Source organism: Micrococcus sp. Mcc28, assembly GCF_024519775.1.
Taxonomy (GTDB): Bacteria; Actinomycetota; Actinomycetes; order Actinomycetales; family Micrococcaceae; genus Micrococcus; species Micrococcus luteus.
In genome coordinates, this window is sequence record NZ_JALJRH010000012.1 from 1 (window position 1) to 93,864 (window position 93,864).

95 protein-coding genes and 1 pseudogene are annotated in these 93,864 nt (G+C 74.2%); 57 read left to right on the forward strand and 39 right to left on the reverse strand.

The features are described from left to right. Nucleotides 1-59 precede the first annotated feature (59 nt). On the forward strand, nucleotides 60-389 hold the full coding sequence (locus tag NR073_RS07620) for a hypothetical protein (protein WP_230956183.1): 330 nt from the start codon (nucleotides 60-62) through the stop codon (nucleotides 387-389). A gap of 199 nt (nucleotides 390-588) precedes the next feature. Here NR073_RS07620 and glpK read toward each other — a convergent pair whose 3' ends face one another. The 3 genes from glpK to NR073_RS07635 form a co-directional block, all read right to left on the reverse strand. After that, nucleotides 589-2,121, reverse strand: a complete 1,533-nt coding sequence (gene glpK, locus NR073_RS07625; protein WP_049145088.1) for a glycerol kinase GlpK — start codon at nucleotides 2,119-2,121, stop codon at nucleotides 589-591. Nucleotides 2,122-2,215: 94 nt separating this feature from the next. After that, on the reverse strand, nucleotides 2,216-2,938 hold the full coding sequence (locus NR073_RS07630) for an MIP/aquaporin family protein (RefSeq protein WP_144825635.1): 723 nt from the start codon (nucleotides 2,936-2,938) through the stop codon (nucleotides 2,216-2,218). Next, the gene (locus NR073_RS07635) at nucleotides 2,916-4,691 is read right to left on the reverse strand and encodes a glycerol-3-phosphate dehydrogenase/oxidase (protein WP_044659370.1); all 1,776 of its coding nucleotides are present in this window, start codon (nucleotides 4,689-4,691) and stop codon (nucleotides 2,916-2,918) included. Before NR073_RS07635 ends, NR073_RS07630 begins: the two co-directional genes overlap by 23 nt. 292 nt (nucleotides 4,692-4,983) lie before the next feature. On the opposite strand from NR073_RS07635, the gene NR073_RS07640 reads away from it, so the two are divergent. After that, nucleotides 4,984-5,433, forward strand: coding sequence for a hypothetical protein (locus NR073_RS07640; RefSeq protein WP_044659369.1), 450 nt, complete (start codon nucleotides 4,984-4,986; stop codon nucleotides 5,431-5,433). Between the two features lie 65 nt (nucleotides 5,434-5,498). Here NR073_RS07640 and NR073_RS11190 read toward each other — a convergent pair whose 3' ends face one another. Further along, entirely contained in the window at nucleotides 5,499-6,641 is a 1,143-nt protein-coding gene (locus NR073_RS11190; RefSeq protein ID WP_044659368.1) for a GNAT family N-acetyltransferase, read from the reverse strand. Between the two features lie 110 nt (nucleotides 6,642-6,751). Here NR073_RS11190 and NR073_RS07655 point away from each other — a divergent pair. The 11 genes and pseudogenes from NR073_RS07655 to NR073_RS07705 all read left to right on the forward strand — a co-directional run. Then, nucleotides 6,752-7,099, forward strand: a pseudogene (locus NR073_RS07655) (GNAT family N-acetyltransferase); the annotation flags it as partial. Further along, on the forward strand, nucleotides 7,096-8,316 hold the full coding sequence (locus tag NR073_RS07660) for a Fic family protein (RefSeq protein WP_060973983.1): 1,221 nt from the start codon (nucleotides 7,096-7,098) through the stop codon (nucleotides 8,314-8,316). The pseudogene NR073_RS07655 and the gene NR073_RS07660, both read left to right, overlap by 4 nt. A 220-nt stretch (nucleotides 8,317-8,536) precedes the next feature. Further along, nucleotides 8,537-8,878 carry an alpha/beta fold hydrolase gene (locus NR073_RS07665; protein WP_049147456.1) on the forward strand — a complete coding sequence of 114 codons (342 nt, stop codon included), beginning with the start codon at nucleotides 8,537-8,539 and terminating at the stop codon, nucleotides 8,876-8,878. Nucleotides 8,879-8,901: 23 nt separating this feature from the next. Then, nucleotides 8,902-9,498 carry a DinB family protein gene (locus tag NR073_RS07670; RefSeq protein ID WP_044659366.1) on the forward strand — a complete coding sequence of 199 codons (597 nt, stop codon included), beginning with the start codon at nucleotides 8,902-8,904 and terminating at the stop codon, nucleotides 9,496-9,498. Between the two features lie 43 nt (nucleotides 9,499-9,541). Continuing rightward, nucleotides 9,542-10,408, forward strand: a complete 867-nt coding sequence (locus NR073_RS07675) for a hypothetical protein (protein ID WP_131661463.1) — start codon at nucleotides 9,542-9,544, stop codon at nucleotides 10,406-10,408. Between the two features lie 33 nt (nucleotides 10,409-10,441). Continuing rightward, entirely contained in the window at nucleotides 10,442-10,597 is a 156-nt protein-coding gene (locus NR073_RS07680) for a hypothetical protein (RefSeq protein ID WP_155643142.1), read from the forward strand. A gap of 102 nt (nucleotides 10,598-10,699) precedes the next feature. Then, nucleotides 10,700-11,710, forward strand: coding sequence for a GIY-YIG nuclease family protein (locus tag NR073_RS07685; RefSeq protein WP_052833440.1), 1,011 nt, complete (start codon nucleotides 10,700-10,702; stop codon nucleotides 11,708-11,710). A gap of 268 nt (nucleotides 11,711-11,978) precedes the next feature. Further along, nucleotides 11,979-12,686, forward strand: coding sequence for a GntR family transcriptional regulator (locus tag NR073_RS07690; protein ID WP_041104849.1), 708 nt, complete (start codon nucleotides 11,979-11,981; stop codon nucleotides 12,684-12,686). Then, complete coding sequence (locus NR073_RS07695; RefSeq protein ID WP_036315546.1) at nucleotides 12,683-13,045, forward strand: CidA/LrgA family protein; 363 nt, start codon at nucleotides 12,683-12,685, stop codon at nucleotides 13,043-13,045. Before NR073_RS07690 ends, NR073_RS07695 begins: the two co-directional genes overlap by 4 nt. Continuing rightward, complete coding sequence (locus tag NR073_RS07700) at nucleotides 13,042-13,776, forward strand: LrgB family protein (protein ID WP_044659364.1); 735 nt, start codon at nucleotides 13,042-13,044, stop codon at nucleotides 13,774-13,776. Before NR073_RS07695 ends, NR073_RS07700 begins: the two co-directional genes overlap by 4 nt. 177 nt (nucleotides 13,777-13,953) lie before the next feature. Continuing rightward, on the forward strand, nucleotides 13,954-14,706 hold the full coding sequence (locus NR073_RS07705; protein WP_044659363.1) for a metal-dependent hydrolase: 753 nt from the start codon (nucleotides 13,954-13,956) through the stop codon (nucleotides 14,704-14,706). Between the two features lie 28 nt (nucleotides 14,707-14,734). Here NR073_RS07705 and NR073_RS07710 read toward each other — a convergent pair whose 3' ends face one another. Both NR073_RS07710 and NR073_RS07715 read right to left on the reverse strand, forming a co-directional pair. Further along, the gene (locus tag NR073_RS07710; RefSeq protein ID WP_044659362.1) at nucleotides 14,735-15,457 is read right to left on the reverse strand and encodes a DUF6226 family protein; all 723 of its coding nucleotides are present in this window, start codon (nucleotides 15,455-15,457) and stop codon (nucleotides 14,735-14,737) included. Between the two features lie 41 nt (nucleotides 15,458-15,498). Next, nucleotides 15,499-17,001 (reverse strand): long-chain fatty acid--CoA ligase, encoded by a 1,503-nt coding sequence (locus NR073_RS07715; RefSeq protein WP_044659361.1) that lies wholly within the window; start codon nucleotides 16,999-17,001, stop codon nucleotides 15,499-15,501. A gap of 265 nt (nucleotides 17,002-17,266) precedes the next feature. On the opposite strand from NR073_RS07715, the gene NR073_RS07720 reads away from it, so the two are divergent. Further along, a complete protein-coding gene (locus tag NR073_RS07720; protein ID WP_044659360.1) occupies nucleotides 17,267-18,328 on the forward strand; it encodes a zinc-binding dehydrogenase in 1,062 nt (353 codons plus the stop codon). 43 nt (nucleotides 18,329-18,371) lie between these two features. On the opposite strand, the gene NR073_RS07725 is transcribed toward NR073_RS07720, so the two are convergent. Both NR073_RS07725 and NR073_RS07730 read right to left on the reverse strand, forming a co-directional pair. After that, complete coding sequence (locus NR073_RS07725) at nucleotides 18,372-18,599, reverse strand: sulfurtransferase TusA family protein (protein WP_002855519.1); 228 nt, start codon at nucleotides 18,597-18,599, stop codon at nucleotides 18,372-18,374. Between the two features lie 52 nt (nucleotides 18,600-18,651). Next, the gene (locus NR073_RS07730; protein WP_044659359.1) at nucleotides 18,652-19,779 is read right to left on the reverse strand and encodes a YeeE/YedE family protein; all 1,128 of its coding nucleotides are present in this window, start codon (nucleotides 19,777-19,779) and stop codon (nucleotides 18,652-18,654) included. A 167-nt stretch (nucleotides 19,780-19,946) separates the two neighbouring features. Between NR073_RS07730 and NR073_RS07735 the strand changes: the two genes are divergently transcribed. The 5 genes from NR073_RS07735 (at nucleotide 19,947) to NR073_RS07755 (ending at nucleotide 24,581) form a co-directional block, all read left to right on the forward strand. Then, complete coding sequence (locus tag NR073_RS07735; RefSeq protein WP_044659358.1) at nucleotides 19,947-20,651, forward strand: hypothetical protein; 705 nt, start codon at nucleotides 19,947-19,949, stop codon at nucleotides 20,649-20,651. 138 nt (nucleotides 20,652-20,789) lie between these two features. After that, nucleotides 20,790-22,334 carry a sodium:alanine symporter family protein gene (locus NR073_RS07740; RefSeq protein WP_044659357.1) on the forward strand — a complete coding sequence of 515 codons (1,545 nt, stop codon included), beginning with the start codon at nucleotides 20,790-20,792 and terminating at the stop codon, nucleotides 22,332-22,334. A gap of 98 nt (nucleotides 22,335-22,432) precedes the next feature. Next, nucleotides 22,433-23,023: a DinB family protein gene (locus NR073_RS07745; RefSeq protein ID WP_044659356.1), complete on the forward strand. Its 591-nt coding sequence runs from the start codon at nucleotides 22,433-22,435 to the stop codon at nucleotides 23,021-23,023. Between the two features lie 11 nt (nucleotides 23,024-23,034). Then, nucleotides 23,035-23,562 (forward strand): hypothetical protein, encoded by a 528-nt coding sequence (locus tag NR073_RS07750; RefSeq protein WP_256748715.1) that lies wholly within the window; start codon nucleotides 23,035-23,037, stop codon nucleotides 23,560-23,562. Between the two features lie 188 nt (nucleotides 23,563-23,750). After that, entirely contained in the window at nucleotides 23,751-24,581 is an 831-nt protein-coding gene (locus NR073_RS07755) for an alpha/beta fold hydrolase (protein WP_020627045.1), read from the forward strand. Between the two features lie 7 nt (nucleotides 24,582-24,588). Here NR073_RS07755 and NR073_RS07760 read toward each other — a convergent pair whose 3' ends face one another. After that, a complete protein-coding gene (locus NR073_RS07760) occupies nucleotides 24,589-25,326 on the reverse strand; it encodes a Pr6Pr family membrane protein (protein ID WP_020627044.1) in 738 nt (245 codons plus the stop codon). 104 nt (nucleotides 25,327-25,430) lie between these two features. Here NR073_RS07760 and NR073_RS07765 point away from each other — a divergent pair, with 104 nt between their 5' ends. After that, nucleotides 25,431-25,880, forward strand: coding sequence for an SRPBCC family protein (locus tag NR073_RS07765; RefSeq protein ID WP_020627043.1), 450 nt, complete (start codon nucleotides 25,431-25,433; stop codon nucleotides 25,878-25,880). 45 nt (nucleotides 25,881-25,925) lie between these two features. On the opposite strand, the gene NR073_RS07770 is transcribed toward NR073_RS07765, so the two are convergent. Continuing rightward, on the reverse strand, nucleotides 25,926-27,674 hold the full coding sequence (locus tag NR073_RS07770) for an ABC-F family ATP-binding cassette domain-containing protein (RefSeq protein WP_036315586.1): 1,749 nt from the start codon (nucleotides 27,672-27,674) through the stop codon (nucleotides 25,926-25,928). A gap of 61 nt (nucleotides 27,675-27,735) precedes the next feature. Between NR073_RS07770 and NR073_RS07775 the strand changes: the two genes are divergently transcribed. From NR073_RS07775 to NR073_RS07785, 3 genes are all read left to right on the forward strand, one after another. Beyond that, nucleotides 27,736-28,914 carry a cystathionine gamma-lyase gene (locus NR073_RS07775; RefSeq protein ID WP_095353522.1) on the forward strand — a complete coding sequence of 393 codons (1,179 nt, stop codon included), beginning with the start codon at nucleotides 27,736-27,738 and terminating at the stop codon, nucleotides 28,912-28,914. Between the two features lie 188 nt (nucleotides 28,915-29,102). Next, nucleotides 29,103-30,734: an amidohydrolase gene (locus tag NR073_RS07780; protein WP_101967770.1), complete on the forward strand. Its 1,632-nt coding sequence runs from the start codon at nucleotides 29,103-29,105 to the stop codon at nucleotides 30,732-30,734. A 223-nt stretch (nucleotides 30,735-30,957) separates the two neighbouring features. Further along, nucleotides 30,958-31,878, forward strand: coding sequence for an SDR family oxidoreductase (locus NR073_RS07785; RefSeq protein ID WP_060973477.1), 921 nt, complete (start codon nucleotides 30,958-30,960; stop codon nucleotides 31,876-31,878). Between the two features lie 30 nt (nucleotides 31,879-31,908). On the opposite strand, the gene NR073_RS07790 is transcribed toward NR073_RS07785, so the two are convergent. Both NR073_RS07790 and trpB read right to left on the reverse strand, forming a co-directional pair. Then, entirely contained in the window at nucleotides 31,909-32,610 is a 702-nt protein-coding gene (locus NR073_RS07790; RefSeq protein WP_044659347.1) for a ZIP family metal transporter, read from the reverse strand. A gap of 54 nt (nucleotides 32,611-32,664) precedes the next feature. Continuing rightward, nucleotides 32,665-33,966 carry a tryptophan synthase subunit beta gene (gene trpB / locus NR073_RS07795; protein ID WP_196489411.1) on the reverse strand — a complete coding sequence of 434 codons (1,302 nt, stop codon included), beginning with the start codon at nucleotides 33,964-33,966 and terminating at the stop codon, nucleotides 32,665-32,667. Between the two features lie 246 nt (nucleotides 33,967-34,212). Between trpB and NR073_RS07800 the strand changes: the two genes are divergently transcribed. From NR073_RS07800 to NR073_RS07810, 3 genes are all read left to right on the forward strand, one after another. Then, complete coding sequence (locus tag NR073_RS07800; protein WP_044659346.1) at nucleotides 34,213-34,788, forward strand: hypothetical protein; 576 nt, start codon at nucleotides 34,213-34,215, stop codon at nucleotides 34,786-34,788. 92 nt (nucleotides 34,789-34,880) lie between these two features. Beyond that, nucleotides 34,881-35,444 (forward strand): GNAT family N-acetyltransferase, encoded by a 564-nt coding sequence (locus tag NR073_RS07805; RefSeq protein ID WP_044659345.1) that lies wholly within the window; start codon nucleotides 34,881-34,883, stop codon nucleotides 35,442-35,444. Between the two features lie 17 nt (nucleotides 35,445-35,461). Further along, complete coding sequence (locus tag NR073_RS07810) at nucleotides 35,462-36,493, forward strand: DMT family transporter (RefSeq protein WP_082067598.1); 1,032 nt, start codon at nucleotides 35,462-35,464, stop codon at nucleotides 36,491-36,493. 39 nt (nucleotides 36,494-36,532) lie between these two features. Here the strand turns inward: NR073_RS07810 and NR073_RS07815 are convergent, their stop codons facing one another. Next, nucleotides 36,533-37,768, reverse strand: a complete 1,236-nt coding sequence (locus NR073_RS07815) for an MFS transporter (RefSeq protein WP_044659344.1) — start codon at nucleotides 37,766-37,768, stop codon at nucleotides 36,533-36,535. A 24-nt stretch (nucleotides 37,769-37,792) separates the two neighbouring features. Between NR073_RS07815 and NR073_RS07820 the strand changes: the two genes are divergently transcribed. Next, nucleotides 37,793-38,302, forward strand: a complete 510-nt coding sequence (locus tag NR073_RS07820) for a MarR family winged helix-turn-helix transcriptional regulator (RefSeq protein WP_082067597.1) — start codon at nucleotides 37,793-37,795, stop codon at nucleotides 38,300-38,302. A 15-nt stretch (nucleotides 38,303-38,317) separates the two neighbouring features. On the opposite strand, the gene NR073_RS07825 is transcribed toward NR073_RS07820, so the two are convergent. Then, nucleotides 38,318-39,136: a spermidine synthase gene (locus tag NR073_RS07825; protein WP_044659349.1), complete on the reverse strand. Its 819-nt coding sequence runs from the start codon at nucleotides 39,134-39,136 to the stop codon at nucleotides 38,318-38,320. Between the two features lie 36 nt (nucleotides 39,137-39,172). On the opposite strand from NR073_RS07825, the gene NR073_RS07830 reads away from it, so the two are divergent. Continuing rightward, the gene (locus NR073_RS07830; protein ID WP_160311879.1) at nucleotides 39,173-39,340 is read left to right on the forward strand and encodes a hypothetical protein; all 168 of its coding nucleotides are present in this window, start codon (nucleotides 39,173-39,175) and stop codon (nucleotides 39,338-39,340) included. Nucleotides 39,341-39,413: 73 nt separating this feature from the next. Continuing rightward, entirely contained in the window at nucleotides 39,414-39,893 is a 480-nt protein-coding gene (locus NR073_RS07835) for an SRPBCC family protein (RefSeq protein ID WP_044659343.1), read from the forward strand. Nucleotides 39,894-39,936: 43 nt separating this feature from the next. On the opposite strand, the gene NR073_RS07840 is transcribed toward NR073_RS07835, so the two are convergent. Beyond that, complete coding sequence (locus tag NR073_RS07840; protein WP_041104133.1) at nucleotides 39,937-41,016, reverse strand: ABC transporter ATP-binding protein; 1,080 nt, start codon at nucleotides 41,014-41,016, stop codon at nucleotides 39,937-39,939. Between the two features lie 82 nt (nucleotides 41,017-41,098). Continuing rightward, nucleotides 41,099-42,118, reverse strand: a complete 1,020-nt coding sequence (locus tag NR073_RS07845) for a LacI family DNA-binding transcriptional regulator (RefSeq protein WP_044659342.1) — start codon at nucleotides 42,116-42,118, stop codon at nucleotides 41,099-41,101. 340 nt (nucleotides 42,119-42,458) lie between these two features. Between NR073_RS07845 and NR073_RS07850 the strand changes: the two genes are divergently transcribed. The 3 genes from NR073_RS07850 to NR073_RS07860 all read left to right on the forward strand — a co-directional run bounded on the left by NR073_RS07850 (nucleotide 42,459) and on the right by NR073_RS07860 (nucleotide 46,520). After that, the gene (locus NR073_RS07850) at nucleotides 42,459-43,781 is read left to right on the forward strand and encodes a maltose ABC transporter substrate-binding protein (protein ID WP_044659341.1); all 1,323 of its coding nucleotides are present in this window, start codon (nucleotides 42,459-42,461) and stop codon (nucleotides 43,779-43,781) included. A gap of 118 nt (nucleotides 43,782-43,899) precedes the next feature. Beyond that, nucleotides 43,900-45,537, forward strand: coding sequence for an ABC transporter permease subunit (locus tag NR073_RS07855; protein WP_020624872.1), 1,638 nt, complete (start codon nucleotides 43,900-43,902; stop codon nucleotides 45,535-45,537). Nucleotides 45,538-45,599: 62 nt separating this feature from the next. Further along, nucleotides 45,600-46,520: a sugar ABC transporter permease gene (locus tag NR073_RS07860; protein ID WP_041104154.1), complete on the forward strand. Its 921-nt coding sequence runs from the start codon at nucleotides 45,600-45,602 to the stop codon at nucleotides 46,518-46,520. Nucleotides 46,521-46,560: 40 nt separating this feature from the next. On the opposite strand, the gene NR073_RS07865 is transcribed toward NR073_RS07860, so the two are convergent. Then, nucleotides 46,561-47,859: an acyl-CoA desaturase gene (locus tag NR073_RS07865; protein ID WP_061873189.1), complete on the reverse strand. Its 1,299-nt coding sequence runs from the start codon at nucleotides 47,857-47,859 to the stop codon at nucleotides 46,561-46,563. 67 nt (nucleotides 47,860-47,926) lie between these two features. Beyond that, the gene (locus NR073_RS07870; protein ID WP_036314533.1) at nucleotides 47,927-48,979 is read right to left on the reverse strand and encodes a ferredoxin reductase; all 1,053 of its coding nucleotides are present in this window, start codon (nucleotides 48,977-48,979) and stop codon (nucleotides 47,927-47,929) included. Between the two features lie 86 nt (nucleotides 48,980-49,065). Here NR073_RS07870 and NR073_RS07875 point away from each other — a divergent pair, with 86 nt between their 5' ends. From NR073_RS07875 to NR073_RS07890, 4 genes are all read left to right on the forward strand, one after another. Then, nucleotides 49,066-50,304, forward strand: coding sequence for a CdaR family transcriptional regulator (locus tag NR073_RS07875; protein WP_036314531.1), 1,239 nt, complete (start codon nucleotides 49,066-49,068; stop codon nucleotides 50,302-50,304). A gap of 99 nt (nucleotides 50,305-50,403) precedes the next feature. Further along, complete coding sequence (locus tag NR073_RS07880; protein ID WP_010079880.1) at nucleotides 50,404-50,748, forward strand: hypothetical protein; 345 nt, start codon at nucleotides 50,404-50,406, stop codon at nucleotides 50,746-50,748. Between the two features lie 267 nt (nucleotides 50,749-51,015). Further along, the gene (locus NR073_RS07885) at nucleotides 51,016-52,131 is read left to right on the forward strand and encodes a type I restriction endonuclease (RefSeq protein ID WP_036314529.1); all 1,116 of its coding nucleotides are present in this window, start codon (nucleotides 51,016-51,018) and stop codon (nucleotides 52,129-52,131) included. Nucleotides 52,132-52,266: 135 nt separating this feature from the next. After that, on the forward strand, nucleotides 52,267-52,479 hold the full coding sequence (locus NR073_RS07890) for a hypothetical protein (protein ID WP_010079881.1): 213 nt from the start codon (nucleotides 52,267-52,269) through the stop codon (nucleotides 52,477-52,479). Nucleotides 52,480-52,514: 35 nt separating this feature from the next. Here NR073_RS07890 and NR073_RS07895 read toward each other — a convergent pair whose 3' ends face one another. Continuing rightward, complete coding sequence (locus NR073_RS07895) at nucleotides 52,515-53,060, reverse strand: GNAT family N-acetyltransferase (protein ID WP_020624710.1); 546 nt, start codon at nucleotides 53,058-53,060, stop codon at nucleotides 52,515-52,517. 72 nt (nucleotides 53,061-53,132) lie between these two features. Between NR073_RS07895 and NR073_RS07900 the strand changes: the two genes are divergently transcribed. Continuing rightward, nucleotides 53,133-53,642, forward strand: a complete 510-nt coding sequence (locus tag NR073_RS07900) for a GNAT family N-acetyltransferase (RefSeq protein ID WP_044659331.1) — start codon at nucleotides 53,133-53,135, stop codon at nucleotides 53,640-53,642. On the opposite strand, the gene NR073_RS07905 is transcribed toward NR073_RS07900, so the two are convergent. Together NR073_RS07905 and NR073_RS07910 are read right to left on the reverse strand one after the other, a co-directional pair. Continuing rightward, nucleotides 53,632-54,321, reverse strand: coding sequence for a M23 family metallopeptidase (locus tag NR073_RS07905; protein WP_020624712.1), 690 nt, complete (start codon nucleotides 54,319-54,321; stop codon nucleotides 53,632-53,634). The genes NR073_RS07900 and NR073_RS07905 overlap by 11 nt on opposite strands. Nucleotides 54,322-54,333: 12 nt before the next feature. Continuing rightward, a complete protein-coding gene (locus NR073_RS07910) occupies nucleotides 54,334-55,596 on the reverse strand; it encodes an NAD(P)/FAD-dependent oxidoreductase (protein ID WP_036337139.1) in 1,263 nt (420 codons plus the stop codon). 74 nt (nucleotides 55,597-55,670) lie between these two features. On the opposite strand from NR073_RS07910, the gene NR073_RS07915 reads away from it, so the two are divergent. After that, complete coding sequence (locus tag NR073_RS07915) at nucleotides 55,671-56,438, forward strand: sulfite exporter TauE/SafE family protein (RefSeq protein WP_036337137.1); 768 nt, start codon at nucleotides 55,671-55,673, stop codon at nucleotides 56,436-56,438. A gap of 21 nt (nucleotides 56,439-56,459) precedes the next feature. On the opposite strand, the gene NR073_RS07920 is transcribed toward NR073_RS07915, so the two are convergent. Continuing rightward, nucleotides 56,460-57,068: a TetR/AcrR family transcriptional regulator gene (locus NR073_RS07920; protein ID WP_020624715.1), complete on the reverse strand. Its 609-nt coding sequence runs from the start codon at nucleotides 57,066-57,068 to the stop codon at nucleotides 56,460-56,462. Between the two features lie 72 nt (nucleotides 57,069-57,140). Between NR073_RS07920 and NR073_RS07925 the strand changes: the two genes are divergently transcribed. The 3 genes from NR073_RS07925 to NR073_RS07935 are packed head-to-tail and all read left to right on the forward strand — an operon-like array spanning nucleotide 57,141 to nucleotide 60,952. Beyond that, entirely contained in the window at nucleotides 57,141-57,926 is a 786-nt protein-coding gene (locus tag NR073_RS07925; RefSeq protein ID WP_256748716.1) for an ATP-binding cassette domain-containing protein, read from the forward strand. After that, on the forward strand, nucleotides 57,926-60,385 hold the full coding sequence (locus tag NR073_RS07930; RefSeq protein WP_256748717.1) for a YhgE/Pip family protein: 2,460 nt from the start codon (nucleotides 57,926-57,928) through the stop codon (nucleotides 60,383-60,385). The genes NR073_RS07925 and NR073_RS07930 overlap by 1 nt, the downstream gene beginning before the upstream one ends. Nucleotides 60,386-60,391: 6 nt before the next feature. Further along, entirely contained in the window at nucleotides 60,392-60,952 is a 561-nt protein-coding gene (locus NR073_RS07935; RefSeq protein ID WP_020624718.1) for a GNAT family N-acetyltransferase, read from the forward strand. Between the two features lie 12 nt (nucleotides 60,953-60,964). On the opposite strand, the gene NR073_RS07940 is transcribed toward NR073_RS07935, so the two are convergent. Next, complete coding sequence (locus NR073_RS07940) at nucleotides 60,965-61,495, reverse strand: SgcJ/EcaC family oxidoreductase (protein ID WP_256748718.1); 531 nt, start codon at nucleotides 61,493-61,495, stop codon at nucleotides 60,965-60,967. 29 nt (nucleotides 61,496-61,524) lie between these two features. Beyond that, nucleotides 61,525-61,665, reverse strand: coding sequence for a hypothetical protein (locus tag NR073_RS07945; protein WP_002855432.1), 141 nt, complete (start codon nucleotides 61,663-61,665; stop codon nucleotides 61,525-61,527). A 307-nt stretch (nucleotides 61,666-61,972) separates the two neighbouring features. Here NR073_RS07945 and NR073_RS07950 point away from each other — a divergent pair, with 307 nt between their 5' ends. The 3 genes from NR073_RS07950 to NR073_RS07960 are packed head-to-tail and all read left to right on the forward strand — an operon-like array spanning nucleotide 61,973 to nucleotide 64,136. Next, nucleotides 61,973-63,223: a polysaccharide deacetylase family protein gene (locus NR073_RS07950; protein ID WP_170720977.1), complete on the forward strand. Its 1,251-nt coding sequence runs from the start codon at nucleotides 61,973-61,975 to the stop codon at nucleotides 63,221-63,223. 10 nt (nucleotides 63,224-63,233) lie between these two features. Next, nucleotides 63,234-63,788, forward strand: coding sequence for a TIGR03086 family metal-binding protein (locus NR073_RS07955; protein WP_256748719.1), 555 nt, complete (start codon nucleotides 63,234-63,236; stop codon nucleotides 63,786-63,788). A gap of 39 nt (nucleotides 63,789-63,827) precedes the next feature. Continuing rightward, a complete protein-coding gene (locus tag NR073_RS07960) occupies nucleotides 63,828-64,136 on the forward strand; it encodes a DUF1801 domain-containing protein (protein WP_256748720.1) in 309 nt (102 codons plus the stop codon). 17 nt (nucleotides 64,137-64,153) lie between these two features. On the opposite strand, the gene NR073_RS07965 is transcribed toward NR073_RS07960, so the two are convergent. The 4 genes from NR073_RS07965 to NR073_RS07980 form a co-directional block, all read right to left on the reverse strand. After that, nucleotides 64,154-64,951 carry a TVP38/TMEM64 family protein gene (locus NR073_RS07965; RefSeq protein ID WP_049146992.1) on the reverse strand — a complete coding sequence of 266 codons (798 nt, stop codon included), beginning with the start codon at nucleotides 64,949-64,951 and terminating at the stop codon, nucleotides 64,154-64,156. A gap of 162 nt (nucleotides 64,952-65,113) precedes the next feature. Beyond that, entirely contained in the window at nucleotides 65,114-65,971 is an 858-nt protein-coding gene (locus NR073_RS07970; protein ID WP_256748721.1) for a GTP pyrophosphokinase family protein, read from the reverse strand. Between the two features lie 65 nt (nucleotides 65,972-66,036). Beyond that, nucleotides 66,037-66,492 carry a thioesterase family protein gene (locus NR073_RS07975; RefSeq protein ID WP_036314509.1) on the reverse strand — a complete coding sequence of 152 codons (456 nt, stop codon included), beginning with the start codon at nucleotides 66,490-66,492 and terminating at the stop codon, nucleotides 66,037-66,039. Beyond that, nucleotides 66,489-67,952: an FAD-binding oxidoreductase gene (locus tag NR073_RS07980; protein ID WP_306274523.1), complete on the reverse strand. Its 1,464-nt coding sequence runs from the start codon at nucleotides 67,950-67,952 to the stop codon at nucleotides 66,489-66,491. The genes NR073_RS07975 and NR073_RS07980 overlap by 4 nt, the downstream gene beginning before the upstream one ends. A gap of 86 nt (nucleotides 67,953-68,038) precedes the next feature. Between NR073_RS07980 and NR073_RS07985 the strand changes: the two genes are divergently transcribed. From NR073_RS07985 to NR073_RS07995, 3 genes are all read left to right on the forward strand, one after another. Next, nucleotides 68,039-68,701, forward strand: a complete 663-nt coding sequence (locus tag NR073_RS07985) for a GNAT family N-acetyltransferase (RefSeq protein WP_256748723.1) — start codon at nucleotides 68,039-68,041, stop codon at nucleotides 68,699-68,701. A gap of 1 nt (nucleotide 68,702) precedes the next feature. Continuing rightward, the gene (glsA, locus tag NR073_RS07990; protein ID WP_256748724.1) at nucleotides 68,703-70,073 is read left to right on the forward strand and encodes a glutaminase A; all 1,371 of its coding nucleotides are present in this window, start codon (nucleotides 68,703-68,705) and stop codon (nucleotides 70,071-70,073) included. 126 nt (nucleotides 70,074-70,199) lie between these two features. Next, nucleotides 70,200-70,979 (forward strand): Pr6Pr family membrane protein, encoded by a 780-nt coding sequence (locus NR073_RS07995; protein WP_230278034.1) that lies wholly within the window; start codon nucleotides 70,200-70,202, stop codon nucleotides 70,977-70,979. A gap of 140 nt (nucleotides 70,980-71,119) precedes the next feature. Here the strand turns inward: NR073_RS07995 and NR073_RS08000 are convergent, their stop codons facing one another. The 6 genes from NR073_RS08000 to NR073_RS08025 all read right to left on the reverse strand — a co-directional run bounded on the left by NR073_RS08000 (nucleotide 71,120) and on the right by NR073_RS08025 (nucleotide 77,013). Further along, a complete protein-coding gene (locus NR073_RS08000) occupies nucleotides 71,120-71,785 on the reverse strand; it encodes an SDR family oxidoreductase (RefSeq protein WP_041104097.1) in 666 nt (221 codons plus the stop codon). Between the two features lie 98 nt (nucleotides 71,786-71,883). Further along, nucleotides 71,884-72,939 carry a siderophore-interacting protein gene (locus NR073_RS08005; RefSeq protein WP_041104096.1) on the reverse strand — a complete coding sequence of 352 codons (1,056 nt, stop codon included), beginning with the start codon at nucleotides 72,937-72,939 and terminating at the stop codon, nucleotides 71,884-71,886. Beyond that, nucleotides 72,936-73,805, reverse strand: a complete 870-nt coding sequence (locus tag NR073_RS08010) for an ABC transporter ATP-binding protein (protein WP_069941200.1) — start codon at nucleotides 73,803-73,805, stop codon at nucleotides 72,936-72,938. The genes NR073_RS08005 and NR073_RS08010 overlap by 4 nt, the downstream gene beginning before the upstream one ends. After that, complete coding sequence (locus tag NR073_RS08015; RefSeq protein ID WP_256748725.1) at nucleotides 73,802-74,872, reverse strand: iron chelate uptake ABC transporter family permease subunit; 1,071 nt, start codon at nucleotides 74,870-74,872, stop codon at nucleotides 73,802-73,804. Before NR073_RS08015 ends, NR073_RS08010 begins: the two co-directional genes overlap by 4 nt. Continuing rightward, the gene (locus NR073_RS08020; protein ID WP_036314493.1) at nucleotides 74,869-75,927 is read right to left on the reverse strand and encodes an iron ABC transporter permease; all 1,059 of its coding nucleotides are present in this window, start codon (nucleotides 75,925-75,927) and stop codon (nucleotides 74,869-74,871) included. Before NR073_RS08020 ends, NR073_RS08015 begins: the two co-directional genes overlap by 4 nt. Before the next feature lie 9 nt (nucleotides 75,928-75,936). Continuing rightward, nucleotides 75,937-77,013 carry an ABC transporter substrate-binding protein gene (locus tag NR073_RS08025; RefSeq protein WP_036314491.1) on the reverse strand — a complete coding sequence of 359 codons (1,077 nt, stop codon included), beginning with the start codon at nucleotides 77,011-77,013 and terminating at the stop codon, nucleotides 75,937-75,939. 202 nt (nucleotides 77,014-77,215) lie between these two features. Between NR073_RS08025 and NR073_RS08030 the strand changes: the two genes are divergently transcribed. From NR073_RS08030 to NR073_RS08045, 4 genes are all read left to right on the forward strand, one after another. Next, nucleotides 77,216-77,959, forward strand: a complete 744-nt coding sequence (locus NR073_RS08030) for a ubiquinone/menaquinone biosynthesis methyltransferase (protein WP_036314489.1) — start codon at nucleotides 77,216-77,218, stop codon at nucleotides 77,957-77,959. Nucleotides 77,960-78,293: 334 nt separating this feature from the next. Continuing rightward, nucleotides 78,294-79,022 (forward strand): response regulator transcription factor, encoded by a 729-nt coding sequence (locus NR073_RS08035; RefSeq protein ID WP_036314541.1) that lies wholly within the window; start codon nucleotides 78,294-78,296, stop codon nucleotides 79,020-79,022. Nucleotides 79,023-79,116: 94 nt separating this feature from the next. Beyond that, nucleotides 79,117-80,694 carry a cell wall metabolism sensor histidine kinase WalK gene (locus tag NR073_RS08040; RefSeq protein WP_235281271.1) on the forward strand — a complete coding sequence of 526 codons (1,578 nt, stop codon included), beginning with the start codon at nucleotides 79,117-79,119 and terminating at the stop codon, nucleotides 80,692-80,694. A 140-nt stretch (nucleotides 80,695-80,834) separates the two neighbouring features. Next, complete coding sequence (locus tag NR073_RS08045; protein ID WP_145951456.1) at nucleotides 80,835-81,221, forward strand: WGxxGxxG family protein; 387 nt, start codon at nucleotides 80,835-80,837, stop codon at nucleotides 81,219-81,221. 94 nt (nucleotides 81,222-81,315) lie between these two features. Here NR073_RS08045 and NR073_RS08050 read toward each other — a convergent pair whose 3' ends face one another. Then, nucleotides 81,316-82,239, reverse strand: coding sequence for an ArgP/LysG family DNA-binding transcriptional regulator (locus NR073_RS08050; protein ID WP_152743643.1), 924 nt, complete (start codon nucleotides 82,237-82,239; stop codon nucleotides 81,316-81,318). Between the two features lie 69 nt (nucleotides 82,240-82,308). On the opposite strand from NR073_RS08050, the gene NR073_RS08055 reads away from it, so the two are divergent. From NR073_RS08055 to NR073_RS08075, 5 genes are all read left to right on the forward strand, one after another. Continuing rightward, nucleotides 82,309-83,139, forward strand: coding sequence for a LysE/ArgO family amino acid transporter (locus NR073_RS08055; RefSeq protein WP_256748726.1), 831 nt, complete (start codon nucleotides 82,309-82,311; stop codon nucleotides 83,137-83,139). 25 nt (nucleotides 83,140-83,164) lie between these two features. Continuing rightward, complete coding sequence (locus tag NR073_RS08060) at nucleotides 83,165-83,635, forward strand: NUDIX domain-containing protein (RefSeq protein ID WP_002855389.1); 471 nt, start codon at nucleotides 83,165-83,167, stop codon at nucleotides 83,633-83,635. A gap of 58 nt (nucleotides 83,636-83,693) precedes the next feature. Next, nucleotides 83,694-85,577 (forward strand): ABC transporter ATP-binding protein, encoded by a 1,884-nt coding sequence (locus tag NR073_RS08065; RefSeq protein ID WP_148408436.1) that lies wholly within the window; start codon nucleotides 83,694-83,696, stop codon nucleotides 85,575-85,577. A 178-nt stretch (nucleotides 85,578-85,755) separates the two neighbouring features. Next, nucleotides 85,756-86,751 carry a hypothetical protein gene (locus tag NR073_RS08070; protein WP_256748727.1) on the forward strand — a complete coding sequence of 332 codons (996 nt, stop codon included), beginning with the start codon at nucleotides 85,756-85,758 and terminating at the stop codon, nucleotides 86,749-86,751. 118 nt (nucleotides 86,752-86,869) lie between these two features. Continuing rightward, nucleotides 86,870-87,880, forward strand: coding sequence for a bile acid:sodium symporter family protein (locus tag NR073_RS08075; RefSeq protein WP_230278032.1), 1,011 nt, complete (start codon nucleotides 86,870-86,872; stop codon nucleotides 87,878-87,880). A 90-nt stretch (nucleotides 87,881-87,970) separates the two neighbouring features. Here NR073_RS08075 and NR073_RS08080 read toward each other — a convergent pair whose 3' ends face one another. The 3 genes from NR073_RS08080 to NR073_RS08090 form a co-directional block, all read right to left on the reverse strand. Then, entirely contained in the window at nucleotides 87,971-88,831 is an 861-nt protein-coding gene (locus tag NR073_RS08080) for a VOC family protein (RefSeq protein ID WP_230278031.1), read from the reverse strand. A gap of 155 nt (nucleotides 88,832-88,986) precedes the next feature. After that, a complete protein-coding gene (locus tag NR073_RS08085; protein ID WP_230278030.1) occupies nucleotides 88,987-91,521 on the reverse strand; it encodes an FtsX-like permease family protein in 2,535 nt (844 codons plus the stop codon). A gap of 2 nt (nucleotides 91,522-91,523) precedes the next feature. Next, nucleotides 91,524-92,210, reverse strand: a complete 687-nt coding sequence (locus NR073_RS08090) for an ABC transporter ATP-binding protein (protein ID WP_372970637.1) — start codon at nucleotides 92,208-92,210, stop codon at nucleotides 91,524-91,526. Nucleotides 92,211-92,532: 322 nt separating this feature from the next. On the opposite strand from NR073_RS08090, the gene NR073_RS08095 reads away from it, so the two are divergent. Then, complete coding sequence (locus NR073_RS08095) at nucleotides 92,533-93,108, forward strand: TetR/AcrR family transcriptional regulator (protein ID WP_230278029.1); 576 nt, start codon at nucleotides 92,533-92,535, stop codon at nucleotides 93,106-93,108. Between the two features lie 13 nt (nucleotides 93,109-93,121). Here NR073_RS08095 and NR073_RS08100 read toward each other — a convergent pair whose 3' ends face one another. Then, complete coding sequence (locus NR073_RS08100) at nucleotides 93,122-93,388, reverse strand: hypothetical protein (protein ID WP_230278028.1); 267 nt, start codon at nucleotides 93,386-93,388, stop codon at nucleotides 93,122-93,124. Nucleotides 93,389-93,864 lie beyond the last annotated feature (476 nt).

A 93,864-nucleotide genomic window follows, 5' to 3' on the forward strand; every position in this document is an offset into this window, starting at 1 on the left:
CACCAGCGGGAAGAAACACTGGCCGCCTATGGGCAGAACTCAATGGCCCTTGACAGACGATGCTCAGGGACATCCTGGCGTCCAACGTCGTCGAACGAGCACGCCGATTGTCGGCGTGTGAGAACCCATTCGACGCCCTCACCGAACGCACCCATGAGTGGACCGGCCAGGGCAGGATGCGACGACGGGCGCGCGAACTCCGGCCCGAGGTGGCCGGCCTCGAAAAGGTGGTGGCTTCGGCAAACAACGCGGACGAGGAGAACCTCTCCGAGGAGATTCCACATCGGAGCGCCATCAAGGACAGCCGGAACGTGGATGCGGACTACTTCGCCTGCCTGTCCACCGCCGCCTTGGGCGGAAGCGGCGGGGGAAGAGGACGCCCTGGGTGAGGACAGCTTGACGTCGGAGCAGCCGGGCGCCTCGGGCCTGGCCACTGCGCCGATGGCAGCGGCACCGACTCCGCCCCGCTCCGCGCGCAGGCGGCCGACGAGGGGGTAGTGCTGCACGGGGTCCTTCCGGAGGGGCCGGACCGGCCCGGACCGGCCCGGGGCGCACGGAGCCGGCCGGACCGGCCTACGGACCGGACGGTCAGCCCTGGGCCGACTCGACGTCCTCGTCGACCCAGTCGCGGGAGCGTTCCACGGCCTTCTTCCACAGCCGCAGGGCGCGCTCAACCTCCTCCTCGTCCGTGGTGGGCTCCCAGCGCTTGTCCTCTTCCCAGTTGGCCACGAGCTCGTCCTGGGACGCCCAGAACCCCACCGCCAGGCCTGCGGCGTAGGCGGCGCCGAGAGCGGTGGTCTCGATGACCTTGGGGCGCACGACGGGCACGCGCAGCAGGTCCGCCTGGAACTGCATGAGCAGCTCGTTGGCGACCATGCCACCGTCGACCTTCAGTTCGGTCAGGTCCACGCCGGAGTCCGCGTTCATGGCGTCCAGGACCTCGCGGCTCTGGAAGGCGGTGGCCTCGAGCGCCGCGCGGGCGATGTGCCCCTTGTTGACGTAACGGGTCATGCCCACCATGACGCCGCGGGCCGCGGCGTCCCAGTGCGGGGCGAAGAGGCCGGAGAACGCGGGGACGAAGTACACGCCGCCGTTGTCCTCCACGCCGGCGGCCAGGGTCTCGACCTCCGGGGCGCTGCCGATCATCCCGAGGTTGTCCCGCAGCCACTGGATCAGCGAGCCGGTGACGGCGATCGAGCCCTCCAGCGCGTACACCGGCTTCTGGTCGCCAATGCGGTACGCCACCGTGGTGAGCAGGCCGTTGTCCGAGTGCACCGGCTCCTCGCCGGTGTTGATCAGCATGAAGTTGCCGGTGCCGTACGTGTTCTTGGCCTGGCCGACCTCGAAGCACGCCTGGCCGAAGGTCGCCGCGTGCTGGTCGCCCAGGATGCCGGTGATCGGCGTCTCGCGCAGCAGCTGCTGGCCGGATACGGTGCCCACCTCGGCGGAGGAGCTGACGATCTCCGGAAGCATGGACATCGGGATGCCCATGTCCGCGCAGATCTCCTCGTTCCAGTCGAGGGTGTCCAGGTTCATCAGCATGGTGCGGGAGGCGTTGGTGACGTCGGTGACGTGCCGGCCGCCCTCGCCGCCGCCGGTGAGATTCCACACGAGCCACGAGTCCGTGGTGCCGAAGATGAGGTCGCCGTTCTCGGCGGCCTCCCGGGCACCGTCCACGTTCTCCAGAATCCAGGCCACCTTGGGGCCGGAGAAGTACGTGGCCAGGGGCAGCCCGACGCGCTCCTTGTAGCGGTCCGCGCCGACGTCGCCGGCCAGGCGCTCGCAGAGGTGGTCGGTGCGGGTGTCCTGCCACACGATGGCGTTGTACACCGGCTTGCCGGTGTTGCGGTCCCACACCACGGTGGTCTCACGCTGGTTCGTGATGCCCACGGCGGCGACGTCGTGTCGGGTCACCTCGGCGCGGGCCAGGGCCTCGCCGATGACCTCGCGGGTGTTCGTCCAGATCTCCACCGGGTCGTGCTCCACCCAGCCGGCGCGCGGGAAGATCTGCTCGTGTTCGCGCTGACCAGTGGACACGATGGCCCCACTGTGGTCGAAGAGGATCGCGCGCGTGGACGTGGTGCCCTGGTCGATGGCCATCACGTAGCGGGGGGTGGTCATGTCCTACTCCTTCGGAGGTGGTCACGGGGGTGTGGGGGTGGCGGGCACGTTCCCGACGGGGAACGTGCCCGCCGGGGTTGGACGGGCAGACCGCTCAGACGAACAGAGGCGCGGCGAGGCCGGCCAGGACGGCGCCGACGAGCGGGCCGACGATCGGCACCCAGGCGTAACCCCAGTCCGAGCCGCCCTTGTGCCGGATCGGCGCGACAGCGTGGAACAGGCGGGGGCCCAGGTCGCGCGCCGGGTTGATGGCGTACCCCGTGGGGCCGCCCAGGCTCGCGCCGATCGCGACGACGAGCAGGGCCACCGCGAGCGGGCCGAGCCCGGAGGGGGTGGAGCCGAAGAGCAGGATCACGAACACCAGGACGAACGTGGCGATCACCTCGGTGACCATGTTCCACAGCGGGTTGCGGATCTCGGGACCTGTGGCGAACGTGCCCAGGATCGCGCCCTGGTCCGTCTCCGCCCGGTAGTGGTCGCGGTAGGCCAGCCAGGCCAGGGCCGCGCCGAGGAAGGCGCCGATCAGCTGCGCCGCGAAGTACGCGAGCGTGGTGCCGAGGGTCACGGCGATGCCGGGGGCGTACTCCTCGGCGCCGCTGACGAGCAGGCCGACGGTCACGGCGGGGTTCAGGTGCGCACCGGTCGCGGCAGCGACGTAGACGCCCGCGAAGACGCCCAGCCCCCAGCCGAAGCTGATGAGCAGCCAGCCTCCGCCGTTGCCCTTGGTCTTCGTCAGGACGACGTTGGCGACGACGCCGACGCCGAGCAGGAGGAGGATGGCCGTGCCGGCGATCTCATGCAGGAAGATCGTGCCCATGGACGGGCTCCTTTCCGTGGACGGGGGCGGCGTCGGCAGCTGCGAGCGCGGCGGCGGCGGTGACGTCGTCGTGGGCGGTCTCGCCGCGGAGGCGGGCGGCGACGAGGTCCTTGTACGCCCGGATCTCACCGGCGATGCGCTCTTCATCCCAGCCCAGCTCGGGGGCCACGAGGGACGCGATCTCCGCGGCCGCCGCGACGCCGCGGTCACGGACCTCGGTGGACAGGCGCGTGCGGCGCTCGATGACGTCGTCCAGGTGGACGACGCCCTCGGCCCGGGCGGCGTGGACGATCTCGGCGCGCAGGTAGCGCGGCGCCTCGGCGAGAGGGACGCTCAGGGACGGGTCGGCGTCGATCAGGTCGAGCACGTGGCGCAGCACGGTGCCGTAGCGGAACAGGAGCCGGTCCACGCGGGCCTCGTCCAGGCCGTAGTCGGCGGCGATGCGGTCCGCCTCCGCCTCGATCTCCGAGTAGCCGAGGCCGCCGAGCACGGGGATGTGCTCGGTGAGGCTGGGACGGGTCGGGTGGGTCTCGCGCACCACGAAGTCCACGACGTCCTCGGCCATGGCCCGGTACGTGGTCCACTTGCCGCCGGCCACGGCGGTGAGGCCGGGGGCCACCTCGGTGACGGTGTGCTCACGGGAGATCTTGGTGGAGCCGCCGTCGGATCCGGTGACCGGCTGCAGGAGCGGGCGCAGGCCGGCGTACGTGGCGATCACGTCGTCTCGCGTGAGGTCCTCCTTCAGCACCGCGTTGGCGTGCTCGAGGATGTAGTCGATGTCGTCCGCGGTGGTGGCCGGATGGGCCACGTCCTCCGCCCACGGGGTGTCCGTGGTGCCGATCACCCAGTACTCGTCCCACGGGATGAGGAACAGCACGGACTTCTCCGTCTTGGTGATCACGCCGGTGGCGGCGTCGGCGCGGATGCGGTCGCGCGGGACGGTGATGTGGGCGCCCTTGGAGGCGAGCACCTCGAGGCCGCCGTCGGCCCCGGCCAGCTCCTGCTGCTCCTGGGTCCACACGCCCCCGGCCAGGATGACGGCGCGCGCGTGCACGTCGAACTCCTCGCCGGAGGTCTCCTCGCGGACACGCACGCCCTGCACACGGCCGTCGTCGCCGCGCAGGTAGCCGGTGACGGCGGTGTAGTTGGCGGCCACGGCGCCGTGGTCCACGGCGGATCGCACGAGCATCATGGCCAGGCGGGCGTCGTCGAACTGGGCGTCGGCGTACTCCACCGCGCCGACGATCTTCTCGTCGTCGAGGGAGGGGAAGGTCGCGGCCATGGAGCGGCGGCTGAGATGGCGGTGCGCGCCCATCGCGCGGCGGCGGCCGAGCGACTGCATGGCGTCGTACATGGTGACGCCGGCGCCGATGAAGCCGCGGTCGATCACCTTGTGGAAGAACGGGAAGACGAAGCGCAGGGGACGCACCAGGTGGGGCGCGGTCTGGGTGAGCAGCAGGTCGCGCTCCCGCAGCGCCTCGTACACCAGCTTGACGTCCAGCATCTCGAGGTAGCGCAGGCCACCGTGCATGAGGCGGGAGGAGCGGGACGAGGTCCCGGAGGCCCAGTCGCGGGCCTCGACGATGCCCACGTCGAGGCCGCGGGTGGCCGCGTCGAACGCGGCGCCCACGCCGGTGGAGCCGCCGCCCACGACCAGGATGTCGAGGGGGGCCTCCGGGCTGGTGGCCCGGAGGCGGGCGAGGTGGTCCTCCCGCGTGGCGGCGGAGAGGGGGACGGTTCGCAGGGTCGGCATGGGGGGTTGCTCCTTTATCAGTGGAAGCACAGTGTAGTGGCGTGGCTCACGATACCCAGTATCAGCGCGAGCCGAGGTCCATGATGTCACTCCCGGGTCGCGGGTGCCCACGCGCCGGGTACGGTCTCGCGGAACCCGAGCCGCTCGCACAGGGCCACGTCGGTGCGCGTGGAGGTGGCCCGTCTCGCACGGTCCCCGGGCTGTGGCACCTCACCCTGTTCCGCTGGAACGAGGGCGGAGCGCCCCGGGTGACGCGCGCCCACGGGTGAGGCCTCGCCCCTACACTCCGACCATGGACATCACCGTCGGCGCCGTCGGCCGCGCCTCGCTCTCGGACTGGGAGCAGGAATGCTGCGGTGACCCGATCGCCGTGGGGGAAGTCCACGAGCTGATCCTGCTGCCCTCCCGGGGAGTGAGTCAGGCTGGGCCCCTGGCCTCTGCAGGCTGGGTCGTCACCCATCACGACGACGGCAGCCCCGCCGGGTCGATCCCGTTGCGTCGTGTGCGGGCCGTGGTGAGGGCGGCACACGAGGTGTGGCCCTCGGGGCGGCTCGCCGAGATCGACCGCGTCCCCGGCCACGCTGACCTGACGATCCTTGAGCCGGAGGAGGCCACCGGCCTCGGCTTGGGGGAGGTCGTCTACGTCGGCGCCTACGAGCCGGTGCTCCCCGAGACTCCCCGCCCTGACGAGTGGCCTCTCGACCTGGAGATCCTCGAGGACCTCGGTCCGCACACCTGGTGAGCCTCGCGAGTCCACCCCCTCACGGTCTCGAGCTGCATGGGGTGAGCGTAGAAGTCCGTTCGTCGTCATAGATGGCCCCTCACCCCCCGGTCGCTCGCGAGCATCGCGTAGACGAGGGTGTCCGTCCACTCGCCCTTGCTCCACAGGTCCTGCCGGTGGTGTGCCTCTCGACGCATCCCGAGCATCTCGGCCAGTCGGGCGGACGCCGTGTTGCGGGCATCCATCTGTGCCACTACCCGGTGCAGGCCAGACGTCTCGAACCCCAGGTCCAGCAGCGCAGCCGCGGCCTCCCGGGCGAAGCCTTGACCGGCATGTCGCGGATCCAGTGCCCAGCCGATCTCCGCGACACCGCGCTCGCGGTCCGTCAGCCACAGGATCACGTCACCCACGGGGACGCCCGCGTGCTCCACCACCAGGGACGCCGCCCCGGACGGGCCGCCGAGGTCGTCCCACGTGATCCGCTTGGCCAGCTTCGCCCGCGCGGTCGCCTCGTCCCAGGGCTCGTCCAGCAGGTGGCGCACCACCTCGGGCTGCGTGTACATCTCCTGCAGCCAGCCGAAGTCGTCCTCCCGGTGCGGCCGCAGCGTCAGCCGCGCGGTGGGCAACGGCCAGTCAGGGGCGCGGCCGCCCGCAGCCGCGCCCTCCTTGCGCCCCACCGGAGGCGGGGCGTCGACGTCGGCGGGGACCGGCGTCGTCGTGCCGGACGCCCAGTCCTGGCGCAACATTGCGTAGGCCACGGACGCGAGCGGCTCGCCGCCGTCCACGGGCCAGCCGCGCCGGTAGTGCGCCTCCTTGACCCAGCCGGCCCGGCGGAAGGTGCGCAGCATGGGGACGTTGTCCTCGCGGGTCTGGCCCTCGAAGCGGTCCACCGCGGGCATCGTCTCGAAGACGCGCCGGGTGAGCGCGGTGAGGATCTGCGCGCCGAGCCCGCGCCCGCGGAACCGCTCCGCCACGCGCAGGTCGAACAAGGGGGTGGGGTCCGTGAGGTCCTCCAGGCGCACCACGCCGACGCGGCCGTGCTCGGGATGCTCGATCCAGAAGGTGCGGTGGTCCTCATCCTCCCAGGCGCCGCCATCGACGGCCTTCTCCGCCTCCGGCCGGGTGACGCGCGGGCGCGTGTGGAACGGCCACGCGTTCTCGGTGAGCAGGGCGACGAGCGCGTCCCGGTCGGCGCCTGCCGGGTCGAGTGGAGTGAAGGTGACGTCCATGGGGCCGAGAGTAGGGGAGGGGACGTCACCGCCGCCCGTTGCCGTGACCCCATGGCCACGCCCCTCCTCGACCTCGCGGCGCACCGCGCGAGGAAGCCCGGGACGCGCAGGCCGAGATCGGCTGGACCATAGCCCAGGCCCACGCCGGCCGGGGCCGCGCCACCGAGCTGGCCTGTGCCCTGTTGGACCTCGCCTTCGCAGGCCTCGGCGTCCGACCCGTGGAGGCTCACGCCTTCGCGGACAACGCGCCCATCCTGCGCGTGATGGAGAAGGTCGGCCTGCGCCACGAGGGCACCTTCAAGGAGGAGTCACTGCACCGCACCCGCGGCTGGGTGGACGGCGTCACTTACGCGATGCTCGCCTCGGAGCATCGGGCCCGGGGCAGACGGCTTTCCACCTCACGACGCCCAGAAGTACGCAACTCTCTAGACATAACGTTGCGTAAGGTGGCGGCATGAGCAACGATCCGCGCCCGACCCCGTGGGCCGTCGGCTGGGAAGAGCGCCCCTGGGCCGCGGGCCCGGATGACGCCGGGCTGCGCTCCCGCAGCGCTCGCGTGCGCGCCTCGGGCCCGTATCGAGCCGCGCTCCCGGCCCGCATCGCCCGACTCGGGCTCGACCTGCCCTCTGATCTGGCGACCGAGGTCGAGGAGGCGACGGCCGCCGTCGTGCGCTTCGATGCTGAGATCAGCCACGCCCTCCCGGGGCTCACCGGCGAGATCGCCCCGATCGACGCGGTGCTCCTGCGCACTGAGTCCGCGTCCTCCTCGCAGATCGAGCACATCACCGCGGGCGCGCGAGCCCTCGCCCTGGCGACTCTCGGCGAACGCACCCGCCCGAACGCAACGCTCGTGGCGGCGAACGTGAGGGCCATGGGCGCTGCTTCCCGGCTGGCCGCCGACCTCGACGAGCCCGCCCTGCTGGCCGCCCATCGTGCCCTCATGGACGGTCAGGAGCATGCCCGGCCGGGCGCCTACCGCGATGCGCAGGGGTGGATCGGGGGCGGGGTGCCCACGCCGCACACGGCGCAGTTCGTCCCGCCCCACCCGGAGCGCCTGCGTGCCGGGATGGACGATCTCTTCGCCTACCTGCGCCGCACGGACGTGCCCGCCCTCGTGCAGGCCGCCATCGCGCACGCCCAGTTCGAGACCATCCACCCGTTCGCGGACGGCAACGGCCGCACCGGGCGCGTCCTCGTGCACGCCGTGTTGCATCGGGCCGGCGCGATCACCCGTATGGGGGTGCCCCTCTCCGCGGGACTCCTCACGGACACGGCCGGATACTTCGACGCCCTCACCGCCTACCGCGACGGCGACCCCGCGCCCATCGTGCGCCGCTTCGCGCAGGCCGCCCTGGCCGCCGTCGGCAACGGCCGAGAGCTCGTCGCGGACCTGGACGAGGCCCTGACCGGCTGGCGCGAGCGGCTCACCGCCCGGCGGGACGCGGCGGTCTGGCGGGCGCTCGCGGTGATCATCGCGCAACCCGCCGTGACCGTGGACCACCTGGCCCAGGTGCTGGGTGTCTCGCGCCCGGCCGCCCAGCGGGCCGTGGACCAGCTTGTCGAGGCCGGTGTGCTGCAGCCGGTCTCCAGCCAGCGTCGGAACCGGGTGTGGCTGGCCACCGAGGTGCTCGCCTGTCTGGACGAGTTCGCCGCGCGTGCGGGCCGGCGGGGTTGACCGGGTGTGGACTACCGGGCTGACCAGCCTCATGCCGCGTGTAGTGTCCCGGCCATGGTCAGGCGAACACACGAGGTGAGGCCCGCGGGATGACTCGCGGTCCGTCAGCCACAGGATCACGTCCCCACGGGCATGCCCACGTTCCCCACCACCAGAGACACCGATCCGGCAGGGCCAGCCGAGGTCGTCCTCCCGGGGTGGGCGCAGCGTCAGGCGCGCGGTGCGCAACGGCCAGTCAGGGGCGGGGCCGCCCGCAATCGCGCCCTCCCCGCGCTCCACCCGGGACGTCGACGCCGGCTGGGTGCCACGCTTCGACGTCGACGTGCTGGAGGCCGCCCTGCGGCCCGTCCACGAGCGGCCCCGGTGGGAGGAATGGGGGCAGATCGCCGCGCCAACCCTGCTGATCACCGGGGAGAACGGGTACGTGCCCGCCGGAGAGCTGGACGAGATGCGGCGTCGGCGCCCGGATGTGCGGCACGTGCAGGTGCCCGGCGCGGGGCACGACGTGCACCTGGACGCGCCGGAGCGGGTGGCTGAGCTCGTGCGGGGGTTCGCGGCCTGACTGATCTGGGGCAGGATCCCCCCATGGACCACAAGCAGATCCTCCACGACGGGCTGCGCCGCCAGCGTGCGGCCCTCCTCCAGAAGCTCGAGGGCCTCAGCGAGCGCGACGCCCGCCTGCCGCGCACTCCCACCGGCACCAACCTGCTGGGACTGGTCAAGCACGCCGCCGTCGTCGAGCTGGAGTACTTCGGCGAGACGTTCGGCCGCCCCGCCGAGGTGCAGCTGCCCTGGGCGGCGGCGGGGCAGCCGGAGGAGGACAACGTGGACATGTTCGCCGCCGAGGGTGAGTCCCTCGAGGACGTCCTCGAGTTCGCCCGCCGTTGCTTCGCCCACGCGGACGCGACCATCACGGCCCTCGGCGCCGACGCCCCCGGGCGGGTGGCGTGGTGGCCCGACGACAAGGCGGAGGTGACGCTCGCGCAGATCATTGCGCACGTCGCCCTGGACGAGGCCCGGCACGCCGGCCACGCGGACATCCTGCGGGAGCAGATCGACGGGCAGGCCGGCCTGCGCGCCCCGGGGAACAACCTGCCCCCGTGGGACGCCGACCGCTGGGCCGCCCACGTGGACCGTCTGACCGCCATCGCGGAGGGGAGTGGCGGGCCGGGCCGGAACTGAAGGCACATGCCTCCCGTGCCGGTCCTTGGCCTACGGTGTGGCCATGACGAGTACTCCCGCTGCCGCCGTACCCCCTGCCCTCCAGCGCTCATTCGATGCGTGGGCTGCCGCCGGCAGGCCCGCCGACGAGCCCACGCGCTGGTCCTTCGATCACTGGACGGCCCACGTGCCCGACCTGCCCGCCTGCCTCGAGTGTGAGCCGCTGACCCGCGCCGTCGTCACCGGCTACGCCGCGAAGGTGACCGCCGAGGACCGCGCCGTGCAGCGGGACGCCTTCATCGCCGCGATGGTGTGGGGATACGGACGGGTCGGCTACGGCCCCTCCCGGGTGGAGCGCATCATGGCGCAGCCCGGGTTTGAGGAGCAGCTCGCCGACGTCACCCGCATCACCCTCGAGCAGGGCGGGCCCGCGGCCTTCGAGCACATCCGGCAGCAGCGCAAGAGCGGGGTCGGCTGCCTCAAGCACCTCGGCGCGGCCTTCGGCACCAAGTACCTCTACTTCCTCACCAAGGCCCACCGGGAGTCCGACATCGCCCCCGTCCTCGACTCCGTGGTGCGCGCCTGGTTCGCCGAGCATGTGAAGGACGTCGACGTCCGGATCGGCGGCGGCTGGACCTACCCCGACAGGTACCGGACGTACGTCACGACCATGCAGGCGTGGGGTGAGGAACTCAAGATCCCGGCCGACGACGTCGAGCGGCTCATCTTCCTCCAGCAGCAGGACGCCACCCAGGAGCCCTGGCGGGCGAGCTGGAGTTCCGCCGCCGCGGACCCGGAGGCCGGCGAGCTGCTCGAGGCCCTCCGCCTCGCGCTGGCCGACCTGGGCGCCGGGGACGACGCCGAGCCCCACCTGCAGGCTCTGGAGGACGTCATCGCCGACGCGGAGGACCGGGCGCCCGACGAGGCGTGAAGCCCCGCCCGCCTGTGCGCGGTTGGCGTCGAGATGAACGTGTCCGCTGAGCAGCTGATCGGCGACGAGTCCGGCGTGCACCGCGGCCTGTACCGGCGCGTCGTGGACCACGTCCCGTGGCTACGCGGCTTCGTCTGCGACGACCTCCACAATTTCGGCCCAGAGGACCGGTGGATCTTGGCGCGGTGAGGGCTCAGCGATCCATCGCAAGGGCGCCTACCGTGTCCAGGGCCCTCCGTAGGCTCGAGGCGTAGCCGGGGTAGATGTCCCGGACGAAGAGAGGACATTGGCATGACCACCAAGGCGGGGCTCATCGTGGCCGCTTCCCATGCTCTGCAGAACAGTCCCCAGCTGTTCGCACGCGTCGAGGACGGCGGTGTGGTCATTGGTGGGCGTGGCGGCGAGGTCATGCCGGATTCGACCGGGCTGTACGCGGTTGTCGCGCAGGATCCTGACGCGGCGCGAGCCGAGCTGCGATTGGACACGTCTGTCAGTCGAAGCGATGTGCTTTACATCGGCAAGGCCGAGGGCAGCCTGCGGGCCCGCCTGGAACGCAAGCATTTCGCGGGCGGCGGCACCGCGCACTCCACTCTGCGCCGCACTCTGGCCGCACTCCTGGTGGATCGGCTGGACCTGGAGCCAGTCGCCGTCGCCTCCGCGGGTCGATTCTCCCTCACCCCGGAGAGCGGCGAGCAGCTGACCACCTGGATGCGCCGTCACCTCGCCGTCCGTGTGTGGCAGGCGCCCGCCGGGTTCGCGGAAGTGACACCGCTCGGGGGCATCGAGAAGCCTGTGATCGACACGCACACCCCGCCGTTGAACCTCATCTACGGCGGCACCAGCCCCGAAGCACAGCTGCTCCGCCAGCGCATCCGGAAAGCCCGCACGGCCATGGCGGAGCAGGCGAAGCGCGATGTGGACGTGGTGGAAGTCCATTCGTCGGCGCGCGCGACCGTCGGCGACTTGTTCCGCCGCCGCCGCCCCCGCCAGTACGGGCTGCGGGGAAGCATCGGTCTCTGGGAGGAGCTCGCTGAACGGCTCGACGACACCCCCATGCCCACCAGTGAGTATGAACTCGGCCGGCTCCTGCGCGATGCGCTCGATCGCTCCCTCGAGGGGGCCGAGCCTTACGACGAGGACAAGGTCAATGTGGAGCGGTTCAACCGCGGAGGCATGAGTCAGGGCCTCGTCCATCTGCCCTGGTGGGAGGACCAGGCCATCCCCCTCCTCCTCGACCGCTGGGGAGCCTGGGCGGACACCCGGGGTCTCCTCGGCCCGGAGGACTACATCGGGAGCTGGTGACCCGACAGTGTGTGGTGCCTGCCGCCGTCCTCGATGGCCTCCTTCGCCACCGGCCGGGTGACGTGGGGCGCACAGGGAAGGGCCACGTGTTGCCGGTGAGCAGCGCAATGAGCTCCGCGCGGTCCGCGCCGGCGGGGTCGAGACGGGTGATGGCGACGGTCATGGGGCGAGGGTGGGCGCCGGCATCATGGGCGCCTCCCCACCCGGACCCCTTCCGAGTCCGACACAATGCATACATCCATGCATGCATCCGATTACTCTGGCCCGCATGACTCCACTCTCCGACCCCTTATGGGGCAGTCGTGCCACGGCTGCCGGCCGCCTGGCCCACGACGTCGCCTGGCGCATCGTCCGCGGTGAGATCGCCGCGGGGGAGATGCTCACCGAGGTCCAGCTCTCCACGGAGGCCGGCATCTCCCGGACGCCGGCCCGGGAGGCCCTCCTCCAGCTCGAGCGCTGGGGCCTGGTGCGGCTCCTCCCCAAGAAGGGCGCGGCCGTGCAGGCCCTCACGCCGCAGAGCGTGGCCGACCTCACGGCCCTGCGCGGCCTCCTCGAGTCCACCGCCCTCGCCACGGTCGCCGCGCGGCCCGACGCCGTCGGGCCCCTCGTCGCCACGCTCACCGCCAACCTGGAGCAGCAGCGCGCCGCCCTGGACGCCGGCGACCTCGCTGCCTTCTCCGCGCTGGACGTGCGCTTCCACCGGGACGTGATCGCCACGTGCGGCAACGCCGCCTTCGACGAGGTCGTGCGCACCTTCGCCCCCCGCCTGGCACGCCTGATCCACGCCGCCACCGGCGGATCCGTCGACGCCGCCCGCCGCCTCCTCGATGGGCACGCCGAGATCTGCGCCCAGCTGGCCGCCGGGCGCGCCGCAGACGCCCAGCGCGCCCTGCAGGCGCACCTCGACGCCGCGGGGAGCGGCGTCGTCCCCGGCCTGCCGCCAGTGGGCCCGTCCGAGGCAGGTGAACCCCGATGATCGAGGGCCTGCTGATCCTGCTGCTCTGCCAGCTGGCGGGCACGCTCGTGGCCGACACGCTGCACCTGCCGATCCCCGGGGCCGTGCTGGGCATGCTCCTGCTGCTCGGCCTGCTCGCGTGGCGCCGGCCGGCCGAGGACGCGCCGGTGATGACGGCGAGCCATCACCTGCTCCAGCACCTGCCGCTGCTGTTCGTCCCGGCGGGCGTCGGCGTCGTCGCGGTGCTGGGCCTCATCGAGGAACACCGGGCGCTGATGCTGGTCGGCTTCGTGGTGCCCTGGCTGCTGGGGCTGGTGGTCACCGCCGGCGTCGCCGCCCCGCTCGCCCGCCGCCTCACGGACAAGGAGGACGCACAGTGAACGCCGCCGAACTCACCGACTCCCTCGCCGAGGCCTGGGACGCGCTCCTGCACACACCGCTGTTCGGCATCGCGCTGACCCTCGCCGTCGCCGTGCTCTCCCGCCGTCTGTGGCTCGCCGCCCGGCAGACCGCCCTGCTCACGCCCGTGCTCGTGACGATCGTGCTGGTGGCCGCGTTCCTGGCCCTGACCGGCATCGACTACGAGACCTACATGATCGGCGGCAGTTACCTCACCTTCCTGCTGGGCCCCGCCACCGTGGCCCTCGCCGTCCCCCTCTACCGGGCCGGCCCTGACATCCGGAAGCTGCTCCTGCCGGTCGCCGTCGGGGTCACCGTCGGCTCGCTGACCGCCATGGTGAGCGCCGTGCTGATCGTGCGGGCGATGGGCGGGGACGCCGCGCTGGCCGCCACGTTCGCCCCCAAGTCCGCGACGACGCCGATCGCCATGGCGGTGGCCGACGCCGGCGGCGGGATCGTCTCCCTCGCCGCCGTGCTCCCCGTGCTCACCGGCGTGCTCGGCGCCGTGTTCGCCCCCTGGGTGCTCGACCGGCTGCGCGTGCGCGACCCCCGCGTGCGCGGTCTGGCCATCGGCGTGAGCTCCCACGGCATCGGCACCGCCCGCGCCCTCGCTGAGGGGCCGAAGACCGGTGCGTTCTCCGCCCTCGCCATGGCCTGCTCCGGTGTGCTCACCGCCCTGCTGGCCCCGCTGGTGCTGGCGATGACGGGGTGAGGGGCCGGGCGGCCGCCCCCGGCCGGGCAGCCGCCTCGACCCGCTCCGGCCGCGGCGGCCGCCTTACCGTGTCCGCCCCGCCTGCCACCCTGGTCCTCTTCCTTCCCCGCGGGCCGCCCGCCGGCCCTCGCAGGCGCAGTGACGCGGCCCGGTCCTGCGAACGAGAGGACCCCACCCATGATGGGCCCGTCCCACGCGGCCACCGGCGCCGCGGCCTGGCTGGCGCTCACGCACTGGCAGTCGCCGATCGCCGTGCTGCACCTGCCCGCCGAGCTCCAGCTGCTCGGCGCCGTGACCACCGCCGGCGCGGCCATGATCAGCGACTGGGACCACCCCCGCGCCACCGTCGTCCACGCCCTGCCGCCCCTGACCGAGTGGCTGAGCCGCGGCATCCGCCACGTGGCCGGCGGGCATCGGCGCGGCACACACTCGCTGGTGGGGATCGCGGCGTTCACCGCCGTCGCGACGGCGGCCGCCTCCATCCAGGTGCCGATCGCGGGGCACGTCTACACACCGGGGCAGGGGGTCATCGCCGCGTTCCTGGCGGCCGTGGCCGCCAAGGCCCTCCGACTGCTCCCGAACCGGGGATGGAGGGCCGCGTGGGCACTCGGCATCCTGGTCGCGGTGTCGGCGACCGTCCTCAGCGACGGGCTGTGGTGGATCCCCGCCTCCGTGGCCGTCGGCGTGAGCGTGCACATCCTCGGCGACGCCCTCACCAACAACGGGGTGGCCCTGCTCTGGCCGCTCAGCCCGGAGCCTCCCGCGCGCCTGTGGTGGTGGCAGTCCTCCGGACGGTTCCGGCTTCCCCTGCTCGGCCGGACCGGGTCCTGGCGGGAGTGGGCGCTCGTCTCGGTGGTCACCGCGTTCACCGTGGTGCGGGCCGTGCGGCTCGTCCCGCTCGCCGCTCGGGGGGTGGCGGCACTGTTCTGAGCGGCGGCACCCGGCCACCGCCGCCCCCTCACGCCTCCGGGAGCCACCCCGCCCGCACGGTCGCCTCGGTCCCGCGGGGCAGCCTCGGGCGGCCGCCGGCGGCCAGGTCCCGGCAGGCGTCCGTGAGCGCCTCGAACGACCACCCCGGGACCCGGCCCAGCGCCTCGGCCGTGCCGTCCTCGCGCCAGTGCACGTGCCAGTCCCGGCGCCGCAGCCCATGACGGCCCCGCAGGCTCACCCCCGTCCCGACCGCGTGCACGACCGCCTGGTCCACGGCCTCGAGCAGCTCATCCGACCCGGGGTCGCAGGCGTCGCATCCGCAGTCCGGGAGCAGCGCGTGCACCTGCCCCGGGGCACCGACCGCCACCCGGAGCACCGGCAGGACGCCGCCGTCGTCGTCCTGGGGCACGTCCGTCTCCAGCAGCCACCAGGGGGAGGCGCCGTCGACGCAGGCCGGCGGCGCCACCCGCAGCGCCCGGTCCACGGGGGCCGCCAGGTCGGCGCGCCCGGCCTCGTCGAGCGGGATGCCACGCACCGGGTCCGGCACGACGACGGCGCCCGCCTCCGCGAGCACCTCGGCCCACACGCGGGCCCGGGCGCCCGCGATCCGATACCGCTGCGGGTCGGTCACCCGGGAGTACTCCTCCTCCCGAGGCGGGGCGCCGTCCGGGTGCGGGGCAGGCCAGGCGGGCAGGTCGAGGGCGGCGTACCGCCGGGCCACCTCCGCCCGCAGACGCGGCAGGGTCGTCATGGGAGGCTCACCCGTGTGTCCGGCCCGGGCGGTCACCCCGCTCACTCCGCCGGCGTCAGTTCCCGCTTGAGGATCTTGCCGGTGGCGGTCTTGGGCAGCCCGTCCCGCACGGTCACGGTGCGCGGGTACTTGTAGGGCGCCACCTGGGACTTCACGTGCTGGATCAGCTCCTCCTCCGTGGCGTGCGCACCGGGGGCGAGCACCACGTGCGCGGCGACCTCCTGGCCGAGCTCCGGGTGGGGCACCCCCACCACGGCGGCCTCCGCGACGGCCGGGTGCTCGTAGAGCACCTCCTCGATCTCGCGCGGGTACACGTTGAGCCCGCCGCGCAGGATCATGTCCTTCGTGCGGTCCACGATGTAGTAGTTGCCCGCGGCATCGCGCCGGGCGAGGTCGCCGGAGCGGAACCAGCCGTCCTCGGTGATGGCCTGGGCGGTGGCCTCCGGCTTGCCCCAGTAGCCCTTCATCACGTTCTCCCCGCGGATCCACACCTCGCCCAGGGTCTCCTCATCGCCCTCGGGCACCACGGCCCCGTCCGGCGTCACCAGCTGCAGTTCGCACCCGCGGACGGCGCGTCCGATCGAGCCCGGCTGATGCTCCTCACCCGGATGGTTGAAGCACGCCACCGGGGAGGTCTCGGACAGGCCGTAGCCCTCGAGGATCTCGCAGTCGAAGGTGGCCTCGAAGCGGCGCAGCAGCTCCACGGGCAGGGCCGATCCGCCGGAGACGCCCAGGCGCAGGCTGGCCAGGTCCTCCGGATGGTCCTTGGCCGCGGCCAGCACGGCCCCGTACATGGTGGGCACGCCGATGAACACGTCCACCGCGCACTCCCGGACGGTCTGCGCGGCCACGGCGGGATCGAAGCGGGGGATCAACGCCAGGCTGGCGCCCGTCGTCACGGGCGCCATGAGCGCGCACGTGAGGCCGAAGACGTGGAACAGCGGCAGGCAGCCGAGCACGGTCTCCCCGTGCTGGAGCTGGATCAGCGTCTCCGCCGCGGTGTCCGCGTTGGTGCCCATGTTCCGGTGGGTCAGCTGGGCGCCCTTGGGGCGGCCGGTGGTGCCGGAGGTGTAGAGGATGACGGCGTCGTCCTCGAGGTCCCGCTCGACGGTCTCGGTCACCGGGCCGGGGCTCGCCGCGAGGTGCGGGGCGAGGCCGTCCTCGCCGAGGGTGCGCAGCGGCACACCGCGCTCGCGGGCGCCCTCCACGGCTTCCTCGGACGGCACGGACCACAGCATCGACGCGCCCGAGTCCTCCAGGTAGTACTCGATCTCGCGGCGCTTGAACAGCGGGTTCATCGGGACGACGACGGCGCCCAGCTGCAGGGCCGCGAAGAACACCACCGGGAACGCCGGGATGTTCGGCACCATGAGCGCCACGCGGTCCCCGGGGCCGATGCCCTCCTGCCGCATGAGCCCGGCCAGACGCTGGGACTGGTCCTGCAGCTCGGCGTACGTCATGCGGTTCTCGCCGAGGATCAGGGCGGTGGAGTTCGGGTGCTCGGCGGCGGTGCGCTCGAGGCGGGCGGGCAGGGTGAGGGTCACGACGGGCCTCCGAGGGGAGTCGGATGTGATGGGAACCACAGCGTAACGCCCGGCGGTGCTCGTTCGCTGTGAGCCGAGCGGGGTGTGTCGGCGGACCTCACGCCAGCGACATCACCGCGGTTCTGCCCGGCGGTGATGTCGCTGGCGCGCGGTCATCCACCGGCCCCGCCTGCGACGTCGATGTGTCGTCTCCACGGCTCAGGGGCGCAAGACTGGTCCCCGCACACCGCCGCCCGGACCGCCGGGCCAGACCGGAGGACAGACCATGACCGCACAGACCCCCGCCACCCCTGCCATCCCCGAGACGATGAAGGCCGTCGTCATGCGCGCGCCGGGCGACGTCGTCGTGGAGGAGGTGGACACCCCGCGCGTCGCTCAGCCCACGGACGTCGTCCTGAAGCTGGCCGCCGCGTGCGTGTGCGGCTCGGACCTGTGGCCCTACCGCGGTCACAACGACGTCGACCACCGGCGCATGGGCCACGAGTACGTCGGCACGATCGTGGAGAAGGGCGAGGACGTCGCCACCCTCGAGGTCGGTGACTTCGTGATCGGCTCGTTCATGCTCTCGGACAACACGTGCGAGATCTGCCAGGCCGGCTACCAGTCCCGCTGCGTCAACGCCGGCGAGTACACGGGCAGCCAGGCGCAGTACATGCGTGTCGAGCTCGCGGACGGCTCCCTCGTGAAGGTGCCCGGGGGTGAGCCCTCGGACCCGGACCGCCTGGCCGACTACCTCGCCGCCTCGGATGTGCTCGGCACCGGCTGGTACGCCGCCGTCGCCGCGCAGGCCGGCCCCGGCAAGACCATCGCCGTGGTCGGCGACGGCGCCGTCGGCCTGTGCGCCGTCCTGGCCGCCAAGACCCTCGGCGCGGAGCAGGTCATCGTGTTCTCCCGCCATGAGGATCGGGCCGCGCTCGCCCGTGAGTTCGGCGCGGACGTCGTGATCGCCGAGCGCGGCGAGGAGGGCGCCGCCCAGGTGCGCGAGCTCACCGGCGGCTACGGCGCGCACGGGGTGTGCGAGGCCGTCGGCACGCAGGGCTCCATGGACCAGGCCCTGGCCTCGGTGCGCCCCGGCGGGTACGTCGGGTTCGTGGGCGTCTCCCACGACCAGACCCTCGACGGCTCCGACCTCTTCGCCCGGGAGATCCACCTCGAGGGCGGGCCCGCCCCCGTCCGCCGCTTCCTACCCGAGCTGATCGAGCGCATCCAGTCCGGCGAGATCCAGCCCGGCCGCGTGTTCACCGCGCGCATGCCGCTCGACGACGCCGCCGAGGCGTACCAGGCCATGGACGAGCGCCGCGAGATCAAGGTGCTGCTGGAGGTCTGAGCCCCCTGCGGAGTGCGGAGGTGCCGAGGGGCTCCTCCGCCCCTCAGCCCTTCTTCACGGTGATCGTCCACTCCGCGGCGCCGCGCTTCACGAAGTCGGTGACCTCGTGGCCGTTCTCCGCGGCCCAGCGGGGCAGGGAGTCGGTGGCCTGGGTGCAGTCGAAGTCGATCACGAGCTCGTCCCCGGAGGGGATCTGCTGCATCGCCTGGTTGGCCTCCACGAGCGGGAAGGGGCAGACCTGGCCGTCGGTCTCGAGCAGGTGCTTCGCCATGATGTTCTCTCCTTGGTGTCGGTGGTCAGAGGTCGTTCGTGGGCGGGTCGGCTCAGCCGATCGGCGTGAGCTTCACGGGGCGGGCCGCCCCGGCGTCCGCCGCCGCGCCCTCGGCCGAGGTGAGGCCAGAGCCGGAGGTGGGGGCCGGCGTCGTGCCCTTGCCGCGGTGGTTGAGGATGAAGAGCTTGGCCGCCAGGCCGGTGCCCAGCACCATGAACACGAGGGCGGTCCAGCCCTGGAAGCTGAAGGTCGCGGTGTTCACCATCGCGTTGCCGATGGTGCAGCCGCCGGCCCACGCCGCGCCCCAGCCCATGCCGAGGCCGCCGATGATCGAGCGGACGGTGGTCTGCGCGTCGGGAACGCGGACGCGGAACTCGCCGGAGGCCTTCGCGGCGATGAACGAGCCGATCAGCAGGCCCGTCACCATCAGCACGCCCCAGTCCACGAGCTCGAGTTCGCCCGTGCCGATGAACGCGCCGATGTTCGCGGACGGGCCGGTGATGCCCAGGCCGGACTCGCGGCCGGTCGCCCAGGAGAGCGGCCACGCGAGGATCGCCAGCACGCCGATGATCGCGGCGGTGACGAACGGGTGCCACGCCTTCTCGGTGAGCACGTGCGCGAGGCCGGTCTTGGCGGCGGGCAGGCGGAAGCGGGTCATGGCCGCCTCGCGGCGCAGGTGATGACGCACGGCCAGGCCGACGCCGGCCACGAGCAGCGCCACGAACACCCACGGGGACAGCCCCGTGAGCTGCTGGAACGAACCCGTCTGCGTCTCGACGGAGCGGACGGCCTCGGTGGTGCCGGCCAGCGGGCCCTTGCGGAACGCGGTGGCGCCCACGATGTAGAAGATCAGCGCGAACCACGAGCCCACGAGGCCCTCGCCCGCGCGGTAGTACGTGCCGGTGGCACAGCCGCCCGCGAGCACGATCGAGAAGCCGAAGATCAGGCCGCCGATGATCGTGCCGAGCCACGGGAACGTCTCCGCCTCCAGGGTGATCACGCCGAGCGCGTCGAGGGCGAACACGCCCACCGACTGGACGGCCACGATCACCATGAACGCGGTGAGCCAGCGGGTGGACCGGATGGTGAACAGGTCACGGAAGGCGCCCGTGACGCAGAAGCGTCCGCGCTGGAACACGAAGCCCAGGACGAGGCCGAGGAGGAGTCCGGTGATGATCATGCCTGCCATGAGACAGTGTGCGGCCGGGCCCGCGCGCCGCGCAGGACGCGCGGGGTAACAGTCGCAGAGCTGTGCCGGGGACGGCGCGCGGCGGCGCCGTGGGCGACGCTTGACCCTCCCCTTGGGGGAACGCCCACGCTGGGATCACCTGAGAGAGAGGTCGCCCCATGAGCCCCCTGATGACCGTCGGCGAGTTCGCCCTCGCCACCGGACTGAGCGCGAAGGCGCACGCGGCCGAGCTGCGACGCCGCCGCGACCTCGAGGACCGCGCGCTCGCGCTCGCGGTCGCCGGTGTCTACGCGGCCCCGGATCCCGACGACGACGGCGGCCCCGCCCGTCCCGGCCCCGTGGCGGAGCGCACGGTCGGGCCGACGCCGTGGGCCGGCGTCGTGCAGCGGGTGGCCCTGGACGAGGCCGGTGAGGAGTCGACCACCGAGCGCGCGAACGCCGCCTTCGCGACGCTGTTCCAGGCACTCGCGGAGGCGGGGTCGGCACCCGCCGGGCCGCTGTGGACGGCGCTGCGTCCGGTGCCGGGCGCCGCCGACGTCGTGGAGACCGTCCTGGCCGTCCCGCTGAGCGGCCCGGCTCCCGCGGGTCTCAGGGTCGACGGGCACGAGGTGGTGGCCGGGACGCTGCCGCGCCGCGTGGAGCGGTACGTGGACGTGCGGGCCGACACGGGCGAGGTCGACCTGCTCGACGACGCCCCCGGCGGCGCGCTGCCCCATCCGGATCTGCTGGGGCTCATGGACGCGTTCGACATGGAGGACGCCGGTGCCGCGCCGGAGATCCGCCAGATCCTCGCGGACCCGGAGGCCGGACACATCGAGCTGGCGGTGACAGTGCGGGAGGAGGCGGGAGCGGGGCAGGGGTGAGCCGGTGCGGGGGCGGCACGGCGTGTCTGGCCGGCCGACCCTGCCGGTCCCGCGCGGACCCCCGGGGGCTCAGGGGTGCCCGGGGTGGCCCGAATGTGATGGAGTGCACGGATCCTGTCCGCGACCTGGGAAGTGACCATGGAGCAGTTCGTCACCGCCGCCAACTCGATCATGTGGAGCCTGCCCATGGTCGTCGGGCTCCTCGCCCTGGGCCTGTACTTCACGATCCGCATGGCGGCTCCCCAGGTGCGGCTGCTCAAGGACATGGTGGGCCAGCTGGTCAGGGGAGGATCGTCGTCGGCGGGGATCAGCTCGTTCCAGTCGTTCGCCATGGCCCTGGGCGGGCGCATCGGGGTCGGCAACATCGCGGGCGTCGCGGCCGCGATCTACCTGGGCGGCCCGGGCGCGCTGTTCTGGATGTGGGTGACGGCGATCCTCGGCGCCCCCGTGGCGCTCGTGGAGAGCTCGCTGGCGCAGCTCTACAAGCACAAGGTCCGCGGCGAGTACCGCGGCGGGCCCGCGTACTACATCCTCGAGGGGCTCGGCCGGAACTGGCGGTGGCTGGCGGTCGCGTACGCCGCGGCCACCGTGTTCGCGACGGTCTTCACCGGCCCGCAGATCCAGGCCAACGCCGTCACCGCCGCCACGACCGAGGCATGGGGTTGGGATCCGCTGTGGGTGGGTCTCGGGATGGCCGTGCTGTTCTGCGTGATCGTGTTCGGCGGCATGCACCGCCTGGGCCGCACGGTGGGCCTCGTGGTCCCGTTCATGGCCGGCGCGTACATCCTGGTGGGGCTGCTCGTCGTCGGGCTCATGTGGCAGCAGGTCCCCGCGATGTTCGGGCTGATCTTCTCCAGCGCGCTGGGCCTGGACTCGGTCTACGGCGGCATCCTCGGTGCCGCCGTCGCGTGGGGCGTGCGCCGTGCCGTGTACTCCACCGAGATCGGCACCGGTTCGGGCGCCCAGGCCTCGGCGGCCGCCCACGTCTCCCACCCCGTGAAGCAGGGCCTGGCCCAGGCGTTCTCCGCCTACGTGGACACCCTGTTCGTCTGCACCATGACCGGCCTGATGATCCTCGCCACGAACAGCTTCAACGTGCTGGGCCCGGACGGGGAGAGTCTGCTCGCGGAGCACGTGCCCGGCGTCGAGGAGGGCCCGGCGTGGGTCCAGATCGCCATCGACGAGGCACTGCCCGCCTTCGGCCCGTCCTTCGTGGCGATTGCCGTCTTCCTCTTCTCCTTCACCACCCTGCTCTCCTTCGCGTTCTACGCGGAGACGAATGTCGCCTACCTCATCCCGAACAAGACGGCGCAGCGCGCGGTCATCGCGATCGCCCGGCTGATGCTGGCCGGCTCCATGGTGTTCGGGTCCGTGCAGAGCTCGGCCCTCGTGTGGGCGTTCGCCGACTTCGGCGTCGGCCTCTACACGTGGGTGAACATCGTGGCACTCATCCTGCTGAGCCCCGTGGCCATCCGGCTGTTCAAGGACTACGACCGCCAGCGCCGAGCGGGCCAGGACCCCGTGCTGGATCCGGCGGCGATCGGCGTCCGCAACGCCCGCCTGTGGGAGCAGATCCACGCGGCCTACGAGCGCACCGGGGACGTGGACGAGGCCATGGACCACGTCGCGGACACCGCCCCGGACACCCGGGCCATCACCGTGGTCCCGCGCCGGGAGGGCTGAGGACCGACGACGGCGGCCCGGGGCGCCGGACGTCCGCGACGACGTCGGGCCACGGGCCAGGGCCGTCCGCGCGGCCTGAATCCCGGCAGGCTCACCCCATGGACCACAAGGAGATCCTCCATCAGGGGCTGCGCCGGCAGCGCGACGCCCTCTTCGCGAAGCTGGACGGCCTGCCCGAGCGGGAGGTCCGCCTGCCCCGCACCCCCACCGGCACCAACCTGCTGGGCCTGCTCAAGCACGCGGCCACGTGCGAGCTCGAGTACTTCGGCGAGGTCTTCGGCCGCCCCGCCGGCATCCCCCTGCCCTGGGACGCGCCGGGGGTGGGCGAGGAGAACGGCGCGGACCTGTTCGCCGCCGAGGACGAGACCCTCGAGGACGTCCTCGACTACGCGCGGCGATGCTTCGCGCACGCGGACGCGACCATCGAGGCCCTCGTCCTCGACGCGCGGGGGCGGGTCCCCTGGTGGCCCGCGCACCTGGCCGAGGTGACTCTGGCGCAGATCCTCTCCCACGTGGCCCTCGACGCGGCCCGCCATGCCGGCCACGCCGACATCCTGCGCGAGGGGATCGACGGGCAGGCCGGCCTGCGCGGCCCCGGGGACAACCTGCCCGGCTGGGACGCCGAGCGGTGGGCCGCGCACGTGCGGCGGCTCGAGGGGATCGCCCGGGGTGCGGGCCCGGTGCGCTAGCGTCCGCGGTGATGACTCCCCGCTCGCTCGCCGGTCTGGCCCTCACCGTCGCCGCCCTGATGTCCGCCTTCGTGCTGATGGCGCCGACGGCGCCGGGGCTGTTCGTCGGCGTGCTCACGGTGGGGACCTTCGGGTTCGGCCCGTTCTACGGGGAGCCCTCGCGGCAGCTCGTGGACCGGCCGTGGAGGCGGGGCACGCGCTGGCGCGATCTCGCCCGCCGGGTCCGCACCGACTGGCTCTCCCGGCAGCTGGGCGCCGTCGGCTGGAACGCGGCCATCAGCCGCCGCATCACCGGCCGGGCCGACCTGCGGCGCATCCGCACCGCCGCCGTGGGCTCCCTCGTCAGCCACGCCGCCTCCGCGGGTCTGCACGCGGTGGCGGGCGTGGCGCTGGCGGCCGTCGGGCATCCGGTCTGGGGCGTGGTCGCGGTGGCCCTGGGGCTCGTGGTGCACGCCTGGCCAGCCCTGCTGCAGGTCTCCGTGCTCGGGCGCATCGACGGACTCCAGACGCAGATCCGCGGGGACCAGCTGCTCTGGTGACCGGCCGGCACCGGGCGGCCCGGCCGAGCACTTTGTGGGCCGAATCCGACGGATGAGCCCCTGAATCGGGCACGGGAGCGTCGCATTCGGCCCGCAAAGCGGTGGGGAGGGGGCAGCGGGGAGAGGGCGGCGAGGAGAGGGCGGCGGGGAGAGGGCGGCACCGCGCGCTCAGCCCTACGCTCGGACCCATGACCGAGCACACATCCGAGCACACCCCCGAGAACCCCCACGTCGTCCGCCGCGGCTCCGGCGTCCCGCTGATCGCGGTGCACGGCAACAGCGTGGACCACCGGCTGCTGCTGCCGCTCGACGACGCCCTCGCCGAGGCCGGGGAGGTCGAGCGGATCTACGTGGACCTGCCGGGCTTCGGCCGGACCTCGGCCCTCCAGGACGACGGCGGCCTCCCCGAGCTCGCCGCCTGGCTCGTGGACTGGATCCGCGCGGAGGTCGGCGAGCGGCCGTTCGCGGTGCTCGGCAACTCCCTCGGCGGCCTGCTCGCCCGGCACGTGGCGGCCGAGTTCGGCGCGCAGGTGTTGGGGCTGGGGCTGCTCGCGCCCGTCGTCGACCCGGACGAGGACCGGCGCACCCGCACCGACCTGGTGGTGCGCGAGCGCGACGACGCCTTCATGTCTACCCTCGACCCCGACGACGCCGCCCCGTTCCTCGAGATGTCCCCGCGGCTGACGCGGGACACGTGGGAGCGGTTCCGCGAGCACGCGCTGCCGGGCGTCCGCGCCGTGGACGAGGAGGCGCTGAAGCGCCTGTCCGCGCGCTACGTCCTGGACGCCGTGCCGGAGGAGGCCGCGCCGCCGTTCGAGGGGCCCGCCCTGATCCTCACCGGCCGGGAGGACCACCTCGTCGGCTACCGGGACCAGGCCGCGCTCCTGGAGCATTACCCGCGCGCCACCTACGCGGCGCTCGACGCCGCCGGCCACAACGTGCACCTGGACCAGCCGGAGGTCGCCGAGGCGCTCGTCCGCGCGTGGGCGGTGCAGGTGGGCCGCGCGGCGTCGGACTGAGGCGGGGTCAGGGGGAGGGACGGGCCTCCACCCGGGCCTCCGCCTCGGCGCCCGCCCCCACCCCGACGCCGGCCCGCGCCAGCAGGCCGTCGGCCACCCGCAGCAGGGCGGCGACCGCCACGAAGAACACGAGGATCGCCACCACGTAGACGGCGACGCCGTCGTAGCCCAGCCGCGGGACGTCCAGGATCGTGTACGGGTACCAGTCCAGCCACGGCCCGCGCAGCAGCGTGAACGCCAGCCAGGCGAGCGGGATGAGCGTGGACAACCACACCACCCGCCACGTGATCTGCCGCCGCGGCCCGAAGACCGCCCACAGCACCGGGGTGAGGATCGGCGTGACGATGTGCTGCAGGGTGTCGTTGAACCGCTCGACGGCGGTCATCGGGTCGGCGTCCCGCAGCAGCACGTTGAACACCACGCCCGTGATCACGATGCACACCACCCCCGTCACCCGCAGCACCCGGAACAGCGTGCCCGGCCGGTGCAGGCGCAGCGCCAGCAGCAGGGACGTCAGCCCCACCAGGAAGTTCGAGAGGAACGTGAAGTACGTGGGCTGGTTGAGCATGTGCTCCCAGCCGCCCTCGAGCACGCCCGCGTAGCCCGCGTCGGCCGGCAGGTCCGAGGACTTCCACGAGCCGATCCACAGTGAGAGCAGGTTGCCGCCCAGGGACAGGGCCGCGGCGACGGCGAAGGCAGGCCGCGCCGTCGTCGTCCAGCGGCCGGAGGGGGTGGGGAGGGTCATGCGCCCATCCTGCCGGAGCGCGACGCCGCCCCCGGTGCACTGGCCGAGCCGCTCGGGCCGGCGGGCGTGTCCCGGCCGGCGGTCCGGACCCTACGCTCGGCACCATGATCCGGACCCCCTGGACCCGCACCCCCGCCGGCGCGAGGCGCGCGCGCCGCCCCCGACAGTTCCGCCGCGTGACGACGACCGGGCCCGCCGCCGTGGACGTGGCCTGGGCCCGCTACGCCGACCTGCGCCTGTGGCCGCGGTGGGCTCCGCAGATCCGCGCCGTGGAGGCGCCACGGCGCCGGCTGCGGGCCGGGCTTCGCGGCGTGGTCCACGCGCCCCTGGGGCTGCGCGTCCCGTTCGTGGTCGAGGAGGTCGACGACGACGCCCGCACCTGGCGGTGGACGGTGCGGGTGGCCGGGACGGCGGTCTCCATGACGCACGACCTCACCGCCACCCCCCGCGGCACCCGGGCGGGGCTGACGGTCCACGGGCCCGCCGTCGTCGCCCTGGCCTACCGACTGCCGGCCCGCGTGGCGCTGCGGCGGCTGTGCCGGGCGCACCTCTGAGGGCGGACCGCCGGGCCGGGCCTGTGGCCAGGGGCCCCGCCCGCCTCACACCGCCGCGGCGTCGGTCCGCAGCTCGACGCGCGGCCAGTCGGCGAGGTCGGCGAGCATCTGCCGGTCGTGGGTCACCACGACGACGGCCTGCTCCGTGACCTGCAGGGCCTCGGTCATCTCGTCCACGAGCGCGGGGGAGAGGTGGTTCGTCGGCTCGTCCAGCAGCAGCACGTGGGGGCGCTCGATGAGCACCATCGCCAGGTGCAGACGGGCCTGCTGCCCCTGGGACAGGCGTCCGACCGGGGTGTCCGCGGCCTCGGCGGTGAGCAGCCCGAGCGAGGGCAGCGTGGGGGCCGGCAGGGGACGGCCCAGGTCGTCGACGCCGGCCTCGTCCGCGCCGACGCGGCGCACGTGCTCCTCGAACACGGCGGCGGCGGTGCGCTCCTCGTCCCACGCGGGGGTCTCCTGCGCCACGAGGCGCACGCGCACGTCGGCGCCCACGGTCACCAAGCCGCTCGTGGGCTCCAGGTCCCCGGCGAGCACGCGCAGCAGCGTGGACTTCCCGGCCCCGTTCGGGCCCGTCACCAGCACGCGGCCGCCCGGCACGAGGGCCGCGCCCATCGGCTGCTCGAGCCGCCCGGCCACGCGCACGGCGTCCGCGGTGAGCAGGACGTCGTCGCCCGCCGTGCCCGGCCCGCCCGCCGTGCCCGCCGCCGCGTCCGCGCCGTCCCGCGGGTCGCCGTCGGGCATGTCCGCGAACGGCCAGTCCAGGCGCAGGGGCGGCTCGGGCACGGTGATCCGGTGCGCCTCCAGCTCGTCGAAGCGCCGGTTGAACATCTGCACGATCCCCGCCGACCGGCTCGAGCGCTGGTGCTTGCCGGTGCCCTTCGGGGGCCGCCACGAGCCCTGCATCTGCTCCCGCGCGTCCTCCACGGCCAGCTCCAGCCGCTCGCGCTCGGCGTTCTGCTCGGCGTACTCCTGCTCCCAGGCGGCCCGGGCGCGGCGGCGCCCCTTCGCCCAGCCGGCGTACCCGCCGGAGTACCGCCGCGGCCGCCCGTCCTGGCTGGGATCCAGGTCCACGATGTCGGTGCACACGGCGCGCAGCAGGGCGCGGTCGTGGCTGACGACGGCGACCCCGCCCGGGTGCTCCACCAGCCGGCGGGTGAGGAAGTCCAGGGCGACGTCGTCCAGGTGGTTGGTCGGCTCGTCCAGCAGCAGCAGGTCCGGCCGGGAGCCGAGGGTGACGGCCAGGCGCACCCGGTGGCGCTGGCCGACCGAGAGCGATGTGAGGGGGCGCTCGCGGTCCGTGCACGCGTGCAGCCCCTCGAGGTCCATGTCCACGCGCCGGCCGGCGTCCCAGGCGTCGTAGAGGTGGGCCCGCTCCAGCGCGGTGGAGTACCGGTGTCCGGCGCCGGCGTCGTCGGGGGCCTCGGCCAGGGCGGCCGCGGCGGCGTCCAGGGCCTCGAGTGCGGCGTGCGGGCCCGTGAGGGCGTCGCGGACCAGGTCGCCCACCGTGCGGGAGCGCCCGTCGGCCCGCGCCCGCAGCGCCTGCGGGACGAACGCGAGCGTGCCCGCCCGCGTCACGCGGCCGACGTCGGGCGTGATCCGGCCCGTGAGCACGTGGAGCAGCGTGGTCTTGCCGCGCCCGTTCTCACCCACGATCCCGAGCCGCGAGCCGGCGTTGATCCGCACCGTGGCGTCCGTGAGCACGCGGTGCCCGCCGAGCGAGACGGTCAGGTGCTCGCCGCGCAGGTGGGCGGCGGGCCCGGCGGGCAGGGCGGGGGAGGGAGGGCCGGAGGTCATGTCCGCCAGTCTAGGGAGGGGGCGCGCTGCCGCGTCCGGGGTCGGGACTACGCTCGGGGCCATGTCCGCCGCCCCGCCGCCGCCCGCCTTCGGCACCGTCCTGCACCACCGCGCCCACGGGATGGCCCCGGGGGAGTCCATCTCCCCGCCGCTGGTCCACGCGAGCGCGTTCCACCTGCCCGGCGCGGACCCGGACGGCGCCCCCACCGCCCCCGGCGCGGACGTGCCTTTCCAGTACGCGCGCTGGGCCACGCCCACCTGGTCCGCGCTCGAGGCCGCCCTGGGCGCGCTGGAGGACGCCGACGTCGCCGTGGTCCCCTCCGGCATGGCCGCGATCGCCGCCGTCCTGCTGCCCCTGCTGCACCCGGGGGACCGCGCCCTCCTGCCCGCGGACGGCTACGGGCCCACCCGCGCCCTCGCCGCCGAGCACCTCACGCCCCGAGGCGTGCACGTGGACCTGGTCGCCACCCAGGGGCTCGCCCATGCGGACCTGAGCGGCTACGACCTGGTGCTCGTGGAGACCCCCTCCAACCCGGGGCTGCGCGTGGCGGACCTGGCGGACGTCGCCGCCCGCGCCCACGCGAACGGCCGCCGGGACGGCGCGGGGGCCCTCGTGGTGGTGGACAACACGCTGCTGACCCCCCTGGGGCAGCGCCCGCTGGAGCTGGGGGCGGACGTGGTCATGGCCTCGGACACGAAGGCCGTCAACGGGCACACGGACGCCCTCGGCGGGCACGTGGCCAGCCGGGACCCGCAGGTGATGGCGCGGGTGCGCGGCTGGCGGACCCTGGCCGGCGGGATCCTGGGCACCCACGAGGCCTGGCTCATCCACCGCGGTCTCGAGACCCTCGAGGTCCGCTTCGCCCGGATGTGCGCCTCGGCGCAGGCGGTCGCGGAGCTGGCCGCGGGCCACCCGGCGGTGCGCGCCGTGGTCTACCCGGGGCTGGCGGACCACCCGGACGCGGAGGTCGTGGCGCGTCAGATGACGGCGGCGGGCGGCCTCGTCGGGCTGCGGTTCGCGGACGCGGCGGCGGCCGAGCGGTTCATCGCCGCGGCGCAGTACGTGGTGCCGCAGACCAGCTTCGGCGGCACGCACACGGCGGCCGAGCGCCGCGCCCGCTGGGGCGACGACGTCCCGGACGGTTTCGTGCGTCTGTCCGTGGGCGTGGAGCCCACCGCCGAGCTGCTGGCCGACCTGGAACGCGCGATGACCGCCGCGGGCGGCGGGCCGACCGCCTGACCCGCGCCCTCCGCACTTTGTGGGCCGAATACGACTCTCCCGGGGGCTCTGGGGCCCGGGAGAGTCGTATTCGGCCCTGAAAGTGAGCGCCGCCGAGACCTCACCCTGACCCGCGTCCCGGCTACGCTCGCGGACGAGGCCGCCCACCCGCGCCTCGCCCGCCCGCCCCGCCCCAGGAGACCCGCCCCATGCAGCTCGACCTGATCGTGGAGAACGCCCGCCTCATCACCGGCGACCCCGCCCGCCCGTCGGCCTCGCGGCTGGGGGTGTGGCGGGGCGTCGTCGTCGGGGTGGACGAGGAGCTGGACGGCTTGACGGCGCGCGAACGCCTCGACGCGCGGGGGCGCACCGTCCTCGCCGGGTTCAACGACGCCCACGCGCACAGCGTCTGGTTCGGCCAGTCCCGGCTGGACGTGGACCTCGAGGGTGCGCGCACCGCGGAGGAGGTCCACCGCCGGGTCCGCGCCCGCGCCGCCGAGCTCGACCCCGGCGCCTGGGTGACGTGCACCGGCTTCGATCCCGGCCACCTCACCGGCCCCCAGCCGGACCGGGACAGCCTCGACGCCGCCGCCTCCGGGCGCCCCGTGCTCATCCGCCACAACACGGGCCACGCCGTCACGGTGTCCGGGGCGGTGCTGGTCCTGGCCGGCGTGGGGGAGCAGGTGCTGCAGCAGCCCGAGGGCGGGCGGATCCTCACGGACGCCGCCGGCCGGCCCACCGGTCTGTTGGAGGAGACCGCCATGAGCCTGGTGACCCGGCTGCTGCAGCCGGAGTCCCACGAGCACATCGGCGCGTGCCTGGCGCGGGCGTCGCAGGAGTACGCGGCCGAGGGCATCACCTCGGTGACCGATGCGGGGGTGGCCGGCGGGTGGATCGGGCACAGCCCGCTCGAGTTCGGCGCGTATCAGCGCGCCCGGGACGCGGGGCTGCTGCGCACCCGCTTCCAGACGATGGTCGCCCTGGATGCGCTGCGCCCGGTGGACGGCCACCCCGACGACGGCACGCACCTCACCCTCGACGCCGGCGTGCGCACGGGGGTGGGCGACGAGTGGCTGCAGATCGGGCCGGCGAAGGTGTTCACGGACGGGTCGATGCTCGGGCAGACCGCCGCGATGACCGAGGACTACTGCGGGCACGGCCACGGCCGCGGCTACCTGCAGCAGGACGCGGGGGAGATGCGCCGGGCGTGCCTCGGTGCGGCGGCCGCCGGCTGGGCCCTGGCCCTGCACGCGATCGGCGACGCCGCCCTCGACTTCGCCCTCGACGTGATCGCCGAGGCGCGGGGCCGGTTCGGGCGGCCCGTGATGCCGCACCGCGTGGAGCACGGCGGGGTGGTCCGCGACGACCAGGTGGCCCGCATGGCCGAGCTGGAGGTCGTGATGGCCACCCAGCCGAACTTCATCGGTGCGTTCGGCGGGTCGGTGCGGGAGCGGATCGGGCCGGAGCGGGCCGCGCTGTCGTACCCGGCCGGCCGGCTGCTGCGTGCGGGCCTGGTGCTGCCCGGCAGCTCGGACCGCCCCGTGGCCGGCGGCCGCCCGCTGGAGGTCATCCAGGACTTCGTGCTGCGCCGCACCGAGACCGGCGAGCAGTACGGCCCGGACGCGGAGCGGCTCACGGTGGCCGAAGCCCTGCACGCCTACACGGTCGGCTCCGCGGAGGCGACCGGCTGGGGCGGCCGCAAGGGACGGCTCGTCGCAGGCCAGCTCGCGGACTTCACGGTGCTCAGCGAGGACCCGCGCGCGGTGCCGAGCGACCAGATCGCGGCGATCGACGTCGTCGCCACCGCCGTGGGCGGGGAGTTCGTGCACGGCGGGCTGTGACGCCCGGCCCCGGCACCGGCCCCGACTCCTCGCGACGAGCCCTGCGATATGGCCCCTAAACGCGTGGTTTAGGGGCCATATCGCAGGGCTCGTCATCCAGGGGAGCGGGTGGGGCACGTCCGGTGACCCGGGGATCAGCCGTGGCGCCGCCGGGGGGCTGCTCCCTACGCTCGGAGGACGGCGCGCAGACCGCGCGTCGCCCCGAGACCGTGAGGAGCACCCCGTGGCGCACGACGACGCGAACACCACCACCACCGACCAGCTCACCCTGCAGGACCCCACGAAGCGCTACCCCGTGATCAGCCCGCCGGAGCAGTCGCTGCCGGGCACCGGCCTGGACGCGGAGATGACGCCGAAGGCCGACCTGGGTGAGAAGTCCTACCGCGGCACCGGCCGTCTCGAGGGCCGCAAGGCGCTCATCACCGGCGGTGACTCCGGCATCGGCGCGGCCACCGCGATCGCGTTCGCGCGCGAGGGCGCCGACGTCGTCATCAGCTACCTGCCCGAGGAGGAGAAGGACGCCCAGCACGTCCTCGAGGTCCTGCAGGCGGAGGGGCGCACCGCCGCTGGGATCCCCGGCGACCTGCGCGACAAGACGTTCTGCGCCGACCTCGTGGCCCAGGCGGTCGAGAAGCTCGGCGGGCTGGACGTGCTGGTGAACAACGGCGGCAAGCAGGTGGCGCAGGACTCGATCGAGGACATCGACGACGAGCAGCTCGAGGCCACCTTCGACATCAACATCCTGGCCCAGTTCCGCCTGGTCAAGGCCGCCCTGCCGCACCTGAAGCCGGGCTCCACGATCATCAACACCACCTCCGTGGTCGCCTACATGGCCCCGGAGCAGCTGGTGGACTACTCCGCCACGAAGGCCGCCATCAACACCTTCACGAAGGCCCTGGGCCAGCAGCTGGCCCCGAAGGGCATCCGCGTGAACGCCGTGGCGCCCGGTCCGATCTGGACCCCGCTGCAGCCCTCCGGCGGCCAGAAGTCGGAGGACCTGCCGGAGTTCGGCCAGTCCACCCCGCTGGGCCGCGCCGGGCAGCCCACCGAGCTGGCCCCGGCCTACGTGTTCCTGGCCTCGCCGGAGTCCTCCTATGTGGTGGGCGCGACCATCCCGGTGACCGGCGGCATGCCCACCCCGTGACCGGAGTCGGGCGTTCCTGTCCCTGGGCGGTCACACCACCAGGGACAGGAACGCGCCGAGCGCGAAGCCGACCACGGTGAGCAGCCCGGCCTTCTCCCCGCCCTTCTCTCGGGCCTCGGGGATCATCGTGTCGATCAGCATGACCAGCAGGGCGCCGGCCGCGAACCCCTGGATGCCGCCGGTCAGGGTGGGGGAGGCGACGTCGGCGATCAGCCCGCCGCCCCACGTCGCCAGAGCGCAGACCACCGCCACGAGCGACCACTGGACCAGCAGGTGGCGCCGCGTCTTGCCGCCGTCGAGGGAGTCGGCCGTGGCGGCGATGGACTCGGGCAGGTTGGACATGAAGATCGCCACGAGCAGCGCAAGGGAGACGCCCTCGCCCGCGGCCAGCCCGATGCCCAGCACGAGCTGCTCCGGGATGCCGTCCAGCAGCGCGCCCACGGTCAGCGCCGCGCCCGAGGACGAGCCGCCGGACCTCGCGGCGGAGCGCTCCACCGCACGGTCGCCGAGGAAGTAGGCGGCCGCGCCGAGCGTCAGCCCGATGCCGACGGCGGCAGGTCCGGCCGCCTGCACGCCCGCCTCCGCGAGCTCGAAGGACACGGACGCGATCAGGGCGCCGGCGCCGAAGGCGAGCACGAGTCCGATCGTGCCCATGTGCCAGCGGCGCAGGGTCGCCAGGACGGCGCCCACGAGCAGGGAGGACGCGGCGACCGCGCCCCACATCAGGGTCATCACGGCAGCCAGGCTACGCGCTGACCGGGGGCGACGCCGGGCCGCCGCCTCAGCTCACCGCACGACCTCGTCCGCCTCGCCCGTGAGCCCGAGCTTCTCGGCCACGTAGTCCACGTCCTTGTCTCCGCGGCCGGAGAGGTTGACCAGGATCCGCGCGTCCCGGCCCATCTGCGGGGCGAGGCGGATCGCGTGCGCCACGGCGTGCGCGGACTCGAGCGCGGGGATGACGCCCTCGAGCCGCGTGAGCCGCTGGAACGCGTCGAGCACGGCCGCGTCGTCCTCGGCCACGTACCGGACGCGGCCGACGCTCGCGAAGTGGGCGTGCTGTGGACCGACGCCCGGGTAGTCCAGGCCCGAGGCGATCGAGTGCACGGGATCCGGGGTGCCGTCGTCGTCGGCGAGGACGAGGGTGGCCATGCCGTGGAGGACGCCGTCGCGGCCCTGGGTCATGGTCATCGCGTGCTCGCCCTTGGTCGCGGAGCGGCCGCCGGGCTCGACGCCCACGAGCGCGACGTCGGCGTCGTCGAGGAACGCGGTGAACGCGCCCATCGCGTTGGAGCCGCCGCCCACCGCGGCGACGACGGCGCTGGGCAGCGCCCCGAACCGCTCCTGGAACTGGGCGCGGGCCTCGCGGCCGACCACGGACTGGAAGTCGCGGATCATCGTGGGGAACGGGTGCGGGCCCACCACGGAGCCGATCGCGAACAGGTACTTCTCCGGGTTCGCCGCGTACACCTCGAACGCCGAGTCCACGGCCTCCTTCAGGGAGCGGCCCTCGCGCTCCACCGAGACGACCTTCGTGCCGAGCAGGCGCATGCGCACCACGTTGGGGTGCTGCTTGGCCACGTCGATCGCGCCCATGTGGATCTCGCAGTCGAGGCCGACCATCGCGGCCGCCGTCGCCAGGGCCACGCCGTGCTGGCCGGCGCCGGTCTCCGCGATCAGGCTGCGCTTGCCCATGCGCTTGGCGAGCAGCGCCTCGCCGATCGTGTGGTTGATCTTGTGGGCGCCCGTGTGGTTCAGGTCCTCGCGCTTGAGCACGATCCGTGCGCCGCCGAGCTCGTCGGAGAGGCGGTCCAGCGGGGTCAGGGGGGAGGGGCGCCCGACGGCGTCGCGCAGCAGGCGTCGGTATTCGGCGTAGAACTCGGGGTCCTGGCGCGCCTCGGCGTACGCGCGGGCGACCTCGGCCATGGGGCCGGCCAGCTGCGGGGGCAGGTGGGCGCCGCCGTACTGGCCGAACATGCCGTCCGCGGAGACGTCCAGGTCCGGGGTGGTGACGAGGTCGCAGGCCTCGGCGAGGGTGCGGGGCTCGGGGGCGCCTCTCAGGGCGTTGTCCTCGGGGTTGCGGTGGGTCATCGGGGGTCCTCCTGGGATGGGGCCCGCCGGAGCCGCTCATGACCGAGCCGCCCGGCAGGCGAGCGGCTCGTCGTGTCAGATGCGCATGACCGGGGCCGCCCTCAGGCGGTCCACCACTGCTGCGCGCGCATCTGCATGGGGCCAGCGTACTGCACATCGGGCGGCGTGGGTCTCACCATGTGATTGCAAATCTCAGAATATGGACATCGCTCCCCGTCTCAGTGAATCGCGATTCACCCTGGATCCATGACCATCACCGCCGTCGACACCCCGTCCCCGACCGCCGAGGCCGCCGCTGTGCTCGCCGCCACTCCGGGCATGCGGTACGCCGAGTTCCTCACCGCCGCCCCCGCAGTGCCCGGCATCGTGGCCGTGGTGGCCGAGGAGTCAGCCCGTGCCGCCCTGGGCCTCACCCCCGCCGCCGGTGATGTCCTCGCCGTCGACGTGGCCGACGAGAGCCTGCAGCGCCGCGAGGTGCGCGCCGCCTTCCAGTCCGGTCGTACCGGCGTCTCACCGCTGCGCCAGGCGTTCGCCGCCCTGCTGGCGGGCGAGCTCGGCCTGGATGTGGAGCGCACCAGCCCGGGTGCGGCGGGGGTGGGCTTCGCCCTCACCCCGGAGTCCGAGGAGACGCTCACGGCGTGGATGCGGGAGCACCTGACGCTGCGCGCCTGGGTCGCCCAGGACGCCTCCGCCCTCGAGGGGGTCGCCCGAGAGGTGGCCGCCGATCTCGCCCCGGCCCTGCAGCCGGGCGCTCTGGAGGCCCCTGTGGCGCAGCGGGTCGCGGCCATGAGGGCCTCCGCCCGCCGTTCCGCCACGCTCTGAGCCGGCCGGGCGCCGGAGGCGACGCCCTCGTCCGTGGCGCTCGGTCTCGTCGTGCCGGGAGATCACCCCGAGTCCGCTGACAGGATGGGTGCATGAAGCACGAGATCGTCCTCACCCGCGGGGACCTCACCCTGCGCCCCCTCTCACCCACCGACGGCCCCGCCCTGCGCGAGCTCGTCGACGCGGTCATGTGGGCGGGGAACAGCGCGCCTCTGCCGGTGGACGGTGCGGCCATGTCCGCGCACCTCGCCGAGCTGATCGAGCGGGAGGGCACCTTCGCGTTCGCCGTCGAGCAGGGCGGGGAGCTGGTGGGGCGCACGAGCCTCTATGACCTGGTGCCGGGGCTGCGGGTGGAGGTGGGGCACACGGTCTACGCCCGTCGGGTGTGGGGCACCTCCGTGAACCCCGGCTGCAAGCTGCTGTTGTTCGGGCACGCGTTCGAGGAATGGACGCTGGAGCGGGTGGCCCTGCGCTGCGACCACCGCAACGCCCGTTCGCACGCCGCCATCGCCCGTCTGGGGGCGACGTTCGAGGGCACTCTGCGCCGCTTCCGTCCGGCGGCGGACGGCACGATCGCCGACGTCGACTACTTCAGCGTGGTGCGCGAGGAGTGGCCCGCGGTGCGCGCCGGGCTCGAGGCGCGCCTGGCCGCCTAGGGGTGTAGAACGGGGGGATGCCACCCGCATCCTCTGCCCCGTCCGCAGAGCGCGGACGCTCCCGCCCCCGCCCGGCCGACGTCGCCGCCCGCCCGGACGCCCCCTCCCCGCGGGCGACCGCCCTGCTGTTCGCTCTCGCGGTGGCCGCCGGCTCCGTGATGCCGCTGCAGGGCCGCATCAACTCCCGCCTCGCCCACCTGACGGGCGACCCCGTCCTCGCCGCGCTGTGCTCCTTCGCGGCGGGCCTGGTCGTCATGGTGCTCGTGAGCGTGCTGACGCCGCGGGGCCGCCGGGGCCTGGCCCGCATCCGCCCGGCCCTGGCCGCGGGGTCCGTGCGCCCGTGGTACGCGGTGGCGGGCGTGATCGGCGGGCTCCTGGTGCTCACCCAGTCCGCGACGATCGGCCCCCTCGGCGTGGCCGTGTTCACGGTCGCCGTGGTCACCGGGCAGGTGGTCGGCGGAATGGTCGTGGACCGGTTCGGGCTCAGCCCCGCCGGGGTGCAGCGCCTGACGCCGCGGCGCCTCACGGGGGCGGCGCTCGCCCTGGCCGCGGTCGCCCTCGTGGTGTGGCCCTCGCTCGGCGAGGCCGGCGGCGGGCCCGGCTGGGCGCTGCTGGCCCTGCTGCCCCTGCTGACCGGTCTGGCCACCGCCGGGCAGCAGGTGTTCAACGCCCGTCAGACCACGGCCTACGGCACCGCCATCCCGGCGACCCTGGTCAACTTCACTGCCGGCGTCCTCTTCCTCGGGGTCGTGTGGGGCGGGATCGCCCTGGCCTCCGGCCACGGCATGCCCGCGCTGCCGCACGACTGGCGGCTCTACCTCGGCGGCCCGCTGGGGTGCGTGTTCATCGGGGTGGGCGCCATGGTCGTCCCGCGCCTGGGCGTCTTCGCCGCCACCCTCGGCCTGGTCTCGGGCAACCTCCTGGGCTCCCTCGTGGTGGACCTGGTGGCCCCCACCGACGGATCCACGGTCACCACGACGACGGTGCTGGGCACCCTGGGCGCCCTCGCCGCCGTCATGCTCGCGTCCTGGCCGGCGCGGCGCCGGTAGCGTCGCCCGCGGCGGCAGGCCGCCGTCACCGCGCGGGACTCAGGCGCGGGCCACGGTCCCCCGCCGCCCGTGCCGGCGTCCGTGCATCACGAAGTAGTACCCGGCGGCGATCACCAGCACGCCCGCCAGGGCCGCGTACATGGCGCCGTAGCCGGCGGAGGCCACGAGCCCGCCGAGGAGCACGGGGCCCAGGCCCAGCCCCACGTCCGCGAAGAGCATGAGGGTGGAGATGCCGGCGCCGAGCTGGTGGGAGGGCACCGCGTTCACGGCGATCGCCTGGGCCGCGGGCATGAGCGTGCCGTAGCCGAGGCCGCTCAGCGCCCCGGCCAGCACCACCTGCCAGTCGCGCGTGGCGAAGGCCAGCACCAGGAGCGCGGCCGTGAAGCAGAGGAGCGCGGGGTAGACGACGGCGTCGTCCCCCCGGCGGTCCTGCAGGGTGCCCAGGGTGAGGCGCATGACGAGCATCGCCGCGGCGTAGGCCAGGAAGAAGAGGCCGGCGCCGGCCGTGAGCCCGCGCTCCACCGAGTAGGCGTTCAGGTAGGTGAGGATCCCGGCGTAGCTCAGGCCCACCAGCAGCATGAAGCCGCTGATCGGCAGCACCGCCGGGTGCAGCACGGAGCGCAGGCGGAAGCCCACCGCGGGGGCGGGGTGCTCCAGGGGGACCTCGCCGGCGGCGCGCTCGCCGTCGACGTCCGCCGCGGCGGGCGCCTCGCGCACCAGCAGGCCCAGCACGAGGCTGACCACCGTGATCCCCAGAGTCGCCCGGAACAGCCACGCGTAGCCGATGGAGCCGGCGAGGAAGAGTCCCAGGGCGGGGCCGATCGCGGTGGCCAGGGTGGTGCCCAGCGCGAGGTGGCCGGTGGCCTCCGCGCGTCGCCCGTCGGGGATGGCCGCCTGGGCCAGGGCCATGACGGCGGTGCTGGCGAAGGCGTAGCTGGCGCCGTGGAGCATGCGCACCGCCACCAGGGCCGGCAGCGAGGAGGCGACGAGGTAGAGCGTGCAGGACAGCGCGACGGCGACCAGGGCCACCACCAGGACGCGGCGCTTGCCGAAGCGGTCCACCACGTGGCCGGTGACCACGCGGCTGAGGGTGGCGCCGATGACGAAGGCGCTCGAGGCCAGCCCCGCCCCGGCGTCCGAGGCGGCGAACTGCCGGACCGCGTACACAGCCATGGTGGTGACGAGGGCGTAGAACGCGAGGAACTGGAGGAAGGAGACCACCCAGGCGAGGACGAAGGTGGGGGAGGCGATGCGTTCCTGCTCGGCGATTTGCATGATGCAAAAGGTAGCATCGTTTGCATGATGCAATCATCTGAGGGGGCGTGGCCCGACCCGGTCGAAGGGATCATGTACGAGCACATGCTCCTGCTGCGGGTGGCCACGCAGGGGGTGGCACCCTACGGCCGGTCGAGTGCGCTGGAGCGCAGCGCCACCGTGCTGCTCGCCCGCCTGGACGCAGGCGGGGCCATGAGCGTCGGCGAGCTGGCCGAGGCCTTCGACCTCGACGTCTCCACCGTCCACCGGCAGGTGGCCGCCGCCATGAAGGCCGGCCTCGTCGAGCGGGTGGCGGACCCCGACGGCGGCTCCGCCCGGCTGCACCGCCCCACGGAGGAGGGGCGCGCCCGCCTCGCCGCGGAGCTGAGCTCCCGCGCGGACAACGTGGCGCAGATCGTCGCCTCCTGGCCCGCCGAAGACGTCGTCGAGTTCAGCAGGCTCCTGCGGCGTTTCAACGAGGGGGCGGAGGAGCGCCGGGGCCACCCGTGGCCCCGGCCGCAGACGGGCCCCGGTGCGGAGGACCCCCGGCCCTGAGCGCCGCGCCCGCCCTCAGGCGCGACGGATGCGGGCGGCCAGCGCGGCCGATTCCGCCGGGTCCAGCACGGCCGCCGGATGCGGCCCCGCCGCGGCGAGGCGCTCCGTGCAGCCGGCCTCTCCCAGCGGCGCCCCCGCGGCCAGCACGACGTTGCCCCAGTCCAGGCGCTCCAGCATCCCCTGGTCCGCGAGCGTCCACGGGCCGGGCACCCCGGCCTCGGCGGCCGCCTCCTCGAGGGCGCCCAGCTCGGCGCCCAGGAAGTGCAGGCCGGCGTCGTCGCCGATGTTCACCAGCAGCACCCCACCCGCCGTCAGCAGCTCGAGCAGCTCCCCGTAGAACACGGCGCCGCGCAGGTGCTCGGCGCCCTCCTCGCCGGTGCCGATGTCCAGCACGACGGCGTCGAACCGCTCCCCGTCCAGCGCGAGGTCGACGGCGGCCAGGCGCGCGTCCGCGACCACGGAGACGAGGTCCGTGCCCGCCGGCAGGGGCAGCTCAGCGAGCACGAAGGACACGAGCTCCCGGTCCAGGTCGACCACCGTCTGCTCCGAGCCGGGTCGGGTCGCCTGGAGGTAGCGCGGCAGGGTCAGCGCGCCCGCGCCGAGGTGCAGGACCCGCACCGGCGCGCCCGTCGGGGAGGCTACGTCGAGCACGTGGGCCATGCGGCGCAGGTACTCGTAGCGGATGCGAGCGGGGTCGGCCAGGTCCACGTGGGACTGGACAGCCCCGCCGATCTCCAGGACGAACCCGCCGAACTCGTCGGGGGCGATGCGGGCGTCCACGCCCGACGTGGACAGGTGGACGGTGCGGCCGGAGGGGGAGGGCTGGGCGGGCATGCCCCCCAGCATCCCACCCCTCAGTACGCTGGACGGATGAGTCAGAACGTCCTCACCGTCGACGGCGCCGACTGGTGCCGCGACTGCCTGCGCACCCGGCGCCAGAAGGACATCCCCGTGGTCGTGTTCCCCGACGGCGACCACCAGGTGGAGCCGACCAACGAGGAGACCGCGGCCAAGCTCACCGCGCTGGGCCTGATCTGAGATCGGGGGCCGCTCCCCGAGCGAGCCCCGCCGACCCTCTCGGCGGGTGCGCATCGGGGTCTACGCTCTCCCCATGGAGCACATCGACGAGACCGCCCTGCCCGCCCCCGAGGACCGCGTCGTGTCCGCGACCCACCACGTCGACGCCCCGGCCGGCGTCGTCTTCGAGCTGATCGCGGACCCCTCCCGCCAGCCCGAGTGGGACGGCAACGACAACCTGGCCGAGGCCGCCCCCGGGCAGCGGGTGACCGCCGTCGGGGACGTGTTCGTGATGACCCTGCAGAAGGGCGTGGACCGCGCGAACCACGTGGTCGAGTTCGAGGAGGGCCGCCGCATCGCCTGGAAGCCCTCCGAGGTCGGCGGGGAGCCGTTCGGCCAGCTGTGGCGGTGGGAGGTCGAGGGCGACGACGAGGGCGGCTGCCGCGTCACCCACACCTACGACTGGACCGCCCTGACCGACCCGAAGCGCATCCAGAAGGCGCTGCGGACCGGAGAAGAGCAGCTCCGCGCGTCGATCGACCGGCTCGCGGACCTCGCCGAGCGTCAGGACTGAGGGCAGGCGACGCCCGCCGCCGTCACGCCGCCCCGCGCCGCCGTCAGCGGTTGAGTCGCTCGCCGGTGTCGGCGTGGAACAGGTGCACGCGCTCCGGGTCCGGGACCACGTGCACCACGGACCCCTTCTCCGGCGCCGTGTAGCCCACCGTCCGCAGGGTGATGAGCCGCTCCTCGCCGCCGATCGTCGCGTGACCGTACACGTACGCGTCCGCGCCGAGCTCCTCCACGGTGTCCACCTCCACGGGCAGGCCGGCGGCGTCGTCGCTGATCACCAGGTTCTCGGGGCGCACGCCGAGGTCCACCGTCGTGCCGGCGTCGGCCAGATCCTCCCGCGGCACGGGGATGACCGTCTCGCCCCAGTGCACGCCCTCGTGCGTGGCGGGCATGCGGAAGATGTTCATGGCGGGGGAGCCGATGAACCCGGCGACGAACACGTTCATCGGGCGCTCGTAGAGGTTGCGCGGCGTGTCCACCTGCTGGAGGCGGCCCTCCTTGAGGACCGCCACCCGGTCGCCCATGGTCATGGCCTCGGTCTGGTCATGGGTCACGTACACGGTGGTGGTGCCCAGGCGACGGGTCAGGTTGGCGATCTGGGCGCGGGTCTGCACGCGCAGCTTTGCGTCCAGGTTGGAGAGCGGCTCGTCCATGAGGAACACCTGCGGGTCGCGCACGATCGCCCGGCCCATGGCCACGCGCTGACGCTGGCCCCCGGAGAGGGCCTTCGGCTTGCGGTCCAGGTACTCGGTCAGGTCCAGCAGCTTTGCGGCGTCCTCGACGCGGCGGCGCCGCTCGTCCGCGGGGACGCCGGCGATCTTCAGGGCGAAGCCCATGTTGTCCGCCACGGTCATGTGCGGGTACAGGGCGTAGTTCTGGAACACCATCGCGATGTCCCGGTCCTTGGGGTCCACGTCGGTGACGTCCCGGTCGCCGATCAGGATGCTGCCGTGGGAGAGCTCCTCGAGGCCGGCGAGCATGCGCAGGGAGGTGGACTTGCCGCAGCCGGAGGGGCCCACGAGCACGAGGAACTCGCCGTCGGCGATCTCCAGGTCGAGGGAGTCGACGGCGGGGCGGGGGGAGCCGGGGTACTGGCGGCTGGCGGAGCGGAAGGTCACGGAGGCCATGGTGGGGTTCCTTTCACGGGCAGGTACGTGCCCGACGATCCAAGGTGAAGGAGAGGGGTGGGTGAGGGTCGGGGCTGACGGTCTACGGCGGCGCGGTGCTCGCTCTCGGCCGCAGGGCCAGGTGGTGCATGATCCGGTGGGGGTGGGCGGCGCCGTCGAGGGCGCCGAGCGCCAGGCGGACGGCGCGGCGGCCCTGCTCGAGCGGGTTCTGGTCCACGGTGCTGATGCCCAGGCGGGCGGCCTCGGGGTGGCCGTCCAGGCCCATCACGGACACGTCCTCGGGCACGCGCAGCCCCAGGGAGTGGGCTGCCATCCAGGTGCCCATGGCCATCTCGTCCGAGATGCACATGACCGCCGTCGGCCGGCGCCGCGGGTCGGCGAGAAGGGCGCGCGCCTGGTGGTAGGTGCCGCCGATGGTGAAGTCCGCGGGCACCATCCAGTCGGCCGGCGTGCGCACCCCGATGGCGGCGAGGGCGTGCAGGAACCCGCGGGTGCGCTCGGTGCTGACCTGGAACTCGATGTCCTCGTCCACGCGGCCCACGTAGGCGATGTCCCGGTGTCCGAGCTCCAGCAGGTGCTCGGTGGCCATCCGTGCGGCGCGGGCGTCGTCCACCTGGACGGCGGTGAACCAGTCCGGCAGGGTCTCACCCGCCGGCAGGCGGCCGCCGACGGCGATCACGGGCAGGCCGAGGCGTTCGAGTCCGGCGAACTCGAACACGCTCAGCCGGAACGAGAGGGTGATCAGGGCGTCCAGCCGCCGTCGGGGCAGCAGGTCGGAGATGACCGTGGATCGACGCTCCGGGTCCTGGCCGACGTCGTAGAGCGTCAGGTCGTACCCGTGCCGCACGAGCTCGTCCGCGGCGCCCTCGAGCACGGCGGCGAAGAACCACCGGTGGACGGAGGGGGTCACCAGCCCGATGTTGCGGGTGCGGCCCGAGGCGAGCGAAGAAGCGGCGGAGTCCGCCACGTAGCCGAGCGTGGCGACGGCCTCCTGGACTCGGGTGCGCGTGGCGGCCGCCACGGGGCCGGAGCCGGTGAGGGCGCGGGAGGCGGTGGCGGTGGAGACCCCGGCCATGCGGGCGACGTCCTTGATGCCGACCATCGGCGGTCCTCCTCCCGGTTCATGGGGTTCTGCGGCGGGGCGGGTGCACGACGGCGGCGGGCCGGGGGTCGATGCGTGGCACCAGAGTACGGCACGGCAGGCGCGGTGGTGGAAGCGCTTCCATTCCGGTTTCAGCCGGTCTTGACCTCCGCCCCCACTCCCGCATGCCCGTGTTCATGCGGGAGCGCACCTCTGTGTGGCATATCACAGTGGAAGCGTTTACACTCCTGGGGACTGACTCCTTCAGCCGCCGGGGGCAGGCGCCGTCTCACCGCGGGGCCCACGTCGGCGACGCAACGGCCGGCGCATGCCGCGGGCCACCCCTCGTGAAAGGCACATCATGCAGTCGACGACGACCGGCGGCCTCTTCCGCCGCCCGCTCAGCCTGACCCTCACCGCGGCGTTCTCCGCCCTCGCGCTCACCGCGTGCGGCGGCGGCTCCTCCGCCCCGGCGTCCTCCTCCCCGGCCGGCGCCACCGAGCAGGGCACGGCCACCGCGTCCCCGAGCCAGGACCTCTCCGAGGCCGGCGCCAGCACCATCACCATGTGGGTGGACCAGAACCGCCAGGAGCCGCTGCAGGCCGTGGCGGAGGACTTCAAGGAGGACACCGGGATCACGGTGGAGCTCGTGGTCAAGGACAACTCCACGATGAAGGACGACTTCATCACCCAGAACCCCACGGGCGAGGGCCCGGACGTGATCGTCGGCGCCCACGACTGGATCGGCTCGCTCGTGCAGAACGGCACCATCGAGCCCCTTGAGCTGGGCGAGAGAGCCGGCGACTTCGTGGAGTCCTCCGTGCAGGCCGTCACCTATGAGGGTCAGACCTGGGGCGTGCCGTACTCCGTGGAGAACATCGCCATCCTGCGCAACACCGAGCTGGCCGAGTCCACCCCGGCCTCCTTCGACGAGATGATCGCGGAGGGCCGGAAGGCCGTCGACGCCGGCGAGGCCGAGTACCCGTTCGTGGTGGGCCTGGACGCCGTCAACGGCGACCCGTACCACTTGTACCCGTTCCAGACCTCCATGGGCGCCCCCGTGTTCAAGCAGGCCGAGGACGGCTCGTACGACACCGGCTCGCTGGCCATGGGCGGGCCCGAGGGTGAGGCCTTCGCCGAGAAGCTGGCCGAGTACGGCGAGTCCGGGGTGCTGAACCCGAACATGACCGCGGACATCGCCAAGGAGCAGTTCAACTCCGGCAACGCGGCCTACTTCATCACCGGCCCGTGGAACATCGAGGAGGCCGAGGCGGCCGGCGTCGACTTCGAGGTCGAGGCCATCCCGTCCATGGGCGACCAGCCGGCGCAGCCGTTCGTGGGCGTCAACGCCTTCTTCGTCTCCTCAGAGTCCGAGAACCAGCTGGCCGCGAATGAGTTCGTGGTCAACTACCTCTCCACCGAGGCGGCCCAGGACGCGCTCTTCGCCGAGGGCAAGCGTCCCCCGGCGCTGACCGCCTCCTTCGACAAGGCGGCCTCGGACGAGACCGTGAAGGCGTTCGGCGAGATCGGCGAGAACGGCGTCCCCATGCCGGCGGCCCCCGAGATGGGCGCGGTGTTCGAGTTCTGGGGCGGCGCCGAGATGAGCATCATCAAGGGCGAGGGCGACCCGGTCCAGACCTGGCAGAAGATGATCTCCGACATCGAGGGCCGCATCGGCCAGTGATCCGGCGCGGTCCACCTCCGGCGTCCCCGCGGGGACGCCGGAGGCGGACCGTGGCCCTGCGCCCTCGGGGCGCGCATCCCCCCCTTCCACGGCAGGCCCTCGGGCCGGATGAGGAACCATGAGCCCGTCTTCCACCGCGTCGGACCGGTCCGACGCCGCCACCGCCGCCCTCGACGACGCCGCGCGCCGCACCGGCCCGGGCCGCCGTCGTCGTGCGGACGCCCGGGGTACCGAGGGCCTCGGCGGCACGCTGGCCAAGATCGTCCTGCTGGGCCTCGTGGACGCCTTCGCGGCGTTCCTGCTGTTCCAGCTCGCGGCCGCGGGGGACTGGGTGGTGTTCGCGCTGACCCTGGCGGTCACGATCGGCATCAACTGGATCTACCTGCGCCGCGGCGGCCTGCCGGCCAAGTACCTCGCCCCCGGCCTGTTCTTCCTGATGCTGTTCCAGGTGTTCGTGGTGGTCTACTCCTCCTACGTCGCCTTCACGAACTACGGCGCCGGGCACAACTCGGACAAGGCCGCGGCGATCGAGATCATCCAGCGCTCCTCCTCCATCCGCGTGCCGGACTCCCCGGTGTACGACATCACGGTGCTGGAGGAGGGCGGCGACCTCTACCTGCTGACCCTGCGGGACGGGGAGCCCGTCCTCGGCGGCGCGGACCAGGCGCTGGAGCCGGTCGAGGCCCAGATGCAGGACGGGGAGCCGGTGGGGGTGGAGGGGTACACCACCCTGCGGTTCGGCGACCTGCTGCAGCGTCAGGACCAGGTCGCCCGCCTGAAGGTCCCGCTGAGCGACGACGCCGCGGACGGCACCCTGGAGACGCGCGACGGCTCCCGCGGGTACGTGTACGCGCCGCGTCTGGAGTACGACGAGGCCCGGGACACCTTCACGGACCTCGAGAGCGGCGTGGAGTACCGGGACAACGGCGAGGGCCAGTTCCAGGCGGACGACGGCAGCACGCTGCAGACCGGCTGGCGGGTGTTCGTCGGCCTGGACAACTTCACGCGCGCGTTCACCGACCCCGAGCTGCGCGACCCGCTCCTGCGGGTCACCGTGTGGACCTTCGCCTTCGCGTTCCTGAGCGTGGCCACGACGTTCGCCGTCGGGCTGCTGCTGGCGATCGCCTTCAACCGTTCGGACATGCGCGGCAAGAAGGTCTACCGGGTGATGATGATCCTGCCGTACGCGTTCCCGGCGTTCCTGTCCGGCCTCGTGTGGGCCGGCCTGCTCAACCCGGAGTTCGGCTTCGTCAACACCGTGTTCTTCGGCGGCGCGGACATCCCGTGGCTCACCGACCCGTGGCTGGCCCGGCTGTCGGTGCTCGTGGTGAACCTGTGGCTGGGCTTCCCCTACATGTTCCTGGTGACCACGGGCGCCCTGCAGTCCCTGCCCGAGGACGTGGACGAGGCCGCCCGCATGGACGGCGCCGGCCCGTGGCGCATCTTCCGCTCCATCAAGCTGCCCCTGCTGCTGGTCTCGGTGGCGCCGCTGCTGATCTCCTCGTTCGCGTTCAACTTCAACAACTTCAACATCATCTACATGCTGACCGGCGGCGGACCGCGGTTCCCCGACGCGGGCTCGAACATCGGCGCCACAGACCTGCTGATCACGGTCGTCTACAAGACGGCGTTCAGCGGGGTGGGGCGCGACTACGGCCTGGCCTCCGCCCTGTCCATCGTGATCTTCCTGATCGTGGCGACCATCTCGGCGATCAGCTTCCGGCAGACCAAGGCGCTCGAGGAGATCGACAAGTGAGCATCCCCCAGGATTCCGGACGGCCCCGGCCGGACGCCCCGACCTCGCCCCTCGCCGCCGCCCTGGCGCAGCAGGAGACGGACCCGCTGCGCTGGGAGGAGGACCCGGCCCCGCCACGACGCCGCCGCTCGTTCGGCCGCTGGATGCGGGAGCTGGGCTGGCGTCACGCGGTGGGCGTGCTGGCCAGCGCGTTCGCACTGTTCCCGCTGCTGTACGTGCTGTCCGCGTCGCTCGACCCGACCGGCACGATGGCGAGCTCGAACCGGCTGTTCTCCTCGTTCAGCGGGCAGAACTACGTGGACCTGTTCAGCGACCCGAACCGGCCCTTCGGCCGCTGGTTCCTCAACACGATGGTGATCGGCGTCATCACGTCCGTGATGACGGTGTTCCTCGGCGCCCTGGCCGCCTACGCGTTCTCCCGGATGCGGTTCACGGGCCGCCGCGTGGGGCTGCTGACGCTGCTGCTGGTGCAGATGTTCCCGCAGCTGCTCGCGGTGGTGGCGATCTTCCTGCTGCTGACCTACATCGGCAACCTGGTGCCCGTCCTGGGCATCGGCTCGCAGCTCGGCCTCATCCTCGTGTACCTGGGCGGCGCGCTCGGGGTGAACACGTACCTGATGTACGGGTTCTTCAACACCATCCCGCCGTCGCTGGACGAGGCTGCCAAGCTCGACGGCGCCTCGCACGCGCGGATCTTCTTCTCGATCATCCTGCGCCTGGTGACCCCCATCCTCGCGGTGGTGGCCCTGCTGTCCTTCATCACCACGGTCTCGGAGTTCGTGATCGCCTCCGTGGTGCTCACGGACCCGTCCGCGCAGACGCTCGCGGTGGGCCTCTACGGCTACGTCTCGGAGACCCGCTCCGAGAACTGGGGTGTGTTCGCGGCCGGCGCCGTGCTGGCAGCCCTGCCCGTGATGGCGCTGTTCCTGTTCCTGCAGCGGTACATCGTCTCCGGCCTCACGGCCGGCGGCGTGAAGGGCTGAGCCGAGGGCGGCGGTGGGAGGGGCGCCCGCCCCTCCCGCCTCACGGCAGCGCCAGCCGGAACACCTTCTTCCACGCGGAGCCCACCTGCCGCAGCAGCGGGCCGGTCGTGTAGGGCAGGCCGTAGCGGGCGCAGATCTCCCGGACCCTGGGCGCCACCTCGGCGTACCGGCTGGACGGCAGGTCCGGGAACAGGTGGTGCTCCACCTGGTGGGAGAGGTTGCCGGTCATGAAGTGCATCAGCTTCGAACCGGAGATGTTCGCGGAGCCGATCATCTGCCGCACGTACCAGTCGCCGCGGGTCTCGCCGTCCACCATCTCCTCGGAGAACGTCTCCGCACCCTCCGGAAAGTGCCCGCAGAAGATGACCGCGTGCGCCCAGATGTTGCGCAGGCCGTTGGCCAGCAGCGTGCCCGCGAGCGTGGCCTTGCCCGAGCCCGTCAGCACCTCGGCGACGGCCGGCGTGGCCACGTAGTCCTTGGCGAACTGCCGGGCCGCCTTGACGCCCACGGAGCGCAGATCCGTCATCAGCTCCTCGCGGGACTTCTCGCCGCTCTGCACGCGGTCCAGCTCGAGGTCGTAGAGGGCGATGCCCCACTCGAAGATCGGCGCCAGCCCCGCATTGATCACGGGGTTGAGCAGGTGGCGGGGCCGCCACGGCTCGGACTCGTCCATGCGCAGGACGTTGTAGCCCACGTCGCGGTCCTTGCCCACCACGTTGGTCCAGCGGTGGTGCAGGTCGTTGTGGGTGTTCTGCCACGCCCGCGACGGCGTCACGAAGTCCCACTCCCACGTGGTGGAGTGGATGTCCGGGTCGCGCATCCAGTCCCACTGGCCGTGGAGCACGTTGTGCCCGATCTCCATGTTCTCCACGATCTTCGCGACCGTGAGCATGGCTGTGCCCGCCACGAACGCGGCGGGGTGGCGTGCGTTGAGCAGGAGGGCGCGGCCGCCGAGCTCGAGCCGGCGCTGCCAGCGGATGACGCGGCGGATGTAGGCCGCATCGGAGGCGCCGCGGCGGGCGAGCACGTCGTCGCGGATCGCGTCCAGCTCACGGCCCAGCTCGGCCACCTGCGCGTCCGTCAGGTGGGCGGCGCCGGGCGGGCGCACCGCCGGGCTCCCGACGACGCCCGGCAGCCCCGGCGTCGTGGCGGCGGCGGTGGAGCGGGACGTGGCGGCACGGGACTCGGCGGTGTGGGGAGCCCAGCTCGTGGTGTCGGGGCGGTCCTGCGGCAGGACCCGGGCGGCGCGGCCGCGCACGGTGGTGCCGGGGATGGCCAGGGCCAGATCGTCCGGGGCGGTGGCGCCGGTGCGGTCGGGGGCGGTGGGGGTCTGGGTCATGTGATGCTCCTGGGGGCGGGAGGCGGGGATGGTCAGGGAGGCCCGGGTCGCGGGCCGGGCGTCAGGTTCACAGGCCGAGGCTCAGCGGGCCGGCGGCGGCGCTCACGCAGGTCTGGATCAGTTCGCCGGGCTCGCCGTGCACCTGTCCGGTCCGCAGGTCCGTGACCTGGCCCGAGCGCAGCGGCGTGAGGCATGCGTGGCAGATGCCCATGCGGCAGCCGGCGGGCGCGGCGACGCCGGCGTCCTCGGCCACCACGAGCAGCGGCACGTCGCCGGGGGCGTCCACCTCGACGTCGGCGTGCTCGAACACCACGCGGCCGCCGGCCCCCGCCACGCCCGGGGCGAAGTCGGCCTGGAACCGCTCGATGGTGAGGTCCGCGGCCGCCTCGCGCCGCCACAGGGCCTCGGCGTCGTCGAGGAACCCGGCCGGCCCGCACGCGTAGGCGGCCCGCTCGCGCCAGTCGGGGCAGAGGCCCTCGAGCTGCGCGGGGGAGGAGAGGTCGAGGCGGCCCGCCTCCGCGGTGTGGTGGTGCACCACGCGCAGGCCCGGGAACTGGTCGGCCAGCTCGGCCAGCTCCTCGCGGAACAGGGCGTCCTCGGGGGTGCGGGAGGAGTGGATGAGCACCACGTCGGCATCCCGGCGCGTCGGCACGAGCGTGCGGATCATGGACATCACCGGGGTCAGGCCTGAGCCGGCGGTGAGCATGAGCAGCGGGCGCGGCTCGTCCGGCAGGGTGAAGTCGCCCTCGGGGATGTCGAGGAAGAGGACGTCGCCGGGCTTCGTGTGGCGCACGAGCGTGCCGGAGACGAGGCCGATGTCGGACACCGTGATCTCCGGGTCCGCGCCCGCGGGGGCGGAGAGCGAGTAGGAGCGCCACTGCCGCACCCCGTCCACGTCGACGCCGATGCGTGCCCACTGGCCGGCGTCGTGGGCCCGCCAACCCGGTCCGGGACGGAACGCGATGGTGACGGCGCCGGGCGTCGCGCGGGCGACGGAGGTGACCACCCCGCGCAGCTGGCGGGAGGAGTGCACGGGGTCGAACAGGCCGAGGACGTCCTGCGGTGTGAGCGGGTGCAGGAGCGTCGTGACCAGGCGGGTGAGCAGGAAGGGGCCGGGCATGCCCCCACGCTATGGCGCAGCGCGCCATGATTCTTCATGTCGGACGTACGATCGACCCGCAGGATTCATCGTGAGGAGACAAGATCATGGCCTCAACCCCCGCCCCGACGCGCGGCACCGACTGGCACCCGCCGTGGCTGTCCCTGCCTTCGGACCTCCCCGGCCGGCTGGCCCCCGCGATCCCGGCCATCATGCAGCGCATCATCGAGACGGTGCCGGAGCAGATCCCGGCGTACGTGAGCGCCCGGGACGGCCGCTACGGCGAGAACCTGACGCGCGGGGTGACCGCGGCGCTCGAGCAGCTGATGAGCCTGCCAGGCACCGCCCGTCCCGCGCTCAGCCCCGAGACGCGGGCGCTCATGGCCTACCTGGGCGCGGGGGAGTTCCGGGAGGGCCGCACGATGGACGCCCTGCTCGGCGCTTACCGGGCCTCCGCACGGATCGTGTTCCGGGACCTGTCCGCCGAATGCGCCCACCTCGGCATGGGCATGTCCGTGGTGATCGACCTCGGCGAGTCCATCTGGGCCTACATCGACGAGCTCTCCTCGGTCAGCGCCCAGGCGTACGCGGAGGCGCAGTCCGCCCAGGCGGGCGTGCTCGAGCTGCACCGCGCCGCCCTCGCCACCGCCCTGGTCCGGGGCGGGACCGAGGAGAAGGAGGTGCAACGGCTGGCCGCGCTCGCGGACTGGCGGCTGCCGCGCCGGCTGGCGGTGGTGGTGCTGCCCGCGGACGCCGGCGTCGCCGTCCGGGAGAGGCTGGGCCGGGCCGGGCTCGTGGTGGAGCGGGACTCGGAGGTGGTCGCCGTGATCGACGCGACGCCCTCCCAGGGCCGCCGCGAGCGCATGCTGCGCCTGCTGGCGGGGACGGCCGCCGTCGTCGGGCCGGCCGTGGACTGGCCGCTCGTGCCCCACTCCTACCGGGTGGCCCGCACGCTGGCCGTCCAGGAGGCGGCGGGCCGGACGGCGGAGCCCGCGCAGGGGGAGGACGACGACGGCGCCCCGTCCCCGATCCTCGCCGCGGACCACCTGGCGCGCGTGGTGCTGGGGGCCGAGCCGCGCGTCGTGACGCAGCTGGCCGAACGCGTGCTGGCGCCCCTGGACGAGGTGAGCGAGGCGAAGCGGGCGGTGCTGGAGGAGACCCTGCTCGCCTGGCTCACGCACTGGGGCCAGCGGGCGCCGATCGCCGCGGAGCTCGGCGTGCACCCCCAGACCGTGGGGTACCGGGTGGGCCGGCTGCGCGAGCTGTTCGGGGAGGCCCTCGAGGACCCCGACGCGCGGTTCGACCTGGAGATCGTGCTGCGGGCGCGGCGGGACGGGGTCGGGTGAGCGGGGCGGCAGGGGGTGCCGTCTGACGGGGGCCTTCACTAGCGTGGGTGGACCACGCATCCCGACGAGGGACCCCGACGAGAGAAGAGGGACAGTGCCATGACGAACGCCCCGAACCGCGACGAGCTCCCCCTGCCGGACTACGACCACATCCCCAACGGCACGCTGCCGACCCGGATCACCGGCCTCGACGAGTCGCAGGTGGAGCAGCTGCTCGCCTACGAGCGCGCCCACGGCGACCGCCTGCCCGTGGTGCAGGTCCTCGAGACGCGGCTCGAGGCGCTGCGCTCCGGCGCCCAGCCCTCCGGCGATCAGGTGCCGGACACCCCGGAGGTCGGCGGCTCCCGCACCGGCTCGCCCGTGACCCCGGAGACGAGCGGCCCGCCCGTGGAGCCCCTGAGCCGCGGCATCCCGGCCGACCCGCAGCACCCCGGCAACCGCTGAGCCGGCCGGGCGTCGCCTGACAGGGCGGCCCCCCGCGGAACGCGGCCACGACGCCCCGTCTCCTTCCTGTGAGAGGCGACGCGTCGTGGCCGCCTCGCGTTCCGGGCGATCCCGCGGTCCGGCCACGGAGCGCCTGCGAGGGTCCCCGTAGCGTGTTTGTGAGCTGGGTTATATTTCGACACAGCTGCGGCGGGCCTTCGGGCGCTGACGTGCGAGGCTGCCGGATTCCCGGCTGTCCGGCTCCTACTCACGGATGGGTGAAACGGCATGACTGAATTCGAGGACAAGCTTGCGCAAGTGGCTCGGCGAGCCCGCGACTACGCAAGCTCCCTGGACACGGAAGAGGCGACGAAGAACGCGCTCGTCATGCCATTCATCTCGCAGGTGTTGGGCTACGACGTGTTCGATCCCCAGGAGGTCGTCCCGGAGTTCGTCGCAGATCTGGGCCTGAAGAAGGGGGAGAAGATCGACTACGCCATCATGCGGGAGGGGAAGGTCAACATCCTCGTGGAGGCCAAGAAGGTCGGCTCGGAGCTGTCCCTGGCGCACGCGAGCCAGCTGGTGCGCTACTTCCACACCAGTGAAGCGCGGATCGGCGTGCTCACCAACGGGCGGGTGTGGAACTTCTACACGGACCTCGACAAGGCCAACATCCTCGACGAGCGTCCGTTCCTCGTCCTCGATCTTCTGGACATCGACCCGGTCACCGTGCCGAAGCTCGAGCAGCTGGCGAAGGGATCCTTCGATCTCGACTCGGTCATCGCCGCAGCCGAGGAGCTGAAGTACGTATCGGCCATCAAGCGCGAGATTTCTGCCGAGATGGCTGCGCCGAGCGATGAGTTGGTGAAGGTCCTCGCCAAGCGCGTGTACTCCGGGTACATGAACGCCAAGGCGGTGGAGACCTTCACCCGGCTCACCGAGGAGGCTGCGCGCCAGTACATCAACGATCGCGTCAACGCGCGGCTGAAGACTGCCCTGGGCGACCAGGTCGCTCCGGTACTGGCGGCTCCCGCTGAGCCCGTGGCCACCGGCGATCAGACGGTCCTGTCCGACGAGGAGAACGGTCAGGAGGGCCAGCTCAAGCCGGGCGTGGTGACGACCGAAGAGGAGATCGAGGGTTTCCGCATCATCAAGGCGATTCTCGCCGGAATCGTGCCGATGAACCGCGTCTACATGCGCGACGCAGCCTCGTACTGCAGCGTCATCCTGGACGACAACAATCGGAAGCCGATCGCGCGCCTTCACTTCGACGGGAAGGTGAAATATCTGGTGCTGTTCGATGCGGACAAGAACAGGACGCGGGCCGACCTCGAGAACTTGGAGGACATCTACGAATCCGCCGAGGCACTGCGGAGCGTCGTCAGCTCCTACGTCGGGGCCTGAGCGGACTCTGACCCGCCTACTGACCGGATCCGGCCCGCGGGCGGGCAGGACTGTGCCCCGCCGCCGTCGATGCGCCACCCTGGTGCGCACGCCCCGGTGGGACAGACCCGCCGGGCGCCGACCCGAGAGGACGTCATGACCCATCACGAGCGCGACGACCGCCAGGCCCTGGCCGCCGGTGAGACCTACCTGATCCACGTGCTGGAGACCTCCGATCCGCCCGGCAACCCGGACCACTACCGGATCACGGACGCGGTCGAGGCCCACCACGCGTCCACCGGCTCCTACGACGTCGAGGCCGGCGGCCTGGACGCCGCCCGCGAGCTGCTCGCCCGCCACGCCAAGTGAGCGACCGGGGCTGAGACGTCCGGCCGGGCCGCGCCTCACGCGCCCGGCCGGAGCCTCATCCCCAGCACGGTGCGCGCCTCGAGCCCCAGAGCCGCGCGGGCCTCGGGCGCGCCGGTGCGGTCCTCGCCCACCACGGTCATCCCGATCCGCTCGGCCACCCGGCGCGAGGCCGTGTTCTCCGGGTGGATGATCGCCACGAGCTCGTGGTGCCCCAGCACGTCCCGGGCGTGGTCCCGGCAGGCGGCGGCCGCTTCGGTGGCGTAGCCGCGCCCCCACAGGTCGGCCCGCACGTGGTAGCCGACCTCCAGGCGAGGCTCCCCGTTGACCTCCTGCCACGTCAGGCCGCAGTCGCCCACGAAGCCGGGCCCGCCGTCGTCGTGGGTCTCGATGATCCACAGCCCGTGCCCGTCCTGCGCGTACCGGCGCCGGTTGCCCGCGATCCACGCCGCCGCCTCCGCGCGCGTGCGCGGGGCGGGGTAGAAGCGCATCACCACGGGATCGGCGAGGAGGCCGGCCAGGTGGTCGAGGTCGGCGTCGGCCATCTCGCGGAAGCGCAGACGGGCGGTGGGGGCGGGCGGCATGCGCCCAGGCTAGCGGCGGGCGGATGCGCCCCGCCTCTTGTCTGCGCGGGGCCGGGCTGGTCGACTGTGCCCATGCCGCATTCCCTCTCCCTGCGCCCGTTGCGGGTGGATGACGCCGAGGCCATGGCCGCGGTCCTCGCCGACCCGGACCTGTACACGTACACCGGCGGGACGCCGCCGGGCGAGGAGGAGCTGCGGCAGCGGTACGCGATCCTCGCGCGCGGTCGCTCCGAGGACGGCGCGGAGGACTGGGCCAACTGGATCGTGGTGCTGGAGCCGGAGGGCCGGCCGGTCGGCTACGTCCAGGCCACCATCCCCGTGGACGGGGGACCCACGCAGATCGCCTGGCTGATCGGCACGCCGTGGCAGGGCCGCGGGCTGGCGAAGGAGGCCGCCGGCCTCCTCAAGGGCGAGCTGCGGGACCGGGGGGTGCGGCGCCTCGTGGCGGATGTCCACCCCGAGCACACGGCCTCCCAGCGGGTCGCCCAGGCGATCGGCCTGGCGCCGACGGACGAGGTCGTGGACGGGGAGGTCCGCTGGGCCGGGTCCGTGGACGACGGCGGCGGCCCGGTCACCGGCTGAGGCCGCGGCGCCGCTCCGGGTAGGAGCCGCCGAGCTCCACGCCCCGCTCGGCCAGGTAGGCCTCCGGGTCCACCGGCTCGCCGTCCACGCGCAGCTCCAGGTGCAGGTGCACGCCGGTGGCGGCGCCGGTCTGCCCGACGCCGGCCAGGTGGTCCCCGGCGGAGACGCGCTGGCCCGCGTCCACCACGGTGGAGTCCGGGGCGGCGTGCAGGTAGCGCCACACGTGGCCGTCCCCGGCGTCCACGGCGAGCAGGTTGCCGCCCGCGTCCCCGCCGGCCTCCACGAATAGGACTCGGCCGTCGGACACCGAGTGGAAGGGCGTGCCCTCCGGCACCCCGCCGAGGTCCACGCCGTCGTGGCGGGTCAGGGCCTCCTCGGACACCCCCGAGGGCACCACGCCCTCGCCGAACGGGTTGGGGCGGGGCCCGAAGCGGGAGGTCACGCGGCCCTGCACGGGCTCGGCGTACCCCTGCGTGTTCACCGTGGGCGGGGCGGGGGTGAAGCCGCCGTTCCAGCGCCGCCGCTCGGCGCCCGCGCCGGCGTCGTCCCGGCCGGCCGGACCGAACGCGAGGACCAGCGCCAGGACGGTCGCGATCAGGGCCAGCGCCCCCACTGCGGCCAGCACGCCCCCGGCCACACCGCTGCCCGGGGAGCCGGCGCCGGGGGTCGGGGTGGTCATCCCCTCAGTCTGTCATGCAGGGTCGGGACGGCCCCGGCCTTCGCCCACGGCATCCCGGCCCGCCACCAGCTCCCGCCCGCGCTCGTAGTCCTCGTCCGCGTTGTAGGTCAGCACGCCCACCACGCGGTCCTGCGCGTCCGTGTACCAGAGAGTGAACCCGCCGGTGCGCTCCACCATGCGGGCCTGCTCGTGGCCGTCGCCCCACGCGGCGTGCTTGAGCGTGTGCTCGCCGATGGTGCTCCAGAACCCGGGCACGGCCTCCCACCGCCGCAGGGACTCCGGGTCCGCCGTCGCCGCGTGGGCCAGCACGGAGGCCTGGCCGGCGCCGCCCGGCACGCCGACCTCGGTGCGGGCCGCGTTGTGCCCGGCGACCTCGCCCATGCCGAGGGCGTCGCCCCAGTGCTCCACGGGGATCGGCCGGCCGGCCACGGCGTGGTGGGCGCGGGCCACGTCCCCGGCCACCCACACGCCCGGCGCCGCCGCCAGGTGCTCGTCCGCCACGATCCGCCCCTCGTGCACGGTCAGCTCGGAGTCCTCGAGCCACCCGCCCCCCGGCTCGACCCCCACCGCGGCGAGGATCAGGTCCGGGGCGAGCGTGGCGCCGTCGTCGAGGTGGACGGTGCGCGGGGCGCGCACCTGCCCCACCCGCACGCCGGTGCGCAGCTCGACGCCGGCGCCGATCAGCCACTGCGCGATCCGATCGCCCGCCTCGCGGCCGAGCCGCTTCTGCTGCGGCACCTCGTCCGGGGTGACCAGCGTGGTGGCCACCCCGCGCAGGGCCAGGGAGGCGGCCGCCTCGCAGCCGATGAACCCCGAGCCGATCACGACGGCGGAGCGCGCGTGCCCGGCGGAGGCCACCAGGCGGCGGGCGTGGTCGAGAGAGCGCAGCAGGTGCACCTCGGCGTCGTCGTCCGCGACGGGCAGGGGCTTCGGGTGCGCGCCGAGGGCGAGGATCAGGCGCTCGAAGCGGACCGGCTCCTCGCCGACCCGCAGCGTCCGCGCGGCGAGGTCCGCGCCGGTGACGGTGGTGCCGCGGCGCAGCTCGACGCCGTCCGGCAGCTCCTCCCCGGCGATCGGCGTGCCCTCGGGGGCCGCCATGCCGCGCAGCACCTCCTTGGACAGCGGCGGGCGCTCGTAGGGGTGGTCCACGTCCGAGGTGAGCATGAGGACGGGGCCGGGTCCCCCGGCGTCGACGTAGGCGCGGGCGGCGCTGACGCCGGCGGGGCCGCTGCCCACGATCACGAGCGGGAACGGGGTGAAGCTGTGCTGGGCCATACGGCCAGCATGCGCACCCGTCACGGGCGGAAGCCAGGGCCGACGGACACCCCCGGCTCCGGCATACTGCCCGCATGGACCCCTCCCTGGTGTGGCTGCCGGCCGTCGTCGCGCTGGCCGCGATCACCGTGGGCGGCACGCTCCAGCGGGTGAGCGGCATGGGCGTCGGCATGATCGCCGCACCCACGCTGTCCCTGCTCCTGGGCCCGGTGGCGGGGGTGACGCTGTCCAACGTGGCCGCCTCGGTGTCCGCGGTGCTGCTGTTCGCGGTGCTCCACAGGCACGTGGACTGGCCGCGCTTCGTCCGCCTCGCACCCCTGCTCGTGGCCGGCTCGTTCGCGGGGGCGTGGGCCGTGCGGGTCCTGGACGCCCACGCCCTCGAGATCCTCCTGGGGTCCTCCGTGCTGGTGGCCGTGGCCGCCGTCCTGGGCCTGCAGCAGCGCTTCACTGCCCAGGGGAACGGGGCCGTGTTCGCCTCCGGCGCCGTGGCCGGGTTCATGAACACCACCGCGGGCATCGCCGGGCCGGCGCTCGCGGTCTACGCGGTGGCGAGCCGGTGGGACCAGCGCTCGTGGGCGGCCACCCTCCAGCCCGTGTTCCTGCTGGCCAATCTCACCTCGCTGGTCACCAAGTCGCTGTTCGGCGCGGCCGTGCCCGCGGGGCTGCACGTGCCGTGGCCGGTGTGGGTCGCCGTGGTGGCGGGCGGTCCGCTGGGTGTCCTGCTCGGTTCGGTGGTGGCCCGCCGGGTGGACCCCGCGAAGGCGCGCGTCCTCGCGATCTGCCTCGCCGGCCTCGGGGGCACGGTGGCGCTGGTGCGCGGTGTGGCCGGCACCCTGGGCTGAGGCGGGGCCGGCGCGCAGGCGTCAGGGCAGGAGGGAGCGCACGGCCGCGGCCAGCGTGTCCCGCACGTCGTCCACCGTCAGGTCCTCCGGGGCCAGGTGCCGCTCGACCGACAGCGTGTGCACGAGCATCAGGAGCATGGCCGCGGTGTGCGTGACCTGCTCGTCCGGGACGTCGGCCAGCACGCGGTGCTCGCGCAGCAGGCCGGCCAGGAAGTCCCGCCGCCGGACGGTCAGCGTCCGGTAGGCTCTCCCCACGGCGGGCTCGCGCAGGCCCACGGCCTGGAACTCGTGGAGGAGCAGGGGCCAGGAGCCCGTGGTCTCGAGCACGACGTCGGCCAGGGCCTCCGCCACGCGGGCCACCAGGTCCTCGCGCGGCAGGTCGGGGTCGTCCAGGGCGTCGGCGACGCCGTCCATGGCTCGGGTGGTCGCCCGCTCGAACTGGACGGTGCAGGCGGCGGCGAAGAGGTCCGGCTTCCCCGCGAAACCGGAATAGACGGCGCCCTTCGTGTAGCCGGCCTCCGCCGCGATGCGGGCGAGGGAGGAGCGCGCGTAACCCTCCCGTCCGAACACCCGGGCCGCGTGGTCGAGGATGGCCGCGCGGACATCCTCGCGGCGGGGTCGGGTCGCCATGTTGCCCTCTCGATGCCGATGGTATTGAATACCGATGGTATTGAATCCGCCTCGACTCGGCAAAGAGGGCCCATGTCTTCCACTCCCACCGACGCCGATCACCATGGCCCCGGGCCCGCCCCCGACCCGGCGCACCTCGACGACCTCCCGCCCGCCACCCTCGTGGCGCGCGGTCTGACCCTGCGCGGCAGTCGCGGGCCGGTGTTCGGCTCCCTCGACCTCGTGCTGCCCCCGCAGACCCACCTGGCCGTGCTCGGAACCCAGGGCTCGGGCCGCTCGGCCCTGCTGCTCGCCCTCACGGGGCGCCTGCAGGGCGTGCGGGGCGAGCTCGTGCTCACCGGCGGCCCCGTGGACGTCGCCCTGGACGGGCCGGAGCGGCCCGCCGCCCGCGCGTACCGGCCCCCGATCGACGCCGCGCGCCACCCGCACGCCCTGCGCGCCCGCACCGCCGTCGCCCACACCACCGATGTGGTGGAGCTCGAGCCGGCGCTGACCGCGGCCGAGGTGGTGGACGAGCGCTGTCTCGCCGACGGCGTGCGCCGCCGCGCCGGCCGCGCACGCTTCGCCCTCCTCGCGGACGCGGTGAGGCTGACCGTGGCGCCGGAGGCCGTCGTCCGGGAGCTGTCCGCGCCCGATCGCGCGCTGCTGGCCGCCGTCGTCGCCTGCCTGCGCCCGGCCCGCCTCGTCACCTTCGACGACGTGGACGCCACCCTGACCCTCGATGAGCTGGCCGCGCTCCACGCGGCCCTGGACGTCCTCAAGGACCACGGCCACCCGTTCGCGGTGAGCGCCGTGGCCTCCGCGCCCGTGCCGCGCGACGCCGTCGTCCTCACCCTGCCCCCCGTCCGGGAGAACTGATGCTGTTCCGCTACGAGCTGCGACGCTTCCGCCGTGGCCTGCCCCTGCTCGCCCTGCTGTTCATCTTCCTCGTCCCCGCCATCTACGGCGCCCTCTACCTGTCCGCGAACTGGGACCCCTACGGGGCCATGGACCGGCTGCCGGTGGCGATCGTCAACGAGGACGAGCCCGTCCAGCGCGGCGACACCACGCTGCGCACCGGCGCGGACATGACCGAACGCCTCAAGGACGACCGCGCCTTCGACTGGCGCGAGACCACGCGCGAGGAGGCCGAGGAGGGGCTGCGGGAGGGCCGGTACTACCTCGTCCTGGAGATCCCCGCCGAGCTCAGCCGTGACCTCGTCAGCCCCGAGGGCGGCGGGACACCGCGGCAGGCGCAGATCACCCTGCGCCGAGACGACGCCAACGGCTTCGTGATCGGCTCCGTCACGAACGCGAGCCAGGCCAAGGTCGAGGCCGCCGTGAACCGGTCCGCGATCGAGGCGTACTTCGAGGCCGTCTTCTCCAGCCTCGGCGAGCTGCGGTCGGGCATGGTGGACGCCGCCGACGGCGCCGCGCAGCTGGCCGACGGCACGGCCTCCGCGGAGGACGGCGCGAGCCAGCTGGAGGACGGGATCGTCCAGGCCCACGACGGCTCGGGCAAGCTGGCCGAGGGCGCGGGCCAGCTCGCCACGGGTGCGGGTGACCTCGCGGACGGCGCCGCCCAGGCCGACGACGGCGCCCAGCGACTCGCCGAGGGCGCCGCATCCGCGCAGGACGGGGCCGGCCGCCTGGCCGACGGGCTCGACCAGGCGCGCGAGGGATCCCAGGCCCTCGCCGACGGAGCCGGGCAGCTCGCCGAGAACGCCCCCGCCCTGCGTCAGGGCGCCACGGACCTCTCCGACGGGCTGGCCCAACTGCAGACCGGATCGGCCGAGCTCACCGACGGCGCCACGCAGGTGGCCGACGGCACCCAGCAGCTCTACGACACGGTGATCCCCGGCCTGGACCAGGTGATCGAGCGGCAGGACGCGGTGGCCGCCGACGTCGCCGCGGTGGACGAGGACGTCCAGCGGGTCGCCGAGGTGGCCGGCACGGCCGAGGACGGCGCGGGCGCCCGCATCGCCGACGCGCAGGCCGCCCTGGCCGAGCTCGCCGAAGAGGACCCGACGCTCGCCGAGTCCGAGCAGTACGCCGCGCTCCAGGAGGCGCTCACCGGCGCGGACGAGCGGGTGACCGCCGTCGCCGGCCGCGCCGAGGAGGCCGCCGCGACCTCCGCGGCCGCCAACGAGCGCGTCCAGGGCTTCGTCGAGGACGACGTCGCCGCCTCCGCCAAGGCGGATCTGACGGACCTCAACGACGGCGCCCACGCCGTGGCCGCGGGCGCGGAGAAGCTGCAGGGCGGGATCGGTGAGGCGAAGGACGGGGCCGACTCCCTCGCCGACGGCGCCGGGAAGTTCGCGGACGGCCTCGAGCAGCTGGGCTCCGGCGCGACCGAGCTCGACGGCGGCCTGGCCCAGCTCCAGGACGGCGCCGGGGAGCTGCAGTCCGGCCTCGGCGAGCTGACGGACGGGGCGACCACCCTCGCCGAGGGCAACGCCGCGCTCCACGACGGGGCGCTGACCCTGCAGGACGGTGCGGGGCAGCTGGAGTCCGGCGCCACCGAGCTCGACGGCGGCCTGGCCCAGCTCCAGGACGGCGCCGGGGAGCTGCGCGCCGGCCTCGGCACCCTCGACGACGGCGCCCACGAGCTCGCCTCCGGGCTCTCCGACGGCGTCGACCGCGTCCCCGCCCTGACCGAGGACCAGCGGGACGAGGCCGCCCTGGTGATGTCCCGGCCCGTGGAGGCCGTGATGCAGGTGGACAACTCCGCGGAGGTCTACGGCCGCGGCATGGCGCCGATGTTCTTCTCCATCGCGCTGTGGGTGTTCGGCATCGCCGCGTTCAACATCATGCGGCCCATCAGCGGGCGGCTGCTGGCCGGGCGCCGCAACCCGGTGGCGATCGCGCTGGCCGCGTGGCTGCCCGTGGGCATCGTGGCCGTGGGCGGCGGCCTGCTCATGCTCGCCGCGACGCTGCCGCTGGGCCTGGCCCCCGTGCACCCGGTGCGGGCCGTGGCCCTGACGGTGCTCGTGGCCGTGGTGTTCTCCCTCATCGCGCACCTGGTGCAGACGGCGCTCGGCACCCCCGGTTCGGCGCTGCTGCTGGTCCTGCTGGTCCTGCAGCTGGCCTCCACCGGCGGCACCTACCCGGCCGAGGTGCTGCCCGGCTTCTTCCAGGCGCTGCACCCGTTCATGCCGATGAGCTACTCCATCGAGGCGTTCCGCAACGCGATCTCCGGCGGTCCGGACCAGCGCTTCTGGGTGCCGGTGGTCGTGCTGATGGGCATCGGGGCGGCGGCGCTCGCCCTGGACGTGCTCGTGGTGCGGCGCCGGCGTCGGTTCCGCATGAAGGACCTGCACCCCGCGCTGCAGGCCTGAGCGGGGATGACTTCCGCACCCCGCGCCGCCGTCGTCCGTCCGGCCCGCCCCGAGGACGCGCCCGCGATCGCCGCGATCGCCGCGGCCACCTTCCCGGACGCCTCCCCGGCCTCGCTGCCGCGTGCCGCGGTGGAGGCGCACATCGCGTTGCACCTGAGTGAGGCCGCCGTGGCCGCGTGGATCGCGGACCCGGAGCGGATCGTGCTCGTGGGCGCCGCGGCCGACGCCCCGGAGACCCTGCTCGGCTACGCCATGTACGAGACCGCCGCGGCCCCCGAGGCACCCGTCACGGAGCGGCTCGGCGACGTGCCGGCCGGCCACCTCTCGAAGCTGTACGTGCTCGCCGAGGGGCGCGGCACCGGGCTGGCCGAGGCCCTCGTGCACGACGGCGTCGAGCGGCTGCGGCGGCTGGGGTTCCGGCACGTGTGGCTCGGCACGAACGCGCAGAACGCACGGGCCAACCGGTTCTACGAGCGCCTCGGCTTCGAGACGGTCGGGGCGCGGCAGTTCGTGGTCGGCGGGGAGCGGGTCGAGGACGACTGGGTGCGGCTGCTGACGGTGGCGTGAGCCGGTCGCCGCTCAGCAGGCCTCCGGGCCGTCCGGGTCCTCGTCGGGGTCGAACCACGCGGACGGGTGATAGTGCACCGCGGCGAGCCCCTCGTCGTCGGCCAGGTGGGTCTGGGCCCCGGGCACGGAATCCGTGTTCTGCCCGGCCACCGCCTCCCACGCCCCGGTCTCGGTGCGGCGCACCACGAGCAGCAGGACGCCGGTGCGCTCGCCGGCCTCGTCGCCGTCGGGCGCGGTCTGCCCCGTCATGGTCCACGGCGCGTGCACCACCGCCACGTCCCCGAGCTCGCGCACGCGCACCTGCCCGAGCACGAGCCGGGAGGCCGGGAACATCCAGCGGAAGCCGAGCGCGTGGTTCACCCGGATCTGCCGCCGCCGCGTCCACCACACACCCACCACGTTCACGAAGTCCGCGTCCTCGGCGAACAGGTCGGCGAGCGCGTCGGCGTCGGCGGCGTTCCAGGCGGCCGCGAAGGCCTCGGCCACCGCGGCGGGGCCGGCCGGCCGGGCCGCGACGTCGGCGGTGGGGTCCGCGGGGGACATGACTGCTCCTGGATCGGGGAAGGACGGGTTCAGCGGGCGGGCCCGTAGGCCAGCATCAGCACGACGGCGGCGAACAGCACCGCCATCACGGCCAGGACCGTGAGCACGGCGCGCAGGGCCGCACGCGTGCGCGGGTCGGCCGGGGGTGGTGCATCCGGACGTCGGGTCACGCCCGCCAGTGTGGCATGCGGCACGGCGCGAGGGGCGCATGCGTCGGCGCGCGTCGAAGGTGCCTCCCAGCCGGGGCTCAGTCGACGCTGACGCTGCGGAGGTGGTTGCCGAACACGAAGCGGTCGAACACGGTCCGCGCCGAGCTCGGGTCGTCCGCGTGACCACTCTGGGCCGTCTACGGCGGATCGAGCCCCGCCGCCGGCCGGCCTCCCATGCCCGGCCGGCTCCCACCTCCGCCCGCCCGGCAGGGGTGGTCTCGGGCCGGGCGGCCTTGGGATGATGGGTGCCCCCGGAGAAAGGTGCCCGATGCCCCCGCCCGTGCCGCAGCCGACCCGTCGACAGTTGCTCCTGGCCGGTTCCGCCCTGCTCGGATCGGGACTGCTGGCCGCTTGCGGGCAGGACGGGGAGGACGCGGCGTCGTCGTCCGTGCCGACCTCGTCCGCGCCCACCTCCGCCGCCCCCGCTGGTCCGCCGCCCGCCGGCGAACCGGTGGCCTGGTCGGACGTGGCCCGGGTTCCGCACCTGTTCTTCCACTCCCTCGTGGTGGACCCGGCCCGCGCCTTCGACGGCGACGACAAGGCCGGCGGCTACCTGGACTTCATGGTCACGGTGGACGAGTTCGACGCCGTCATCCGGCAGGTCTACGAGCGCGGCTACGTGCTGGTCTCCCCGCACGAGCTGTACGAGGTGGGCGAGGACGACGTCGTCCGCCCGAAGACCCTCATGGTCCCCGAGGGCCGGACCCCGCTGATCCTCTCCCTGGACGACTGCTCGTACTACCTCTACATGGACGGCGACGGCTTCGCGGACCGCCTGATCGTGGCCGAGGACGGCCGCGTCCGCAACGAGTACACGGACGCCGAGGGCACCACGCACATCGGGGCGTTCGACGTCGTCCCGCGCCTGGACGACTTCCTCGCCGAGCACCCGGACTTCAGCCTCAACGGCGCCCGCGGCGTGCTCGCCATGACCGGCTACGACGGCGTGTTCGGCTACCGCACCTCGGCCCGCGAGTTCGGGGACAGCCCCACGTTCGACGCCGACGTCGCGGCCGCCACCGAGGTCGCCGACGCGCTCAAGGACAGCGGCTGGGAGTTTGCCTCCCACACGTGGGGCCACCGGACGGTGCCGAAGCTGACCATGGAGGAGCTCGAGTTCGACATGGGGCACTGGCACGAGGAGGTCGAGCCGATCCTCGGCCCCACGGACATGCTCATCTACCCGTTCGGCGCGGACGTCACCGGCCCCGGCACGTACACGGAGGACAACGAGCGGTACCGCTACTTCCGCGAGCTCGGCTACCGCTCCTTCTTCCTCGTGGACGGCACCTCCAAGGCGTGGGGCCAGCTCGAGCCCGGCTACTACCGCGGCTCGCGCATCAACGTGGACGGCATCAGCCTCGCCGCGGCCGTCTCGGGCGAGCGGCCCGTGCTGGAGGAGTTCTTCGACCCCCGGTCCGTCCTGGACCCGGCCCGCCCCGAGTCCATCCGCGGCCCGAAGAAGCCGAGCCCGGCGCCGTCGTCGCCCGCCGCGGCCCCGAGAACCCCGCGACCCTGAGGAGAGCACCATGTCCATCCCCGCCACCGAGGTCGAGGCCCGCTGGAACGCGGCCGCCGAGCCGTTCACCGCCGTCGTCCGGGAGGTGCGGGACTGGGACGCCGCCACCCCGTGTGAGGGCTGGGACGCGCTGGACCTGCTGGACCACGTGATCGCCGGCCAGCGCGACTTCGCCGCCCGCCAGGGCCGGGAGGTGCCCCTCTTCGACGGGTCCCGCCAGCAGCTGGCCACCCAGTGGGCCAAGCACGCCGCCGCCATGTCCGCCCTCGCCGGTGACGAGGAGTTCATCCTGCGGCCCATGAAGACCGCGCTCGGGGAGATGCCCGTGGGCGAGGCGCTGATCCGCTTCCACGCGTTCGACCTGATCGTGCACCGTTGGGACCTGGCCCGCTCGCAGGGCGTGGACGCGCGGTTCACGGATGCGGAGATCGACTGCGTGGAGGAGTCGCTGGAACTGTTCGGCGACGCCGCCTACACGCCCGGCATCCTGGGCGAGCCCGTCCCCGTGGCCGACGACGCCGACCGGCAGACCCGCCTGCTCGGTCGCCTGGGCCGTCGGGGCTGAGACCCGGGCAGGACCCGTCCCCGCACCCCAGGAGGCACCGTGAGCGAGTCCACCGGTTTCAGCGCCGCGGAGCAGGCCGCGATCGCCGAGCGCGCGCAGGAGCTGCGCGCCCAGCGCGGCGGCAGGAAGAAGGCCGACGCCCTGCAGGACCTGCTGGCGAAGATCGAGGAGATGCCCGAGCAGGACCGCGCCATGGCGGTGGCGGTGCACCGGATCGTCACGGGGGTGGCCCCGGAGCTCGAACCCCGCACCTGGTACGGCATGCCCGCCTACGCGCGCGGCACGGACGTGCTCGTGTTCCTGCAGGTCAGCAGCAGGTTCGGCGTGCGGTACACAACCCTCGGCTGACGTCCGGCGCAGAGTGGTCACGACACGCCGCGTCGCGCACGCGGAGACGGCGTGTCCTGACCACTCCGCGGGCTTTCCGGCCCCTCCGAGCCCGCCGGCTCCTCCGCGGACCGGGCCGCCCGTCGCCAGTGGCGCACCGCCCACAGGGTCAGACCGCCCACGGTCAGCCAGCCCACCCCGAGCAGCACGCCGTTCACGACGCCCGGGCGCACCGCGAACGCCCCCATCGCCACGAGGGAGAGCTGTCCGGGGATCACCCCGACCGCGGTGGAGCCGGCGAAGATCCCCAGCGGCACGGCGAGCGCGCCCGCCCCGTAGTTCACGGGCCAGTACGGCAGCCCCGGGGCGACGCGCAGGGTCAGCAGGGCGAGGAACCCGGTGTCCTCGAGCCGCCGCTCCACGGTCTCGGCGTGGCGGCCGAGCCAGCGCAGGGCCACCTCGCGTCCGACCGCGCGCGCGATGCCGTACGCCCCGAGCGAGCCCAGCAGGGCCCCGACCACGGACAGCACCGTCCCCTCGATCGCGCCGAAGAGCACACCGGCGGTGACCGCCATGATCGTCACGGGGATGGGGGTGAGCGCCACGGCCGCGTACAGCACGGTGAACGCGAGCCAGCTCCACCAGCCGAAGCCGTCCAGCTGGGCGCGCAGCTCGTCCACGCCGGGCAGGCGCACGGTGAGTGCGAGCCACACGAACGCCGCCACGACGAGGACGAGGGCGGCGGTGCGCAGGATCGACACCCCGCGGTGCCCGGTGCGGGCGGGCAGGGTGGAGGCGGCGCCGGAGTCGCGCGGCGGCACGGCGGTGGAGGGCATCGGCTCAGGCTACCGGCAGCCGCTCCCTCCGCATGTCCTCCCTGGTCTGCGGTCACACCCTGCGCTGCTTCTGTGGATCACACGCGTGTGACTCATCCACACCTGTGGACAACTCTGTGGAGAACCCTGTGCACGCGGCCCGCCGGGTGTGGACGGAGGGGCTCAGACGGTGGACGCGCCGGGCGCGTCGTCACCCGGCCGCGCCTCACCCGGCCCCGCGCCATCCGGCCCCGCCGCCGGCTCGTCCTCGAAGGCGGGACCGCCGTCGTCCTCCCAGGCCGCGGCGGCGTCGTCGTCCCGGTCGGTCTCCTGCACCTGGTCATGCAGCCGCTCCATGCGGGTGTCCAGATCCGCGGCCACGCGGGCGGCGGCCACCAGCTCGGTCGCGATGTCCGGGGGCACGCCGCCGTCGAACTTGTAGTTGATCTTGTGCTCGAGCGTGGCCCAGAAGTCCATGGCGCTCGTGCGGAACTGCATCTCCACGGTCACCGGGATCGTGCCGGTGGACAGGTGGATCGGCACCTGCACGAGGCAGTGCAGGCTGCGGTAGCCGGAGGGCTTGGGCCGGGAGATGTAGTCCTCCACCTCGAGCACCCGGATGTCCGGCTGCTGCGTGAACTGGCGGAACACGCGGTACACGTCCCGGGCGAAGCTGACGATCACGCGCGCCCCGGCGATGTCCGTGACGTTGGTGCGCAGCGCGTCCAGGTCCAGGGACAGCCCGCGGGCGGAGGCCTTGCGCAGGATCGACTCCGGCGACTTCACCCGCGTGACGATGTGCTCGATGGGGTTGTAGTCGTGCAGGTGCGTGAACTCGTCCCGCAGCACCTCGAGCCGCGCCTCCACCTGGAGCAGGGCCGAGCGGTACTCGAGGTCGAAGCGCTCGACGTCTCGGCGCAGCCGCTCCAGCGCCCCTGACGCCGCGGGGGTGAGCTGCGTCAACTCGGACACGGGGGTGCCGCGCAGCGCCTCGACGCCCGCCGAGGGCGCGGGCGCGTCCGGGGAAGGGTCCTGCTCCATGGCCTCAGAGCCTACGGCGGGATCCTGCGAGACGGTTGGCCGTCCACAGGCCCGACGGCGGCCCGTCAGTCCTCGGCGGGGATCAGCACGCGCTCAAAGGCGGCGCGCTCCTCGTCGGAGACGGCCACGGGCCGCCCGGCCGCCGGGTCCACCTGCACGAACACGGCGTCGCACAGCACGCAGCGCCGCCCGTCCTGCCACAGCTCGTGGCGCAGCGTGAAGGACGTCCGGCCGATCCGCAGGATCCACACCCGCGCCGTCACCTCGGGCCCGGCGTAGACCACGGGCGCCTCGTACTGGACCTCCATGGACCGCACGACGCGCTGGACGTCCGGGGACGCCGTCGTCGTGGCCCACGCGCCCAGGGCGCGCACGCGCGCCTCCTCGGTGAGGGTGAGCAGTCGGGCGTTGTTGACGTGGCCGTAGCGGTCCTCGTCGGACCAGCGCAGCTGCAGCCCGACCTCGAACGGGGTCGGTGTGCCGGCGTCGGCGGGGGTCTCGGGGGTGGTCGGCTGCGTCACGGGGTGAACACCTTTCCTGGGTTGAGGATGCCGTGCGGGTCGAACACGGCCTTGATGCGCTGCTGGAGGTCGTGCTGGGCGTCGCCGAGCTCGTCCCGCAGGAACGCGCGCTTGAGCAGGCCCACGCCGTGTTCGCCGGTGAGCGTGCCGCCGAGTTCCAGGCCCGCGCGGAACAGCTCGCCGGCGGCCTCCCAGACGTCCGCCGGGATCGACGCGGCGTCCTCGGCCGCGCCGCCCACCTGCGCCGCGGCGCCGAACAGCAGGATCGGGTGCAGGTTGCCGTCCCCGGCGTGGGCCGTGGTGGGGATGGCGACGCCGGTGCGTGCCTCGATCTCACGGATCCGCGCGAACATCTCGGCCATGCGGCTGCGCGGGACGGCCACGTCCTCCACGAGCGGGGTGCCGAGGCGCTCGAGCGCGGGGAACGCGGTGCGGCGCAGGGCCATGAGGGCCTCCCCCTCGGCGGGGTCCACGGTCACGGTGACGTCCCCACCGTGGGCGCGCATGAGGGCGGCCATGGCCTCCCCGTCCGCCTCGGCGCCGGCGCCGTCGGCCTGCACCAGCAGGAACGCGCCGGACTCGGGCAGGGCGGCCCCGCGCTCGGGCCCCGCGTGCGCGCGCACCGCGGCGAGCGTCGCCTCGTCCATCAGCTCCATCAGGGCGGGCACGTGACCGGCCCCGGTGATCGCCTCGGCCGCGGCGGCGCCCGCGACGACGTCCGGGAAGAACCCGCCGAGCGTCACGGGCACGCCGCGCACGGCCGGCCGCAGCGCCAGCGTCGCGCCCACGATCACGCCGAGCGTGCCCTCCGAGCCGATCATCAGCGCGACCAGGTCGTAGCCGGTCACCCCCTTGACGGTGCGGTGGCCCAGCCGCAGCAGGGTGCCGTCCGCGAGCACCACGTCCAGGCCCAGCACCGCCTCGCGCGTGACGCCGTACTTGGCGCACAGCAGCCCGCCGGCGTTCATCGCGATGTTGCCGCCCACCGTGGAGATGTCCTTCGACGCGGGATCCGGGGCCCACCACAGCCCGTGCTCGGCGAGCGCGGCGTTCAGCGCCCCGTTGAGGATCCCCGGCTCGACGACGGCCACGCGGTCCGCGGGGGAGACCTCCAGGATCCGGTCCATCGCGGTCATGTCCAGGACGATCTCGCCCGCCCCCGCGACGGCGCCGCCGGCCAACCCCGTGCCAGCTCCGCGGGTGACCAGCGGGGTGCGGGTGCCGTGCGCGATCCGGCACGCGGCCTGCACGTCCTCCACCGTCCGTGCGCGGACCACGGCCCGCGGCGCGGCGGGGGAGCGATGCCCCGAGCGGTCCGCCCGGGCGGCCTCGAGTGCGGCGGCGGAGACGTCCACGCGGCCGGGCAGCTCCGCCTGCAGGCGGGCGACGACGTCGGCGGGCGGGGCGTCCGCGGCAGGCGGGGCGGCGGGGGTCGGGTCGAGGGGTGCGGAGGAGTCCATGTCCACCAGTGTCGCCGATCACACGGGGTGGGGCGTGCGTCGGCCGGTCCGATGACGCGCCCGGCCCCGTCCCTAGACTGGGGGCCATGACCTCCCCGGACCCCGCGCCCCCGCGCCCCCGCGTCCACGTGCTCACCCTGCGCCCGGATGGAGCCCGCGAGGACACCGCCCGCCGTGTGGGCACCGTCCTCGCCGAGGCCTTCGCCACGGACCCGTACACGCTCGGGCTCGTGCCCGAGGACCGGCGCGAGGCCCGCCTCGAGCGCAAGTTCACCGCCGCCGTGCGCCACGGGCTGCGCACGGGGGCCGACGGCGCCCCGCTGGGCGCCGTGGACGTCGCCGTGGACGCGGCCGACGGCACGCTGCTCGGCGCCGCCGTGTGGACCTCCCCCGCCGCCCCCCGCGGGGTCGACGTGCCGGGCCTGCTGGCGGGGCTGCCCACCGCCGTCGCCGTCCACGGCCGCCACACCCTCGCCCTGAAGCGGATCCAGGCCGCCTGCGAGCGGGCCCGCCCGGCAGGCCGGCACTGGTACCTTGAGGAGGTCGGCACCGTCCCGTCCGCCCGCGGGCGCGGGGCGGCGAGTGCGCTGGTGCGCCACGGCCAGCGCCGCGCGTCGGGTCTGCCCGTGCACCTCGAGGCGTCCGTGCCCGCCACCGTCCCGTTCTATGAGCAGCTCGGCTTCCGTGCGACCGGCCACGTGCCCGTGCCCGGGGGCGAGCCCCTGACCTGCCTGCGCTGGGAGGCCTGAGATGAGACACCCGATCCCCGACTACCTGGCGAGCCTGGTCACCGAGCTCGGCGCCGTGAACCCGGGCGAGACGGCCCAGTACATCCCCGTGCTCGCGGAGGCGGACCCGGACCGCTTCGGCATCGCGCTGGCCACCCCCACCGGGCGGCTGCACTGCGCGGGCGACGCGGACGTGGAGTTCACCATCCAGTCCGCGTCCAAGCCGTTCACGTACGCGGCCGCGCTCGTGGACCGGGGCTTCGCCGCCGTGGACCGGCAGGTGGGGTTGAACCCCTCGGGCGAGGCCTTCAACGAGCTCTCCCTCGAGGCGGAGTCGCACCGCCCGGACAACGCCATGATCAACGCCGGCGCGCTCGCGGTGCACCAGCTGCTCGTGGGACCGGAGGCGAGCCGGAAGGAGCGGCTGGACCGGGCCGTGGAGATCATGTCCCTGCTCGCCGGGCGTCGGCTCTCGGTGGACCGGGAGACGTACGAGTCCGAGATGGCGGTCTCGGACCGCAACCTCGCCCTGGCGCACATGCTCCGCAGCTACGGGGTGCTGCAGGACTCCGCCGGGGAGATCGTGGCCGGGTATGTGGCGCAGTGCGCCGTGCTCGTCACCGTCAAGGACCTCGCCGTGATGGGCGCGTGTCTGGCGACGGGCGGCATCCACCCGATGACGGGCGAGCGCGTGCTGCCGTCCATCGTGGTGCGGCGCGTGGTGTCCGTGATGACCTCCTCCGGCATGTACGACGCCGCCGGGCAGTGGCTCGCCGACGTCGGGATCCCGGCCAAGTCCGGGGTGGCCGGCGGTGTGCTCGGCGCGCTGCCGGGCCGCGTGGGGATCGGCGTGTTCTCGCCGCGCCTGGACGAGGTGGGCAACTCGGCGCGCGGCGTGCTGGCGTGCCGCCGCCTCTCCGAGGACTTCCGGCTGCACCTCATGGACGGGGACAGCCTGGGCGGCACCGCCGTGCGCTTCGTAAAACGCGAGGGTGACCGCGTGTTCGTGCATCTGCAGGGCGTGATCCGGTTCGGCGGCGCCGAGGCGGTGCTGGACGCGCTCACGGACCTGCACACCGGGGCGGAGAAACCCGGCACCGGGTGGGACGCCGCCGTCTACCCGCGGTGGCAGGAGGCCGCGGCGGACAGCGCGGCGCTCGCGGCCGCGACCAGCGGCGGTGCGGTGCACGAGGCCGCCGCCGTGGCCGCCCGAGACGAGAACGACGGGCCCATCCGCACCGTGGTGCTCAACCTCGAGCGGGTGGACCGGATCGACGACGTCGGCCGGCGGCTGATCGCCGAGGGTGTGCGCCGGCTGCAGGCCGACGGCGTGCGCGTGGAGGTCGAGGATCCGGAGCGCATCCTGCCGCTGGAGGAGGCCGGCGCCCACTGAGGCGGCGGGGCGGGCAGGAGGGGGGCGCGGCGGTGTTCTCCGTCTCGCTCCCTTTCGTTCAACTGCTGTTCATGTGAGAATGGGCGGTCTGTGATCCCTTGACCCGGTTGTTCGAGGACGACCCCCATGCCCCTTTCCACCCTCCGCGTCAGCCTGCCCTCCCTCCGCCGCACCCGCCCCGCCCCGCAGGGGGTCCGTGAGCGGATCGCGCACGCCGTCGTGCCCCGGCTGCAGCCGCGTCCCGTGCCGCCGGTGGACCGTCGGAGCCGCCTGGCGTGGCAGGTCTCGGGGGCACTGCCGCTGATCGGGTGCCTGACCTCGTTCCCCATCGGCATGTCCAAGGACTCCATGGTGATCCCGGGCGTCGGCTATCAGGGCGGTTTCCCCGCGGGCTGGTCCCACGCCCTCAACCAGCCGGCGTACTTCACGTGGCTGTCCAACGCCCTGGTCGCGGGCACGTCGCTGACGCTGGCCGCGCGTCGTGAGGCGCCCACGTCGGACGCGTTCTGGGCCGTGCGCACCGCCGGCCTCGGCTCGGTGATGGTCACGGGGATCGTCTACAACGCGGTGCTGCGCGGCCGCGAACAGGACACCTTCCTCTACCGGCTCAACGACACGCTGCAGCACATCGTCAACCCCGTGCTCGCCCCGGCGGTGTGGGCGCTGTTCGACCCCCGCGGGCAGATCACGCGGCGGCGCGCCGGGCTGGCCTCGGTCATCCCGCTGATGTGGGCGGCGGCGACCATGGCGCGCGGGCCCCGCATCGACTGGTACCCGTACCCGTTCCTCGACGTGCCGCGGCTCGGCCGACGCAGCGTGGGCGTCGTGCTCGCCGGGATCCTGGCCGGCTTCACCGGGCTCATGGGTGTGCTCGGCACCGTGGACCGCCGCCTCGGCCTGGCCTGAGGGGCGGTCCCCGGCGCTGGCGGCCGCCGCCCGGCGCTTTCGAACGTGAGAGAGGGCCTATCTCACGTTCGAAAGCCCCCATTCGCCCCCTTTCACGTTCGAAAGCGCGGGTGGGAGGGGCCGACGACGGCGGCGGCGCGTCAGTCGCCGCGGACGGCCTCGGCCACGGGCACGTCGCCGTCCACGAAGTCGATCTTCCGGCCCACCGTGCCCGGCTCGCTGAGCACGGCCACGATCGCCCGGGCGACGTTGCCGCGGCTGGCCCCACGCTGCGGGGCATCGGAGTCGGAGAGGTCCGGGTCCACGGTGATGCGGCCGGACGGCTCCTCGTCGGTCAGGGCGCCGGGACCGAGGATGGTCCAGGCCAGCCCGGAGTCCCGCAGCGCCTCGTCCGCCTCGGCCTTGGCCTGCGCGTAGGTGTAGAAGGGGTCGTCCTCGGGCACGTCGTGGTGCAGGGACGCGCCGAGGTAGGACACCATCACGTAGCGCCGCACGCCCGCGGCCTCGGCGGCGCGCATGCTGGCGACGGCGGCGTCGTGGTCCACGGCCCGGGTGCGCTGGGCGTCCCCGCCGCCCGCGCCCGCGGAGAACACGACGTTGTCCGCGTCGCGCAGCGCGTGGAGCAGCTCCTCCTGGTCCGCCTTCTCGATGTCCAGGACGAGCGGTTCGGCGCCGGCGGCGCGGACGTCCTCGGCGTGATCGGGGTTGCGGATGATCGAGACGACGTCGTGGCCGGCCTCCGCCAGCAGAGGTGCGGCGAGCAGGGCCACCTTGCCGTGGCCGCCGATGATCACGGTGCGGGTCATGGGAATCTCTCCTTCGGTTCGATCGGGTGCTGAACTCCCACAGTAGGGAGAGCCCGACGCCGGTGCGAGGGCGGAGCGGCGCTCCACCACCCCACTCCTCAGCTCTCCGCCTGGCCCTCCCGCCAGTAGCCCATGAAGGAGACGTGCTTCTTCGGCACGCCGCCGGGGCCCACGCTGAGCCGGCGCAGGGCGCGCACCATCGCGGACTCCCCGGCGAGGAACACGTAGGCCTCGGGCCGTTCGTCGGCCTCGAGGGCGGCGACGGTCCACTCGCGCTCGACGGAGGCCGCGGGCGGCGCGACCGGCCCGCCGGCGTCGTCGGGGTCCACGCCCAGCAGGGCGGCGAGGCGGGCGTGCGCCCAGGACCCCGACGGCGCCCCCGGCGCCCGGCGGCCCACGTGCAGGCGCACGCGGCCCCGGTCCGTCAGCTCCGTCACGGCCCGCCAGTCCCACGGCTCGGGGACGGCCAGGCGCTCGGCGATGAGGTCGGCGGCCTGCCCGTCGTGGGGCAGCTCGAGCACGAGGTCCGCCTCGCCGTCGAACCCGCCGAACGGGTCCGCGAGCTCCTCCGCCACGGACACCAGGGCGGGGACGGCGGTCTCGTCGCCCACGGCCAGCACACGGTGCGCCCCCGTCTGCCGCCAGCCGGACCACGCCGGCGCCTCCGCCGAGGGCACCAGCACGTTCACCGCGTCCCCCGCCTGGACGGCGCGCGCCCAGCGCAGGCCCGGCCCCTGATGCGGGTCGGCGGGGTCGTCCGGGTCGCCGTGCAGCACCACGTCCACGGTCAGCGAGGGCACCTGCCGCCCGTCGAGCCGCACGAGCCCGGCCGAGCGCACCGTGTACGTGCGCATCCAGCCGCGCTCCTCCTCGGGGATGGCCAGGAACCCGGCGCGGAACCCGGCGGACAGGTCCGGGTCCGCCGACGTCCCGCCCGGCGGGGGGATCAGCAGCTTCACATAGGCGTCCCGGCGCGGCCGCGCGCCCCGGTACAGGGCGTGCAGGTCGGCGACGCCGGGCGGCAGCAGTCCCAGCAGGTCCCCGCTGGCGGCCTCCAGGTCCGGGCCCGCCAGCACGATCCGCCGGAACCCGCGGCACGGCTGCTCCACGGACACCACGCGCGTGTGCGCCACGATCATGCCGTCGGCGCTCATCGGCGGTCCCCGTCCCCCCGCGGCAGCACCACGGGGTGGCCCAGCAGCGGGTCGGCCACCACGTCCGCGTCCAGGCCGAACACCTCGGCCAGCACCTCCGGCACGATCACCTCGCCCGGCGTGCCCTGCGCCACCACCCGGCCCGCGGCCATCGCCACGATGTGGTCCGCACTGCGCGCCGCCAGGTTCAGCTCGTGCAGCACCGCGACGACGGTCGCCCGGCCCTCGCCACGCGGGTCCGGGAGCGTGCGCACCAGGTCGAGCACCTCCACCTGATGGCTGAGGTCGAGGTAGCTCGTGGGCTCGTCGAGGAGCACCACCGGGGTCTGCTGGGCGAGCACGAGGGCGAGCCACGCCCGCTGCCGCTGCCCGCCGGAGAGCGTGCCGGCCTCGCGCTCGGCGAGCTCCACGAGGTCGGTGCGCTCGAGCGCCGCGGCGACCGCGGCGTCGTCGCCGGCGGCCCGGCCGCCCAGGAGCCCGCGGTGCGGGTGACGGCCGCGCGCCACGAGCTGCGCCACCGTCATGCCCTCGGGCGCCACGGGATGCTGGGGCAGCAGCGCCACGGTGCGGGCGTAGTCGCGCGCGGACACGCGGGCGGCGTCCCGACCGAGCACCTCGATGCTCCCGGCGCGCGGGGCGAGCTGGCGGGTCAGGCCGCGCAGCAGCGTGGACTTGCCGCAGCCGTTGGCGCCGATGATCGCGGTGACGCGCCCGGCGGGCACGTCCAGGTCGAGGTCCGCGACGATCGGCGGCGCCGAGGCCGGGCCGTAGCCGAGCGTCAGGCCGCGCAGGCGGATCGCGACGTCGTCGGCGGCCCCGGCGCGCGGTGCGGCGGGGGACGGGACGGTGAGCGGGGGAGCGGTCATGCGGAGCGCACGCCTCCTGGGGTCCGGCCCTGGCACAGCAGCAGCCAGAGCATGAGCGGGGCGCCGGCGGCGCCGGTGAGCACACCGGTGGGCAGGGCGGCGCCGGTGAGCAGGGGGACGGCCTCACCGGCCACGAGGTCCGCGAGCAGCACGAGCGCGGCGCCCGTGAGCGCCGCCGCGGGCAGGGAGGGCAGGCCACGGGTGAGCCCGCGCGCCACCGGGGTGGCCAGCAGCGCCACGAACGCCAGCGGCCCCACGACGGCGGTCGCCACGGCGGCCAGCACTGCGCCGAGCCCCAGCGCCGCGGCCGAGGTGGGGCGCGGTCGGGCGCCGAGGGCGTGCGCGAGGTCCGGGCCGACGTCGGCGGGGGCCAGCCGCGCGTGCAGCACCCCCGCCAGCGGCAGGGCGGCCGCGAGCACGCCCGCGAGCAGCGCAATGCGGCCCCACGTGACGCCGTTGAGCGAGCCGGCGATCCAGACGGTGGCCGACTGCAGGTCGTGCTGGGCCAGCGAGAGCATCGCCCCGGCCACCACGGCCTGGCCCGCCGCCGCCACCGCGATGCCGGCCACCACGAACCGTTCGCCCCCCACGGAGCGGGCCGTGGCGAACACGGCGGCCACCGCCACAAGGCCGCCGATCAGTGCCGTGGCGGCGCGCATCAGGTCCGATCCTCCGCCGGTCTGCCCGGCGGTCGCCAGCATCCCCAGCACGACCGCCGCCGCGGCGCCCTGGGTGACGCCCAGGATGTCCGGCGAGGCCAGGGGGTTGCGCAACGTGCGCCGGTAGAGCGCGCCGGCCGCGCCCAGGGCGGCGCCGGTGAGCACTGCGGCCACGGCGCGGGGCAGCTTCTCCTCCAGCACGATGAAGCTCGCTCCCGGGATCGTCTCCCCGCCCAGGATCCGCACGAGGTCCGGGACGGTCACCTGGTACGTGCCCCACACCACGCGCAGCAGGGCGAGGACCAGCACGGCCACGGCGAGGCCCGCGCAGGCCCGTCCGAGGCGGCGCCGGTCGGAGCGGCGCAGGCGGGCGACGACGTCGTCCGGGGCGGTGTGCTGGAGGTTCATGCGGCCACCCCCGGGCGGCGCAGCAGCGCCAGCAGCACGGGCACGCCGAGCAGGACGGTGGTCACCCCGAGGTGGATCTCCCCGGGCGCCACGACGAGCCGCCCGGCGAGGTCCGCGAGGATCACGAGGACGGCGCCCCACAGGGCGCAGCCGGCCATCAGGGCTCGCGTGCTCGGCGGCCGCAGACGGCGCAGCGCGTGGGGCACGAGCAGCCCCACGAACCCGACCGGCCCGGCCAGCGCCACCGCCGCGGCCGTGAGCAGCACGACCGCGCCCAGCAGCACCGCGCGCACCCGCTCCGGGCGCCCGCCCAGACCGTGCGCGAGGTCGTCGCCGAGGGCGAGGGCGTCGAGCCCGGGGGCCACGGCGACGGCGGCGAGCAGCCCGACGGCGATCACGGGCGCCAGGGCGAGCGCCTCGCCGAGGTCGGCGCGGGCCACCGTGCCCACGGCCCAGAAGCGCAGTCGGTCCTGGACCGTGGGGGAGAGCACGAGCAGCGCCGTGGTGCCGGCGGTGGCGCCGGCGGTGATCGCGGCGCCGGCCAGCACGAGCGCCATGGGGGAGGGGGCGCCGGGTGTCGTCCGGCCCCTCCGCGTGGCGGCCGCCGCCACCGCGTAGCCGAGCGCCGCCGCGACCAGCGTCCCGACGGCGGCCAGCGCCAGCACCCCGAACGTGGAGCCGGCGACGCCGAGCGCCATGCCCGCCGCCACGGCCAGCCCCGCGCCGGCGGAGAGCCCGAGCAGCCCCGGGTCGCCGAGCGGGTTGCGGGTGGCCCCCTGCAGGGCGGCGCCGGCCACGGCCAGCGCCGCCCCCACCAGCGCCCCCGTCACCACGCGGGGCACGCGGGAGGCCACGGCCGCCGCCTCGATGCCCTCCGGCACGGGGTGCCCGGTGAGGACCGCGCCCAGGGTGTCGAGCGCCGTCGTCGCCGGCACGGTGCGCGCGCCGAGGGCGACGCCGGCCACGAGCGCCGCCAGCAGCAGCGCCGCGGGCAGGGCGCCCATCAGCACGCCCGCGCGGACGCGGGCCGGGGAGGCCAGGGCCGTGGACGGCATGGGGAGGGATCAGCCCTGCGCGGTCTTCGCGGCCTCGGCGATCGGCGGGACGACCTTCTCGAGCGCGAACGGGATGGACAGCGGGGAGATCGCGGAGACGGAGAGGACCTCCTGCTCGTCCGTCTGCAGGACGAGGGCGCCGGCCTTCACGGCCGGGATCGAGCCCAGCAGGGGGTCGGACTCGATGGCCTCGCGGACCGAGTCCTGGGCGGCCCAGGAGACGAACACGTCCGACTCCAGCTCGTCCGCGCGCTCGGGCGACCACGTGAAGAAGAACGCCTGGTCCTCCGGGGAGTTCTCCGTCACCACCGGCGCCTGCTCCATGCCGAGCAGCTCGAGGAACTTCGGGCGGTTGTCCACGTCCGTGTAGATGCTGATCTGGTCCGCGGCGGCGGGGTCGATGGTGCCGTAGACGAAGGACGCGCCCTGGAGGCCCGCGTGCTTCTCGCCGGCGTCCTTGATCTGCTGCTCGAGGTCCGCGATGAGCTCCTCCGCCTCCTGCTCCTTGCCGAGCACGCGGCCGATGACCTCCGTGGACTGCTGCCACGAGGTGCCGTAGGCGGGGACGTCCTTCGGGTAGGCCACTGTGGGGGCGATCTTCGAGAGGCGGTCGTAGTCCTCCTGCGTGATGCCGGAGTAGACGGCGAGGATGACGTCCGGCTTCACGGCGGCGATCGCCTCGGCGTCGATGCCGGAGGCCTCGGACCACTGCACGGGCTTCTGGGCGCCCTCGGTCTCGGCGAGCTTCGCGTCGAACCAGTCGGTGGACTTCTCCGCGTTCCCGCCGAACTCCACGGCGGCCACGCCCACCGGCACCACCCCGAGGGCGAGGGCCACGTCCTGGTTCACCCAGGACACGGTGGCCACGCGGGCCGGGCGCTGCGGGATCTCGGTGGTGCCGTAGACGTGCTCGATGCTGCGCGGGAACGCGGCGTCCCCGCCCGCGGCGTCTGACGACGACGCACCGGCCGACGAGGACGAGGCCGAGCCTCCGGCCGGGCCGGTGGAGCACGCGGCGAGCAGGAGGGTGAGCCCGACTCCCCCGCTGGCGAGGAGGGAGCGGCGGGACAGGGGGGACGGTGCCATGGTGGTGGCCTTTCACGGTCGCGACGCGCGGGCGCCGGGCGGAGGGGGTCGGGTCTGCGGTCGGAGGATGCGTCGGCCCTGCCGGGCCGGTATTAGCAAACACCGACGTGAGGTAACTCTGGAAGATTAGGGCAACCTAACTCCCCTGTGCAATCCCGGTGAGGGGCGTCGTCGGGGGAGGTGGGCGGGATACGGTGGCCTGGTGAGCCAGAACCCCCTCCCCGCCCCGCGCGGCGACGCGCAGCGCGGCGCCGCCGACCACCACGACCGGGTCTCCGCGATGTTCGACGCCATCGCCGGCCGCTACGACCTGATGAACGCCGTCATGACATGGGGTCAGGAGCCGCGCCTGGTGCGCCGCACGGTGGCGCGGGCCAACATCCCCGCGCAGGCCCGCGTGCTCGACCTGGCCACCGGCACCGGGGACCTCGCGTTCGAGGTGCTCAAGCAGCACCCCGACGCGCAGGTGGTGGGCGCCGACATCGCCGCCGAGATGATGGAGGTCGGCCGTGCCCGCGCGGGCGGGGACCGCATCGAGTGGGTCGTCGCGGACGCCACGGACCTGCCGTTCGAGGCCGGCTCGTTCGACGCCGTGACCCACGGCTACCTGCTGCGCAACGTCGCGGACATCCCGGCGACCCTCGCCGAGCAGTTCCGTGTGCTGCGCCCGGGCGGCTGGGTCGCGGCCCTCGAGACGTCGCCGGCGCCGGACAACGTGCTCAAGCCCTTCTCCTCCTTCTACATCCACCGGGTGATGCCACAGCTGGCGAAGCTGATCGCCGACCGGCCGGAGGCCTACGCGTACCTGTCCTCCTCGACGAAGGCGTTCCACACGCCGGACGAGGTCGCGGACCTCTTCGCCGAGGCCGGCTTCGTGAACATCGGGCACGAGACCCACATGTTCGGCACCCTGGCCACGCACTGGGCCATGAAGCCGGTCGACTGACGCGGGCCACGCGGCGCGGCGTCAGCACAGGGCGGCCCCGGTGGCGCCGCCGGATGCGTCAGGGCTGTGACGAGTCACGCTGATGTCCGCAATCCGAGAAGACTCTGGGCCGACCCGGCTGATCCGCGTAGCATGGGGCTCCGTCGAGGGGGGATCCGCGCACCCCCCGGCCTCCGGTCGCCGCCCGTCCGCCATCCCCCGGAACGGCGTCGCCCCTCCGTCGCGAGGCGCTCGTCCCCCGCAGCCCGCGACGTCCGCGTGGGCACCGTGAACCGTCTCTTGAACGTAGAGGAACCTTGTGAGCCCCATCCAGAGCACCACCGGCCCGTCATCCATGGCGGAGCTGAAGAAGGTCCTGCCCGAGCTCTCGCACCCGGACGGCGCGCCGGTGCGGGTGCTCGTCGTGGACGACGAGCCGATGATCGCCGACCTGCTCTCCATGGGCTTCACCCTCTGCGGCTGGGAGGTGATCGTGGCCCACGACGGCGCGACCGCCGCCGAGCTGGGCACCGCCGGCCGTCCGGACCTGGCGATCCTGGACGTCATGCTGCCGGACATGGACGGCCTGGACGTCCTGGATCGCCTGCGCGCCCACTGGTCGGAGATGCCCGCCATGTTCCTCACCGCCAAGGACGCGACCGAGGACCGCGTGGCGGGCCTGGCCGCCGGCAGCGACGACTACGTGACCAAGCCCTTCTCCATGGAGGAGGTGCTCATCCGCGCGCACCGGCTCGTGCAGCGCTCCGGCGTGGTCTCGGGCGGCTCCGAGGTGCTCGTGGTCGGCGACCTGGTGATGAACACCCGCACCCACGAGGTGACCCGAGGCGGCGACGAGATCGAGCTGACGGCCACGCAGTACAACCTGCTGAAGTTCCTCATGGCCAACGTCCGCACGGTGCTCTCCAAGGAGCGCATCCTGCAGGACGTCTGGGGCTACGACTTCGGCGGCCGCGCGAACATCGTCGAGCTGTACATCTCCTACCTGCGGAAGAAGATCGACGCGGACCGGGATCCCATGATCCACACCATCCGCGGCGCCGGGTATGTCATCCGGCCTGCCTGAGACCGCCGCGGTCCCGTCGGGGCACGGCAGCACCCGCCGCAGGCGGCCCACGTCGCTGGCCCGACGCATCGGCGCCGGCGTCCTTCTGATCCTGATGGCCACCATCCTGGCCTACTCGTTCTACGCGGCCGGCATCACGAAGGCCCTGCTGACCGAATCCGCCTCCCGGGACGCCTCCGAAGCATGGATCCGCGCCTCGGAGCAGCTGACGGCCCCCTCGCCGGGCGGAGGGGGCGACGGCGGCCCGGGGCAGGGGGACCTCCGCGTGCCGGGCACCCTCGGCCAGCCCGAGGGCACGGTGGTCGCGCTCGTCCCGCTCTCCGGTCTGGAGGAGCATCAGCAGGACGCCCTCATCGGGCACCGGGTCGGTGACGCCGGGGAGTCCGTGCCGCTCACGGCGCGGGAGGCCCACGACCTTCTGCACGCCCTCCGGGACCGGCCGGGCGGGCCGATGCTGGACGCCGTCGTCGGCGACGTCTCCTATCGCGTCCAGGCCCAGACCCTGACCGCGCCGGGCCCCTGGGTGGCCGCGGACCAGGTGCTCGTGGTGGGGGCGCCGACGGGCGCCATGTCCGACGTCACACGGCAGGCGCTGCTCGCGGTCGCCGTCGGACTGTCCGTCACCGTCCTCACCACCGCGATCCTGGTGACCCTGTGGCTGCGTCGGGGACTGGCCCCGCTGCGCGAGGTCGCCGCCGTCGCCGAGCGGGTCGCCCAGGTGGACATGGCCCGCGCCGGGCTCGATCCGGAGGACTCACGCATGCCGCCTCGGCTCCTGCAGGGGCCGGACGAGGTGGCCGTCGTCGCCCAGGCGCTCGACCGGTTCACCGGCTCGGTCGAGGCGGCCCTGGAGCAGCGCCGCGTGCAGGAGCAGCAGATGCGCCGGTTCATGGCGGACGCCTCCCACGAGCTGCGCACGCCGCTCGCCTCGGTGCGCGGCTACGCCGAGATGATCGCGATGACGGAGGAGCTCTCCGCGACCGGCCGGCGGTCGCTCGACCGGGTGCTGTTCCAGGCCGACCGGATGGCCGCCCTCGTGGACGACATGCTCCTGCTCGAACGGCTCGAGTCCGTCTCGCGCGGCCGGGCCATGGGCCTGAAGCCCTCCGGGGAGGTGGCGCTGGCCGAACAGGTGGACCTGTCCGAGGTGGTCCTCGAGGGCGTGATGGACGCCCGCGCGGCGTGGCCGGACCACACATGGGTGGTGGACCTGCCCGAGGGGGCGGAGCCGGGCACCCAGCGGTCCGTCACCGGCGACCGGTCGCAGCTGGCCCGCGTGGTCGGCAACCTGCTCTCCAACGCGGCCAAGCACACCCCCGTCGGGACCACCGTCACGGCCTCCGTGCGGGAGGACCGGCCCCGGCCCGGCCTCATGCTCGTCAGCGTCCACGACGACGGCGGCGGCATCCCGGCCGACCGACACGCCACCCTCTTCCACCGCTTCGTCCGCGGCCCCGGGAAGGGCCGGACGAGCGCCTCGGGCACGGAGCCGTCCACGGGTCTGGGTCTGGCCATCGTGCGCTCGATCGCGCGCAGCCATGGCGGGGACGTGACCGTGGCGTCCGAGGGCGGGTGGACGCGTTTCGACGTCGTCGTGCCCTGCACCCCGGGGCGCGCCGGGCCGGGGGCTGCGGGCTCCTGCTGCGGCTCCGCCCGGGCCGGCCGGCCCTGACCCCGGGACGGCAACCGTTGACGTATCCCCACCCCCCTATGCGTACGGTGCCTGTGTATGACCGAAAGGGTCGTCCGGGACTTCCGGCCGATCCACCCCGACGCCGGTCGGCGCAGGCCGCCGGTGAGAGGAGCACGATCATGACTGACATCCGCCGCACCGCCACCGCCCTGACCCTCGGCGCCGCCGTCGTCACCGGCCTCGGTGCCCCCGCCGCCGTCGCGCAGACCACGGCCCCGGCCACCGAGACCGCCACCACGGCACCGGCCTCCGAGTCGCCCGCCCCCCAGGAGGAGGAGAAGGACGACAACGGCAACTGGGGCCTGTGGGGCCTGGCCGGCCTGCTGGGCCTGGCGGGCCTGGCCGGTCGCCGCAAGCGTGAGGTGCACGCCGAGCCCGTGCGCCGCGACCACCACGTGGCCGGCGCGCACCGTGACCACGACGTGCACCGCGTGGACGACCGCGCCGGCGACGTGCGCACCGAGGGCGACGCCACCCGCCGCCCGGGCACCGGCGACGGCCGCTGACCCGACCCCGGCCGCCCGGAGCGGCCCGTGACCGCGACCCCCGTCCCTCCGGCGGGGGTCGCGGCGCGTCCGGGGCGGGTCTCGAATGCGCCCGTCAGTCCGCGGTGTCCCCGGCGGAGGGCGCGGCGCGCAGCACCGCGTCCGTGAGGCGGTCCAGAGCCGCGGTCCCGGCCGTCCAGCGCTGCCAGTGCAGGTGCACGTCGGCCGCGCCGAGGGCCGGGATCGTCTCGAGGTCGGGGTGCCGGCCCTCGAGCACGCCCGGCGGGATCTGCACCGAGGGGAGCATGCCCCAGCCCAGCCCGAGCTCCACCGCCCGCAGATACGCGTGCACGGACGGCACGAGGTGGGTCGGTGGGTCGGCCACGGGCCGGCCGCGGGTGACGCGGCGCAGCACCGTGTGCTGCAGGCCGTCGCGGGGGCCGTAGTCCACGATCGGCAGCGTGCCGAAGTCGACCCGGCCCCGCGCGTCGCGGTGCAGCTCCAGCAGGAAGGACGCGCACACCGCGTGATAGCGCATCGTGCCCAGCGGGGTGGAGGTGCACCCGGCCACGGGCGTGGGGTCGTCCGTCACGGCCGCCACGACCGCGCCGTCCCGCAGCAGGACGGCGGTGTGCTCCTGGTCCTCGGACTGCATCTGCAGGACGACGTCGTCCCACGTCGCCGCCTCGCGCAGCACGGGCTCCCACCACGTGTCGAGGGAGTCCGCGTTGAGGGCCACGCGCAGCGGCACGCGTCCTCCGTCGCCGCGGCCGAGCGCGGCGAGCGCCTCGTCCTCGAGTGCGAGGGTCTGCCGGGCGAGACGGAGCAGGCGCTCTCCCGCCGCGGTCGGCCGGACGGGGACGGTGCGGGCCAGGAGCACCTGGCCCACCTGCCGCTCGAGGGCCTTGATCCGCTGCGAGAAGGCCGAGCCGGAGATCCGCAGGGAGTCCGCGGCGGCGTCGAAGGTGCCGTGGTCGACGGCCGCGACGAGGGCGCGCAGGTGGTCGGAGTTCATGCGTTCCAGGGTAGGGGTGGTCATGAAGGATGTCTTCAGATCTTGAAGAAGATCGCGATGGCACGGACGTGGGACGGCTCCTATCCTCGCTCGGTGACCATCTTCGCCACCGGATTCCTGACCTACCTCGCCCTCATCGTCGCCATCGGCGCGCAGACCCTGTTCCTGCTGCGCCAGATCGTCCGACGCGACCGCGTGTGGACCGTCCTGACCGTGTGCTTCGTGGCCGATGTGGCGCTGCTCGTGCTCGGCGCCGGCGGCGTGGGCGTGGTGGCCGAGCGCTGGCCGTGGCTCGTGCCCGCGCTGACCGTGGCCGGCGTGGTCTACCTCCTCGGGTTCGCTGCGGGCGCGCTGCGCTCCGCCTGGCGCGGGGACCGGACCCTCACCACCGCGGCCGCGGACGTCGAGGGGACCGGGCACGGCCCCGACCGCATCGACCTCGCGGTCCTCACCGGTGAGCTGCCGCTGATCGACCCGGCGACCGGCCGCCTGGCCGAGCGCGAGCCGGCCGGGGCCGGCGTCGGGCATCACGACGACGGCGCGCCCGGCTTCGGCGCCCCCTCAGGCGGCGGGTCGGTGACGGTGCGGCAGCGCGTGCAGCCGCGCCGCGTGGCGCTGGACCGCCCGCAGACGCCGCTGCCGCGGATCATCCTGCTGGCGCTGTCCGTCTCCCTGGTGAACCCGCACGCCATCCTCGACACCGTGGTCATGATGGGCACCTTCGCGCAGACGTTCGGGGCGGCGAAGTGGGCGTACGTGGGCGGTGCGGTGGCGGCCTCGCTCGTGTGGTTCACCGCGCTCGGCTGGGGCGGCACGAAGCTCGCCCCGTCCATGGACTCGGCGCGGACGTGGCGGATCGTGGACGCCGTGGTGGGCGTGCTCATGCTGGGAATCGCCGTGAAGGTGGGGCTCACGCTCCTCTGAGCCGCGCGGGGAGGATGATGGGGGCATGAGTCCTTCCCCCTCCGACTCCGCCCGCACCCCGACCGTCGCGGCCGGGGAGGTCATCCGCGTCTCCGCCGTCGTGCTGGCCCGCCCGGACCGCCGCGTGCTGACCGTCCGCAAGGCCGGCACCGCCATGTTCATGTTCCCCGGCGGCAAGCACCTGCCGGGCGAGGACCCCGTGGACACCGCCGTCCGCGAGGTGGCCGAGGAGACCGGGCTTCGCCTGCGCCCGGACGAGCTGACCCGCCTGGGCGCGTGGGACACCGCCGCCGCCAACGAGCCCGGCGCCGCCCTGCACTCGGAGGTGTTCGCGCTGTGGCGGCCCGTCGCCCGGCACGAGGTCCCCGAGCCGACGGACGAGATCGTCGAGCTGCACTGGATGGACCCCGCCGCCCCGGCCGCACCGGGCGGGCACGGCGTGGCCCCGCTGCTGCACCCCGTGCTGGCCGCCGTCGCGGCAGCGCCCCCGTTCTGACCTCCAGGCGGGCCGACCGGCCCGCGCTGATGTCCGCACCGGCCACTAGCCTGGCCGGGTGACGTCGCTGCTCCGCATCCTGCGCTTCGCGCCCCAGCTCCACCGCCTCTACCTCGGCATCGCCGTCAGCTCCGTGCTGGCCGCGGTGCTGGCCCTGGCCACCCCGTTCCTGATCGGTGCGGCCACGGACCGGATCGTCGCCGCCGTCGCGGGGGAGACCGACGTGGCCGAGGCCGTCACCGCGGTGACCTGGCTGGCGGTCGCGTTCCTCGCCGTCGAGGTGGCGACCACCCTGGTGGTGAGCGTGGGCGGCTACTGGGGCGACGTGATGGCCGCGCGCATGCGCACCATTCTCTCCACGCGGTACTTCGAGCAGCTGCTGCACCTGCCCCAGCGGTACTTCGACACCGCGATCACCGGGCGGGTCGTCAACCGGTTGAACCGCACCATCAACGAGATCACCCAGTTTCTGCAGTTCTTCGCGAACAACGCGTTCACCATGCTCGTCACCACCGCCGCGGTGCTCGTGATCACGGCGTTCTACTGGTGGCCGCTGGCGATCCTGCTGGCCGTCGTCTTCCCCGTGTACATGTGGCTCACCGCGCGGACGTCCGCGAAGTGGCAGGTGTGGGAGGGGGAGAAGAACACGGAGGTGGACGTCGCCTCGGGGCGGTTCGCCGAGGTGGTCTCCCAGATGTCCGTGGTGCGGGCCTACAACCGGCAGGACCACGAGCTCACCGGGTTCCGCGACCGGTTCCTGCGGACCGTGGAGATCACCCGGCAGCAGTCCCGGTTCTGGCACGGCATGGACGCCGGGCGCCGGCTCGCCCTGAACGTGGCCTTCGGCGCGATGTACCTGATCGTGTTCGTCCGCACCGCGCAGGGCCTGTTCTCCGTGGGCGACATGGTGATCCTCCTGCAGCTGATGAACATGGCCCGGCAGCCGATCTTCTCCATGAGCTTCCTCGTGGACTCCGCCCAGCGCGCCGTCGCCGGGTCGAAGGACTACTTCGAGGTGCTCGCCGAGGAGCGCGAGCGGGCCGGCGGGGCGGCGCTCGCGGCGGCGAGCGCGAGTGCGGAGTCGGCGGGTGCGGACGCACCGCGCGTGCCGGCGGAGCCGCGGGCCGACGTCGTGCCGGGTGCGCCGGACGTCCCCGCGGACGTGCCGGCCGTGCGCTTCGACGAGGTCTCCTTCGCCTACGACGCCGACGCCTCCCGCCCCGTGCTGGACCGCGTGTCCTTCGACATCCCGCGGGGTGCCAGGGTGGCGCTCGTGGGCGAGTCGGGCGGCGGGAAGTCGACCATCGCGCACCTGCTGCTGGGGCTGTACCCGGTGACGAGCGGACGCATCGAGGTGTTCGGACAGGACGTCGCCGGGCTGGACCTGGCCGTGCTGCGCGGGCGGATCGCCACCGTGTTCCAGGAGCCGAGCCTGTTCTCCGGGACGGTGCGCGAGAACATCGCCTACGCGGACCCCGACGCCTCCGACGAGCGCGTCCGGGCCGCCGCCGAGGCCGCGTACGCGCACCGGTTCGTGGAGGCGTTCGACGACGGCTACGAGCAGGTGATCGGCGAGCGCGGGCTGCGGCTGTCCGGCGGGCAGAAGCAGCGGATCGCGGTGGCGCGGGCCGTGCTGAAGGACGCGCCGATCCTCGTGCTGGACGAGGCCACCTCCGCGCTGGACACGAAGTCCGAACGGCTCGTGCAGGCGGCCCTGGACGAGCTCATGGTGGGCCGGTCCAGCCTGATCGTGGCGCATCGGCTCTCCACGATCGCCTCCGTGGACCGGATCGTGACCCTGCGCGCCGGGCGGGTGGAGGAGGTCGGCTCCCCCGCGGAGCTGGCGGAGTCCGGCGGGATCTACGCGCAGCTGCTCGAGCTGCAGAGGGCCGGCACCCAGGAGGCCCGGAAGATGCTGAAGGAGTACGGGCTGAGCGGGTGATCCCGGAATCTTCTGCGGATCCGACCCTTCCGAGCGCTGCGCGGCGGCCCAGAAGGGTCAGATGTGCAACGGATTCCCAGCGCGCGGCAGGACGTCCACGACGACGTCGGCCCGACGCCTCCGCAGGGCCTGTGGACAACCGGGCCCGCCGACGTCGGGAGCGAGCAGGATCGGGGCCATGCGCGTGCCCGGACCCTTCCCCGCCCACCTCCAAGACGCCCCGTTCACGCGGGCGCAGGCGCTGGCCGCCGGGGTGTCCGGGTCGCGGCTGCGCAGCCGGGACGTCGAACGCGTCGCGCACGGCCACTACCGCTGGATCGGCCCCGTCACCGGGGCGACGCCGCCCGCGCGTCCCCTCGCCACCGAGCTGTCCCGGCTGCAGGACCTGGCGGCGATGCGTCCCGACGTCGTGGTGACCGGAGAGTCCGTGGCCCGGCTGCTGGGTTGGCCCCTCCCGGACGACGTGACGGCCCGGGTGTGCCCCACTGTCCTGCGGTCCCGCACCCGCCGGGTGCTGCGGGTGCCCGGCGTGCGCACCCGGCTCGTGGACCTGGACCGCGTCCTCGTGCGGCGGGACCGGCTGCACGGGCTGCGGTGGACCTCGCACGCCGACACCTGGTTCCACCTGGCCACCGTCCTGGACCGGGACGCGCTCGTGGCGGTCGGAGATCGCCTGGCCCGGGAGGACGAGAGGCGGGGGAAGGTCGCGCTGGCCACCCGCCGCGAGCTCGACGCCGCGCTCGAGCGGCACACCGGCGAGGCCGGGATCGTGCGGGCGCGGGAGGCGCTGGCGCTCGTGCGCACCGGGTCCGACTCCCCGGTCGAGACCGAGCTGCGCCTGGCGCTGATGGCCGCGGGGCTGCCCGAGCCGGACCTGCAGATCGAGCTCTGGGACCCCGACTACTCGCTGTGGCACCCCGCGAGCGCGGACCTCGGCTACCGGCGGTGGCGGATCGCGATCCACTACGAGGGCAAGACCCACGACGGCGCCGCGCAGGTCGGCAAGGACACCCGCCGGGACGCGGTGTTCCTGCGTCAGGGCTGGCTCAACATCCGGGTGGCGGGGACGGACCGGTGGCGGGGATTCGTCGAGACGGTGGCGCTGGTGCGGGCCGCGATCGCGGAGCGTGGCGGTCTCGACGCCGGTGGCGCGGAGGATCGTCTGCGGACCTGACCCTTCTGGGGCGGGAGCGGACGTCCAGAAGGGTCAGAGGCGCAGAAGATTCCGGAAGGCCGACGACGACGCCGCGTCACGCGACGACGCACCGCGGTCGCGCTCCTACCATGACGGGATGACCGCACCGGATCCCGCCCCCACCGACGCCCGCCGCGCGGAAGACCGCTCCGCACGCATCGCCGTCACCGTCTTCCCGCTGCTGGTGCTCGCCGCCGCGCTCGTGGGCTTCCTCGCCCCGACCGCCGCGAAGACGCTGCTGCCCCAGGTCAACCTGTTCCTCGGGATCATCATGTTCGGCATGGGCCTGACGCTGACCCTTCCGGACTTCGGCCTCGTCGCCCGCCGACCGCTGCCCGTGCTGCTGGGCGTGGTGGCGCAGTACGCGATCATGCCGCTGCTGGGGCTCGGCGTCGCCGTCGTGCTCCAGCTGCCACCCGAGCTCGCGGCGGGCGTGATCCTCGTGGGCTCGGCCCCGGGCGGCACGTCCTCGAACGTGGTCAGCTACCTCGCCCGCGCCGACACCGCCCTGTCCGTGGCCATGACCTCCGTGTCCACGCTCCTGGCTCCGCTGCTCACGCCGCTGCTCACCCTGTGGCTGGCAGGCCAGTACATGGCCGTCGACGGTGGCGCCATGGCGAAGTCCATCGTGAACATCGTGCTCCTGCCGGTCCTGGGCGGACTCGTCGTGCGCCTGCTGCTGCGCCGCGTCGTCGACCGCGTGCTGCCCGCCCTGCCGTGGGTCTCGGTGGTGTTCATCGCGCTGGTGGTGGCCGCCGTCGTCGGGAACAGCGCCTCCCGCGTGCTGTCGGCGGGTCTGCTGGTGTTCGCCGCGGTGGTGCTGCACAACGGGCTCGGCTACCTGCTCGGCTACGGCGCGGCGAAGCTGTTCCGGCTGCCCACGCCCGTGGCGCGCACGGTCTCGATCGAGGTCGGCATGCAGAACTCGGGCCTCGCTGCGGGCCTCGCGGCGCAGTACATCTCGCCGGCGGCGGCCCTGCCGGGCGCCGTGTTCTCGATCTGGCACAACCTCTCCGGGGCCGTGCTCGCCATGGCCTACCGCCGTGCGGACGGCCGCAGGGCCGCGGGCGTCCCCGGTTCGGCCCCGGCGGATCGTCTGCGGAACTGACCCTTCCGAGGCGGGATCAGACCCCCCAGAAGGGTCAGTTCCGCAGACGATTCCGGACGGTCAACGGTCGTCGGTCGACGACGGCGGCCGTCAGCCCTCGGCCGGCGGCTCGTTGATCTGGAACGTGGCCCCGGCGGGGTCCAGCACGGTGGTGACGCGGCCGAACGGGGAGTCCTGGGGGCCGTCCAGGACCGTGCCGCCGTGCTCGCGGATCACCTCGAGCGCGCGGTCCGTGTCCGCCACGGCGAAGTACACGCGCCAGTACCCCACGGTGTTCGGCGGCAGCCAGGTCCGCGCGTCGCACAGGCCCGCGGTCGCGCGGTCGAACGGGTGGTTCGTCGCGTAGCGGGGGCTGTCGTGGGCCGCGTCCTCGGCGTCGGCTACGGTCTGCGTGTCCTCCGGGGCGTCGTCGTCCCCCATCAGGGTGGGCTGCCAGCCGGCCACGGCGCAGTAGAACTCGGCGGACTCGTCGAAGCGGGTGGTCAGGAGCTCGAACCACACGGAGGTGCCGGGGGTGAGCGGCAGATCGTGGCCGGGGAAGGTGCCGGACTGCCAGAAGCCCACGACCTCGTGGCCCGGGCCCTCGGCCACGGCCATCACGCCGAGGTCGCCGACGGGCATCGCGTCCACGAGCACGGCGCCGCCGTTCTCCCGCACCGCGGTGAGGGTGGCGTCCATGTCCTGCGTGCGCAGGTAGACGGTCCACGCGGCGGGCAGGGGGTCCTCGCCGGTCATCTGCGAGACCTGGTCGGCGTCCATGGCGCCGCCCACGGAGGCGCCGTCCTTGGTGATCATCAGGTAGTGGCCGAACTCTTCGCCGGAGTCGGTGAAGGTCCAACCGAAGAGGGCCTCGTAGAAGGCCCGCTGGCGGGCGAAGTCGGGGGCGGTGTAGTCGATCCAGGCGGGGGATCCGGCGGGGGCGGGCGGGGTGGCGTGGGTGCTCTCGCTCATGCGGCTCAGCGTAGGGCGCGCCCGGGACTCCGTCACGAGGTCTCGGGCGCGTCGCCGGGGCGGGATCTTCTGCGGATCCGACCCTCCTGGCGCGCCGACAGACGGTCAGAAGGGTGAGATCCGCCGACGATTCCCAGCGGCACCGCCCCGCCCGCTCACACCGCGGCCAGGCCCGCCACGGGGCTCAGCCGGGCCGCCCGACGCGCGGGCAGCAGCGACGCCGCCAGCCCGGCCAGCGCCGCCACGGCCACCACCAGCCCGAGCTCGCGCCACGGCACGACCGGGCGCACCGCGGTCCCGGCGCCCGCGGTCGCGGAGAGGTCGGCGAGGACCAGCTGCGCCCCCGCCCAGCCGTAGAACACCCCGAGGGCGCAGCCCAGCACGGCGGCCACGGCCGCGATCAGCACGGCCTCGATCGCGATCGCCCCGCGCAGTCCGCCTCGCGTCAGGCCGAGTGCCCGCAGCAATGCGTTCTCGCGCGTCCGCTCGATCACGGACAGGCTCAGCGTGTTTGCCACGCCGATCAGCGCGATCAGCACGGACACCGCCAGCAGCGCCACCACGATGCCGAGCATCGCGTCGATGATCCGGGCGTAGAGCGCGTGCTCGCCGGCCCCGCCGTCGATCACGGCCGCCCCGTCGCCCGCGGCCCGGGTCACGTCCTCGCTCAGGCCCTGCAGGCGGTCGACGGGGACGCCGGGGTCGAGGGCGACGAGCAGCTGGCCCGGCACGGCGGCGCCCGGGGCCCCGTCCCACCCGGTCTCGCGCAGCGGCTCGGCCGCCACGTACACGCCGGAGCTCAGCGAGCCGGCGCGCACCGGGGCGAACGTCTGCGCGGCCCCCGCCACCTCCGCGCGGACCGGATCCGCCTCGACCCAGTCGGGCACGAGCGCCGTGCCGGGGTCGCCGAGGCCGGTGACGCCCTCGGGCAGGCGCGCGACGACGGCGCGCAGGTCCGCCGCCGGCGTCGCCAGCACGGGGGACCCGTTCTCCGTGGTGCCCACGGGGGTGGCCAGGGCCACCGCCTGCACGTCTTCCGTCGCGGCGACGGCCTCGGCCGCGCGGGCCGGGTCCGCGTCGGCGGGCAGCTGCACCACGAGGTCCACCGGGTAGGCGGTGTCCAGGGCGAGGGCCGTCTGCTCCTGGGCGGTGCGCCCGCCGGTGAGGAACAGCGCCACGAGGGTGGTGCCCACGAGCAGGGCCGCGGCGGTGGCAGCGGTCCGGGACCGGTGGCGCACCGCGTTCAGCCCGGCCAGGTGCCCGGGGACGCCGGCCGGACGCGCCAGCACGGCCGCCCCCCGCACCGCGGCGGGCACGAACAGCCGTGCCAGCAGGAGCACGCCCACGAAGGACAGCGCGCCGCCGCCGATCGCTGAGACCGGCTCCCGGACGGACACACCCCCCAGCATGAGCGCGGTGCCGCCGACGGCCAGCACCAGCCCGATCGCCGTGCGGACCCGGCCGCCGCGCGATCCGGCGGTCACCTCGTCCTTGGGCCGCAGGGCCTCGAGCGGGGCGACGCGCGTCGCGGCCACCGCGGGGGCCAGCGCGGCCAGGACCGTCACCGCCACACCCACGGCCACCGAGACGGCGAGCCCGGCCGGGTGCAGACCGAACGTGAGGAACGGCAGGTCCAGCATCTCGCGGGCGGCCGCGGCCACGCCGGCCACGATCGCCACGGCGAGACCGGCGCCCAGCACGGAGCCCACCACGCCCACGACGGCGGCCTCGGTCAGCACGGAGGCCCGCACCTGGGCCGTCGTCGAGCCGATGGTGCGCAGCAGCGCGAGGTCACGGGTGCGCTGGGCCACGAGCACCTGGAAGGTGTTCGCGATGACCAGCGCGGTCACCAGCAGGGCCAGCGCCGCGAAGCCGCCGAGCACCCAGCCCAGCAGGTCGGTGCCGCCGCTCAGCTGCGTCACCGCCGAGCGCACGGCTTCGTCCGGGGTCGCGACGTCGGCGTCCACCCCGGCCGCTGTGGCCTCGGCGCGGGCGGCCTCGGCGACGGCGGGGGCGTCCGCCCCGCCGGCCAGGCGCAGCAGCAGGTGGGGGGTGAACCCGGCCTCCCCGTCCTCGCCCTGCACCGTGGTCAGCGCCGCGGGTGAGGCCCACACCTGCGCCTGCCCGGAGAGCATCGGGTCGGGGGAAGGCTGGGTCAGGCCCGTGACCACCGCGTCCACCGGCGTGGTGGTCGAGTCGGGCCCGGACGCGCTCGCCAGCGTGACGACGTCGCCCACGGCCACTCCGTGCCGGTCCGCGGTCTGCGCGTCGAGGGTGACGCCGCGGGCGTCGTCGGCGGCGGGCAGGGCGCCGGCGGTCACGGTCAGGCCCGCCAGGGCCGGGTCGCGGGGCAGGGGCATCACCGTGGTGCCGAACTCGGCGTCCGCGGCGCGGGCCGTCGCCCACGCCATCCGCAGGGCGTACGCCTCCTCGACGCCGTCCAGGCGGGCCAGCGGGCCGGGCTCGGCACCGGTGCCGGCGAGGTCGGAGACGTCCTCGGACCCGCCCGGCAGGACCACGAGGTCGGCGCCGGCGTAGGTGCTGCCGAGCGTGGCGCGCAGGGTGGCCTGCGCCGTCGAGGAGACGAGGAAGGAGGCCGCGAGGAACAGGGTGCCGATCAGGATGGCCAGCACCAGGGAGACGTAGCGGCGCGGCTGGCTGCGCAGCTGGGAGAGGGCGACGGTCCACACGGTCAGCGCACCCCGCCCTCGGCCGGGGCGGACAGGGCGGTCAGGGCCGCGGTGACGGACTCGACCGTGGGGTCCACGAGCTCACCGGCCAGGCGGCCGTCCGCGAGCAGCACGACGCGGTCGGCGGCGGAGGCGGCCACGGGGTCGTGGGTGACCATGACGACGGTCTGGCCCATCTCCCGCGCGGACCGGCGCAGCAGGCCGAGCACCTCGGCGGAGGTGGCGGTGTCCAGGTTGCCGGTGGGCTCGTCCCCGAACACGACGTCCGGTCGGGTGAGCAGGGCGCGGGCGACGGCGACGCGCTGCTGCTGACCGCCCGAGAGCTCGTGCGGGCGGTGGCCCAGCCGGTCCGCGAGGCCCAGGGTCCGGGTGATCTCCTCCAGCCACGCGCGGTCCGGGGTGCGGCCGGCCAGCTCGAGCGGCAGCACGATGTTCTGCTCGGCCGTGAGCGTGGGCACCAGGTTGAAGGCCTGGAACACGAAGCCCACGCGGTCGCGGCGCAGGCGGGTCAGGACGGTGTCGTCCAGCCCGGTGATCTCGGTGCCGCCGATCCTCACCGACCCCGAGGTCCGCGCGTCCAGCCCGGCCAGGCAGTGCAGGAGCGTCGACTTGCCCGACCCCGAGGGCCCCATGATCGCGGTGAACGCGCCCGAGGCGAAGTCCACGTCCACCCCGCGCAGGGCGTGCACCTGCGCGTCACCGCGCCCGTAGGCGCGGGTGAGGCCGCGGGCGCAGACGGCGGGCGCCGTCGTCGTGGTGTGCGGGGGACGACGGCGTGCCCGGCCCCGGCGCGACGGGGCCGGGGGTCGTGGGGGAGAAGGGGTGTGCGGGGGAAGAGGTGTCCATGGCGGCCACTCTCCCGCGCGGACCCGGCGGGGCGGATCGGAGGAGGGGACCACCTCCGCGGGCGGCGGGTCATGCCCGGGGATGAGGCGGGCCGGCGAGGCGTGGACCCGAGGGCGTCAGGTCCCCGCCGCCGGGCGGTGCGGGGTGGAGTGGGATGATGGGGACATGAGAGCCGACACCCGCGCCAACCGCCAGGACCTGCTGGCGGCCGCCGGCCGTCTCATCGCCACCCAGGGGGCGGCGATGTCCCTGCGCGGGGTGGCGCAGGAGGCCGGGGTCGGCGTGGGGACGCTGTACCGGCACTTCCCCACGCGTCGGGATCTGCTGGACGCCGTGCTCGAGGACGTCGTGGCCCGCACCGGGGGGATCCTGCAGGCCTTCCTCGACGGGGTGGGCGGGGACGGGCACGGCGGTGGGACCGAGGCGCGGTGGCGGAGGCTCGCGGAGGACCTGGGGGCCGTGAACCTGGCCTCGCTCGCGGCGGCCCGGGACGACTTCGACCCCGCCGACCGGCCGCCCGAGGCCCTCATCGCCGAGGCCGAGCGTGTGATCCTCGAGCTCGCGGACCAGGTGGTGGCCGAGGCGCGGCGGGCCGGGCTCGTGGGCCCGGACGTGACCGGGGCGGACTACCTGTTCGGCCTGCTCATGGTCACCCGGTCGCCGGAGTGCGCGCTGCTGGGCCACGGCCCGGACCAGCGGGGCTGGCTGCTGGACACGTACCTGCGCGGCCTGCGGCCCTGAGGGCGCGGCCGGGTCAGTCGCCCGGGGCGTCGTCCTCCAGGACGGGGCGGGCGGTGGCCCACGCGCCGGCGCCGGCGAGCAGGCCGGCGCCCGCGGTGAGTGCCAGGCGGAGCAGCCCCTCGACCCCCGTGAACAGGCTCAGGCCCAGCATCACGACGGCGGCCGTCACCAGCGCCACGAAGAAGGCCACGCATTCACTGTCCCGCTGCGCCTGCTCGGCGGCTGGGTCGGAGGCGCGGGACGTCGTCGGGGTGGGGTGGTCCAGGATGCTGCCGGTCATGGTGCCTCTCCTCCAGTGCGCGTCGGGCCGGGGCGGCCATCGGCGCGTGCACCCCGGCGGCGGACCCGCTGCGGGGCCTGCGTCCAGCATCGCGGAGGGGGTGGGCGCACCGGCAGGGCCATGAGGATGAACCTCGGGGCGTCCGACTCATACCCAGGTATGACCTGTGATTGTGCTGGCAGGTGCCTGGGGAGTGGCTCAGGGAAGGGCCCCGCCGCCCCGGCCGACCGCTGAGGCCGGCCGTTGAGGCCGGCCGTTGAGGCCCGCCGCCCAGGCCCGCAGACACGCCGCTACGACGACGGCGTAGCGGCGCGTCTGCGGGCCTCGACGAGGGGTGGGGCAGGGGCTAGGTGTTGTGGGTCATGAGGTTCTTGCCACGAGGCGCCGGCTGAGATGAGACGAGTGGGCCTCTCCCGCAGGAGGGCGTGTCAGATGGTCTGTGTAAGCCGTACCGAGAGGAACGGTAAGAATCATGA

Bases quoted from the DNA above. Each gene is read 5' to 3' on its own strand.
- NR073_RS07875 (WP_036314531.1), top strand. From the start codon at position 49,066: ATGGCCTCAACCCCCGCCCCGACGCGCGGCACCGACTGGCACCCGCCG.
- NR073_RS07755 (WP_020627045.1), top strand. From the start codon at position 23,751: ATGACCGAGCACACATCCGAGCACACCCCCGAGAACCCCCACGTCGTC.
- NR073_RS08025 (WP_036314491.1), bottom strand. From the start codon at position 77,013: ATGGCACCGTCCCCCCTGTCCCGCCGCTCCCTCCTCGCCAGCGGGGGA.
- NR073_RS07915 (WP_036337137.1), top strand. From the start codon at position 55,671: ATGGACCCCTCCCTGGTGTGGCTGCCGGCCGTCGTCGCGCTGGCCGCG.
- NR073_RS07855 (WP_020624872.1), top strand. From the start codon at position 43,900: ATGAGCCCGTCTTCCACCGCGTCGGACCGGTCCGACGCCGCCACCGCC.
- NR073_RS07720 (WP_044659360.1), top strand. From the start codon at position 17,267: ATGACCGCACAGACCCCCGCCACCCCTGCCATCCCCGAGACGATGAAG.
- NR073_RS07815 (WP_044659344.1), bottom strand. From the start codon at position 37,768: ATGCAAATCGCCGAGCAGGAACGCATCGCCTCCCCCACCTTCGTCCTC.
- NR073_RS08045 (WP_145951456.1), top strand. From the start codon at position 80,835: ATGACTGACATCCGCCGCACCGCCACCGCCCTGACCCTCGGCGCCGCC.
- NR073_RS08100 (WP_230278028.1), bottom strand. From the start codon at position 93,388: ATGACCGGCAGCATCCTGGACCACCCCACCCCGACGACGTCCCGCGCC.
- NR073_RS07840 (WP_041104133.1), bottom strand. From the start codon at position 41,016: ATGGCCTCCGTGACCTTCCGCTCCGCCAGCCGCCAGTACCCCGGCTCC.
- glpK (WP_049145088.1), bottom strand. From the start codon at position 2,121: ATGACCACCCCCCGCTACGTGATGGCCATCGACCAGGGCACCACGTCC.
- NR073_RS07970 (WP_256748721.1), bottom strand. From the start codon at position 65,971: ATGGAGCAGGACCCTTCCCCGGACGCGCCCGCGCCCTCGGCGGGCGTC.
- trpB (WP_196489411.1), bottom strand. From the start codon at position 33,966: ATGACCCACCGCAACCCCGAGGACAACGCCCTGAGAGGCGCCCCCGAG.
- NR073_RS07980 (WP_306274523.1), bottom strand. From the start codon at position 67,952: ATGGACTCCTCCGCACCCCTCGACCCGACCCCCGCCGCCCCGCCTGCC.
- NR073_RS07710 (WP_044659362.1), bottom strand. From the start codon at position 15,457: ATGACGACCCTGCCGCGTCTGCGGGCGGAGGTGGCCCGGCGGTACGCC.
- NR073_RS07910 (WP_036337139.1), bottom strand. From the start codon at position 55,596: ATGGCCCAGCACAGCTTCACCCCGTTCCCGCTCGTGATCGTGGGCAGC.
- NR073_RS07935 (WP_020624718.1), top strand. From the start codon at position 60,392: ATGACTTCCGCACCCCGCGCCGCCGTCGTCCGTCCGGCCCGCCCCGAG.
- NR073_RS08010 (WP_069941200.1), bottom strand. From the start codon at position 73,805: ATGACCGCTCCCCCGCTCACCGTCCCGTCCCCCGCCGCACCGCGCGCC.
- NR073_RS07800 (WP_044659346.1), top strand. From the start codon at position 34,213: ATGACCATCACCGCCGTCGACACCCCGTCCCCGACCGCCGAGGCCGCC.
- NR073_RS11190 (WP_044659368.1), bottom strand. From the start codon at position 6,641: ATGGACGTCACCTTCACTCCACTCGACCCGGCAGGCGCCGACCGGGAC.
- NR073_RS08060 (WP_002855389.1), top strand. From the start codon at position 83,165: ATGAGTCCTTCCCCCTCCGACTCCGCCCGCACCCCGACCGTCGCGGCC.
- NR073_RS07695 (WP_036315546.1), top strand. From the start codon at position 12,683: ATGATCGAGGGCCTGCTGATCCTGCTGCTCTGCCAGCTGGCGGGCACG.
- NR073_RS07895 (WP_020624710.1), bottom strand. From the start codon at position 53,060: ATGCCGCCCGCCCCCACCGCCCGTCTGCGCTTCCGCGAGATGGCCGAC.
- NR073_RS07740 (WP_044659357.1), top strand. From the start codon at position 20,790: ATGGAGCAGTTCGTCACCGCCGCCAACTCGATCATGTGGAGCCTGCCC.
- NR073_RS07730 (WP_044659359.1), bottom strand. From the start codon at position 19,779: ATGATCATCACCGGACTCCTCCTCGGCCTCGTCCTGGGCTTCGTGTTC.
- NR073_RS07770 (WP_036315586.1), bottom strand. From the start codon at position 27,674: ATGACCTCCGGCCCTCCCTCCCCCGCCCTGCCCGCCGGGCCCGCCGCC.
- NR073_RS07670 (WP_044659366.1), top strand. From the start codon at position 8,902: ATGGACCACAAGCAGATCCTCCACGACGGGCTGCGCCGCCAGCGTGCG.
- NR073_RS08035 (WP_036314541.1), top strand. From the start codon at position 78,294: ATGGCGGAGCTGAAGAAGGTCCTGCCCGAGCTCTCGCACCCGGACGGC.
- NR073_RS07680 (WP_155643142.1), top strand. From the start codon at position 10,442: ATGAACGTGTCCGCTGAGCAGCTGATCGGCGACGAGTCCGGCGTGCAC.
- NR073_RS08050 (WP_152743643.1), bottom strand. From the start codon at position 82,239: ATGACCACCCCTACCCTGGAACGCATGAACTCCGACCACCTGCGCGCC.
- NR073_RS07920 (WP_020624715.1), bottom strand. From the start codon at position 57,068: ATGGCGACCCGACCCCGCCGCGAGGATGTCCGCGCGGCCATCCTCGAC.
- NR073_RS07725 (WP_002855519.1), bottom strand. From the start codon at position 18,599: ATGGCGAAGCACCTGCTCGAGACCGACGGCCAGGTCTGCCCCTTCCCG.
- NR073_RS08095 (WP_230278029.1), top strand. From the start codon at position 92,533: ATGAGAGCCGACACCCGCGCCAACCGCCAGGACCTGCTGGCGGCCGCC.
- NR073_RS07805 (WP_044659345.1), top strand. From the start codon at position 34,881: ATGAAGCACGAGATCGTCCTCACCCGCGGGGACCTCACCCTGCGCCCC.
- NR073_RS07850 (WP_044659341.1), top strand. From the start codon at position 42,459: ATGCAGTCGACGACGACCGGCGGCCTCTTCCGCCGCCCGCTCAGCCTG.
- NR073_RS07685 (WP_052833440.1), top strand. From the start codon at position 10,700: ATGACCACCAAGGCGGGGCTCATCGTGGCCGCTTCCCATGCTCTGCAG.
- NR073_RS07985 (WP_256748723.1), top strand. From the start codon at position 68,039: ATGACCTCCCCGGACCCCGCGCCCCCGCGCCCCCGCGTCCACGTGCTC.
- NR073_RS07925 (WP_256748716.1), top strand. From the start codon at position 57,141: ATGTCTTCCACTCCCACCGACGCCGATCACCATGGCCCCGGGCCCGCC.
- NR073_RS07705 (WP_044659363.1), top strand. From the start codon at position 13,954: ATGATGGGCCCGTCCCACGCGGCCACCGGCGCCGCGGCCTGGCTGGCG.
- NR073_RS08005 (WP_041104096.1), bottom strand. From the start codon at position 72,939: ATGAGCGCCGACGGCATGATCGTGGCGCACACGCGCGTGGTGTCCGTG.
- NR073_RS07930 (WP_256748717.1), top strand. From the start codon at position 57,926: ATGCTGTTCCGCTACGAGCTGCGACGCTTCCGCCGTGGCCTGCCCCTG.
- NR073_RS07690 (WP_041104849.1), top strand. From the start codon at position 11,979: ATGACTCCACTCTCCGACCCCTTATGGGGCAGTCGTGCCACGGCTGCC.
- NR073_RS07765 (WP_020627043.1), top strand. From the start codon at position 25,431: ATGATCCGGACCCCCTGGACCCGCACCCCCGCCGGCGCGAGGCGCGCG.
- NR073_RS07775 (WP_095353522.1), top strand. From the start codon at position 27,736: ATGTCCGCCGCCCCGCCGCCGCCCGCCTTCGGCACCGTCCTGCACCAC.
- NR073_RS07900 (WP_044659331.1), top strand. From the start codon at position 53,133: ATGCCGCATTCCCTCTCCCTGCGCCCGTTGCGGGTGGATGACGCCGAG.
- NR073_RS07660 (WP_060973983.1), top strand. From the start codon at position 7,096: ATGAGCAACGATCCGCGCCCGACCCCGTGGGCCGTCGGCTGGGAAGAG.
- NR073_RS07745 (WP_044659356.1), top strand. From the start codon at position 22,433: ATGGACCACAAGGAGATCCTCCATCAGGGGCTGCGCCGGCAGCGCGAC.
- NR073_RS07940 (WP_256748718.1), bottom strand. From the start codon at position 61,495: ATGTCCCCCGCGGACCCCACCGCCGACGTCGCGGCCCGGCCGGCCGGC.
- NR073_RS07965 (WP_049146992.1), bottom strand. From the start codon at position 64,951: ATGCCCTCCACCGCCGTGCCGCCGCGCGACTCCGGCGCCGCCTCCACC.
- NR073_RS07760 (WP_020627044.1), bottom strand. From the start codon at position 25,326: ATGACCCTCCCCACCCCCTCCGGCCGCTGGACGACGACGGCGCGGCCT.
- NR073_RS07870 (WP_036314533.1), bottom strand. From the start codon at position 48,979: ATGCCCGGCCCCTTCCTGCTCACCCGCCTGGTCACGACGCTCCTGCAC.
- NR073_RS07630 (WP_144825635.1), bottom strand. From the start codon at position 2,938: ATGGGCACGATCTTCCTGCATGAGATCGCCGGCACGGCCATCCTCCTC.
- NR073_RS07620 (WP_230956183.1), top strand. From the start codon at position 60: ATGCTCAGGGACATCCTGGCGTCCAACGTCGTCGAACGAGCACGCCGA.
- NR073_RS08020 (WP_036314493.1), bottom strand. From the start codon at position 75,927: ATGCCGTCCACGGCCCTGGCCTCCCCGGCCCGCGTCCGCGCGGGCGTG.
- NR073_RS07835 (WP_044659343.1), top strand. From the start codon at position 39,414: ATGGAGCACATCGACGAGACCGCCCTGCCCGCCCCCGAGGACCGCGTC.
- NR073_RS07830 (WP_160311879.1), top strand. From the start codon at position 39,173: ATGAGTCAGAACGTCCTCACCGTCGACGGCGCCGACTGGTGCCGCGAC.
- NR073_RS07750 (WP_256748715.1), top strand. From the start codon at position 23,035: ATGACTCCCCGCTCGCTCGCCGGTCTGGCCCTCACCGTCGCCGCCCTG.
- NR073_RS08070 (WP_256748727.1), top strand. From the start codon at position 85,756: ATGCGCGTGCCCGGACCCTTCCCCGCCCACCTCCAAGACGCCCCGTTC.
- NR073_RS08015 (WP_256748725.1), bottom strand. From the start codon at position 74,872: ATGAACCTCCAGCACACCGCCCCGGACGACGTCGTCGCCCGCCTGCGC.
- NR073_RS07820 (WP_082067597.1), top strand. From the start codon at position 37,793: ATGATGCAATCATCTGAGGGGGCGTGGCCCGACCCGGTCGAAGGGATC.
- NR073_RS07790 (WP_044659347.1), bottom strand. From the start codon at position 32,610: ATGACCCTGATGTGGGGCGCGGTCGCCGCGTCCTCCCTGCTCGTGGGC.
- NR073_RS07880 (WP_010079880.1), top strand. From the start codon at position 50,404: ATGACGAACGCCCCGAACCGCGACGAGCTCCCCCTGCCGGACTACGAC.
- NR073_RS07905 (WP_020624712.1), bottom strand. From the start codon at position 54,321: ATGACCACCCCGACCCCCGGCGCCGGCTCCCCGGGCAGCGGTGTGGCC.
- NR073_RS07950 (WP_170720977.1), top strand. From the start codon at position 61,973: ATGCCCCCGCCCGTGCCGCAGCCGACCCGTCGACAGTTGCTCCTGGCC.
- NR073_RS07675 (WP_131661463.1), top strand. From the start codon at position 9,542: ATGACGAGTACTCCCGCTGCCGCCGTACCCCCTGCCCTCCAGCGCTCA.
- NR073_RS07780 (WP_101967770.1), top strand. From the start codon at position 29,103: ATGCAGCTCGACCTGATCGTGGAGAACGCCCGCCTCATCACCGGCGAC.
- NR073_RS07845 (WP_044659342.1), bottom strand. From the start codon at position 42,118: ATGGTCGGCATCAAGGACGTCGCCCGCATGGCCGGGGTCTCCACCGCC.
- NR073_RS08080 (WP_230278031.1), bottom strand. From the start codon at position 88,831: ATGAGCGAGAGCACCCACGCCACCCCGCCCGCCCCCGCCGGATCCCCC.
- NR073_RS07885 (WP_036314529.1), top strand. From the start codon at position 51,016: ATGACTGAATTCGAGGACAAGCTTGCGCAAGTGGCTCGGCGAGCCCGC.
- NR073_RS07635 (WP_044659370.1), bottom strand. From the start codon at position 4,691: ATGCCGACCCTGCGAACCGTCCCCCTCTCCGCCGCCACGCGGGAGGAC.
- NR073_RS07890 (WP_010079881.1), top strand. From the start codon at position 52,267: ATGACCCATCACGAGCGCGACGACCGCCAGGCCCTGGCCGCCGGTGAG.
- NR073_RS07955 (WP_256748719.1), top strand. From the start codon at position 63,234: ATGTCCATCCCCGCCACCGAGGTCGAGGCCCGCTGGAACGCGGCCGCC.
- NR073_RS08040 (WP_235281271.1), top strand. From the start codon at position 79,117: ATGGCCACCATCCTGGCCTACTCGTTCTACGCGGCCGGCATCACGAAG.
- NR073_RS07640 (WP_044659369.1), top strand. From the start codon at position 4,984: ATGGACATCACCGTCGGCGCCGTCGGCCGCGCCTCGCTCTCGGACTGG.
- NR073_RS08000 (WP_041104097.1), bottom strand. From the start codon at position 71,785: ATGACCCGCACCGTGATCATCGGCGGCCACGGCAAGGTGGCCCTGCTC.
- glsA (WP_256748724.1), top strand. From the start codon at position 68,703: ATGAGACACCCGATCCCCGACTACCTGGCGAGCCTGGTCACCGAGCTC.
- NR073_RS07995 (WP_230278034.1), top strand. From the start codon at position 70,200: ATGCCCCTTTCCACCCTCCGCGTCAGCCTGCCCTCCCTCCGCCGCACC.
- NR073_RS07810 (WP_082067598.1), top strand. From the start codon at position 35,462: ATGCCACCCGCATCCTCTGCCCCGTCCGCAGAGCGCGGACGCTCCCGC.
- NR073_RS08075 (WP_230278032.1), top strand. From the start codon at position 86,870: ATGACCGCACCGGATCCCGCCCCCACCGACGCCCGCCGCGCGGAAGAC.
- NR073_RS07865 (WP_061873189.1), bottom strand. From the start codon at position 47,859: ATGACCCAGACCCCCACCGCCCCCGACCGCACCGGCGCCACCGCCCCG.
- NR073_RS07735 (WP_044659358.1), top strand. From the start codon at position 19,947: ATGAGCCCCCTGATGACCGTCGGCGAGTTCGCCCTCGCCACCGGACTG.
- NR073_RS07825 (WP_044659349.1), bottom strand. From the start codon at position 39,136: ATGCCCGCCCAGCCCTCCCCCTCCGGCCGCACCGTCCACCTGTCCACG.